96 protein-coding genes and 1 riboswitch (1 of these 97 only partly in view) are annotated in these 115,343 nt (G+C 55.0%); of the genes, 38 read left to right on the forward strand and 58 right to left on the reverse strand.

The window, feature by feature from the left end; genetic code table 11:
• The first annotated feature begins 186 nt into the window (after positions 1-186).
• Positions 187-510: a hypothetical protein gene (locus AAEY27_RS18060; protein ID WP_342322181.1), complete on the forward strand. Its 324-nt coding sequence runs from the start codon at positions 187-189 to the stop codon at positions 508-510.
• A 238-nt stretch (positions 511-748) separates the two neighbouring features.
• Here AAEY27_RS18060 and AAEY27_RS18065 read toward each other — a convergent pair whose 3' ends face one another.
• Complete coding sequence (locus AAEY27_RS18065; protein WP_342322182.1) at positions 749-1,519, reverse strand: ABC transporter permease; 771 nt, start codon at positions 1,517-1,519, stop codon at positions 749-751.
• Complete coding sequence (locus AAEY27_RS18070) at positions 1,516-2,442, reverse strand: ABC transporter ATP-binding protein (RefSeq protein WP_342322183.1); 927 nt, start codon at positions 2,440-2,442, stop codon at positions 1,516-1,518. The genes AAEY27_RS18065 and AAEY27_RS18070 overlap by 4 nt, the downstream gene beginning before the upstream one ends.
• A gap of 107 nt (positions 2,443-2,549) precedes the next feature.
• Between AAEY27_RS18070 and can the strand changes: the two genes are divergently transcribed.
• Entirely contained in the window at positions 2,550-3,212 is a 663-nt protein-coding gene (gene can / locus AAEY27_RS18075; protein ID WP_342322184.1) for a carbonate dehydratase, read from the forward strand.
• Positions 3,213-3,239: 27 nt separating this feature from the next.
• Here the strand turns inward: can and hpt are convergent, their stop codons facing one another.
• Positions 3,240-3,776 carry a hypoxanthine phosphoribosyltransferase gene (gene hpt / locus AAEY27_RS18080; RefSeq protein ID WP_342322185.1) on the reverse strand — a complete coding sequence of 179 codons (537 nt, stop codon included), beginning with the start codon at positions 3,774-3,776 and terminating at the stop codon, positions 3,240-3,242.
• Positions 3,777-3,981: 205 nt separating this feature from the next.
• Between hpt and AAEY27_RS18085 the strand changes: the two genes are divergently transcribed.
• Positions 3,982-6,372, forward strand: coding sequence for a glucose/quinate/shikimate family membrane-bound PQQ-dependent dehydrogenase (locus AAEY27_RS18085; RefSeq protein WP_342322186.1), 2,391 nt, complete (start codon positions 3,982-3,984; stop codon positions 6,370-6,372).
• 155 nt (positions 6,373-6,527) lie between these two features.
• Here AAEY27_RS18085 and cueO read toward each other — a convergent pair whose 3' ends face one another.
• Complete coding sequence (gene cueO, locus AAEY27_RS18090) at positions 6,528-8,081, reverse strand: multicopper oxidase CueO (protein ID WP_342322187.1); 1,554 nt, start codon at positions 8,079-8,081, stop codon at positions 6,528-6,530.
• Positions 8,082-8,225: 144 nt separating this feature from the next.
• On the opposite strand from cueO, the gene AAEY27_RS18095 reads away from it, so the two are divergent.
• The 3 genes from AAEY27_RS18095 (at position 8,226) to speD (ending at position 10,335) form a co-directional block, all read left to right on the forward strand.
• Entirely contained in the window at positions 8,226-8,573 is a 348-nt protein-coding gene (locus AAEY27_RS18095) for a YacC family pilotin-like protein (RefSeq protein ID WP_342322188.1), read from the forward strand.
• 86 nt (positions 8,574-8,659) lie between these two features.
• Positions 8,660-9,520 carry a polyamine aminopropyltransferase gene (speE, locus tag AAEY27_RS18100; protein WP_342322189.1) on the forward strand — a complete coding sequence of 287 codons (861 nt, stop codon included), beginning with the start codon at positions 8,660-8,662 and terminating at the stop codon, positions 9,518-9,520.
• A 20-nt stretch (positions 9,521-9,540) separates the two neighbouring features.
• Positions 9,541-10,335 carry an adenosylmethionine decarboxylase gene (gene speD / locus AAEY27_RS18105; RefSeq protein WP_342322190.1) on the forward strand — a complete coding sequence of 265 codons (795 nt, stop codon included), beginning with the start codon at positions 9,541-9,543 and terminating at the stop codon, positions 10,333-10,335.
• Between the two features lie 30 nt (positions 10,336-10,365).
• Here the strand turns inward: speD and yacL are convergent, their stop codons facing one another.
• The 8 genes from yacL to pdhR form a co-directional block, all read right to left on the reverse strand.
• Positions 10,366-10,728: a protein YacL gene (gene yacL, locus AAEY27_RS18110; RefSeq protein ID WP_342322191.1), complete on the reverse strand. Its 363-nt coding sequence runs from the start codon at positions 10,726-10,728 to the stop codon at positions 10,366-10,368.
• A gap of 125 nt (positions 10,729-10,853) precedes the next feature.
• The gene (acnB, locus tag AAEY27_RS18115) at positions 10,854-13,451 is read right to left on the reverse strand and encodes a bifunctional aconitate hydratase 2/2-methylisocitrate dehydratase (protein WP_342322192.1); all 2,598 of its coding nucleotides are present in this window, start codon (positions 13,449-13,451) and stop codon (positions 10,854-10,856) included.
• Positions 13,452-13,723: 272 nt separating this feature from the next.
• Complete coding sequence (locus tag AAEY27_RS18120) at positions 13,724-15,151, reverse strand: hypothetical protein (RefSeq protein ID WP_342322193.1); 1,428 nt, start codon at positions 15,149-15,151, stop codon at positions 13,724-13,726.
• 177 nt (positions 15,152-15,328) lie between these two features.
• Positions 15,329-16,060, reverse strand: coding sequence for a complement resistance protein TraT (gene traT, locus AAEY27_RS18125; RefSeq protein WP_342322194.1), 732 nt, complete (start codon positions 16,058-16,060; stop codon positions 15,329-15,331).
• Positions 16,061-16,331: 271 nt separating this feature from the next.
• Positions 16,332-17,756 (reverse strand): dihydrolipoyl dehydrogenase, encoded by a 1,425-nt coding sequence (lpdA, locus tag AAEY27_RS18130; protein ID WP_342325632.1) that lies wholly within the window; start codon positions 17,754-17,756, stop codon positions 16,332-16,334.
• A gap of 202 nt (positions 17,757-17,958) precedes the next feature.
• Positions 17,959-19,851 carry a pyruvate dehydrogenase complex dihydrolipoyllysine-residue acetyltransferase gene (gene aceF / locus AAEY27_RS18135; RefSeq protein WP_342322195.1) on the reverse strand — a complete coding sequence of 631 codons (1,893 nt, stop codon included), beginning with the start codon at positions 19,849-19,851 and terminating at the stop codon, positions 17,959-17,961.
• 14 nt (positions 19,852-19,865) lie between these two features.
• Positions 19,866-22,529 carry a pyruvate dehydrogenase (acetyl-transferring), homodimeric type gene (gene aceE, locus AAEY27_RS18140; protein ID WP_342322196.1) on the reverse strand — a complete coding sequence of 888 codons (2,664 nt, stop codon included), beginning with the start codon at positions 22,527-22,529 and terminating at the stop codon, positions 19,866-19,868.
• Positions 22,530-22,692: 163 nt separating this feature from the next.
• On the reverse strand, positions 22,693-23,457 hold the full coding sequence (gene pdhR / locus AAEY27_RS18145; protein ID WP_342322197.1) for a pyruvate dehydrogenase complex transcriptional repressor PdhR: 765 nt from the start codon (positions 23,455-23,457) through the stop codon (positions 22,693-22,695).
• A 534-nt stretch (positions 23,458-23,991) separates the two neighbouring features.
• Here pdhR and aroP point away from each other — a divergent pair.
• The 3 genes from aroP to AAEY27_RS18160 all read left to right on the forward strand — a co-directional run bounded on the left by aroP (position 23,992) and on the right by AAEY27_RS18160 (position 27,894).
• The gene (gene aroP / locus AAEY27_RS18150) at positions 23,992-25,365 is read left to right on the forward strand and encodes an aromatic amino acid transporter AroP (protein WP_342322198.1); all 1,374 of its coding nucleotides are present in this window, start codon (positions 23,992-23,994) and stop codon (positions 25,363-25,365) included.
• A 172-nt stretch (positions 25,366-25,537) separates the two neighbouring features.
• On the forward strand, positions 25,538-26,944 hold the full coding sequence (locus AAEY27_RS18155; protein ID WP_342322199.1) for an MFS transporter: 1,407 nt from the start codon (positions 25,538-25,540) through the stop codon (positions 26,942-26,944).
• The gene (locus AAEY27_RS18160; protein ID WP_342322200.1) at positions 26,944-27,894 is read left to right on the forward strand and encodes a glycoside hydrolase family 43 protein; all 951 of its coding nucleotides are present in this window, start codon (positions 26,944-26,946) and stop codon (positions 27,892-27,894) included. The genes AAEY27_RS18155 and AAEY27_RS18160 overlap by 1 nt, the downstream gene beginning before the upstream one ends.
• A 15-nt stretch (positions 27,895-27,909) precedes the next feature.
• Here AAEY27_RS18160 and ampE read toward each other — a convergent pair whose 3' ends face one another.
• The gene (gene ampE / locus AAEY27_RS18165) at positions 27,910-28,764 is read right to left on the reverse strand and encodes a beta-lactamase regulator AmpE (RefSeq protein WP_342322201.1); all 855 of its coding nucleotides are present in this window, start codon (positions 28,762-28,764) and stop codon (positions 27,910-27,912) included.
• The gene (ampD, locus tag AAEY27_RS18170) at positions 28,761-29,324 is read right to left on the reverse strand and encodes a 1,6-anhydro-N-acetylmuramyl-L-alanine amidase AmpD (protein WP_342322202.1); all 564 of its coding nucleotides are present in this window, start codon (positions 29,322-29,324) and stop codon (positions 28,761-28,763) included. Before ampD ends, ampE begins: the two co-directional genes overlap by 4 nt.
• 130 nt (positions 29,325-29,454) lie before the next feature.
• Here ampD and nadC point away from each other — a divergent pair, with 130 nt between their 5' ends.
• The 4 genes from nadC to hofC all read left to right on the forward strand — a co-directional run bounded on the left by nadC (position 29,455) and on the right by hofC (position 33,557).
• Entirely contained in the window at positions 29,455-30,348 is an 894-nt protein-coding gene (gene nadC, locus AAEY27_RS18175) for a carboxylating nicotinate-nucleotide diphosphorylase (protein WP_342322203.1), read from the forward strand.
• A 178-nt stretch (positions 30,349-30,526) separates the two neighbouring features.
• Positions 30,527-30,961, forward strand: a complete 435-nt coding sequence (gene ppdD / locus AAEY27_RS18180; RefSeq protein ID WP_342322204.1) for a prepilin peptidase-dependent pilin — start codon at positions 30,527-30,529, stop codon at positions 30,959-30,961.
• A 9-nt stretch (positions 30,962-30,970) separates the two neighbouring features.
• The gene (gspE, locus tag AAEY27_RS18185) at positions 30,971-32,365 is read left to right on the forward strand and encodes a type II secretion system protein GspE (RefSeq protein ID WP_342322205.1); all 1,395 of its coding nucleotides are present in this window, start codon (positions 30,971-30,973) and stop codon (positions 32,363-32,365) included.
• Positions 32,355-33,557 carry a protein transport protein HofC gene (gene hofC, locus AAEY27_RS18190; protein WP_342322206.1) on the forward strand — a complete coding sequence of 401 codons (1,203 nt, stop codon included), beginning with the start codon at positions 32,355-32,357 and terminating at the stop codon, positions 33,555-33,557. The genes gspE and hofC overlap by 11 nt, the downstream gene beginning before the upstream one ends.
• A gap of 33 nt (positions 33,558-33,590) precedes the next feature.
• Here hofC and AAEY27_RS18195 read toward each other — a convergent pair whose 3' ends face one another.
• Positions 33,591-34,634: a GMP reductase gene (locus AAEY27_RS18195; protein ID WP_342322207.1), complete on the reverse strand. Its 1,044-nt coding sequence runs from the start codon at positions 34,632-34,634 to the stop codon at positions 33,591-33,593.
• Between the two features lie 322 nt (positions 34,635-34,956).
• Between AAEY27_RS18195 and coaE the strand changes: the two genes are divergently transcribed.
• The 3 genes from coaE to yacG are packed head-to-tail and all read left to right on the forward strand — an operon-like array spanning position 34,957 to position 36,524.
• A complete protein-coding gene (gene coaE, locus AAEY27_RS18200; RefSeq protein ID WP_342322208.1) occupies positions 34,957-35,577 on the forward strand; it encodes a dephospho-CoA kinase in 621 nt (206 codons plus the stop codon).
• Entirely contained in the window at positions 35,577-36,320 is a 744-nt protein-coding gene (zapD, locus tag AAEY27_RS18205) for a cell division protein ZapD (RefSeq protein WP_342322209.1), read from the forward strand. Before coaE ends, zapD begins: the two co-directional genes overlap by 1 nt.
• 9 nt (positions 36,321-36,329) lie before the next feature.
• Positions 36,330-36,524, forward strand: coding sequence for a DNA gyrase inhibitor YacG (gene yacG, locus AAEY27_RS18210; protein ID WP_342322210.1), 195 nt, complete (start codon positions 36,330-36,332; stop codon positions 36,522-36,524).
• A gap of 83 nt (positions 36,525-36,607) precedes the next feature.
• Here yacG and mutT read toward each other — a convergent pair whose 3' ends face one another.
• From mutT to leuO, 23 genes are all read right to left on the reverse strand, one after another.
• Positions 36,608-37,009, reverse strand: a complete 402-nt coding sequence (mutT, locus tag AAEY27_RS18215; protein ID WP_342322211.1) for an 8-oxo-dGTP diphosphatase MutT — start codon at positions 37,007-37,009, stop codon at positions 36,608-36,610.
• Positions 37,010-37,069: 60 nt separating this feature from the next.
• Positions 37,070-39,775 (reverse strand): preprotein translocase subunit SecA, encoded by a 2,706-nt coding sequence (gene secA, locus AAEY27_RS18220; protein WP_342322212.1) that lies wholly within the window; start codon positions 39,773-39,775, stop codon positions 37,070-37,072.
• Positions 39,776-39,834: 59 nt separating this feature from the next.
• The gene (gene secM, locus AAEY27_RS18225; protein WP_342322213.1) at positions 39,835-40,341 is read right to left on the reverse strand and encodes a secA translation cis-regulator SecM; all 507 of its coding nucleotides are present in this window, start codon (positions 40,339-40,341) and stop codon (positions 39,835-39,837) included.
• Between the two features lie 270 nt (positions 40,342-40,611).
• Positions 40,612-41,529 carry a UDP-3-O-acyl-N-acetylglucosamine deacetylase gene (gene lpxC, locus AAEY27_RS18230; protein WP_342322214.1) on the reverse strand — a complete coding sequence of 306 codons (918 nt, stop codon included), beginning with the start codon at positions 41,527-41,529 and terminating at the stop codon, positions 40,612-40,614.
• A gap of 99 nt (positions 41,530-41,628) precedes the next feature.
• On the reverse strand, positions 41,629-42,780 hold the full coding sequence (gene ftsZ, locus AAEY27_RS18235) for a cell division protein FtsZ (protein ID WP_342322215.1): 1,152 nt from the start codon (positions 42,778-42,780) through the stop codon (positions 41,629-41,631).
• 61 nt (positions 42,781-42,841) lie between these two features.
• Complete coding sequence (gene ftsA, locus AAEY27_RS18240) at positions 42,842-44,098, reverse strand: cell division protein FtsA (RefSeq protein WP_342322216.1); 1,257 nt, start codon at positions 44,096-44,098, stop codon at positions 42,842-42,844.
• Positions 44,095-44,943 carry a cell division protein FtsQ gene (gene ftsQ / locus AAEY27_RS18245; protein ID WP_342322217.1) on the reverse strand — a complete coding sequence of 283 codons (849 nt, stop codon included), beginning with the start codon at positions 44,941-44,943 and terminating at the stop codon, positions 44,095-44,097. Before ftsQ ends, ftsA begins: the two co-directional genes overlap by 4 nt.
• Before the next feature lies 1 nt (position 44,944).
• Positions 44,945-45,865: a D-alanine--D-alanine ligase gene (locus AAEY27_RS18250; RefSeq protein ID WP_342322218.1), complete on the reverse strand. Its 921-nt coding sequence runs from the start codon at positions 45,863-45,865 to the stop codon at positions 44,945-44,947.
• Positions 45,858-47,333, reverse strand: coding sequence for a UDP-N-acetylmuramate--L-alanine ligase (murC, locus tag AAEY27_RS18255; protein ID WP_342322219.1), 1,476 nt, complete (start codon positions 47,331-47,333; stop codon positions 45,858-45,860). Before murC ends, AAEY27_RS18250 begins: the two co-directional genes overlap by 8 nt.
• Before the next feature lie 57 nt (positions 47,334-47,390).
• Positions 47,391-48,458 (reverse strand): undecaprenyldiphospho-muramoylpentapeptide beta-N-acetylglucosaminyltransferase, encoded by a 1,068-nt coding sequence (gene murG / locus AAEY27_RS18260; protein ID WP_342322220.1) that lies wholly within the window; start codon positions 48,456-48,458, stop codon positions 47,391-47,393.
• The gene (ftsW, locus tag AAEY27_RS18265; protein WP_342322221.1) at positions 48,458-49,699 is read right to left on the reverse strand and encodes a cell division protein FtsW; all 1,242 of its coding nucleotides are present in this window, start codon (positions 49,697-49,699) and stop codon (positions 48,458-48,460) included. Before ftsW ends, murG begins: the two co-directional genes overlap by 1 nt.
• The gene (murD, locus tag AAEY27_RS18270) at positions 49,699-51,015 is read right to left on the reverse strand and encodes a UDP-N-acetylmuramoyl-L-alanine--D-glutamate ligase (protein ID WP_342322222.1); all 1,317 of its coding nucleotides are present in this window, start codon (positions 51,013-51,015) and stop codon (positions 49,699-49,701) included. Before murD ends, ftsW begins: the two co-directional genes overlap by 1 nt.
• A gap of 2 nt (positions 51,016-51,017) precedes the next feature.
• Positions 51,018-52,100, reverse strand: a complete 1,083-nt coding sequence (mraY, locus tag AAEY27_RS18275; protein ID WP_342322223.1) for a phospho-N-acetylmuramoyl-pentapeptide-transferase — start codon at positions 52,098-52,100, stop codon at positions 51,018-51,020.
• The gene (gene murF / locus AAEY27_RS18280) at positions 52,094-53,452 is read right to left on the reverse strand and encodes a UDP-N-acetylmuramoyl-tripeptide--D-alanyl-D-alanine ligase (protein ID WP_342322224.1); all 1,359 of its coding nucleotides are present in this window, start codon (positions 53,450-53,452) and stop codon (positions 52,094-52,096) included. Before murF ends, mraY begins: the two co-directional genes overlap by 7 nt.
• A complete protein-coding gene (murE, locus tag AAEY27_RS18285; protein WP_342322225.1) occupies positions 53,449-54,936 on the reverse strand; it encodes a UDP-N-acetylmuramoyl-L-alanyl-D-glutamate--2,6-diaminopimelate ligase in 1,488 nt (495 codons plus the stop codon). The genes murF and murE overlap by 4 nt, the downstream gene beginning before the upstream one ends.
• The gene (locus tag AAEY27_RS18290) at positions 54,923-56,689 is read right to left on the reverse strand and encodes a peptidoglycan glycosyltransferase FtsI (protein WP_342322226.1); all 1,767 of its coding nucleotides are present in this window, start codon (positions 56,687-56,689) and stop codon (positions 54,923-54,925) included. The genes murE and AAEY27_RS18290 overlap by 14 nt, the downstream gene beginning before the upstream one ends.
• A gap of 36 nt (positions 56,690-56,725) precedes the next feature.
• The gene (gene ftsL, locus AAEY27_RS18295; protein WP_342322227.1) at positions 56,726-57,091 is read right to left on the reverse strand and encodes a cell division protein FtsL; all 366 of its coding nucleotides are present in this window, start codon (positions 57,089-57,091) and stop codon (positions 56,726-56,728) included.
• Positions 57,088-58,029, reverse strand: coding sequence for a 16S rRNA (cytosine(1402)-N(4))-methyltransferase RsmH (rsmH, locus tag AAEY27_RS18300; protein ID WP_342325633.1), 942 nt, complete (start codon positions 58,027-58,029; stop codon positions 57,088-57,090). Before rsmH ends, ftsL begins: the two co-directional genes overlap by 4 nt.
• A 2-nt stretch (positions 58,030-58,031) precedes the next feature.
• Entirely contained in the window at positions 58,032-58,490 is a 459-nt protein-coding gene (mraZ, locus tag AAEY27_RS18305; protein ID WP_342322228.1) for a division/cell wall cluster transcriptional repressor MraZ, read from the reverse strand.
• Positions 58,491-59,112: 622 nt separating this feature from the next.
• Positions 59,113-60,117, reverse strand: a complete 1,005-nt coding sequence (cra, locus tag AAEY27_RS18310) for a catabolite repressor/activator (protein ID WP_342322229.1) — start codon at positions 60,115-60,117, stop codon at positions 59,113-59,115.
• A 177-nt stretch (positions 60,118-60,294) separates the two neighbouring features.
• Complete coding sequence (ilvN, locus tag AAEY27_RS18315; RefSeq protein ID WP_342322230.1) at positions 60,295-60,786, reverse strand: acetolactate synthase small subunit; 492 nt, start codon at positions 60,784-60,786, stop codon at positions 60,295-60,297.
• Positions 60,787-60,788: 2 nt separating this feature from the next.
• Entirely contained in the window at positions 60,789-62,513 is a 1,725-nt protein-coding gene (gene ilvI / locus AAEY27_RS18320) for an acetolactate synthase 3 large subunit (RefSeq protein ID WP_342322231.1), read from the reverse strand.
• A 388-nt stretch (positions 62,514-62,901) separates the two neighbouring features.
• Positions 62,902-63,864: a transcriptional regulator LeuO gene (leuO, locus tag AAEY27_RS18325; RefSeq protein WP_342322232.1), complete on the reverse strand. Its 963-nt coding sequence runs from the start codon at positions 63,862-63,864 to the stop codon at positions 62,902-62,904.
• A gap of 480 nt (positions 63,865-64,344) precedes the next feature.
• Here leuO and leuL point away from each other — a divergent pair, with 480 nt between their 5' ends.
• From leuL to leuD, 5 genes are all read left to right on the forward strand, one after another.
• Positions 64,345-64,431 carry a leu operon leader peptide gene (gene leuL / locus AAEY27_RS22455; RefSeq protein ID WP_425294685.1) on the forward strand — a complete coding sequence of 29 codons (87 nt, stop codon included), beginning with the start codon at positions 64,345-64,347 and terminating at the stop codon, positions 64,429-64,431.
• A gap of 92 nt (positions 64,432-64,523) precedes the next feature.
• A complete protein-coding gene (leuA, locus tag AAEY27_RS18330) occupies positions 64,524-66,095 on the forward strand; it encodes a 2-isopropylmalate synthase (RefSeq protein WP_342322233.1) in 1,572 nt (523 codons plus the stop codon).
• On the forward strand, positions 66,095-67,186 hold the full coding sequence (gene leuB, locus AAEY27_RS18335; RefSeq protein WP_342322234.1) for a 3-isopropylmalate dehydrogenase: 1,092 nt from the start codon (positions 66,095-66,097) through the stop codon (positions 67,184-67,186). The genes leuA and leuB overlap by 1 nt, the downstream gene beginning before the upstream one ends.
• 2 nt (positions 67,187-67,188) lie before the next feature.
• On the forward strand, positions 67,189-68,592 hold the full coding sequence (gene leuC / locus AAEY27_RS18340; RefSeq protein ID WP_342322235.1) for a 3-isopropylmalate dehydratase large subunit: 1,404 nt from the start codon (positions 67,189-67,191) through the stop codon (positions 68,590-68,592).
• A 10-nt stretch (positions 68,593-68,602) separates the two neighbouring features.
• A complete protein-coding gene (leuD, locus tag AAEY27_RS18345; RefSeq protein ID WP_342322236.1) occupies positions 68,603-69,208 on the forward strand; it encodes a 3-isopropylmalate dehydratase small subunit in 606 nt (201 codons plus the stop codon).
• A gap of 109 nt (positions 69,209-69,317) precedes the next feature.
• Here the strand turns inward: leuD and AAEY27_RS18350 are convergent, their stop codons facing one another.
• Positions 69,318-70,496 (reverse strand): sugar efflux transporter, encoded by a 1,179-nt coding sequence (locus AAEY27_RS18350; protein ID WP_342322237.1) that lies wholly within the window; start codon positions 70,494-70,496, stop codon positions 69,318-69,320.
• 248 nt (positions 70,497-70,744) lie between these two features.
• Between AAEY27_RS18350 and sgrR the strand changes: the two genes are divergently transcribed.
• The 4 genes from sgrR (at position 70,745) to thiQ (ending at position 75,822) form a co-directional block, all read left to right on the forward strand.
• The gene (gene sgrR / locus AAEY27_RS18355; RefSeq protein ID WP_342322238.1) at positions 70,745-72,400 is read left to right on the forward strand and encodes an HTH-type transcriptional regulator SgrR; all 1,656 of its coding nucleotides are present in this window, start codon (positions 70,745-70,747) and stop codon (positions 72,398-72,400) included.
• A 36-nt stretch (positions 72,401-72,436) separates the two neighbouring features.
• Positions 72,437-72,537, forward strand: a riboswitch (TPP riboswitch).
• Between the two features lie 30 nt (positions 72,538-72,567).
• On the forward strand, positions 72,568-73,551 hold the full coding sequence (gene thiB, locus AAEY27_RS18360; protein WP_342322239.1) for a thiamine ABC transporter substrate binding subunit: 984 nt from the start codon (positions 72,568-72,570) through the stop codon (positions 73,549-73,551).
• Complete coding sequence (gene thiP / locus AAEY27_RS18365; RefSeq protein ID WP_342322240.1) at positions 73,527-75,137, forward strand: thiamine/thiamine pyrophosphate ABC transporter permease ThiP; 1,611 nt, start codon at positions 73,527-73,529, stop codon at positions 75,135-75,137. The genes thiB and thiP overlap by 25 nt, the downstream gene beginning before the upstream one ends.
• Entirely contained in the window at positions 75,121-75,822 is a 702-nt protein-coding gene (thiQ, locus tag AAEY27_RS18370) for a thiamine ABC transporter ATP-binding protein ThiQ (protein WP_342322241.1), read from the forward strand. The genes thiP and thiQ overlap by 17 nt, the downstream gene beginning before the upstream one ends.
• On the opposite strand, the gene AAEY27_RS18375 is transcribed toward thiQ, so the two are convergent.
• Together AAEY27_RS18375 and araC are read right to left on the reverse strand one after the other, a co-directional pair.
• A complete protein-coding gene (locus AAEY27_RS18375) occupies positions 75,816-76,586 on the reverse strand; it encodes a DedA family protein (RefSeq protein ID WP_342322242.1) in 771 nt (256 codons plus the stop codon). The genes thiQ and AAEY27_RS18375 overlap by 7 nt on opposite strands.
• 126 nt (positions 76,587-76,712) lie before the next feature.
• Positions 76,713-77,558 carry an arabinose operon transcriptional regulator AraC gene (gene araC / locus AAEY27_RS18380; protein WP_342322243.1) on the reverse strand — a complete coding sequence of 282 codons (846 nt, stop codon included), beginning with the start codon at positions 77,556-77,558 and terminating at the stop codon, positions 76,713-76,715.
• A gap of 336 nt (positions 77,559-77,894) precedes the next feature.
• On the opposite strand from araC, the gene araB reads away from it, so the two are divergent.
• The 6 genes from araB (at position 77,895) to rluA (ending at position 88,043) form a co-directional block, all read left to right on the forward strand.
• Positions 77,895-79,586, forward strand: a complete 1,692-nt coding sequence (gene araB / locus AAEY27_RS18385) for a ribulokinase (RefSeq protein WP_342322244.1) — start codon at positions 77,895-77,897, stop codon at positions 79,584-79,586.
• 10 nt (positions 79,587-79,596) lie between these two features.
• Positions 79,597-81,099: an L-arabinose isomerase gene (gene araA, locus AAEY27_RS18390; RefSeq protein ID WP_342322245.1), complete on the forward strand. Its 1,503-nt coding sequence runs from the start codon at positions 79,597-79,599 to the stop codon at positions 81,097-81,099.
• Positions 81,100-81,190: 91 nt separating this feature from the next.
• On the forward strand, positions 81,191-81,886 hold the full coding sequence (gene araD, locus AAEY27_RS18395) for an L-ribulose-5-phosphate 4-epimerase (RefSeq protein WP_342322246.1): 696 nt from the start codon (positions 81,191-81,193) through the stop codon (positions 81,884-81,886).
• Positions 81,887-81,959: 73 nt separating this feature from the next.
• On the forward strand, positions 81,960-84,317 hold the full coding sequence (gene polB / locus AAEY27_RS18400; RefSeq protein ID WP_342322247.1) for a DNA polymerase II: 2,358 nt from the start codon (positions 81,960-81,962) through the stop codon (positions 84,315-84,317).
• Between the two features lie 147 nt (positions 84,318-84,464).
• The gene (gene rapA / locus AAEY27_RS18405) at positions 84,465-87,371 is read left to right on the forward strand and encodes an RNA polymerase-associated protein RapA (RefSeq protein ID WP_342322248.1); all 2,907 of its coding nucleotides are present in this window, start codon (positions 84,465-84,467) and stop codon (positions 87,369-87,371) included.
• A gap of 12 nt (positions 87,372-87,383) precedes the next feature.
• Positions 87,384-88,043, forward strand: coding sequence for a bifunctional tRNA pseudouridine(32) synthase/23S rRNA pseudouridine(746) synthase RluA (gene rluA / locus AAEY27_RS18410; RefSeq protein WP_342322249.1), 660 nt, complete (start codon positions 87,384-87,386; stop codon positions 88,041-88,043).
• 37 nt (positions 88,044-88,080) lie between these two features.
• On the opposite strand, the gene djlA is transcribed toward rluA, so the two are convergent.
• Positions 88,081-88,905 carry a co-chaperone DjlA gene (gene djlA, locus AAEY27_RS18415; RefSeq protein WP_342322250.1) on the reverse strand — a complete coding sequence of 275 codons (825 nt, stop codon included), beginning with the start codon at positions 88,903-88,905 and terminating at the stop codon, positions 88,081-88,083.
• Between the two features lie 197 nt (positions 88,906-89,102).
• Between djlA and lptD the strand changes: the two genes are divergently transcribed.
• From lptD to apaH, 6 genes are read left to right on the forward strand one after another with little or no spacing between them, the layout of a single operon-like run.
• Entirely contained in the window at positions 89,103-91,445 is a 2,343-nt protein-coding gene (lptD, locus tag AAEY27_RS18420; protein ID WP_342322251.1) for an LPS assembly protein LptD, read from the forward strand.
• Between the two features lie 53 nt (positions 91,446-91,498).
• On the forward strand, positions 91,499-92,785 hold the full coding sequence (surA, locus tag AAEY27_RS18425) for a peptidylprolyl isomerase SurA (protein WP_342322252.1): 1,287 nt from the start codon (positions 91,499-91,501) through the stop codon (positions 92,783-92,785).
• Positions 92,785-93,771, forward strand: a complete 987-nt coding sequence (pdxA, locus tag AAEY27_RS18430; protein WP_342322253.1) for a 4-hydroxythreonine-4-phosphate dehydrogenase PdxA — start codon at positions 92,785-92,787, stop codon at positions 93,769-93,771. Before surA ends, pdxA begins: the two co-directional genes overlap by 1 nt.
• Positions 93,768-94,589, forward strand: a complete 822-nt coding sequence (gene rsmA / locus AAEY27_RS18435; protein WP_342322254.1) for a 16S rRNA (adenine(1518)-N(6)/adenine(1519)-N(6))-dimethyltransferase RsmA — start codon at positions 93,768-93,770, stop codon at positions 94,587-94,589. Before pdxA ends, rsmA begins: the two co-directional genes overlap by 4 nt.
• 3 nt (positions 94,590-94,592) lie before the next feature.
• The gene (gene apaG / locus AAEY27_RS18440) at positions 94,593-94,970 is read left to right on the forward strand and encodes a Co2+/Mg2+ efflux protein ApaG (protein ID WP_342322255.1); all 378 of its coding nucleotides are present in this window, start codon (positions 94,593-94,595) and stop codon (positions 94,968-94,970) included.
• A gap of 4 nt (positions 94,971-94,974) precedes the next feature.
• Positions 94,975-95,823 (forward strand): bis(5'-nucleosyl)-tetraphosphatase (symmetrical) ApaH, encoded by an 849-nt coding sequence (gene apaH / locus AAEY27_RS18445; protein ID WP_342322256.1) that lies wholly within the window; start codon positions 94,975-94,977, stop codon positions 95,821-95,823.
• Between the two features lie 39 nt (positions 95,824-95,862).
• Here the strand turns inward: apaH and folA are convergent, their stop codons facing one another.
• From folA to ribF, 13 genes are all read right to left on the reverse strand, one after another.
• Positions 95,863-96,342, reverse strand: a complete 480-nt coding sequence (folA, locus tag AAEY27_RS18450) for a type 3 dihydrofolate reductase (protein ID WP_342322257.1) — start codon at positions 96,340-96,342, stop codon at positions 95,863-95,865.
• 194 nt (positions 96,343-96,536) lie between these two features.
• Positions 96,537-98,399 (reverse strand): glutathione-regulated potassium-efflux system protein KefC, encoded by a 1,863-nt coding sequence (kefC, locus tag AAEY27_RS18455; protein ID WP_342322258.1) that lies wholly within the window; start codon positions 98,397-98,399, stop codon positions 96,537-96,539.
• Complete coding sequence (gene kefF, locus AAEY27_RS18460; protein ID WP_342322259.1) at positions 98,392-98,922, reverse strand: glutathione-regulated potassium-efflux system oxidoreductase KefF; 531 nt, start codon at positions 98,920-98,922, stop codon at positions 98,392-98,394. Before kefF ends, kefC begins: the two co-directional genes overlap by 8 nt.
• A gap of 132 nt (positions 98,923-99,054) precedes the next feature.
• A complete protein-coding gene (locus tag AAEY27_RS18465) occupies positions 99,055-99,288 on the reverse strand; it encodes a YgdI/YgdR family lipoprotein (protein ID WP_342322260.1) in 234 nt (77 codons plus the stop codon).
• Positions 99,289-99,555: 267 nt separating this feature from the next.
• On the reverse strand, positions 99,556-102,780 hold the full coding sequence (carB, locus tag AAEY27_RS18470) for a carbamoyl-phosphate synthase large subunit (protein ID WP_342322261.1): 3,225 nt from the start codon (positions 102,778-102,780) through the stop codon (positions 99,556-99,558).
• A 17-nt stretch (positions 102,781-102,797) separates the two neighbouring features.
• The gene (gene carA / locus AAEY27_RS18475) at positions 102,798-103,946 is read right to left on the reverse strand and encodes a glutamine-hydrolyzing carbamoyl-phosphate synthase small subunit (protein WP_342322262.1); all 1,149 of its coding nucleotides are present in this window, start codon (positions 103,944-103,946) and stop codon (positions 102,798-102,800) included.
• A 454-nt stretch (positions 103,947-104,400) separates the two neighbouring features.
• Positions 104,401-105,222: a 4-hydroxy-tetrahydrodipicolinate reductase gene (dapB, locus tag AAEY27_RS18480; protein WP_342322263.1), complete on the reverse strand. Its 822-nt coding sequence runs from the start codon at positions 105,220-105,222 to the stop codon at positions 104,401-104,403.
• A gap of 138 nt (positions 105,223-105,360) precedes the next feature.
• The gene (rihC, locus tag AAEY27_RS18485) at positions 105,361-106,275 is read right to left on the reverse strand and encodes a ribonucleoside hydrolase RihC (RefSeq protein ID WP_342322264.1); all 915 of its coding nucleotides are present in this window, start codon (positions 106,273-106,275) and stop codon (positions 105,361-105,363) included.
• A gap of 72 nt (positions 106,276-106,347) precedes the next feature.
• Positions 106,348-107,298, reverse strand: a complete 951-nt coding sequence (ispH, locus tag AAEY27_RS18490) for a 4-hydroxy-3-methylbut-2-enyl diphosphate reductase (protein ID WP_342322265.1) — start codon at positions 107,296-107,298, stop codon at positions 106,348-106,350.
• Positions 107,279-107,749 carry an FKBP-type peptidyl-prolyl cis-trans isomerase gene (gene fkpB, locus AAEY27_RS18495; protein WP_342322266.1) on the reverse strand — a complete coding sequence of 157 codons (471 nt, stop codon included), beginning with the start codon at positions 107,747-107,749 and terminating at the stop codon, positions 107,279-107,281. The genes ispH and fkpB overlap by 20 nt, the downstream gene beginning before the upstream one ends.
• 109 nt (positions 107,750-107,858) lie before the next feature.
• Positions 107,859-108,359 carry a signal peptidase II gene (gene lspA, locus AAEY27_RS18500; protein WP_342322267.1) on the reverse strand — a complete coding sequence of 167 codons (501 nt, stop codon included), beginning with the start codon at positions 108,357-108,359 and terminating at the stop codon, positions 107,859-107,861.
• On the reverse strand, positions 108,359-111,175 hold the full coding sequence (gene ileS, locus AAEY27_RS18505; protein ID WP_342322268.1) for an isoleucine--tRNA ligase: 2,817 nt from the start codon (positions 111,173-111,175) through the stop codon (positions 108,359-108,361). Before ileS ends, lspA begins: the two co-directional genes overlap by 1 nt.
• Before the next feature lie 45 nt (positions 111,176-111,220).
• On the reverse strand, positions 111,221-112,162 hold the full coding sequence (gene ribF, locus AAEY27_RS18510) for a bifunctional riboflavin kinase/FAD synthetase (protein ID WP_342322269.1): 942 nt from the start codon (positions 112,160-112,162) through the stop codon (positions 111,221-111,223).
• A gap of 326 nt (positions 112,163-112,488) precedes the next feature.
• Between ribF and rpsT the strand changes: the two genes are divergently transcribed.
• Positions 112,489-112,752, forward strand: a complete 264-nt coding sequence (gene rpsT, locus AAEY27_RS18515) for a 30S ribosomal protein S20 (RefSeq protein ID WP_342322270.1) — start codon at positions 112,489-112,491, stop codon at positions 112,750-112,752.
• A 47-nt stretch (positions 112,753-112,799) separates the two neighbouring features.
• Here the strand turns inward: rpsT and nhaR are convergent, their stop codons facing one another.
• The 3 genes from nhaR to dnaJ form a co-directional block, all read right to left on the reverse strand.
• On the reverse strand, positions 112,800-113,699 hold the full coding sequence (gene nhaR, locus AAEY27_RS18520) for a transcriptional activator NhaR (protein ID WP_342322271.1): 900 nt from the start codon (positions 113,697-113,699) through the stop codon (positions 112,800-112,802).
• Between the two features lie 24 nt (positions 113,700-113,723).
• Positions 113,724-114,887, reverse strand: coding sequence for a Na+/H+ antiporter NhaA (gene nhaA / locus AAEY27_RS18525; protein ID WP_342322272.1), 1,164 nt, complete (start codon positions 114,885-114,887; stop codon positions 113,724-113,726).
• 165 nt (positions 114,888-115,052) lie between these two features.
• Positions 115,053-115,343: the 3' end of a molecular chaperone DnaJ gene (gene dnaJ, locus AAEY27_RS18530; protein WP_342322273.1), read on the reverse strand. Its footprint extends 855 nt past the window's final position; only the last 291 of its 1,146 coding nucleotides appear in the window; its start codon lies beyond the right edge, outside the window; the stop codon is at positions 115,053-115,055.

The following is a 115,343-nucleotide window of genomic DNA, read 5'->3' on the forward strand; positions in this document are numbered from 1 at the left end:
GGGTTTAATGGCTTTGATTATGTCAAAAAAGGAGCTAACTCTGCGGATTGCTTTCCTGCACATGTAACGTAAACCAGTATATTCATCTATTAACACCGAATTATTCCAGTTAAAAATTTGCATTCCCTCCTCATTCGTCTATTTTTAATTTGCAATTACAGCTTAATAATGGACTAAGGGATTATCATGAACATGGAAAAAACTATCATTCTGTCTCTGCTTTTGAGTTTTTCATCATTTTCAGGCATTGCTGCCACGGTTCAATGCCCTGCAAAAGCAAACATAACGTCAACGGTAGTGGAAAAGGACACGGATGGTATTTCAAGTATGACTTATTGCTCCCCATCAGCCGCTGATTGTAAATGGAAAGGATTCGACCCAATGGCGATAATAGGTAGCAAAGTAAAAGAGCTCTTAAATTCTGGTAATAGGCCAACAAAAAACAATGGCTTAACTTATTGCGATTACAAATTAGAGACGGGTGATCAAATCAGAATGTCTTTAAAATAATATTGATTGCAGTTCCTGACTGACAATAAGACCGTCAAAGCGGTCTTATTGAATGCGCGGTATAAGACGGAAAAAATCCGTGCTGCCAAAGCAGACACGGATGAATTCAGTCGTTGCATGGGTAGGGTCTCAGTCCAGGGCATAGCGAGTCTCCTCTTTTATGCCAGTCATAACTGTTACCCATGTTTCCGGTTCATACCGCCAGCGCCATCCGGCGAAATGCCCCGTAAAACGTCAGTTAACTGCGCAGCCCGCGCCCGCGGTTAATCAAATACCAGCACAGCAGGTAGAAGAAGAGAATAAACACCACCAGCACGGTAACCGTGGTGAACAGCGGCACATCCGAAATGCCGAGGAAACCAAAACGGAAGCCGCTGATCATATAAACGATCGGGTTCAGGTGTGACAGAGCCTGCCAAAACGGCGGCAGCAGCGTCATGGAATAGAACACGCCGCCCAGATAGGTTAACGGGGTCAGCACGAACGTTGGGATCAGGCTGATGTCGTCAAAGGTTTTGGCGAACACCGCATTCAGCAGACCCGCCAGCGAGAACAGCACGGCGGTCAGCAGCAGCGTCAACCCGACGAATAACCATGAATGCACCTGGAAAGGCACGAAAAACAGCGAAACTGCCGTGACCAGAATACCCACGCACAACCCGCGCGCCACGCCGCCGCCAACATAGCCCGTGATGATGACATGCGTCGGCACCGGGGCGACCAGCAGTTCTTCAATGTTGCGCTGAAACTTGGCGCTGAAAAACGACGAGGCCACGTTGGCGTAAGCATTGGTGATCACCGCCATCATGATTAAGCCCGGCACGATAAACTGCATGTAGGTAAAGCCGTGCATTTCACCGATGCGCGAACCAATCAGGTTGCCGAAAATAATGAAATAAAGCGTCATGGTGATCACTGGTGGAACCAGTGTCTGCACCCAAATACGCATAAAACGCTGGATCTCTTTGTACCAGATACTTTTCAGCGCCACCCAAAACAGTTGCATCATGCGCTTTCTCCTTTCCTGTCATGCACCAACGTCACAAACAGTTCTTCGAGACGGTTGGCTTTGTTTCGCATACTTAATACCTGAATCCCCTGCGCGCTTAACTGGCTGAACACGCTGTTTACCCCCTGTTCCCGCAGCACTTCCACTTCCAGCGTGGAAGTGTCCACCAGCCGGTATTGGTAACCTTCGAGCTTCGGCAGTGGGCATTTCGGCGCTAAATCGAGAATAAATGTTTCCGATTTCAGCTTGGAAAGCAGCGACTTCATGGAGGTGTTTTCGATCAGATCGCCACGCTGGATGATGCCGATATTGCGGCACAGCATTTCCGCTTCTTCCAGGTAGTGGGTGGTCAGAATAATGGTGGTGCCTTTGTCGTTCAGATCTTTCAGGAAGCCCCACATTGAGCGGCGTAACTCAATGTCGACGCCCGCCGTTGGTTCATCAAGGATCAGCAATTTCGGCTCATGCATTAACGCACGGGCAATCATCAAACGGCGTTTCATCCCACCGGAGAGCATTCGCGCACGTTCGTTGCGTTTTTCCCACAGATCAAGCTGGTTCAGGTATTTTTCGCTACGAACCAGCGCCTCTTTGCGATCGACGCCGTAGTAGCCCGCCTGGTTAACCACGATCTGCTGCACGGTTTCGAACGGGTTGAAGTTGAACTCTTGCGGCACCAGCCCAAGCTGGCGTTTCGCATTTACCACGTCTTTTTCCAGGTCGTAGCCAAAGACACTGACACGCCCGGAAGATTTATTTACCAAAGAACTGATAATGCCAATGGTGGTCGATTTCCCCGCGCCGTTCGGCCCAAGAAGCGCGTAGAAATCGCCCGCTTCTACTTTTAAATCAATACCGCGCAGCGCCTGAACGCCGCCCGGGTAGGTTTTTTTAAGCTGCTCAAGCTCCAGTGCAATGGTCATGAATTATCACTTACCTATTTTCTTACACTCGATGTGTGGTTTAAAAAGACGGAGAGTTGACCTATATTAGCGCCACGCACTAATTTGGTTACAGGTCGTTAACCTCTATGAAAGACATAGATACACTCATCAGCAATAATGCACTATGGTCAAAAATGCTGGTGGAAGAAGATCCAGGATTCTTCGAAACACTTGCGCAAGCCCAGAAGCCGCGCTTTCTCTGGATTGGATGCTCCGACTCCCGCGTTCCCGCTGAGCGCCTTACCGGGCTCGAACCGGGCGAACTGTTTGTTCACCGCAACGTGGCTAACCTCGTCATCCATACCGACCTGAACTGCCTGTCGGTTGTGCAGTATGCCGTTGATGTGCTGGAAGTTGAACACATCATTATCTGCGGTCACTACGGCTGTGGCGGTGTGCAAGCCGCGGTTGAAAACCCGGAACTGGGGCTTATCGACAACTGGCTGCTGCACATTCGCGATATCTGGTTTAAACATAGCTCGCTGCTTGGCGAAATGCCGCCAGAACGCCGTCTTGATACCCTTTGCGAATTGAACGTGATGGAGCAGGTCTACAACTTGGGCCACTCGACGATCATGCAATCCGCCTGGAAACGTGGTCAGAAAGTGACGATCCACGGCTGGGCTTACGGTATTCACGACGGTCTGCTTCGCAACCTGGATGTCACCGCCACCAACCGCGAATCGCTGGAACAGCGCTATCGGCAAGGCGTTTCCAATCTGAGCCAGAAGCACAGCAACCACAAATAATTATCGGGGCCAATGGCCCCGATTTTTTTATTCGTCCAGCATCACTACTTTGCCGACATACGGCAGATGGCGATAACGCTGCGCGTAATCAATGCCGTAACCCACCACAAACTCATCCGGAATGGAAAAGCCGATAAATTCGACAGGAACGTCCACTTCGCGACGGGACGGTTTATCCAGCAGGGTGCAAATCGCCAGTGATTTCGGCTCACGCAGGCTGAGGATTTCACGCACTTTCGACAGCGTATTGCCAGAGTCGATAATGTCTTCGACGATCAACACGTCTTTGCCGCGGATATCTTCATCAAGATCTTTGAGGATTTTCACATCGCGGGTGGTCGACATGCCGCTGCCGTAGCTGGAGGCGGTCATAAAATCGACTTCATGGGAAACCTGCACTTCACGACACAGGTCGGCCATAAACATAAATGAGCCGCGTAACAGCCCCACCAGCACCATTTCGCTGCCGCTATCTTTGTAACGCTCAGTGATTTGACGGCCCAATTCGGCGACGCGCGCGTTGATCTCCGCTTCCGGGATCATCACTTCAACTTTGTGTTTCATTTAACTAACCATATGGTTTTAATGGTAAATCATTCAATACCGTTGACATAAACCGGTGATTGAAACGCAAGGCGTGCAGTATACCAGTAAAACGATTTCTGGTGGGCATTGCGCAATAAAGCTCTATTTGTGATGACGATCACAGTTGTTAACATCTATACTTAGTTGCTATCAAAATATTAACAAACTGATGAGTGTCTTTTTTATGGCAGAAACTAAAACTCAACGGTCGCGGCTACTTATTACGCTGACGACGCTGTTTGCAGCCTTTTGCGGGCTGTATCTTTTAATCGGTGGAGTCTGGCTTATTTCCATTGGCGGCTCCTGGTACTACCCCATCGCCGGTCTGGTGATGCTGGGTGTCACATGGTTACTCTGGAAAGGAAAACGCACCGCGCTTTGGTTGTATGCCGCGCTGCTGCTCGCCACCATGATTTGGGGCGTCTGGGAAGTTGGCTTCGACTTCTGGGCGCTGACGCCGCGAAGCGATATTCTCGTCTTCTTCGGTATCTGGTTGATTCTGCCGTTTGTCTGGCGTCGACTGATTGTCCCGTCCAGCGGCGCAGTCGCTGCGCTGGTGGTTGCCCTGCTGATCAGCGGCGGCATTCTCACCTGGGCAGGCTTTAACGATCCGCAAGAAGTTAACGGCACGCTGAGCGCCGATGCCACTGCGGCAGCGCCGATTTCCCAGGTTGCCGACAGCGACTGGCCTGCCTACGGTCGTAACCAGGAAGGCCAGCGTTACTCCCCGCTTAAGCAAATCAACGCCGATAACGTTAAAAACCTGAAAGAAGCCTGGGTGTTCCGTACCGGTGATCTGAAATTGCCGACCGATCCGGGTGAAATCACCAATGAAGTGACCCCCATTAAAGTCGGCGACACCTTATTCCTCTGTACGGCGCACCAGCGCTTGTTCGCACTCGACGCGGCGACCGGCAAAGAGAAGTGGCATTTCGACCCGCAGCTCAATGCGAACCCGAGCTTCCAGCACGTGACTTGCCGTGGTGTTTCCTACCATGAAGCCACCGCAGAAAACGCCAGCCCGGATGTGGTGGCGAACTGCCCGCGTCGCATTATTCTGCCGGTGAACGATGGCCGTCTGTTTGCAGTTAACGCAGATAACGGCAAGCTGTGCGACGGCTTTGCCAACAAAGGCGTTCTGAACCTGCAAACCAACATGCCGGTGACCACGCCGGGCATGTACGAACCGACGTCTCCGCCGATTGTCACCGACAAAGTGATTATTATTGCGGGTGCAGTGACGGATAACTTCTCTACCCGTGAACCGTCCGGTGTGATTCGTGGTTTCGATATCAATACAGGCGAGCTGCTGTGGGCCTTCGATCCGGGCGCGAAAGATCCTAACGCTATCCCGTCGGATGAACACCACTTCACCCTTAACTCGCCGAACTCCTGGGCTCCTGCGGCGTATGACGCGAAGCTGGATATCGTTTATCTGCCGATGGGCGTAACAACGCCGGATATCTGGGGCGGTAACCGCACACCCGAGCAGGAGCGTTTCGCCAGTTCCATCGTTGCGCTGAATGCCACCACCGGTAAGCTGGTCTGGAATTATCAGACCGTACACCACGACCTGTGGGATATGGATATGCCGTCTCAGCCGACGCTGGCGGATATCAATGTCAATGGCAAAACCGTACCGGTCATTTACGCCCCGGCGAAAACCGGCAACATCTTTGTGCTGGATCGCCGTAACGGTGAACTGGTGGTGCCAGCGCCGGAAAAACCGGTACCGCAGGGTGCGGCGAAAGGCGATTACGTCACCAAAACGCAGCCCTTCTCTGACCTGAGTTTCCGTCCGAAGAAAGATCTGAGCGGTGCGGATATGTGGGGCGCGACCATGTTCGACCAACTGGTCTGCCGCGTGATGTTCCATCAGATGCGTTATGAAGGCATTTTCACACCGCCGTCCGAGCAAGGCACGCTGGTGTTCCCGGGTAACCTCGGCATGTTCGAATGGGGCGGTATCTCCGTCGATCCGAACCGCCAGGTGGCGATTGCCAACCCGATGGCGCTGCCGTTTGTCTCCAAACTGATCCCGCGTGGTCCAGGCAACCCGATGGAGCCGCCGAAAGACGCGCAGGGCACCGGTTCCGAATCCGGTATTCAGCCGCAGTACGGCGTGCCGTATGGCGTGACGCTGAACCCGTTCCTGTCACCGTTTGGTCTGCCGTGTAAGCAACCGGCCTGGGGTTATATTTCCGCACTGGATCTGAAAACTAACCAAGTTGTATGGAAGAAACGTATTGGTACGCCGCAGGACAGCATGCCGTTCCCGATGCCGTTTAAAGTGCCGTTCAATATGGGTATGCCGATGCTGGGCGGCCCGATTTCCACAGCGGGTAATGTGCTGTTTATCGCCGGTACCGCAGATAACTACCTACGCGCCTACAATATGAGCAACGGTGAAAAACTGTGGCAAGGTCGTCTGCCCGCGGGCGGTCAGGCAACACCGATGACCTATGAGGTGAATGGCAAGCAGTATGTAGTCATTTCCGCAGGCGGTCACGGTTCGTTCGGCACCAAAATGGGCGATTACATTGTCGCTTATGCCCTGCCGGATGATGCGAAGTAATTGTAATTAAACGCTGCTTAACGGGTCTACGCGCTCCGTAGGCCTGATAAGCGTTAGCGCCATCAGGCGCTATTGCCGGATGGCGGCTTACGCCTTATCCGGCCTACATTACGATCGATCCCATAAGCCCGGCACGCATTGCGCGCCGGGCTTTTTTATACCGTAAACCCTAGCATCATTCCGGTGTCTTCATGCTCCAGCAAATGGCAGTGCGCCATGTAAGCATGCTCTTTCGGCGCGTCATACTGGAAACGCACTAACACTTCGCTGCGCGCCCCATAAACATTTACCGTGTCTTTCCAGCCCGCGCGATGCGCCGCTGGCGGTTTGCCGTTCTCGGATAAAATACGGAACTGCGTGCCGTGAATATGGAACGGATGCAGCATCATGTCGCCCTCACCGGAAATCACCCAGCGCTCATACTGGCCTTTTTGCGCGGCGAATTGCGGCGTCATCATGTCAAACGCCTTGCCGTTAATGCGGTTAGCATTGTGGAAATCAAAGCCGTGGCTGCCGTGGTTCATCTTCCCGTGATCCATCTGCATATCGCCCATGTCGCCGTGATGCATCGACATCCCGGCCATCGCGCCCTCGCCGTACTTCTGCTGGAGCGCCTGCATGCCCATCATGTCGAGCATCGGATCCATGGATAACTGCAAAGTCCGCTGCGTTAACCCTTGCAGGTTTGGCAGTGCTGGCAGGGATGCCAGCGAGTCCGGCAAGATGCCCGACGCCGCAATCCGAAGCGGCTGAATGCGTAATACCGGATGCGACTTATCAAACGGCGCGACGGTCATCCCCATTTGTTGCACGGGAAGCGTGACGATATCGAACGCTTTGCCGTCGCTGGTATCCACTAACACTTCAAAACGTTCGCCCATCAGCATCGGCAACTCACTGACTTTAACCGGTTCGCTTAACAGACCACCGTCGCTCGCCACCACATACAGCGGGCGTTTGTCACTGGTGGAAAAGTTAAGCGAGCGCGCGTTACAGCCGTTAAGCAAACGCAGACGTAACCAACCGCGCGGCGCGGCATGCTGCGGGTAAATCGCGCCGTTGGTCAGCAGCGTATCGCCAAACCAGCCGACAGCCGCGCTCATTACATCCAGTTGATAATCAATTTGCCCCTGCGCGTTAAACTTTTTGTCCTGCACAATGACGGGCACATCATCAATGCCCCACTGCTGCGGCAGGCGCAGCTTGCGCAGATTATCGTCCTCAATCAACACCAGCCCCGCGAGGCCCATCGCCACTTGATGGCCGGTTTTACCGTGTTGATGCGGATGGAACCAGCAGGTCGCCGCCTGCTGCGTGGGGGTAAACGTGATTGAACGGCTGCCGCCCGCTTTAATAATCCCCTGCGGCCCGCCATCAACTTCGCCTGGCACTTCAACGCCGTGCCAATGCACGGTGGTCTCTTCGGCCAGCATATTGCGGATTTCCACATTGACCTGGCGACCCTGGCGAAGCTGAAGTGCTGGCCCCAATAATGTGCCGTTGTATCCCCAGGACGTCGCCGTGTGATTGCCAAACTGGGTTTCGCCCGCTTGCACAATCAGTTGAATGCGGTTTTGCGCGTCGGCAGTCAGTAATGGCGGAATCGGAAGCGCAGGCCGCCCGGCGGCAAACAGCGGGCGACTCCACATTGGTAGCGCACTCGCGGCGCCCAAAATGGCGGAATATTTCAAGAAATCTCGACGTTGCATGGGCATATCCTTATCGATGATCGGCGATGTTTTGAGCTTAAACCTTTCCCCTGCCGGAAGGTCAAGAAAACGGGTAATAATAAATATCGTCGCGTTACCAGGACTGTGCTAACGTTTAATTTCCGTTACGCCGTGGTAGAGAGAATGAAGACGTTTTTCAGAACTGTAGTCCTTGGCAGCTTGCTCGCTGTCTCCGCAAATAGTTATGCGCTGAGTGAATCCGAAGCTGAAGACATGGCCGATCTCACGGCAGTGTTCGTATTTCTGAAAAACGACTGCGGTTATAACAACTTACCTAACGGGCAGATCCGCCGTGCGCTGGTGTTTTTCGCCCAGCAAAATCAGTGGGATCTCAGCAACTACGATACATGGGACATGAAGTCACTTGGCGAAGAGAGCTACCGCGATCTAAGCGGCATCGGCATTCCTACCGCCAAAAAATGTAAAGCGCTGGCCCGCGATTCCTTAAGCCTTCTCGCCTACGTGAAGTAACGCTTATCTTTTGACCGTGCATCGCTAGCCAGAGTTAGCTATCATGTTGCGCCCGTTTTTCACGGATGTTAACAAAGGAGCGACCTATGGCCGATAACAACGTATGGCAAGAAACGCTGCACGACCACTTTGGTCAATACTTTGCTGTTGATAAGGTGCTTTATCACGAGAAGACCGATCATCAGGATCTGATAATCTTCGAAAACGCCGCTTTCGGTCGCGTTATGGCGCTGGATGGCGTGGTACAAACCACCGAGCGTGATGAGTTTATCTATCACGAAATGATGACCCATGTTCCGCTGCTGGCGCACGGCCATGCGAAACATGTGCTGATTATCGGCGGTGGCGACGGCGCGATGCTGCGTGAAGTGACGCGTCATAAAAATATCGAAACCATCACCATGGTGGAAATCGACGCTGGCGTCGTCTCTTTCTGCCGCCAGTTCCTGCCAAAACACAACGCCGGTGCTTACGACGATCCGCGCTTTCAGCTTGTGATCGACGACGGCGTGAACTTCGTTAACCACACCCAGCAAACGTTTGATGTGATCATCTCTGACTGCACCGATCCGGTCGGTCCAGGCGAGAGCCTGTTTACTTCTGCGTTTTATGAAGGGTGCAAACGTTGTCTGAACCCTGGTGGCATTTTCGTCGCGCAAAACGGCGTAAGCTTCTTGCAGCAGGACGAAGCTGTCGGCAGCCATCGCAAGCTGAGCCACTATTTTGCTGATGTCAGCTTTTATCAGGCGGCCGTGCCAACTTATTACGGCGGCATTATGACGTTTGCCTGGGCGACGGATAACGAAGCATTGCGCAATCTCTCCACCGAATTAGTCGCTGCCCGTTTCCACAACGCCGCGCTGACCTGCCGTTACTACAATCCGGCCATCCATACGGCAGCGTTTGCTTTGCCGCAATACTTGCAAGACGCACTGTCCGCACAGTGACTCTAAGGAGGTGATAAAAATTGAAAAAGCTTAAACTACATGGCTTTAACAACCTGACCAAAAGCCTGAGTTTTTGTATCTACGACATCTGCTACGCCAAAACCGCAGAAGAACGTGACGGCTATATTGCCTACATTGATGAACTCTATAACGCCAACCGTTTGACGGAGATCCTGACGGAAACCTGCAACATTATTGGCGCGAATATTTTGAACATTGCCCGCCAGGATTACGAGCCGCAAGGCGCGAGCGTCACGATTCTGGTGAGCGAAGAGCCGGTCGACCCGCATCTTATCGACAAAACCGAGCACCCCGGCCCGCTGCCGGAAGCCGTCGTGGCGCATCTGGATAAGAGCCACATTTGTGTGCACACCTACCCGGAAAGCCACCCGGAAGGCGGTTTGTGCACCTTCCGCGCGGATATTGAAGTTTCAACGTGCGGCGTGATTTCGCCGTTGAAAGCGCTGAATTACCTGATTCACCAGCTTGAGTCCGATATTGTGACCGTCGATTATCGCGTGCGCGGCTTTACCCGCGACGTCAACGGCATGAAACACTTTATCGATCATGAGATTAATTCGATTCAAAACTTCATGTCCGATGACATGAAATCCTTGTACGACATGGTGGACGTGAACGTTTATCAGGAAAATATCTTCCATACCAAGATGTTGCTTAAAGAGTTCGACCTTAAGCACTACATGTTTCATACCAAACCGGAAGATTTGACGACGCAGGAACGTAAGGAGATCACGGAAGCGCTGTGGAAAGAGATGCGCGAGATCTACTACGGCCGCAATATTCCGGCCGTGTGATGCGCGAAAGGGGGCAAGGAAGCTCCCTGATCAGCGCTGTTTGAGGAATTCTCGGTAAGCAGCCACCACTTGAAGAAAGTCTTCAACGCCGCACAGCGACAGGCTCTCTTCATCGTAATAATTCATCCCTTCTTCCATTTCATCGCCAGTAAACTCCAACTGGTTAGCGCGCACCATCACCTCTTCGCCATCCAGCCACAGCGTATATTCATGCCCGGCACGCTGCCAGGAACGTTCGCTGCCTTTCACCGTTCGTGCCGCCTGTTCCACTTCATCAAGTAGCGCCAGGTTCTCTTTGACTTCTTCATTAAACCAATGTCCGACCACTTCATGGCCCATCGACATACGCACTTTCACCACACCAGTGACATCGCGCAAAAATTCGTAATCCATAATCGCTTCCTCATGCAGGCCTGTTAACCGCCTATGCACTAATTATCGCAGCACAATACAGGAAAAAAAGCGCAGAGCATGAAAGCGAGGGAAAAAAAAGCCACCCCGGAGGGTGGCTCTGTTCGTTAGACGGCGGTCTGGAAAATCACGCCGTCGGCTTTATCGGTGTACTGATTAAGCTGGTCGAAGTTGAGGTAGCGGTAAGTATCCACAGCGGTTTTATCCACCTGGCCCATAAAGGTCAGATACTCGTCAGGCGTCGGCAGTTTGCCGATCAGCGCAGCAATCGCCGCCAGCTCCGCAGAAGCCAGATAAACGTTCGCGCCGGTACCTAAACGGTTCGGGAAGTTACGGGTCGACGTCGAAACAACCGTCGCGCCGTCCGCTACGCGCGCCTGGTTCCCCATGCACAGCGAGCAGCCCGGGATCTCGATACGCGCACCGCTCTTACCGAACACGCTGTAGTAGCCCTCTTCGGTCAATTGCGCGGCGTCCATACGGGTCGGCGGCGCAACCCACAAGCGGGTCGGCAGTTGGCCTTTGTGGCTGTCCAGCAGCTTACCGGCCGCGCGGAAGTGGCCGATGTTGGTCATACAGGAACCAATGAACACCTCGTCGATGCTCTCGCCTTGTACATCAGAAAGCAGACGCGCGTCATCCGGATCGTTCGGCGCACACAGAATAGGCTCTTTGATTTCCGCCAGATCGATATCGATCACCGCGGCGTAATCCGCATCGGCATCGGCTTCCAGCAACTGCGGATCCGCCAGCCATTTTTCCATGCCCTGCACGCGACGCTCCAGCGTACGGCGGTCACCGTAGCCTTCGGCAATCATCCACTTCAGCAACACGATGTTGGAGTTCAGATACTCAACAATTGGTTCTTTGTTCAGCTTGATGGTGCAACCGGCAGCGGAACGTTCAGCGGACGCATCGGTCAGCTCGAATGCCTGCTCGACTTTCAGATCCGGCAGACCTTCGATTTCCAGAATGCGGCCAGAGAAGATATTTTTCTTACCTTTCTTCTCAACGGTCAGCAGACCTTGCTTGATCGCATACAGCGGAATCGCGTGCACCAGATCGCGCAGGGTAATGCCCGGCTGCATTTTGCCTTTAAAGCGCACCAGCACAGATTCCGGCATATCCAGCGGCATGACGCCGGTCGCGGCGGCAAAAGCCACCAGACCAGAACCCGCCGGGAAAGAGATGCCGATCGGGAAACGGGTGTGCGAGTCACCGCCGGTACCCACGGTATCCGGCAGCAGCATGCGGTTCAGCCAGGAGTGGATGACGCCGTCGCCCGGGCGCAGCGACACGCCGCCGCGGTTCATAATAAAGTCCGGCAGCGTATGGTGCGTGGTCACATCTACCGGCTTCGGATAGGCCGCCGTGTGGCAGAAGGATTGCATCACCAAATCGGCGGAGAAGCCCAGGCAAGCCAGATCTTTTAGCTCGTCGCGGGTCATCGGGCCGGTGGTGTCCTGAGAACCCACAGAGGTCATTTTCGGTTCGCAGTAGGCGCCAGGACGAATACCGTCTACGCCGCAAGCACGACCGACCATTTTCTGCGCCAGCGAGTAGCCGCGGCTGCTTTCCGCCACGTCTTTCGCCTGACGGAACACGTCGCTGTGCGGCAGACCCAGCGCTTCACGCGCTTTGGTGGTCAGCCCGCGACCGATAATCAGCGGGATACGGCCACCGGCGCGCACTTCGTCGATCAGTACGTCGGTTTTCAGTTCGAAATTCGCCAGCAGCTCGCCGGTTTCGTGGTTACGCACTTCACCTTTGAACGGGTAAACGTCAATCACGTCGCCCATGTTCAGGTTGTTAACGTCCACTTCGATCGGTAGCGCGCCGGCATCTTCCATGGTGTTGAAGAAAATTGGCGCGATTTTGCCGCCGAGCACCAGGCCGCCGCCGCGTTTGTTCGGCACGTTCGGAATGTCATCGCCCATAAACCACAGCACCGAGTTGGTGGCGGATTTACGCGAAGAACCGGTACCGACAACGTCACCGACATAAGCCAGCGGGAAGCCTTTTTGCGCCAGCTGCTCGATCTGTTTGATCGGGCCAACGCTGCCCGGTTGATCCGGTTCGATACCTTCACGGGCGTTTTTCAGCATCGCCTGCGCGTGCAGCGGAATATCCGGGCGCGACCAGGCATCCGGCGCCGGAGAGAGGTCATCGGTGTTGGTTTCACCGGTCACTTTGAAGACAGTAACGGTAATTTTGTCGGCCAGCTGCGGGCGGTTCTGGAACCACTCGGCATCAGCCCAGGATTGCATGACTTGCTTCGCGTAGGTGTTGCCCGCTTTGGCTTTCTCTTCCACATCGTAGAAGTTATCGAACATCAACAGGGTATGAGACAGGGCTTTCGCCGCAATCGGCGCGAGTTTGTCGTTGTCCAGCGCTTCAATCAGCGGATGAATGTTATAGCCGCCCTGCATGGTGCCCAGCAGTTCGATGGCTTTTTCAGGAGTAACCAGTGGGGAGGTTGCTTCGCCTTTGGCGACAGCTGCAAGGAAACCGGCTTTGACATAAGCGGCTTCATCAACACCCGGCGGAACACGGTTCGCCAGCAGATCTAACAGGAATTCTTCTTCGCCAGCAGGCGGGTTCTTCAGCAGCTCGACTAACGCGGCCATTTGGGTTGCATCTAATGGTTTTGGCGCAATCCCTTCAGCGGCACGTTCAGCTACGTGCTTACGGTATTCTTCTAGCACGACGGTTCTCCTCGCTCTCATTGTCATAATGCGGCAGGCGTTTCTCTTCACGCTCCTGTGAGACAGCAGTTTGTAGGGTAAATCCGCGAACCGCGACGGGCAGCATAGCAGGATTTTCAGGGGGTGTTAATCTGTTTACAAAAAAGCAACATTAAATACTTGCTGAATCGTTAAGAGCAAAATAAAGCAGGCGGGAGAAGGCTTCAACAAGAGAGAATCCTCGCCTGCTGACAGCAAAAACGGCCCCGCAGGGCCGTTGCGTTATCGTGTTGTTACAACGAACTCAATAGTGAAAGCCGCTTATTGCGCGAGTATTGTTCCGGGGTCAGCGTGTTTTCAATCAACTTGCCAAGTACGTATTTTTTCACCGTTTCGCGGTTATTCACCTGCTCATGGTAGCCCACGTTGGCAAGCTGTCCGCGGCCGTTATAGTCGAGCGTCGTGGTACTCGCTTCGTCATTTTCCAGCAGATGATAGGTGTAGTTCTGGGAGGATTTCATGGTGTTTAGCGCCAGCGGAATCGACGGATCGAGCGCCGCATGCCAGGCGGCACTGAGATGGCTGCGCGCCGTTTGCACCACCACTTTTTCGCCGCTGCTGCGCTGGCTCTCTTCGGTCGATTGCGAGGCCGTATAGGCGAAGCGATCTTTTTCATCGCTGCGGGCCGGGTTAATCGCTTTTTCCGTTTGCGTTAATGAGAGAGAAAAATCGTTCAGGCCGCTTAATTGCGAAGCGCCGTTATCGCCAATACGAATCTCTTTGCTGGTAGTGTTGACCTTTTTGTCAGCGTCGGCGTTGCTGTTTAAGGCGCGGAACACCGACTTGAGCGCCGCCATTTGATCGCGATCGCCATGCCCGGCAATACGCGCTTTATCAAATTTATCGTCATAGGCGCTCAGGGCCGATTGCTGCTGCGCGTAATTGCCGGTCAATGTGGAATTCGCCGTATCGCTGCTCATTTTCAGCGAGAAATCCGCATCTTCATAGGCCACCGTTCGCGTTTTATCGTCAGCATGAAAATTGAGCGACTGCAACGTCCCTTGGTCATTACGCATGTCAGTTTTCAGGTCAACGGATTTCAGCATACGGCTGTCAAAACGGGTCAAACCGGCGATATCCAGTTGCGGCGGCTGTTGACCCAGCCCACGCAGCGTTTTCTCCAACGCCCCGCTCAGGTTCGCCACCGCAGCCGCTTCATCGTCATTCAGCGCCTCACCTTCGGTTTTCAGTTCGACGGCCATGCCATCGTCCTGCTCCGTCATCACCAGGTGAACGGTCGAACCGGATTGCGTGACGATATCAAGCGTTACCGCAGATTCACTGGAAGCTTTTGTTACGCCCAGCGCCGCGCCGCTCAACGCCTGGGTAACATCCTCGCGGTTATCTTTGAGATGACTGAGCAGCGCACTGCCAAGCCCGGCGAATGCTGACACCGAACCACTTCCGGATGCCAGTGTCATTAGCCCCTGGAGTTGGGCGTTTTGTTGCAGCGACAGGCTGGCGTCTATTTTTTTCGGCGACAGACTGTAGACCGCCGCGATTTGCTGCGTCTGGCTGCCGAACATCACTTTTGCCGATGCGCTTTGGCTTGCCGAAGCGGCATTGTTGCTGGTTGCCCGCGCCGTCGCGCCAACCTGTACTGATGAGTTCACACGCGCTGAGGATGTCAGCAGCGAGGTAAAGTTAAGTCCGTTAATCATGGTGATAAATCTCCCTCTTTCACCGTGAGTGTCAGGAGATTAACATCGGCAGAGCTTGCGTAATGTTTATGCTTTTTGGCGGAAAACGCTGAATTCGTCACGTAACAAAATAAAAAAAACGGACCAGTCGCTGGTCCGCTTATTTTCGTCTATGCGCGTTCGCTCAGGCGAACAACATTACATGATGTTCGCGACAGATTTCGCCAGTTGCGCTTCGAGAACCGGTTTCGCTTCTTCGAATTTCAGGTTCACTTTGTTGGCATTGGACACAACGCGCGTCTGGTATTTCGCGCGGTTACCTTCTTCCGTGCTGGTTTGCAGTTTGATACCAGAGGTGCCCTGACGCAGTGCCGCCACGTTATCGGTAGTCACTTTCGCTTTGCTGCGCTCGGAGATCTGCAAGTCAGTGATCATGGTGTAGTTCACATCTTCTACCATCGCATCAGCCGCCAGACCAATCAGGCCTGCCGCCAGACCAACGCCCAGCGCCGCACCGGAAGAGTTGCTGTTGTAAGCCGTGATCCCGGCACCCAGCCCGGCGCCCAGTACCGCACCTTCATAACCGCTTTTCAGGTAGCCCTGAGTTTCACGCAGATCCATTTTATCGGCTTTCAATACGTTAGCCTGGATCCAGTAGTAAGCGGTATCCGGGGAAGAAGTGACTTTGTAGCCTTTGTCGGTGAGCTCTTTGGAGATCAGAGTCTGCAAGTTGCTCATGTCTTTATCGGAGGTGTTTTTCACCTGGATATAAACGCTCTTCTCAGAGGAAGGCTCCAGCCAGATGGTCTGGCTCATCTGCGTTTTCACGTCCAGATTACGTTTCTTAACTGCTGTCGTCATCGCACCGCAACCCGACAGCGCAAACGCTGCCAAAACTACACTAACAACGGCTTTTTTTTTAATAGACATAACGATTCCTTTTTTAATTCCATGACCAGAAGAAGAACAACAAATGAGGCAAAGGCAGGACGGGAGCGATGAAACGGGGGAAAGTCACAAAGTCCATGTCATGACGACGCCACAGCCGCAAGCTTGACGCTGGCGTGCCGATACTTTTCTTGAATGTGTTATCGGCATTTTAATGAACAATTTGAGTAAAAAATGCCTACTAATAGTTGTAGTTATGAAATTCAGACGAAAAAAAAGCAGCCCGCAGGCTGCTTGATAGAAAGTCAGAAACTTATTTTTTCTTCGCTTTCGGGTTCGGCAGGTCGGTAATGCTTCCTTCGAACACTTCGGCAGCCAGACCGACGGATTCGTGCAGCGTCGGGTGCGCGTGAATGGTCAGCGCGATGTCTTCTGCGTCGCAGCCCATTTCGATCGCCAGACCGATCTCACCCAGCAGCTCGCCGCCGTTGGTGCCGACAATCGCGCCACCGATAACACGGTGTGTCTCTTTGTCGAAAATCAGTTTGGTCATACCGTCGGAGCAGTCAGACGCGATCGCACGGCCAGAAGCAGCCCACGGGAAGGTGGCGGTTTCGTAGCTGATGCCTTTTTCTTTCGCTTCTTTCTCGGTCAGACCCACCCATGCAACTTCGGGTTCGGTGTAAGCGATAGACGGGATAACTTTCGGATCGAAGTAGTGTTTCTTACCGGCGATAACTTCTGCGGCAACGTGGCCTTCATGCACGCCTTTGTGCGCCAGCATCGGCTGACCGACGATATCGCCGATAGCGAAGATGTGCGGCACGTTGGTGCGCAGCTGTTTATCAACACGGATAAAGCCACGGTCGTCCACTTCCACACCGGCTTTGCCAGCATCAAGGTTTTTACCGTTCGGCACACGACCAATTGCCACCAGCACGGCGTCGTAACGCTGCGGTTCTGCCGGGGCTTTTTTGCCTTCCATGGAAACGTAAATACCGTCTTCTTTCGCTTCAACGGCAGTCACTTTGGTTTCCAGCATCAGGTTGAATTTCTTGCTGATGCGTTTGGTGAAGACTTTAACGATGTCTTTGTCAGCCGCCGGGATAACCTGGTCGAACATTTCAACCACGTCGATCTGCGAGCCCAGCGCGTCATACACGGTGCCCATTTCCAGACCGATGATGCCGCCGCCCATTACTAGCAGACGTTCCGGGACGGATTTCAGCTCCAGTGCGTCGGTGGAATCCCACACGCGCGGGTCATCATGCGGAATGAATGGCAGTTGAATCGGACGGGAACCCGCCGCGATGATAGCGTTGTCGAAGTTGATCACGGTTTTGCCGTTTTCGCCTTCCACTTCCAGGGTGTTCGCCCCGGTGAATTTACCCAGACCGTTAACCACTTTCACTTTACGGCCTTTCGCCATACCGGCCAGACCGCTGGTCAGTTGAGTGATAACTTTCTCTTTCCAGGTGCGGATTTTGTCGATATCGGTTTTCGGTTCGCCGAAGACGATACCGTGTTCAGCCAGCGCTTTGGCTTCTTCGATAACTTTTGCAACGTGCAGCAGCGCTTTAGAAGGGATACAACCTACGTTCAGACAAACACCGCCGAGGGTGTTGTAACGTTCAACGATGACGGTTTCCAGACCTAAATCAGCGCAACGGAAGGCAGCAGAGTAACCTGCCGGGCCTGCCCCAAGTACCACGACCTGAGTTTTGATTTCAGTACTCATCATGACCTCTTATTGATTTCCGGCGGTCAGGGGTACTTCGTGTCGCCCTTCATCCACCGGGACGTTCTATCCGCCCGCAGTTTACAAAATTGTTAACATTTTTGAAACAACAAACGGCTAACGATTTGTCCTTTGCCCCTGATAACCCCAAAAGCAGTATGAGGTTAGCAGAAAAAAGCCGGCCGTTTGGCCGGCTTTTCGCTTACATCACCAGACGGCGAATGTCAGACAGCATGTTATTGATGATGGTGATAAAGCGCGCACCATCCGCACCGTCGATTACGCGGTGATCGAAGGAGAGCGAAATCGGCATCATCAGACGCGGTGTGAACTCTTTGCCGTTCCAGACCGGCTCCATTGCAGATTTGGAGACGCCCAGGATAGCCACTTCCGGCGCGTTAACAATCGGCGCGAAGTGGGTGGTACCCAGGCCGCCGATGCTGGAGATGGTAAAGCAACCGCCCTGCATTTCACCGGCAGTCAGCTTACCGTCACGCGCTTTCTTGGAGATAACAGTCAGTTCGCGGGACAGCTCGGTGATGCTCTTCTTGTTCACGTCTTTAAAGACCGGAACAACCAGACCGTTCGGGGTATCGACCGCAACACCGATGTTGATGTATTTCTTCAGCGTCAGCTTCTGACCATCTTCAGACAGGGAGCTGTTAAAGCGAGGCATCTGCTCAAGCGCAGCCGCAACGGCTTTCATGATGAAGACAACCGGGGTGAATTTCACGTCCAGTTTGCGCTTCTCAGCTTCGGCGTTCTGCTGTTTACGGAACGCTTCCAGATCGGTGATATCAGTTTTGTCGAAGTGCGTAACGTGCGGGATCATCACCCAGTTACGGCTCAGGTTAGCACCCGAGATTTTCTGGATACGGCCCAGTTCCACTTCTTCGATTTCACCAAACTTGCTGAAGTCCACTTTCGGCCACGGCAGCATGCCTGGCAGACCACCACCGGTTGCGGCGGCAGGTGCAGATTCAGCGCGTTTAACCGCGTCTTTCACGTAAGCCTGAACGTCTTCGCGCAGGATACGACCTTTACGGCCAGTCCCTTTCACTTTCGCCAGGTTGACGCCGAATTCGCGCGCCAGGCGGCGGATCAGCGGAGTCGCGTGAACGTAAGCGTCGTTTTCAGCGAAGTCAGATTTGCCTTCCGCTTTCGCCGGGGCCGCAGCCGGTTTTTCTGCTTTCGCAGCCGGTGCTGCCGCCGCTGGAGCAGCAGCCGGCGCCGCGGCAGGCGCAGCGCCTTCCACTTCGAAGACCATGATCAGCGAGCCGGTGGAGACTTTGTCGCCAACATTCACTTTCAGCGCTTTCACGGTACCTGCGAACGGCGCCGGAACCTCCATAGAGGCTTTGTCGCCTTCTACGGTGATCAGCGACTGTTCAGCGGAGACTTTGTCGCCCACTTTCACCAGGATTTCGGTCACTTCAACTTCGTCGCCGCCGATATCCGGTACGTTAACGTCTTTCGCGCCCGCAGCCGCTGCCGGCGCGGTTGCCGCTTCTTCTTTGACCTGCGGTTTCGCATCGCTTGCCGCCGGTGCAGCGCCCGCCACTTCGAAGACCATGATCAGAGAACCGGTGGACACTTTGTCGCCGGTATTGATTTTGATCTCTTTTACGGTGCCCGCGAACGGTGCCGGAACTTCCATAGAGGCTTTATCGCCTTCTACGGTGATCAGCGACTGTTCAGCGTCAACGGTGTCGCCTACTTTCACAAGGATCTCGGTCACTTCGACTTCGTCGCCGCCGATATCCGGGACATTGACCTCTTTCGCAGCCGCAGCGGCCGGAGCAGCAGCCGGTGCTGCTTCTTTCTTCTCTTCTGCCTTGGCAGGTGCAGCATCAGCTGCACCGTCGGCGGAATCGAAAATCATGATCAGTTTGCCGGTCTCGGTTTTGTCGCCGACAGAGACTTTGATCTCTTTAACGACGCCAGCTTGCGGAGACGGGACTTCCATAGAGGCTTTGTCGCCTTCTACGGTGATCAGCGACTGTTCAGCTTCAACTTTGTCGCCTACTTTGACCAGGATCTCGGTGATTTCAACTTCATCAGACCCGATGTCCGGTACATTGATTTCGATAGCCATTATCTCTTTACCTCTTACGCCAGACGCGGGTTAACTTTATCAGCATCGATGTTGAACTTGGTGATTGCTTCCGCCACCACTTTCTTGTCGATTTCGCCACGTTTAGCCAGTTCGCCCAGTGCTGCTACCACCACGTAAGAAGCATCAACTTCGAAGTGGTGACGCAGGTTTTCACGGCTGTCAGAGCGACCAAAGCCGTCGGTACCCAGTACGCGGTAATCGTCCGCCGGTACGTAAGTACGAACCTGCTCGGCGAACAGTTTCATATAGTCAGTTGATGCTACAGCCGGTGCATCGCTCATCACCTGAGTGATGTACGGAACGCGCGGCGTTTCCAGCGGGTGCAGCATGTTCCAGCGCTCACAATCCTGGCCATCACGCGCCAGTTCAGTGAAGGACGTGACGCTATAAACGTCAGAACCTACGCCGTAGTCTTTCGCCAGGATCTGCGCTGCTTCACGCACGTGACGCAGGATAGAACCGGAGCCCAGCAGCTGAACTTTACCTTTGCTACCTTCAACGGTTTCGAGTTTGTAGATACCTTTACGGATACCTTCCTCGGCACCTTCCGGCATGGCCGGCATGTGGTAGTTTTCGTTCAGCGTGGTGATGTAGTAATAAACGTTCTCTTGCGCTTCACCGTACATGCGGGTCAGACCATCATGCATGATGACCGCCACTTCGTACGCGTAAGACGGGTCGTAAGAGATACAGTTCGGGATAGTCAGCGACTGAATGTGGCTGTGACCATCTTCGTGCTGCAGACCTTCACCGTTCAGGGTCGTACGACCGGAAGTACCACCGACCAGGAAGCCGCGAGCCTGTTGGTCGCCTGCCTGCCAGCACAGGTCACCGATACGCTGGAAACCGAACATGGAGTAGTAAATGTAGAACGGGATCATCGGCAGATTGTTGGTGCTGTAAGAGGTCGCAGCCGCCAGCCAGGATGCGCCAGCACCCAGTTCGTTGATACCTTCTTGCAGGATCTGACCTTTCTCGTCTTCTTTGTAGTAAGCAACCTGCTCACGGTCCTGCGGGGTGTACTGCTGGCCGTTCGGGCTGTAAATACCAATCTGACGGAACAGACCTTCCATACCGAAAGTACGCGCTTCATCGGCGATGATCGGCACCAGACGGTCTTTGATCGACTTGTTCTTCAGCATCACGTTCAGGGCACGCACGAAAGCGATGGTGGTGGAGATCTCTTTGTTCTGTTCTTCCAGCAGCGGAGCGAAGTCTTCCAGTGCTGGCAGTTCCAGTTTTTCGGTGAAGTTCGGCTGACGAGATGGCAGGTAGCCTTTCAGCGCCTGACGACGTTCGTGCAGGTATTTATGCTCTTCAGAACCTTCATCGAAAGTGATGTAAGACAGCTTTTCAACCTGCTCATCAGTGACAGGAACATTGAAACGATCGCGGATGTAACGCACGCCGTCCATGTTCATTTTCTTCACCTGGTGAGCGATGTTTTTACCTTCGGCGGTGTCGCCCATGCCGTAACCTTTAATGGTGTGGGCCAGGATGACAGTTGCTTTGCCTTTGGTTTCCTGCGCTTTTTTCAGTGCAGCATAGATTTTCTTCGGATCGTGACCGCCACGGTTCAGGGCCCAGATCTGCTCATCAGTCCAGTCTGCAACCAGTGCGGCGGTTTCCGGGTATTTACCGAAGAAGTGCTCGCGAACGTACGCGCCATCTTTGGATTTGAAGGTCTGGTAGTCGCCGTCAACGGTTTCGTTCATCAGTTGGATCAGTTTACCGCTGGTGTCTTTACGCAGCAGTTCGTCCCAACGAGAACCCCACATCACCTTGATAACGTTCCAGCCAGCACCGCTGAAGATGCCTTCCAGTTCGTTGATGATTTTGCCGTTACCGGTGACCGGGCCATCCAGACGCTGCAGGTTACAGTTGATGATGAAGCACAGGTTGTCCAGTTTCTCACGGGTCGCGATAGTGATCGCGCCTTTGGATTCCGGCTCATCCATCTCACCGTCGCCCAGGAAAGCGTAAACGGTTTGTTCAGAGGTATCTTTCAGACCGCGGTGTTCCAGATATTTCAGGAATTTCGCCTGATAGATCGCACCAATCGGACCCAGCCCCATGGATACGGTCGGGAACTGCCAGAATTCCGGCATCAGTTTCGGGTGCGGGTAAGAAGAGAGGCCTTTGCCGTGAACTTCCTGACGGAAGTTGTTCATTTGCTCTTCAGTCAGACGACCTTCAACAAACGCACGTGCGTAGATGCCCGGAGAAATGTGGCCCTGGAAATACACCAGATCGCCGCCGTCTTTCTCGTTACGGGCACGGAAGAAGTGGTTGAAACACACTTCGTAAACAGTCGCGGAAGACTGGAAGGAAGCCATGTGGCCGCCCAGCTCGAGGTCTTTTTTGGACGCGCGCAGAACGGTCATGATTGCGTTCCAGCGGATAGCTGAACGAATACGGCGTTCCAGTTCCAGATTGCCCGGGTATTCCGGTTCATCTTCAACGGCAATAGTGTTTACGTAGTTGCTCGCCCCTGTGCCAGCTGCCACTTTCACACCGCCTTTGCGGGCTTCAGAAAGGAGCTGGTCAATCAGATACTGAGCACGCTCAACACCTTCTTCACGGATGACCGATTCGATCGCCTGTAGCCAGTCGCGAGTTTCGATCGGATCCACGTCATTTTGTAAACGTTCTGACATGGGGGGTATTCCTTATCTATCTAATACGTTGATTTGTCTGGAACCTGTCCCATTGCATTCTCGAGGAAAAACGCAATAAGACAGGTTCTGCGTTTAGTTGCCGCGCTCTAGAGTTTGGCGCTGGTGTTACAACTTCTTCCGGTACAAATTGCACCAGAAAAGACTAATTCTTACGCTGCTCCAGACGACGAAGTGAGCGTTCACGACGGCTCTGTTCACGGCTGCGATCCAGCAAAATCTCTTCGATAAACGCCAGGTGACGGTGCGACGCTTCACGCGCCTCTTCCGGTTTCCCGGCCATGATCGCCGCGAAAATACTCGCGCGATGGCTGCTCACCAGCGGGAGCATTTCCCGGCGCGCGTACAGCAATTCGAAGTTCTGACGAACGTTTTGCGCCAACATCGGCTCCATGCAGCGTAGCAGATGAAGCAGCACCACATTATGCGCCGCCTCGGTGACGGCAATTTGATACTGCAAGACCGCATCAGATTCCGCGTCTAAATCACCCGACTCCTGCGCCAGTTCAATGGCGTGATGCAACTCGCCAATGCGCACCTTGTCTTCATCGGTGCTGCGCAGCGCCGCGTAATAAGCGGCAATGCCTTCCAGCGCGTGGCGCGTTTCAAGAAGGTCAAACTGGGATTCGGGATGATCGGCCAGAAGCTCAACCAGCGGGTCGCTGAAGCTCTGCCACAGGCTGCTTTGGACAAAGGTACCGCCACCCTGGCGACGGAGGAGCAGGCCTTTCGCTTCGAGGCGCTGAATGGCCTCGCGCAGTGAAGGACGAGAAACATCGAACTGTTTGGCCAGTTCGCGCTCTGGAGGAAGTTTTTCGCCAGGACGTAACGTCCCTTCGAGAATCAAAAACTCCAGTTGCTGCTCAATCACATCAGAAAGTTTAGGTTGGCGGATTTTGCTGTAGGCCATTGTTCCGTTTCTCTACCATTCGGCCGGAGTAAATTGGTCTTACCAATTTCATGTTCGTGACGCTAAAGTAACAAAGTATTCACCTTCTGTCCATACAGGTTTTGATTGAAATCAGGAAACCACGCACATTTTAACAATCATACAGAAATGGCGTTTCAAAGATGTAACCTTGCACAAATGACCCGTTTACCACGAAAGAGGCAGATTTAACTTTCCGGAAACGATAATTAAGGCATATGAAGCGATTCAGTCAGCGAAGAATTGATTTTTTATGCAAATAAAGTGCATGGAATGAAATCCACACATTAAGAGGGGAGTAATGGCGTGATTTACAAACGGTTTCTTTTTAACCAAACCGTCATTGCACCGTCATAAAGCAGATGCAATCCCCTTCGCTTACCACTATTGTGAGCGTTACGAAAGGGATGAGTGAAAATCTGATTCAGCACTTCGTAAACTAAAAACTACAAGAAATGGAATTTATTCCTTACACGCAAACATCAGCGTACACGTAATAACCACATTCGAGGTTTCATGATGGAAGGTCAACAGCACGGCGATCAGCTAAAGCGCGGCCTCAAGAACCGCCATATTCAGCTTATCGCGCTGGGTGGAGCTATTGGGACTGGCCTGTTTCTGGGCAGCGCGTCAGTCATCCAATCCGCCGGTCCCGGTATTATTCTGGGTTACGCCATTGCAGGTTTTATCGCTTTTCTGATCATGCGCCAGCTCGGCGAAATGGTCGTTGAAGAGCCGGTAGCAGGTTCATTTAGCCACTTCGCTTATAAATACTGGGGCAACTTCGCAGGTTTCGCTTCCGGCTGGAACTACTGGGTGCTGTATGTCCTGGTCGCCATGGCGGAATTGACGGCTGTGGGTAAATATATCCAATTCTGGTGGCCGGAAATCCCAACCTGGGTTTCGGCAGCCGTCTTCTTTATTGCTATCAACGCCATCAACCTGACCAACGTAAAAGTGTTCGGTGAGATGGAGTTCTGGTTCGCCATTATCAAAGTGTTCGCCGTTGTGGCGATGATTGTGTTTGGCGGATGGCTGCTGTTTAGCGGCAGCGCAGGCCCACAGGCGACCGTGCGCAACTTATGGGATCAGGGCGGTTTCCTGCCTCATGGGATTGGCGGCCTGGTGATGATGATGGCGATCATTATGTTCTCCTTCGGGGGGCTAGAGCTGGTCGGTATTACCGCCGCGGAAGCCGATAACCCGGAGAAGAGTATTCCGAAAGCAACCAATCAGGTTATTTACCGTATTCTGATTTTCTATGTGGGTTCACTGGCCGTGTTGCTTTCTCTGCTGCCGTGGACGCGCGTTACCGCTGATACCAGCCCGTTTGTCCTGATCTTCCACGAACTGGGCGACACCTTTGTTGCTAATGCGCTGAATGTCGTGGTGCTGACCGCCGCGCTGTCTGTTTATAACAGCTGCGTTTACTGCAACAGCCGCATGCTGTTCGGCCTGGCGAAACAAGGCAACGCGCCGAAAATGCTGCAAAAAGTCGACAAGCGCGGCGTGCCGGTCAACACCATTCTGGTGTCCGCGCTGGTGACTGCTCTGTGCGTGCTGATCAACTACATTGCACCGGATTCCGCATTCGGCCTGCTGATGGCGCTGGTAGTTTCTGCACTGGTAATCAACTGGGCAATGATTAGCCTCGCGCATATGCGTTTTCGCCGTGCTAAGCAGCAACAAGGCATTACGCCACGTTTCCCGGCGCTGTTCTATCCGCTAGGTAACTGGATCTGTCTGCTGTTTTTGGCCGCGATTCTGGTGATCATGGTGATGACGCCTGGTATGGCGATCTCGGTATGGCTGATCCCGGTGTGGGTTGCCATTCTGGGTGTGGGTTATGCCGTGCGACAGAAAAGTGCAAAAGCCATGAAAACGCATTAATCCCTGTTTGTCCCCCCCTCTCCCGCCCGGGAGAGGGTTGTTACACCAATGTTATCTTCCTCACACTTTCCTTTACATAGCCATTTTGTCCATCTCTCCGGCCTGATCCTGCTACGCAAACAAAAATTTACAGGCGAATAATTCATCCCATACCTCAAAGGGAGAACCGGCAATGGACACAACAAAACTGTCTGTTAAAGAGAAGATTGGCTATGGCATGGGCGACGCCGGATGCAACATCATCTTTGGCGCTATCATGCTGTTTGTTAACTATTTCTACACCGATATCTTCGGCCTCGCCCCCGCGCTGGTCGGTGTTTTACTGCTGTCGATTCGTGTAATTGATGCGGTCACCGACCCGCTGATGGGCGCAATCGCCGACCGCACGCAAAGTAAATATGGCCGTTTCCGGCCGTGGTTGTTGTGGATAGCGCTTCCTTACGCGGTGTTTAGCGTGCTGATGTTCACCACGCCGGACTGGGCTTATAACAGCAAAGTCATCTATGCCTTTGTGACGTATTTCCTGCTGTCACTGACCTACACCGCGATCAATATTCCTTACTGCTCGCTGGGCGGCGTGATTACCAACGATCCGAAAGAGCGTGTTGCCTGCCAGTCGTACCGTTTTGTGATGGTCGGCATCGCTACGCTACTGCTGTCACTGACTTTATTGCCGATGGCGGAATGGTTCGGCGGCGCGGATAAAGCCAAAGGTTACCAGATGGCAATGGCGGTGCTGGCGTTTATCGGCATGTGCATGTTTTTATTCTGCTTTGCCACCGTGCGCGAGCGTATCCGCCCGGCGGTTCCGACCAATGATGATTTGAAGAAAGATTTCAAAGATGTATGGAAAAACGACCAATGGGTGCGCATCTTGCTGCTGACGCTGTGCAATGTTTGCCCTGGGTTTATCCGCATGGCGGCCACCATGTATTACGTCACCTGGGTGATGGGGGAAAGCACTCATTTCGCCACGCTGTTTATCAGCCTCGGCGTGGTGGGCATGATGGGCGGCAGTATGCTGGCGAAAGTGCTGACCGACCGCTGGTGCAAGCTGAAAGTGTTCTTCTGGACCAATATCGCGCTGGCGATTTTTTCCTGTGCTTTCTACTTCTTCGATCCGCACGCCACGGTGCTGATTGTGGTGCTCTACTTCCTGCTCAATATCCTGCATCAGATCCCGTCCCCGCTGCACTGGTCGCTGATGGCCGATGTGGATGATTACGGCGAGTGGAAAACCGGCAAACGCATCACCGGTATTAGCTTCTCCGGCAACCTATTTTTCCTGAAAGTCGGGCTGGCAGTGGCTGGCGCGATGGTCGGTTTCCTGCTCTCCTGGTACGGTTACGACGCCGGCGCCAAACAGCAAAGCGCCAGCGCAATTAACGGCATCATGCTGCTGTTTACCGTGATTCCGGGCGTCGGCTACCTGATTACTGCGGGCGTGGTTCGCCTGCTGAAAGTCGACCGTGAATTGATGCAACAGATCCAGACAGATCTGGAAAAACGCCGCGTTAACTACCACGAACTGACCGGCAGTCAGCATGTACCCGCGGGCGACAACGTAAGGAATGCATAATGAATGAATGGCCAAACCCGTTTATTGAGCAGCGCGCCGATCCGTTTATCCTGCGCCATGAAGGCAACTATTATTTCGTTGCTTCGGTGCCGGAATATGATCGTCTGGAGATCCGCCGAGCCGCAACACTGGACGGCCTGCGCCACGCCGAAGGCGTAGCCGTCTGGCGCAAGCCGCACAGCGGGCCGATGAGCGAACTCATCTGGGCACCGGAACTGCATCATATTGATGGCAAATGGTATTTGTACTTTGCTGCAACCTGGACGAAAGCGCTGGATGCACTGAACATGTTCCAGCACCGCATGTTTGTGCTGGAGTGCGCGGATGCCGATCCGCTCACCGGGCATTGGGTGGAAAAAGGCCAGGTGAAAACGCCGTTTGATACCTTTGCCCTGGATGCCACCACCTTCGTCCATCAGGGGAAACGCTGGTATCTGTGGGCGCAAAAAGCGCCGGACATTGCGGGAAACTCCAACCTCTACCTGGCGGAAATGGCAACTCCCTGGACGCTCAAAGGCGAACCGGTAATGCTGAGCAAACCGGAGTTCGATTGGGAATGCCGGGGTTTTCTGGTCAACGAAGGGCCTGCGGTGTTGTTCCATGGCGATACGCTATTTATAAGCTATTCCGCCAGCGCGACCGATGAAAACTACTGCATGGGATTGTTGTGGATTGATATCAACGCGGATCCGCGAAACCCGGCGAACTGGCACAAAGCGCCGCAGCCGGTGTTTAAAACCAGTTATAAAAACCGCCAGTATGGCCCGGGCCACAACAGTTTTACGCAAACGCCGGAAGGGGAAGATGTGCTGGTGTATCACGCGCGTAATTACACAGAGATTGAGGGCGACCCGCTGTACGATCCCAATCGCCATACCCGCCTGAAAACGATTCGCTGGCAAGAAAACGGGATGCCTGATTTCGGCATCCCGGCGGCGGATAATCAGTAGTACTGCGGCACGTTGTTAAATCAGCGTGCCGTAAATCGTCAACAACGCCACCACAACCACCAGCACCAGCGAGGTTTTCTTCGCCATCGATACCGCCGCTTTTGGTGTGGCAACCTTATCCATATGCGGCTCGCGCGCCAAAGAGAACTGCGCGAGGCGCGTTAACACCTGATACTGCGAAGTGTGGCGATCGCCCAATGATGCAAACCAGGCCGGCAAGGCTTTTTCACCATGCCCAACTAAGGCGTAAACCACGCCGACAAGACGCACCGGTACCCAATCCAGCACATGCAAGATGGCGTCAATGCCCGATTGTTGACGCTCATTTGGCGTTTGAAACCGCGCCAGCCACGACTGCCAGGCACGTAAAAACGCGTAGCCCGCCAGCAGCACCGGCCCCCACGGGCCGCCGACAATAAACCAGAACAGCGGCGCGAGGTAAAAACGGAAGTTAATCCACAGCAGCGCATTTTGCAGCTCGCGCAAAAACTCGCGCTCACTGCACCCCGGCGGCACACCGTGGATCAGCGTCAACTCATTGGCCATCGCCATATGCGCATGGCTGTCGTTTCGCGCTGCCGCTTTCAGATAGGCATGATAATGTAGCCGCACTTTACCCGCGCCAATGCACAGCAAGCCAATCATTACCCACACCACCAGCAGCGGGACATTGAAAAATAACCCCAGCAACGCACGCAAAATCAGGAACGCCACCAGCATCACCAACACGGTCATCGCGAGCGTTCTGAACGGTGAGTAGTGTTTTACCCGGCGGAACAGCACTTCCAGCCGGTGATCCAGTTGCCAGTGTTCTCCCAGTTTGAACAGCCGTTCCGCTGCCAGCACCAGCAGCATGGTAAATAACGTCATGGCATCTCCTTTTCTGACGAATCGGCGACCAGAGCGCGAAACTTCGCCCAGTCAAAAGCGGGGCCTGGATCGGTCTTACGATCGGGGGCGATATCGCTGTGTCCGGTCAAATTGTCGGCAATCGACGGGTAAAGCTCAATCACTGTTCGTGTCACCGCCGCCAACTGGTGGTACTGCGCGTCGGTATAAGCCAGATGATCGGTTCCCTCAAGCTCAATACCAATTGAGAAATCGTTACAGCGCTCCCTGCCCTTGTATGTCGAAACGCCCGCATGCCAGGCGCGCTTATCGAAAGGCACGTACTGCACAATCTCGCCGTCGCGGCGGATCAGGCAGTGCGCGGAAACGCGCAGATGAACAATCTCAGCAAAAAAAGGATCGGCGGTCGCATCCAGCGTCCCGGTAAACAATGCGTCTATCCACGGGCCGCCGAACTTGCCGGGCGGTAGGCTAATATTATGTACCACCAGCAAAGAAGGCTGTTCATCGTCCGGGCGGCAATCGAAATGGGGAGACGGCACATGCCGCGCTTCCACCAGCCAGCCCTTGCGTAACTGCATAAGGAACTCCTTATAGAGGATGGTGCTGAAACACGCTTCAGAGTAGCATGCTTACGCGGCGTCCCGTAATGGCATGCCCACATAAGATACCGTCTAACATTGTGATTCGTTACCCTTTTTGGAGTTTATCATGCCGCCTCGCCGCTATAACCCCGACCTTCGACGTGACGCACTGCTCAAACGCATCGAACTGGATATCCCCGCCGCTGTCGCCCAGGCGCTGCGCGAAGATCTGGGTGGAGAAGTCGACGCGAATAACGACATTACCGCGCAATTGTTACCGCCAGAAAACCGCTCTCATGCGGTGGTGATCACCCGCGAAGACGGGGTGTTTTGCGGTAAACGCTGGGTTGAAGAGGTCTTTATCCAACTGGCGGGCGATGACGTGACGCTGAGCTGGCACGTTAACGACGGCGACACCGTGCGTGCCGACCAGCCACTGTTTGAAATTGACGGCCCATCACGCGTGCTGCTCACCGGTGAGCGTACCGCGCTCAACTTTGTTCAGACCTTGTCCGGCGTGGCGAGCGAAGTGCGTCGCTATGTTGAACTGCTTGACGGCACAAAAACGCAGCTACTGGATACGCGCAAAACCCTGCCGGGGCTACGTACCGCGCTGAAATATGCGGTGCTGTGCGGCGGCGGCGCGAACCATCGGCTGGGGCTTTCCGATGCGTTTCTGATCAAAGAGAACCATATTATCGCCGCTGGCTCGGTTCGCCAGGCCGTGGAAAAAGCTTTCTGGCTGCACCCGGATGTGCCGGTAGAAGTCGAAGTGGAAACCCTTGAGGAGCTCGACGACGCGCTGAAAGCGGGGGCCGACATCATCATGCTGGATAACTTCTCCACCGAACAAATGCGTGAAGCGGTACAACGCACCAACGGCCAGGCGAAGCTGGAAGTCTCTGGCAACGTCACACAACAAACACTGCGCGAATTCGCCGAAACCGGTGTTGATTATATCTCCGTGGGCGCGTTGACAAAACATGTCCGCGCCCTCGACCTGTCGATGCGCTTTCGCTAACAACACTCCTCTGCTGAACGGGCCACTGGCCCGTTTTTTGCGGCCTGCCTCGCATGCATTTTGGTATCCGCTGTAAATCCGGCAGAAAAGCCGGAAGCCGCTTTCCCAAAACCCGTTTCGCCCCTCGCTTTGCAACAAATGCACTGACACAGTAGCGGCTCTGCATAAGGAGCCGTCTATGAACAGACAACACGGATTTACCCTCATTGAACTGATGGTTGTGATCGGCATCATCGCGATTCTGAGCGCCATCGGCATTCCCGCTTATCAAAACTACCTGCGCAAAGCGGCATTGACCGACATGCTGCAAGCGTTTGTCCCTTACCGAACGGCCGTTGAGCTTTGCGCACTGGAACGGGGTGGCGTTGATAACTGCGATGCCAGCAGCAATGGCATCCCTGCGCCCACCACCACCCGCTATGTCTCGGCCATCAGCGTCACAAAAGGTGTCGTCTCGCTGACCGGCCAGGAGAGCCTTAACGGGCTGAGTGTGGTGATGACTCCGCAGTGGAGCAATGCCGACGGCATGCAAGGTTGGACGCGCGCCTGCAACACACAAGCAGACAGCGCACTGCAACAAGCCTGCGAAGACATTTTCCGCACTGGACGCTAAGGAGCAGCCATGAAAGAAGACAAACTGGCAGCACTTTGCCTGCGTCACAATGCGCTGCTACTGAGCCGCGACGAAGAGCAGGTCACTATTGCCGTGGTGGGAAACCCCAGCACAGAGCTGATGGAATCGCTCAGTTTCGCCGTTCGACAGCGCGCAGATATCCGCTGCTGGACACAGGAGCAAATGGACAAGCATCAACAAATCGCTTCGCCGGTGGCCACACCCGCGGTTGTCGAAATCAAAGAAGATAGCGGTTCTGCGGTTGAGATCCTGAACCAGACGCTGCAACAGGCGCTGATGCTACGCGCCTCGGATATCCACTTCGAACCGGGCGAGACGCACTATGCCATTCGCCTGCGCGTCGATGGCGTATTGCATGCGTTGTCGCCCCTTCCCTGTTCACTCGCCAGCACGCTAACGGCACGGCTGAAAGTGCTCGGTAATCTGGATATCGCCGAACGTCGGCTACCGCAGGATGGGCAGTTCAGCGTGGAACTTTCCGGGCAACCTGTTTCATTTCGCATCGCGACCTTGCCTTGTCGTCATGGCGAGAAAGTGGTGCTGCGTTTGCTGCATCAGGTTAATCAGGCGCTGGAACTCACGGCGCTCGGTATGACTGAGTCTCAATTGGCGCTGTTTAAAACCGCGCTAGCGCAACCGCAAGGGCTATTGTTGGTCACCGGCCCGACAGGCAGCGGTAAAACCGTGACGCTGTATAGCGCGTTACAGGCGCGCAATAAGCCGGAGGTCAATATTTGCAGCGTGGAAGATCCGATAGAGATTCCCCTTGCCGGGTTAAACCAGACGCAGATTAACCCGCGAACCGGGCTGACTTTTCAGAGCGTACTGCGCGCTCTGCTGCGCCAGGATCCAGACATCATCATGGTGGGCGAAATCCGCGATGGTGAAACGGCCGAAATTGCCATCAAAGCGTCGCAAACCGGGCATCTGGTGCTGTCGACGCTGCACACCAATTCCACCAGCGAAACACTGGTGCGCATTCAGCAAATGGGCGTCGCGCGCTGGATGATCTCCTCCGCTTTGACATTGGTTGTGGCGCAGCGGCTGGTACGAAAGCTGTGTCCCCACTGTCGCAAGCTGGCGGTAGAAAACACGCACCTGCCCGAGAAGGTGTGGCCACGTCCGTTACCTCGCTGGCGCGCCGAAGGATGCGAGCAGTGTTATCACGGCTTTTATGGGCGGGTAGCCCTATTTGAGATCCTCGACATTACTCCGCAAGTGCGCCAGGCAATCGCCAGTGGTATGAGTGCCGACGACATCGAACAGTGCGCCCGCGAAGGCGGGATGACAACGCTGTTCCAACATGGTTGCCTGGCGGTGGAACAAGGGCTTACCACGCTGGAGGAGCTGGTGCGGATATTGGGTTTCCCGGATGGCGAGTAAGCAACTTTGGCAGTGGTCCGGGCTTGATGAAAGCGGCGAATTGCAAAGTGGCCTGTGCTGGAGCGAAAACCGCACGGCAGCGATGTTGCAGCTCTATCAGCAACGGCTTCACCCGTTAACGCTCAAACGCCGCCCGGTGCGCCGCGCGCTTTGGCAAGCGGAACACAGTACGGCGCTGCTCAACCAGCTTGCCACTTTACTGCAAGCCGGGCTGACCCTTCCTGAAGGGTTGCAGCTCATGGCGGAGCAACATCCAGCCAGGCAGTGGCAAGCGCTGTTGCGCCATCTGGCGCAGTCACTTGAACAGGGCGAAACATTTTCCGCGGCGCTGCAGCAGTGGCCGGAAGTGTTTCCGCCGCTCTGGTTGGCGATGATTCGCACTGGCGAATTGACCGGCAAGCTGGATGAGTGCTGCTTCAAACTCGCCAGCCAGCAAAAAGCACAGCGTGAGCTGTCATTGAAGGTGAAAAAAGCGCTGCGCTACCCGCTGATCATTCTTTCCCTGACCGCAGCGGTGGTGCTGGCCATGGTTTACCTGGTGCTGCCGGAGTTTTCCGCCATTTACCAAACGTTCAACACACCGCTCCCGGCGTTAACCCGTGGGGTGATTGCCGGCGCCAACATCGTGCAGCAATGTGCTTTGCCCTTTATGGTTTGCGCATTGTTGGCCAGCGCCGCGTTCCCCTTGTTGCGCAACCATGCGGGGTGGCTGCGTTACCGACAGCGGTTATTACTGACAAGCCCGATTATCGGGCCGCTGGTGCGCGGGCAACGGCTGAGCCAGGTTTTTACCGTGTTGTCGTTAACCCAACGCTCTGGCATCGCTTTTTTGCAAGGGCTGGAGAGCGTGATAGAAACCTTAACCTGCCCATACTGGCGAGAAGTATTGCAACGAGCGCATCGGGAGATAACCGAAGGCGCATCGATTTCAGCGGCATTAAAAGAGAGCGGTGAGTTCCCGTCGCTCTGCATTCAACTGGTTCGCACGGGGGAAGTGTCCGGAGCGCTGGACAGTATGCTCGACAATCTGGCGCAGCATCACAGTGAGCAAACACAACGCCAGGCCGATGGGCTGGCTGCGGTATTGGAGCCGCTATTGCTGGTGGTGACAGGGATAATTATTGGTGTACTGGTGGTGGCAATGTACCTGCCCATTTTTCATCTGGGTGATGCGATGGGCGGCGCAGGATAATGCAGGCGCAGCAACGTGCGCCTGCAAGCCAAGTTACAGGCTATTGAAAACGCGGTTTTCTTGTTCCTGAACGCGGATAAAGGTGGTGCGTTTGGTCAGTTCTTTCAGGCGGGAAGCGCCGACATAAGTACAGGCTGAACGCAAACCGCCAAGAATATCGCGCGCGGTATTTTCTACCGGGCCACGCAGGATGAGTTTCACGGTTTTGCCTTCTGCAGCGCGGTAACCGGCAACGCCGCCAACGTGGCGATTCATCGCGGATTCAGAACTCATGCCGTAGAACAGCATGAATTTCTCGCCGTTTTCTTCAACAACAGTGCCGCCACTCTCTTCGTGACCGGCAAGCATACCGCCGAGCATGACGAAATCCGCGCCGCCGCCAAATGCTTTAGCAACGTCGCCTGGAACAGTACAACCGCCATCGCTGACAATCTGCCCGCCGAGGCCGTGCGCGGCATCCGCACATTCAATGACGGCAGACAACTGCGGATAGCCAACGCCGGTTTTCACACGCGTGGTACAGACGGAGCCTGGGCCGATACCCACTTTAACGATATCGGCACCGGAGAGGATCAGCTCTTCGCACATTTCACCGGTTACGACGTTGCCCGCGCAGATAGTTTTGTTCGGCCAGGCTTCACGCGCTTTTGCGACGAATTGCACGAAATGCTCGGAGTAGCCATTCGCCACGTCGATACACACAAAGTTCAGCGACGGGTGCAACGCGAGAATCTGTTTGGTTTTTTCGAAATCTGCGTCGGATGTACCCGTGGAGACCATAACATGGCGCAACACATCCTCGGATTCAGCTTGTACAAAGCCTTTCCAGGCTTCGACAGAATAGTGTTTATGTACGGCGGTGAGAATGTCGAACGATGCCAGCGCTTTCGCCATCGCAAAGGTGCCAACGGTATCCATATTGGCGGCAATAACCGGTACGCCAGACCAGCGCATTCCAGAATGTTTAAAAGTAAACTCGCGCTCCAGTTCAACATCGGAACGGCTTTTAAGAGTAGAACGTTTAGGGCGGATAAGAACGTCTTTGAAACCTAACTTCAGATCTTCTTCGATACGCATGTGGGGATTCCTGGGGCTAATGGCGAAAGTACGAACACACAACTCCAGTGACGTTATCATACGCACTAATAAGGGCCACGCAAGACTGCGAAAATCTCTTTTTTTACGCTACAATCCTATAAATTTACCTGGCGAATGGACCAGTTTCGGTTAATTGATTTTATTGTTGCTTGATTAATTTACAATCTCTTGATTTACATAATAAATATATTTTCGCTTTTGCGTTTTTCCTCTTAATGTACGAAGGTATTTAGTCGTCATGATTGTGGTAAACCCTGGGCAGATTGTGATATCAGGCAAACCATTTTTAGGATTGAGCGTTATGGGGTATACGGTCGCGTTAACCGGCGGCATTGGTAGCGGAAAAAGCACCGTGGCAAATGCCTTTGCGGAACTTGGCATTAACGTTGTCGACGCGGATGTTATTGCGCGTCAGGTGGTGGAGCCAGGCTCCCCTGCATTAAAGGCCATTGCCGAGCGTTTTGGCGCTGAAATGATCCTCGCGGACGGTTCGCTCAATCGCCGTTTATTACGTGAACATATTTTTGCTTCTCCGCGCGATAAGAGCTGGCTGAACGGGTTACTTCACCCGCTCATTCACCAGCAGACCCAGCAGGAAATGGCGCAGGCGACATCGCCTTATGTACTGTGGGTTGTCCCGTTGCTGGTCGAAAACGCGCTTTATCGCAAAGCCGATCGGGTGTTGGTGATTGACGTCCCGGTTGAGACGCAAATTTTACGCACTATGCAGCGTGATGGTGTGACCCGTGAACATGCGGAAAATATTCTCGCTGCCCAGGCCACTCGCGAAGCGCGACTTGCCGTCGCAGATGACGTTATTGACAATAATGGCGCACCAGATGCGATAGCATCGGATGTTGCCCGCCTGCACGCAGCGTATCTCAAGTACGCTTCGCAGGCCGTATCACAGGAAAAACCGTAATGCACACCCACATCCTTTTTGAACATCCGCTTAACGAAAAGATGCGCACCTGGCTGCGCGTCGAATTTTTACTGCAACAACTCTCCGTCCATTTGCCTTTAAGCGACCATGCTGACGCGTTGTACTTTTTCCGTAACGTGGGCGATTTGCTGGATGTGTTCGAGCGCGGTGACACCCGTACTGAATTACTGAAAGAGCTGGAGCGCCAGCAGCGTAAACTGCGTGCCTGGAGCGAAGTTCCGGGCGTTGACCTCAACCGTATGGAAGCCATTCGCCAGCAGTTGAAAGAGAGCGGCTCGGTGCTGATGGCCGCACCACGTATAGGCCAATTACTACGTGAGGATCGCCTGGTTGGCCTGGTGCGCCAGCGTTTAAGCATCCCTGGCGGGTGTTGCAGTTTCGATCTGCCCACGCTGCATATGTGGCTGCATTTACCGCAGGAACAACGCGATGCGCAGATTGATATTTGGCTGGAAAGTCTGGAGCCACTGCGTGCCACGCTGACGCTCGTACTTGATTTGATTCGCAATGCCGCACCGTTTCGTCGCCAAACCAGCTTGAATGGTTTTTACCAGGACAATGGCGAAGACGCCGATTTGCTGCGTCTGCAACTGCCGCTTAGCGAAAGGCTTTACCCGCAAATTTCCGGGCATAAAAGCCGTTTCGCCATTCGTTTTTTACCCCTCGACAGCGAAAACGGCCTCGTGCCGGAGCGGCTGGATTTTGAACTGGCCTGCTGTTAAGGAGCCATGATGACTGAAGCAACTATCGTTAACTGCCCGACCTGCGGGAAATCTGTTGTATGGGGTGAAAACAGCCCGTTTCGCCCATTCTGTTCCAAGCGTTGCCAATTAATTGATTTGGGCGAATGGGCGGCAGAAGAGAAACGCATCCCCAGTGCCGGCGATCTATCAGAAAGTGATGACTGGAGTGAAGAGCAGCAGTAGTGCTCCAGGCATCTGCGAAAGCGCCTGATGGCGGTTCTGACTTATCAGAGCGGCACGATTCTGTCGACCGGGTTGCGCGATGCTCAACAGGCCTGGGCGCTTTGCACTAACTTATTGATAATGGGTTCGTTTGCGGGTGGAAAATCGTCAGCGTTCAGGGCGCTTTGCGCGATCCACTCGCCCGGCTGACCTTCTTTGCCCCAGGGTTCGCCTTGCCAGTTTTCCACCAGCCAGAACCACAGCGTGATGTGGCGATCGGGGAACTGGTATTTCAACTTGTCAAATAGTGTTGCGCCCTGCACTGTGATGCCGACCTCTTCCTGTAACTCACGGATCATCGCCTGCTCTGGTGTTTCGCCCTCTTCAATTTTCCCGCCTGGAAATTCCAGTTTATTCGCCATGTGCGCATCAGCGGCACGTCGGGTAATAAAGATTTCGCCCTGCGAATTACGGATAATGCCGACCGCGATGTTCAATATTTTCATTTTGCAGACTCCATAAAAAAGGCGCAGATATCTGCGCCTTTTCTCATTATTATCAGTAAATTATGCCAGGCGGCCGTGGCACTGTTTGTATTTTTTACCCGAACCGCAAGGGCACGGATCATTACGGCCCACTTTGCGTTCACCGGTTTGTGCTGCAAGTGCCGCTGCCGCTTCGGATTCATCATCCTGATGGCTAAGCTGTTGCATTTGCGCCAGACGATCAGCTTCTTCACGACGCTGCTGCTCCATCGCTTCCACTTCTTCCGGCATGCGCACCTGCACCTTGCTCAGCGTACTGATCACTTCATACTTCAGGGATTCCAGCATCGCAGCGAACATGGCAAAGGATTCGCGTTTGTATTCCTGCTTCGGATCTTTCTGCGCGTAACCACGCAGATGAATGCCCTGACGTAGGTAATCCATCGCCGCCAGATGTTCTTTCCACAGTGAATCCAGCGTTTGCAGCATCACGCCTTTTTCGAAGTGACGCATCATCTCCGCGCCAACCACTTCTTCTTTACGCTGATAAGTTTCTACCGCATTTTGCAGGATACGCTCACGCAGCGTTTCTTCATGCAGATCCGGCTCTTTATCCAGCCATTCCGCGATCGGCAGGTCGAGGTCGAAATCATTTTTCAGGCGTTCCTGCAGGCCTGGAATATCCCACATCTCTTCCAGAGACTGCGGCGGAATATGACCGTCAATAGTCGCTTTGAAGACGTCTTCACGGATGCTGTTGATGGTCTCGCTCACATCGGACACATCGAGCAGCTCGTTACGCTGGGTGTAAATCGCACGGCGCTGATCGTTTGCAACATCATCATATTCAAGCAGTTGCTTACGAATGTCGAAGTTACGGCTTTCCACTTTACGCTGCGCGTTGGCAATAGCCTTGGTTACCCACGGGTGCTCGATCGCTTCGCCCGGTTTCATCCCCAGTTTGCGCATCATGCCAGAAACACGATCCGAGGCGAAAATGCGCATCAGGGCATCTTCCATGGAGAGGTAGAAACGGGAAGAACCCGCATCGCCCTGACGACCGGAACGACCGCGCAGCTGGTTATCGATACGGCGTGATTCGTGACGTTCAGTACCGATAATGTGCAGACCGCCTGCCGCCAGTACCGCGTCATGACGCACCTGCCAGTCAGCTTTGATTTTGGCGATTTGCTCTGGCGTCGGATCTTCAATCTCGGCCAGTTCAGCCTGCCAGCTACCGCCCAGTACGATATCCGTACCACGGCCTGCCATGTTGGTAGCGATGGTGACCGCGCCGGTATAACCCGCCTGAGCAACAATATCCGCCTCTTTGGCGTGGAACTTAGCGTTCAGAACGTTATGCTTGATGCCCGCTTTGGTCAGCTCGTTAGAGACGACTTCAGATTTTTCGATAGAGATAGTACCGACCAACACTGGCTGGCCTTTCGCGGTACGCTCTTTGATATCTTCGATGATCGCCTGAATCTTTTCCGCTTCGGTCATATAAACCAGATCCGCCATATCCTTACGGATCATTGGGCGGTTCGTCGGCACAACCACGGTATCCAGCTTGTAAATCGAGCTAAATTCAAAGGCTTCGGTGTCTGCCGTACCGGTCATACCGGCCAGTTTTTCATACAGACGGAAGTAGTTCTGGAAAGTGATGGATGCCAGCGTCTGGTTTTCGTTTTGGATTTCCACACCTTCTTTGGCTTCAACAGCCTGGTGCAGACCGTCAGACCAACGGCGACCTTGCATAGTACGGCCGGTATGTTCATCGACGATGATCACTTCGCCATCTTTCACGATGTAATCCACATCGCGAGTAAACAGCGCATGCGCGCGCAACGCTGCGGTGACGTGGTGCATCATCATGATATTGGCTGGAGAGTACAGCGACTCGCCCTCTTCCATGATGCCTTCTTTCACCAGCAGCTCTTCAATCAGCACCAGACCGCGTTCGGTCAGGGTCACCTGGCGTGCTTTCTCATCCACGGAGAAGTGGCCTTCGCCCTGGAAGGTGTCGGAGTCTTCCTTCTCCTGGCGCACCAGGTAAGGAATGATTTTATTCACTTTTTTGTACAGCTCAGAGCTGTCTTCCGCCGGACCAGAAATGATCAGCGGGGTACGCGCTTCATCGATAAGGATGGAATCCACCTCATCCACCAGCGCATAGTGCAGTTTGCGCTGCACGCGCTCTTCAGGGCTGAACGCCATGTTGTCGCGCAGGTAGTCGAAGCCGTATTCGTTGTTAGTACCATAAGTAATATCGGCAGCGTAAGCTTCGCGCTTGGCAACAGACGGCATGCCGGGCAGGTTGATGCCAACGGTCAGGCCAAGGAATTCAAACAGCGGGCGGTTGTTTTCAGCGTCACGTTGCGCCAGGTAGTCGTTGACGGTGACCACGTGCACACCTTTACCACTCAGGGCGTTCAGGTAAGCCGGCAGGGTTGCGGTCAGAGTTTTACCTTCACCTGTCCGCATTTCTGCGATGCAGCGATCGTTAAGCACCATGCCGCCCAGAAGCTGCACATCAAAGTGGCGCATGCCGAACACACGTTTACTCGCTTCACGAACAACTGCGAAGGCTTCCGGCAACAGGTTATCTACGCTCTCGCCTTTTTCCAGACGTGCGCGGAACTCCGCCGTTTTGCCTTTTAGCTCTTCATCACTGAGCTTCTCCATGGCAGGTTCCATGGCATTGATCTGGACAACCGTTTTGCGCATGCGACGCAGTGTACGATCGTTACGGCTACCGAAAACTTTTGTTAACAAATTGATTAGCATAATAAAAATCTCAAATGCTCCGCTCGGCGAAGCTAAAAAATGGATAAAGCACTCTATTTTTAGCTGAGATAATGCGGGCCGGCGCGTATGCCTTGTACCTGGCTTATCCAGGCAGACACACTAAACGAGGCGTGCGGAGTAAAAGACGTTTGTGCCGTCAGACGGACAATAGTTGGCGGCCTGCTTTCCAGCGTCAGCAATGCGCTGAGCGTATCCAGCAAAGCAAGATGATGTGCCTGAATCGGCAGAGGCTCTTCCGTTGCAACGGGCAGCGTTTGCGGCGCCATAGCGAACGAAAGATGACGAATAACGGTACGGATGGCATGTTGATGCCAGTAATCGACAGTGAAGTTCGGGCGGCGTTTCGCTTCCAATAATGCGAGGCTGGTGAAATTGACTGTGCCTGCACTATCGTGATTGCGGGTAGTTTCGCGCGCAGGCTGCGCAGATTCGGGATTGCTGGCAAGTGCGGGCAAACCAAAACTCGCCGCGACCATCCCTAATAAGAGATGCGGCCAGAAATAGCGTCTGCCAAATTGTCGCCAACGCGTCAGAATTCCGCTCACTTGCTCCACCAAAAAAGACGCTTTCCTGAAATTGCGTCTGTGTATGTCGATTGCGCCCAAATATTACCACTAAAGCCGCTTGTACCACAGCAGTATTCAGGCTTTACAGGGGATAAAACTGGCCAGGAAAGCAGCAACCAAACGCCGTGGAATGCGGTTTTGTATGGAATGGACAGAAGAAAAGATGTGCTGAACGCACAAAGAAAAACGACTGGCTTCCCTGACCGGAGAGAGTGCCAGGTTAACCAGTCGATTTTTTTAGCTATGGCGTTATGCCAGAACTATTGACGGTGCTTTGAATGCCAGCGGCAATTCGGCTTCGTCTTCGAAAGTCACATATTCCCAGGCTTCCTGTTTTGCCAGAACAGCCTGCAACAGTTTGTTGTTCAGCGCATGACCGGATTTATACGCGGTAAATGCACCAATGATGTTGTGACCACACATGAACAGGTCGCCAATTGCATCCAGCATTTTGTGACGAACAAATTCATCTTCGAAACGCAAACCGTCTTCGTTCAATACGCGATAATCGTCAACTACGATGGCACAATCGAAGCTACCGCCCAGGCACAATCCACGTGACTGGAGGTATTCGATATCACGCATGAAACCAAAGGTACGCGCACGACTAATCTGGCGCATAAATGCATCGGCAGAAAAGTTCATTGCGTAACGTTGCGTACTGGCATCAATCGCCGGGTGGTTGAAGTCGATGGTGAAGTCGAGCGTGAAACCGTTGTGCGGTTTGAACTCAGCCCACTTATCGCCGTCTTCAACGCGCACCGTATCTTTGATGCGGACGAATTTTTTGGCGCTGTTCAGCTCCTCGATCCCTGCGTCAAGCAACAGGTAAACGAAAGGTGCAGCACTGCCATCCATAATTGGGATTTCCGGTGCATCAACTTCGATAACGATGTTATCGATGCCCAGCCCCGCCAGAGCAGCATTTAAGTGCTCGACGGTTGAAATCCGTACGTCATGCTCGTTGACCAGACAAGTACAGAGCATAGTATCACGCACAGATTTAGCATCAGCCGGAAAATCTACCGGTGGATTTAAGTCAGTGCGACGATAGATGACCCCGGTATTTGCCGGCGCAGGGCGCAACGTCAGTGTGACTTTCTTGCCGGTATGTAAACCGACACCAGTCGCCTGAACGATACGTTTAAGTGTCCTTTGTTTGATCATCGTATAATCTCGCCTAATTACCAATCCAACCAATTGTATAACACAATCGGTGGGCCAGTTTAGCACAAAGAGCGAAGAAGCCCAACTTCCAGCAAATTCTTAATCCGCTTGCTTACGCAGAAACGCCGGAATGTCCAGATAATCAGGCTCTTTGTTGGTTTGCGGTGTATTGTCGTTAACCACTTTAGAAACCTGTTTCTGCTCTTGCTGCATCGGCTGCATGCCGTGCTGCTGGTAGCGATCCATAACCGGTTGCTGCGCCTGTTTGTTGGTCACCAGTGTGATCTCAGGACGCTTATCCATACCGATGCCGGTCGCAACAACCGTCACGCGCAGTTCGTCGTTCATATCCGGGTCGAGTGACGTACCGATAACCACAGTCGCGTTATCAGATGCGAACGCACGAATGGTGTTACCAACAGTCTCGAACTCGTCCAGACGCAGATCGAAGCCCGCCGTGATGTTAACCAGTACGCCACGCGCGCCAGACAGGTCGATATCTTCCAGCAGCGGGCTGGAAATCGCCATTTCGGCCGCTTCTTCCGCGCGATCTTCACCGCTCGCCACGCCAGAGCCCATCATCGCGTAGCCCATTTCGGACATCACGGTGCGCACGTCAGCGAAGTCGACGTTCATCAGACCCGGACGAGTAATCAGTTCGGCGATACCCTGCACAGCGCCTTTCAGCACGTCATTCGCCGCGCCAAACGCGTCCAGCAGAGAAATACCGCGACCCAGCACTTTCAGCAGCTTGTCGTTCGGAATAGTAATCAGCGAGTCCACATGTTTGGACAGCTCAGTGATACCCTGCTCCGCAAATGCCATGCGCTTTTTGCCTTCGAAATTGAAAGGCTTTGTCACCACCGCAACGGTCAGGATACCCAAGTCTTTAGCCACTTCAGCCACCACAGGTGCTGCACCAGTACCGGTACCGCCACCCATGCCCGCTGCGATAAAGACCATGTCAGCGCCTTCCAGCGCAGCGCGCAACGCTTCACGATCTTCTTCCGCCGCGTTACGGCCAACTTCAGGGTTAGCACCAGCGCCCAGACCTTTGGTGATTCCACCGCCAATCTGAATGGTTTGACCCACCGCAGTTTTACGCAACGCCTGAGCGTCGGTATTCACGGCGAAGAATTCAACCCCTTCAATGCGCTCGCGCACCATATGTTCTACGGCATTACCGCCGCCGCCACCGACGCCGATGACTTTAATCACCGCGTCGTTGGTTAATTCCATAGGTTCAAACATAATCTCTCTCCGTTGTGCCTGTCGCCTGAGACCGCTAATTCTCTACGGTCTCTGAAAAAAATTAAAACTCTTTTCGCAGCCAGCTGTTGATTCTTTTGAACCACGAACCGACTGACGCACGTTTTTCGACTTCCGCTTCACCACTTAAATGGGTCTCTTTCCCGTAGTGCAGCAGCCCCACCGCCGTTGAATAATACGGCTCCTGGGCGTAATCAGTTAAGCCAGTAATATTAAGAGGTGCGCCAATACGCACCTGCGTATGAAACACGCGCTGCGCGCAGGCCGCCAGGCCTTCAATTTGCGCGGCGCCACCCGTCAATACAATCCCCGCCGCGAGGTGATGTTTCACACCCTGCTGACGAAGTTGCTCCTGCAACTGCAAAATCTCGTCGTTCACCAGATTGAGCAGCTCGGTGTAACGCGGCTCAATCACATCTGCAAGCGTCTGGCGCTGCAGGCTACGCGGCGGCCGACCGCCGACGCTCGGCACTTCGACGCTTTCGTCTTTACCCACCAACGAGCCAAGCGCACAGCCGTGGCGAACTTTAATCGCCTCGGCATCGCTCGGCGGCGTACCGAAAGCGTAAGCGATATCGCTAGTCACCACATTCCCCGCGTAAGGGATAACTTTGGTGTGACGCAGCGCGCCGCCGGTGTAAACCGCCATGTCCATCGTACCACCGCCAACATCGACAACGCAGACACCCAGTTCGCGTTCGTCTTCCGTTAACACGGAATAGCTGGACGCCAGTCCGGCGAAAATAAGTTGGTCAACTTTCAAACCACATCGTTCAACTGCTTTAACGATGTTTTTCGCCATATCGTTATGGCAGGTAATCAAGTGCACCTTCGCTTGCATGCGCACACCGGACAGACCTACCGGGTTTTTGATACCTTCCTGGTAATCAATGGCGTACTCCTGCGGAATCACATGCAACACGCGGTGCTCATCACGCACACGCACTGACTTGGCGGTATGCACCACGTTTTCCACATCTTCCAACGTTACTTCTTCTTCTGAAATCGGCACCATACCAATTTCGTTCTGGCAACTAATGTGTTTCCCCGAGAGCGCAAGGTAGACCGAGGAGATCTGGCAATCGGCCATCAGTTCGGCCTGATCGATGGCGCGCTGTACGCACTTCACCACCGACTCCAGATCGTTAACTCCGCCTTTGTCCATCCCGCGGGATGGGCAACTGCCTACGCCAATGATATTCACAATACCGTCGGGCAGAACTTCCCCTACTAAAGCGGCGACCTTCGCGGTGCCAATCTCCAGTCCAACTACCAGTTTTCTGTCCGTCGCCTTGATCATTGTTGCTCTGCCTGTGCCTGATTCTGTTGTGCCTGATTTTGCTGCTGATTCGGTTCCTGAACTGGCGCGTCTTTCCAGCCTACAGCCGCACCTGAGTCATAGCGTAAATCCACGTAGCTTATCGCTTTGCCATCCGCCTGAGCCTGCTGCTGCAAAACCGGGTAGAGCTCGACAAAGCGCGAAAGGCGTTTCATCGTATCGCCACGGCCCAGGTTCAGCTTGATGTCGTTACTCAGCGTCACCTGCCATGAGCGCCGCGCCGTCATCGCCGCTTCTTTTAACGTGAACTTATCCTTCGCCAGCACTTGCCCCATATCGCGGTAGCCCTGCAATACTTCGCTTTCACTGCCTTCAGGGCCGTACAGCATCGGTAAAATCTGCTTACTGGTCCGCTCGGCCGGAACGCTGAACGCGTTACCGTCCACATCAACCATATGCTGGTCATTCCACCGCGCAATGGGCACATATTCAACCAGATGAATCTTCAATTCGTCTGGCCACTGCTTTCTGACGCTCGCCTGCTTGATCCACGGCAGGCGCTCAATCTGGCTCTGAATGATGTTGACGTCCTGCGTCATAAACGTGCCAGGCGCGCCCAGCGCCAGAATCGACTGGCGAATGTCATCGTTACGGGTGTAATGACGGTCGCCCGTCAACACCAGTCTCGACAACGGCAAACGTTGCGCATCGTCCATCCAGCCCAACACCACCCAGCCGCTAACAAACACGGTGCACAGCACCGTCAACAGGAACACAATGCCTGCAAGGCGCGTTCCATTGTTGCGGCGGGAGGTGGCCACTGCCTCCGCTTCGCGATTTCGCGTGTTCAGCGCAGCCTGAGACATATCACTCCGCCAGATCCAGAATACGAACAACAAGTTGCGAGAAACTCAGCCCCGCCTGACGCGCCGCCATCGGCACCAGGCTATGGCTGGTCATTCCCGGCGAAGTATTCGCCTCAAGCAAGTAAAACTGCCCGTCGCTATCCAGCATGGCGTCAATTCGCCCCCAACCGCGGCAGCCTAAAAGGTGCCATGCTTTTCGCACCAGGGACTGCAATATGGCTTCACGTTCCTCTTCCAGACCTGATGGGCAGAAATATTTCGTCTCATCAGAGAGATACTTCGCCTCATAATCATAGAAGATTCCTGCATGTTGGATACGAATCGACGGTAAAATTTCGTTTCCAAGCAGCGCGACGGTAAATTCTGGCCCACTGAGCCATTTTTCGATCAGAACTTCATCATCATGTTGAAATGCAAGGGCCAACGCCGCCTGCAGATCAGCACTTTTGTCAACTTTTGACATGCCAACGCTGGAACCTTCGCGGCAGGGCTTGACAATAACAGGCAACCCCAACTCATCAATGCGTTGAATATCATCATCTTTTAGGCCTGATTCAAATTTACTGCGCGTCACAGCGACCCAAGGCGCAACCGGCAGCCCCGCACCTTGCCACAGCAACTTGCTGCGCAATTTATCCATCGAAATGGCAGAAGCCATCACACCGCTGCCGGTATAAGGCACACCAGTCAATTCCAGCAGCCCCTGCAAAGTTCCGTCTTCACCGCCACGGCCATGCAAGGCGATAAACGCTTTGCTAAAACCCATCTCTTTCAGGCGGGTGACATCGACATCGCGCGGATCAATACCGTGCGCGTCCACGCCGCCATCACGCAAACCTGCCAGCACCGCTGCACCAGAATTGAGCGAAACGTCACGCTCGGCGGAGGTTCCGCCCAGCAGAACCGCTACTTTCTCAGCCACGATGCTCCTCCTCCGGGGTCTGCGGTTTCAATTTGCTCTGCGCAAGGCTACGCGCGATTTTGCCGATATTCCCCGCGCCCTGAATCAGAATGAGATCGTTACCGGTCAGCACTGGCGCCAGCATCGCAGCAACCTGTGTCGGATCGGACACCAAAATCGGGTCGATCTTGCCGCGACCGCGAATCGTGCGGCATAGCGAACGGCTGTCTGCGCCAGGGATCGCCGCTTCACCCGCCGGGTAAACCTCCAGCATCAACAGAGCATCGACCTGCGTCAGCACATTGGCAAAGTCGTCATACAGATCGCGGGTACGCGTGTAACGATGCGGCTGAAACAGCATGACCAGATTTTTATCCGGCCAGCCCGCACGCGCGGCTTTAATTGTCGCGTCCACTTCCGTTGGATGGTGACCGTAATCATCCACCAGCATCGCCGTACCGGCTTTACCGTTTACCGCATCCAGCGGGAATTCGCCGAGGAAATCAAAACGACGGCCCGTTCCCTGGAAGCTTTCCAGCGCGCGCAAAATCGCCTCGTCGTCAATGCCCTCTTCTGTTGCCACCGCAACCGCCGCCGCCGCGTTCAGCGCGTTATGGCGACCCGGCGCATTCAACGTCACGCGCAGTACCGGTTTATCCTGGCGCACCAGCGTGAAATGCCCCTGCGGGCCGCTCTGGCGGTAATCTTCAACGCGCACATCTGCGTCGTCGCTAAAACCATAAGTCGTGATCTGACGACCCACGCGCGGCAGCAGTTCGCGGATAACCGGGTCATCAACGCACATCACCGCACGGCCGTAAAACGGCAAATTGTGCAGGAAATTAATAAACGTCGTTTTCAAATTCTCGAAGTCGCCCTGGTAGGTATCCATATGATCGGCTTCGATATTGGTGACAATCGCCACCATCGGTTGCAGATGCAGGAAGGAGGCGTCGCTCTCATCCGCTTCGGCAATCAGATAACGGCTGTGTCCCAGGCGCGCATGCACCCCGGCGGCTTTTACCAGCCCACCGTTAACAAAAGTCGGGTCCAGCCCAGCTTCTGCGTAAATACTGGACACCATCGCGGTGGTGGTCGTTTTCCCGTGCGTACCGGCAATGGCGATGCCATGGCGAAAACGCATCAATTCAGCCAGCATCTCCGCGCGGCGAATCACCGGGATACGAGCTTCTTGCGCGGCGACGATCTCTGGGTTATCGGCAGAAATCGCGCTGGAGACCACAACAACGCTGGCATCGCTGACATTTTCCGGGCGATGATTGAAATAAATCGTGGCACCAAGCGACGTCAGCTGCTGCGTCACCGGGTTCGGCGCCAAATCGGAACCGCTAATCTGGTAGCCTTCGTTGGCCAGCACTTCGGCAATACCGCCCATGCCAGCACCGCCAATGCCAACGAAGTGAATGTGCCGGACGCGTCGCATCTCGGGCACGATTAAACGCAGTTTCGCCAGTTCTTGTGTATTCATTCTCTAAACGCCATCGACTTCTAAAATCGGCGCGACGCAAAAAGGCGTCGCCAGTATTTATGCCTGAGCTGCCAGGCTGACTTCATGCGCCACCCGCTCGGTGGCATCCGGGATGGCCGCCGCGCGCGCGCGTTCAGCCATCTCTAGTAATGCTTCGCGGTTCCAGCCCGCGAGCGTTGCCGCAACCGCCTCAACGGTAAATTGCGGCTGTTCCAAAATTTTCGCCGCGCCCACTTTTTCCAGCGGCAGCGCATTCCAGTACTGCTGGCGATCTTTGTGCTGGAACGGCACAAACAACGCCGGCAAACCGGCGGCGGCAATTTCGCTTACCGTCAGCGCGCCGGAGCGGCACACCACGACATCCGCCCAGGCGTAGGCCTGCGCCATATCGTCAATAAATTCCGTCACTTTATGCAGTACTTCGCCCGCAGCGGCATACGCCTGTTCAACATCCTGCTGCGCGCCTTTCCCGCTCTGATGCCAGATGGTCACCGCCGCGCCCAGTTTCGCCGCCACTTTCGGCATGGTCTGGTTCAGCACGCGTGCGCCTTGCGACCCGCCAACCACCAGCACACGTACCGGCCCTTCGCGGCCCGGCAGACGTTCTTGCGGCAGGGGCAACGCCAGCACATCGACGCGTACCGGGTTACCCACCACTTCCGCTTTCGGGAATGCGCCGGGGAACGCCTGCATCACTTTGGTGGCGATTTTCGCCAGCCATTTGTTGGTCAACCCGGCGATACCGTTTTGCTCATGCAACACCACCGGAATACCCAGCGACCAGGCGGCAAGCCCGCCAGGCCCGGATACATAACCGCCCATGCCCAGCACGACGTCCGGCTTGAAGCGCTGCATAATCGCGCGCGCCTGCCGCCAGGCGTTAAAAATACGAATGGGCGCAAACAATTGCGCCTTGATGCCTTTACCGCGCAGGCCGGAGATGCGAATGAAGTCAATCTCGATACCGTGTTTCGGTACCAGGTCAGCCTCCATGCGATCGGCGGTTCCGAGCCAGCGCACTTGCCAACCCTGATCCATCAAATGGTGCGCGACCGCAAGACCGGGGAACACATGCCCGCCGGTACCGCCCGCCATCACCATTAACCGCTTCGGTTGACCACTCATCACACACCTCGTGTAAACGCCTGGGCTTTCTCCAGACGCGTTTCATAATCTATGCGCAGCAACAGCGTTATCGCCGTTGACATAATCAATAAACTGGAACCACCGTAACTGATAAGCGGCAAGGTCAACCCTTTGGTTGGCAGCATACCGGCTGCCGCACCAACGTTAACCAGCGCCTGGAAACTAAACCAGATACCTATTGAGCAGGCCAGAAAACCGGAGAAGCGATGATCGATTTCCAGCGCTTTTCGGCCAATGGACATGGCGCGGAAAGCGACGAAGAATACCATTAAAAGTGCGGCTACCACACCGATATAACCGAGTTCCTCTCCAATAATGGAGAAGATGAAGTCGGTATGCGCTTCCGGCAGATACTCCAGTTTCTGGATCGAGTTGCCAAGCCCCTGCCCCCACAGCTCACCGCGACCAAACGCCATCAGTGACTGGGTAAGCTGATAACCGCTGCCGAAGGGATCTTCCCACGGATTCCAGAACGATGTTACGCGGCGGATACGATACGGTTCGGCAAGGATCAACAGCACCACAGCCGAGATGCCCATGCCGATGATGGCGATAAATTGCCACAGCTTCGCGCCCGCCAGGAACAGCATCGCCAGCGTGGTGATAAACAGCACCACCACTGTACCGAGGTCCGGCTGCGCCAGCAGCAGCACCGCCAATACCAGAATCACGCCCATCGGTTTTAAGAAGCCGCGCAGGTTGTTACGTACTTCATCCACTTTGCGCACCAGGTAGTTCGCCAGGTAGCAAAACAGCGACAGTTTGGTGAACTCGGCCGGCTGGAAACGCATCAGCCCGAGATCGATCCAGCGCGATGCCCCGTTGATCGAGCTGCCAACAACCAGCACCACCAGCAGCATGATGATCGCGGCGATCAGCATGACTGAGCTGTATTTTTGCCAGAAATCCATTGGCAGACGCAGCGTGACCATCGCCATACAAAACGACAGGAACAGATACAAGGCGTGGCGTTTCGCGAAGAAGAACGGATCGTCGGTCAAACGCTGGCCCACCGGCATTGACGCCGAGGTCACCATAATAAAACCGATTGCCGCCAGGCCCAGCGTCAACCACAGCAACGTGCGGTCGTACATCACCAGGCTGTCGGTATCTTTCTGTCGCGAGCCCATTACCCAGCCTTTCAACGCCGCAAACAACCACGCCAGGAGACCATATCCTGGCAGGAGCGGCATTCTCGGGCGGGGAAGCGTTAAACGCATTAGCCTAACTCCTGCGCCAGACGGGTAAAGACATCACCCCGTTGTTCGAAATTCTTAAACTGATCAAGGCTGGCGCAAGCGGGTGATAACAGCACCATATCGCCCGGCTGCACGCGCGCGGCAATCAGCCGCATCGCCTGATCCATGGTTTCCGTTTGCTCAGCCACTTCCGGGCGCAGCGCCGCAAGTTCAGCGCCATCACGCCCGAAGCAGTACAACCGAATACGATCGCCGCCGAGATAACGCTTCAGCGGCGAGAAATCCGCCGACTTACCGTCGCCGCCTAACAACAAGTGCAGCGTGCCATCAACGTGCAGGCCATTCAGCGCCGCTTCGGTGCTGCCGACGTTGGTAGCTTTCGAGTCGTTTACCCAACGCACGCCGTTGTGTTCCAGCGCCAATTGGAAACGGTGCGCCAACCCACTAAAAGTGGTCAACGCTTTCAGGCTGCTGGCGCGCGGTAAACCGGCGGCATCCGCCAGCGCCAGCGCCGCCAGCGCATTGGTGTAGTTGTGCTGGCCGCTCAGTTTCATCTCTTTGACGTTCAGCACTTTTTCGCCTTTCACGCGCAGCCAGGTTTCGCCCTGCTGGCGGTTCAGGTGATAGTCGCCCACATCAACGCCAAAACTGACGCAGCGCTCATCAGCACCGCGCACCGGCATGGTTAATGCATCATCGGCATTGACCACACAGACTTTCGCGTTTTCGTACACGCGAAGTTTGGCGGCGCGATACTGCTGCAACCCGAACGGATAACGATCCATATGATCTTCCGTCACGTTGAGAATGGTTGCCGCCACGGCCTGTAAACTCGCTGTGGTTTCCAGTTGGAAGCTGGAAAGCTCCAGTACATACAACTCGCGCGCCTCATCCAGCAACATCAACGCCGGCAGGCCGATATTGCCGCCAACGCCCACATTCTTACCGGCGGCTTCGGCCATTTCGCCCACCAGTTTGGTGACGGTGCTTTTGCCGTTCGAACCGGTAATGGCGATAACCGGTGCTTGCGCTTCACGACAGAACAGTTCGATATCGCCAACAATTTCCACGCCCGCATCCGCCGCTGCGCTCAGGGAAGGGTGCGCCAGCGCGATTCCGGGGCTGGCAACAATCAAATCGGCGGCCAGCAGCCAGTCATCATTGAGACTACCAAGATGGCGCTCGACCGTTTCCGGCAGCTTATCCAGCCCCGGCGGCGTAACACGCGTGTCCATGACCCGTGGCGTGACACCGCGCGCGAGGAAAAAGTCCACGCAGGCCAGGCCTGTCAGGCCTAAACCGATGATGACGACTTTTTTACCCTGGTAATCAGCCATGATTAACGTACCTTCAGCGTTGCCAGGCCAATCAGCACCAGCATCAGCGAAATAATCCAGAAGCGCACAATCACGCGCGGTTCCGGCCAGCCTTTCAATTCATAGTGGTGGTGAATCGGCGCCATACGGAAGATGCGTTGGCCGCGCAGTTTGAACGAGCCAACTTGCAAAATCACCGACAGGGTTTCCACCACAAACACGCCACCCATGATCACCAGCAGGAACTCCTGGCGTAGCAGCACGGCAATAATGCCCAGCGCGCCGCCCAGCGCCAGCGACCCGACATCGCCCATAAAGACCTGCGCCGGATAGGTGTTAAACCACAAGAAACCCAGCCCTGCGCCGACAATTGCCGTACAGACGATCACTAATTCCCCGGCGTGGCGCAAATAAGGGATGTGCAAATAGTTGGCAAAGTTCATGTTACCGGTCGCCCAGGCCACCAGCGCGAAACCACCCGCGACGAATACCGTTGGCATAATCGCCAGACCGTCGAGCCCGTCCGTCAGGTTGACGGCGTTACCGGTGCCGACAATCACAAAATAGGCCAGCAGAATGTAGAAAATGCCCAGTTGCGGCATCACATCTTTGAAGAACGGCACCACCAGCTCAGTGGCGGGCGTGTCTTTGCCGGCCAGATAAAGCGCGAAAGCGACGCCCAGCGCAATCACCGACATCCAGAAATACTTCCAGCGGGCGATCAGGCCTTTGGTGTCTTTGCGCACCACTTTGCGATAGTCATCGACAAAGCCAATCACGCCGTAGCCGACCAGCACCACCAGCACGCACCAGACGTACGGGTTAGACGGATACGCCCACAGCAGCACGGAAACGACAATCGCGGTGAGAATCATGATCCCGCCCATCGTTGGCGTGCCGCGTTTGCTGAAGTGTGATTCCGGGCCGTCGTTACGCACCACCTGTCCGAAAGAGAGTTTCTGTAAGCGGGCGATCATGCGCGGCCCCATCCACAACGAGATGAAGAGCGCGGTCAGCAGGCTGACAATGGCGCGAAACGTCAAATAGGAAAAGACGTTAAAGCCGGAATAATATTTGACCAAATGTTCGGCCAGCCACACTAACATGTCCCGTTCTCCTGTAATTCGCGTACCACCTCTTCCATGGCGGAGCTACGTGAACCTTTCACCAAAATAGTAATCATCGACTGTTCGGCAATCAGCGCTTTCAGGCGCGCCGTCACTGCCGCTTTATCGTTAAAATGCTCGCCAACTCCGCTGGCGTCGCTCAAAGCTTTACTTAGCGTGCCGACACTCAGCACTTTGTCGATACCGACCGCTTTCGCCGCTTCACCCACCTGAATGTGGCAGGCTTCGCTCTCGTCGCCCAACTCGGCCATATCGCCAACTACCATCACCCGGTAGCCCGGCATTTCGGAAAGCACATTCGCCGCGGCGGTCATGGAACCGACGTTCGCGTTGTAAGTGTCGTCCAGCAGCAATTGGTTTTCGCCCAGTTGCACCGGGAACAGACGACCCGGCACCGCTTTCAGGTTTGCCAACCCCTGTTTTACCGCGTCCAGACTGGCGCCAACCGCCATCGCCAGCGCGGTCGCCGCCAGCGCATTGGCGATGTTGTGACGGCCCGGTAACGGCAGCGTCACGTCGATATCGCCGGTCGGCGTTTGCAGCGTGAATTCGGTACCGTGTGAGGTCACATGCACGTTCGTGGCGGTGAAATCACTGTTCGCCGCGTTCGGCGAGAAGCGCCACACTTTGCGATCGCCAATGATGCTCTGCCAGTTCAGCCAGTCATTGTTATCGGCGTTCATAATGGCGATGCCATTGACCGGCAAACCGGTATAGATTTCGCCTTTCGCTTTCGCAACACCCGCTAATGAACCAAAGCCTTCCAGATGCGCAGCCGCCAGATTGTTGACCAGCGCCGCTTCCGGGCGGGTCAGCCCAACGGTCCAGGCGATTTCACCCTGGTGGTTAGCGCCCAGTTCAATCACCGCGAATTGATGTTCTTTGGTAAGACGCAGCAGCGTCATTGGCACGCCGATGTCGTTATTGAGATTGCCCGCGGTATAAAGCGTGTTCCCGCATTCGCCAAGAATGGCAGCGGTCATCTCTTTCACCGAGGTTTTGCCGGAGGAACCGGTCAGCGCCACCACGCGCGTCGGCACTTGCTGGCGAACCCACGCCGCCAGTTCGCCAAAGGCCAGGCGGGTATCTTTCACCACCAGTTGCGGCAGGTCGATATCCAGTTTACGGCTCACCAACAGCGCGCCCGCGCCGCCGTCCTTCGCTTTCCCGGCGAAGTCATGAGCATCGAAACGTTCACCTTTCAGCGCCACGAACAGACAACCTGCGGTCAGTTTGCGCGTGTCGCTGGTCACCGCATCGAGGGTGACGTCCTGACCGTGTAATTCACCGTGCAGAATGCCGGCGAGCTGGCTCAGTGTGACGCTAATCATGCCACTACCCCCAGCAAACGTGCTGCCGTTACGCGGTCGGAATAATCCAGACGGTGCGTGCCGACAATTTGATAATCTTCATGGCCTTTACCGGCCAGCAGCACCACGTCGTTCTCTTTGGCCTGCATGATGGCATTGGTCACCGCTTCCGCACGGCCTTCGACGACGCGCGCCTGGCCCGCATCCAGCATGCCCGCCAGAATGTCATTGATAATGGCGCGCGGCTCTTCGGTACGCGGGTTGTCGTCAGTGACCACCGGGATATCGGAGAACTGCTCAGCAATCGCGCCCATCAACGGACGTTTGCCTTTGTCACGATCGCCGCCACAGCCGAACACGCACCACAGCTTGCCGGTGCAGTGCAGACGCGCGGCCTGCAACGCTTTTTCCAGCGCGTCTGGCGTGTGGGCATAATCAACCACCACCGTCGGTTTACCCGGCGCGCTGAACACTTCCATACGACCGCAAACCGGTTGCAGACGAGAAGCGGTGTTCAACAGTTCACTCAGCGGGTAACCGAGCGCCAGCAGTGTGGCCAGCGCCAGCAGCAAGTTGCTGACGTTGAATGCGCCCATCAGACGGCTTTCGATTTCCCCTTCCCCCCACGTGGAGGCAAAACGGATCGTCGCACCGCTGTCGTGGTAATCCACGCTCAGGGTTTTCAACCAGCGACCGTGGCAGTCCGGATTAATGTTGTTTTCCATCGATACGGCGACGGCATCCGGCAGTTTCGCCAGCCAGCGGCGGCCCACTTCATCATCGGCGTTGATAATCGCCTGGCCGTAATGATGCGAGGAAAACAGCAGCCATTTCGCCGCTTCGTAGTGCGTCATATCGCCGTGATAATCGAGATGATCGCGGCTTAAATTGGTGAACACCGATGCGGCAAATTTCAGCGCCGCAACGCGATGTTGTACTAAGCCGTGGGAAGAAACTTCCATGGCGGCCAGGGTTGCGCCCTGCCCTGCCAGCCCGGCAATCACATGCTGGACATCCACCGCAGAACCGGTGGTGTTTTCCGTCGGGCTCACTTTGCCCAACAGACCGTTACCGACAGTGCCCATCACCGCGCTGGTTTCGCCCAGCAACTGGCTCCACTGCGCCAGTAATTGTGTGGTGGTGGTTTTGCCGTTGGTGCCGGTGACGCCAATCAGGCGCAGTTGCTCGGAAGGCTCGCCGTAAAAACGGCCCGCCAGCGCAGAAAGGCGCTCATTTAACTGGCTGAGGTAAATGACCGGAACACCATGCATTTCACGAATTTCACCGTCATTCGCTTCGCCTTTCGCTTCAGCAATAATGGCAGCAACACCTTGCGCAATCGCCTGCGGGATATATCGACGCCCGTCCGCCTGATGACCGACCACTGCCACAAAGAGATCGCCCGATGCAGCCGTACGGCTGTCGAGTGTCATCTCTCGTAGTGCTCGCGCGGGTAGCATTGGCACCCACGGAGCGAGAAGGTCGCGCAAATTACGATCTGCCACCTGATCCCTCGCCTTGATTAATTACAAACTCACTTTTTTCGCCCGTGGTCAGCGCATCCGGCTCAATGTTCATGGTGCGCAGAACGCCGCCCATGATGGCACCGAAGACCGGCGCAGAGACCGCGCCACCGTAGTATTTACCCGCTTGCGGATCGTTGATGACCACCACCAGCGCAAAGCGCGGGCGGCTGGCAGGCGCGACGCCAGCGGTGTAAGCAATGTATTTGTTGATATAACGACCGTCCGGCCCGACCTTTTTTGCCGTACCGGTTTTAATGGCGATGCGATAGCCTTTAATCGCCGCTTTCACCCCACCGCCGCCAGGCAGCGCCACGCTTTCCATCATATGCACGACGGTGCGCACAATGGATTCGTTGAAGATGCGTTCGCCCGGCACGGGCGGGTCAACTTTGGTAATCGACAGCGGGCGATAGATGCCATAGCTGCCAATCGTTGCGTAGACTCGCGCTAACTGTAACGGCGTTACCATTAGCCCATAGCCGAAAGAGAAGGTGGCCCTCTCTATGTCAGACCACCGTTGTTTTTGAGGAAATAAGCCACTGCGTTCCCCGACCATCCCCAAATTGGTCGTTTTTCCCAGTCCAAAACGTGAGTAAGTATCTACTAACGCTGAGGAGGGCATCGCTAACGCCAGCTTAGAAACGCCGACGTTACTCGACTTCTGTAGCACCCCGGTGAGGGTCAATTCACTGTATCGCGCCACGTCTTTGATTTCATGGCCGTTAATCCGGTAAGGCACGGTGTTGAGCACCGTGTTCGGCGTGACAACCCCGCGCTGTAGCGCCGTCATCACCACCATCGGTTTTACGGTAGAGCCCGGTTCAAAGACGTCGGTGATCGCACGGTTACGCATGGCGTCTTTCGCGGTGCCGGAGAAGTTATTCGGGTTATAGGAGGGACTGTTGGCCATCGCCAGTACTTCGCCGGTGTTCACATCGACCAGCACCGCACTGCCGGACTCGGCTTTGTTAAACGCCACGGCGTTATTCAGTTCGCGGTAGACCAGCGCCTGTAACCGTTCATCAATGCTGAGCGACAGGTTATGCGCGGCCTGGCTGTCGGTTGAGGAGATATCTTCAATGACCCGGCCATAGCGGTCTTTACGCACGATACGTTCGCCTGGCTGACCGGTAAGCCACTTATCAAAGCTTTTTTCGACCCCTTCAATCCCCTGGCTATCGACATTGGTAAAGCCAATGAGGTGAGCGGTCACTTCCCCGGACGGGTAATAACGACGTGACTCTTCGCGCAGATGAATGCCGGGAAGTTTGAGTTTTTTAATGTAGTCGCCGAGATCCGGGTTTACCTGACGCGCCAGATAGATGAAGCGCATCTTCGGGTTGGCGTTGATACGCGAGGCCAGCTGATCGAGCGGCATATTCAGCGCATCGGAAAGCGCTTTCCAGCGGTTATCCAGCGTTACGCCGCCAGCATCGTGCAGCTCTTTCGGGTCAGCCCAAATCGCTTTCACCGGCACGCTAACCGCCAGCGGACGCCCGGAACGGTCGGTGATCATGCCGCGCGAGGTGGCGACTTCCTGGACACGCAGAGAGCGCATATCCCCTTCGCGCACCAGCATGTCCGGGTTGATGATTTGTAAATAGGCAACGCGACCAATGAGGAACCCCATCGCCAGCAGAATACACCCGCAGAGCAACGCAAAACGCCAACTCACAAAGTTGGCCTGTTCTTCCTGGCGTTTCGGTTTAAGCGTCTTCGCCGCTGATTTCATGCGTCGCGTAGTTCCTTAGTCATCTCTGTTTCTGCACTATTTTTGCACTACGATATTTTCCTGAGAGGGATCGACGTGCTGCATTTCCAGCTTTTCCGTGGCGATCCGTTCAACCCGGCTATGATCGCCGAGCGCGTTCTCTTCAAGAATCAGGTTGCGCCATTCGATATCCAGCGCGTCGCGCTCGATAACCAGTTGTTCACGCTGCGCGGTTAATAAGCGCGTGTGGTGCGAGGTGGTGACAACCGTCACCGCCGTCATGATGATGCAAATGAACAAGCAGAGTGGCAGTTTCCCAAACCGCAAAAGATCGTCGCCGATCACGCCAGGCAAGGCATGGCGTTCGTTGCTTCCTAACGATCCTCTTACTTTGCTTAGGGTCTCTGTCACTCTGCCGATCATGCGTTCGTCCTCTCTGCAATGCGCAGAACTGAACTACGGGCACGTGGGTTTTCAGCCACTTCTTCTTCACCCGGCATCAATTTTCCTAAGGCTCGCAATTGACGGCCCCCCAGTTTACTGAGTTGCGCTTCGGTCATCGGCAGCCCGGCAGGAACCTGCGGGCCCCGGCTTTGCTCACGCATAAAGCGTTTTACAATGCGATCTTCCAGAGAATGGAAGCTAATGACCGAAAGCCGGCCTCCCGGGGCCAGCACGTCGAGCGAGTTTTTTAGCGCCTGCTCTATCTCCTCCAGTTCACTGTTCACCCAAATGCGCACCGCCTGGAAGGTACGGGTCGCGGGATGTTTGAATTTGTCTTTCACCGGCGTTGCCGCCGCAACCACTTCAGCCAGTTCTTTGGTGCGGGTCATCGGATCGATGCGGTTGCGCTCAACGATGGCGCGAGCGATGCGTTTCGCGAAGCGCTCCTCGCCAAAGGTTTTCAGCACCCAGGCGATGTCGGCTTCTTCCGCAGTTTGCAGCCATTCGGCGGCAGATTGACCGCGCGAGGGATCCATACGCATATCCAGTGGGCCATCTCGCATAAAGGAGAAGCCACGTTCTGGATCGTCAAGTTGCGGTGAGGAGACGCCAAGATCGAGAAGAATGCCGTCGATCTTGCCAATGAGTTCGCGCTCGCTGACGTAATCAGCAAGCGCGGAGAAAGGTCCATGAATGATGGAGAAGCGGGGATCATTAATGGTTTGGGCTACAGCAATAGCCTGAGGATCGCGATCGATTGCCAGCAAGCGGCCTTCCGCTCCCAGGTGGGAGAGGATCAGGCGCGAGTGACCGCCGCGACCAAAAGTGCCATCAATGTAAATGCCATCCGGACGAATGTTCAGGCCGTTAACGGCCTCATCCAGCAGCACCGTCGTATGTTTAAAATTTTCCATCATCATTACAGAGACAAATCCTGCAACCGATCCGAAAGCGCTTCGGAACCGGATTGCTCAGCGTCGATATCTTCCTTGACCTGTTGATACCAGGTCGTTTCGTCCCACAGCTCAAATTTATTGAACTGCCCGACCAGCATCACTTCTTTGGTCAGCCCGGCGTGTTGCCGTAAAACAGGCGCAATCAAAATGCGCCCGGCGCTATCCATTTGGCACTCGCTGGCATGCCCCAGCAATAAACGTTGTACTCGTCGCTCGAGCGGGTTCATGCTCGACAGACGCGACAGTTTTTGCTCGATAACTTCCCATTCGGGCAGGGGGTAAAGCAGCAGGCATGAGTGACGGATGTCAATGGTGCAAACCATTTGACCGGAGGCATTCTCCTGTAGCAAATCCCGATAACGGGTCGGAACGGATAACCGCCCTTTGCTGTCGAGATTGACTAACGTCGCTCCACGGAACATGTCCGATTCACCCCCAAGTGACCTTTTTCACCACTTTATCCCACAAATCCCCACTGAGGGAGTTTACGGAGCGGAGGAAAAGCTTGTCAAGCCAGCGCAAAGGCTAACAAGAACAAAAGATCCCTTATTCGCAGTGAATATCTGCGTCGGTGAAATAGTGCTCAGCTTACGAGGCAAATTAACGTCATGAATATTTGCAAGAAAAAAAACGGAATATACGATCTGACGTTTCAGACCATTCCATTTTTGCGCATGAAATATAAAGTGTCAGTTTGCGACGCGGGCGGCATTTTAAGACATATCGGCGCGACTTAACAGCACCAGTTTTGTCAGTGCACAGTAAGCGCGGCGGTGTTTTAGCTACGCGAGAACCCCTGAAAAGAAAATGGTTGTTAATTAGGCGATGACCGATTTTTAGATGTAACAATTCAATACAGAAATCGCGTTCAGTAACTTCTCAATTACGCATTAGAAATTGGATTTAAAGATACCCAGACAATTAATAAAATTGCGACCATTCAGAAATTAAGGATTTATCTTAGGCGGCAAAAACCAATAATTTGATTAAAGGTATGGCATGAATACTAAAAAGGCAGCTGACGCTGCCTTTAATTGTAAGTTCTTATACCCGACTTAATATGCCACGGCGATAGAGATTACGCCGGATACGGCTTAATCCCGCTTTTGGCTTGCGAGGTTCATCGAGGCTGGCGAGCACAATTTCCAGCACCCGCTCGGCAACATCACGATGACGCTGAGCCACCGCCAGCACCGGGCATTGCAGGAAATCAAGCAACTCATGATCACCAAAGGTGGCGATGGCCAGATCCTGCGGCAACTTACCGTCGCGGCGCAACGTCACATCCAGCACACCCTGCAATAACGCGAAGGAAGTGATAAACATGGCCTGCGGCATCGGGTTCGTTTCCAGCCATTTATCAAACAGTTGCGCTGCGGCTTCACGCTCGTAGCTGTTTGCATACAGATACTGCACTTCACGCGGATCATCTTTCCACGCGGTTCGGAACCCCTGCTCACGCAGGAAGCTCACGGACAATTCCGGCAATGCGCCTAAATAGAGCACATGTTCCGCCGGGAATTTGCGCAGCTCTTCCGCCAGCATTTCTGCATCATCCTGATCGGCACCGACAACGCTGGTGAAGTGTTCACGATCCAGCGCGCGATCCAGCGCAACGATAGGAAAGGAGTCATTAGCCCAGCGTTGATAGAACGGATGTTCTGGCGGTAATGACGTTGAGACGATGATTGCATCTACCTGGCGCTGTAATAAGTGTTCAATGCAGCGCATTTCGTTATCAGGCTGATCTTCTGAACAGGCGATCAACAATTGATAACCGCGCTGGCGCGCCTGGCGTTCCAGATAGTTGGCAATGCGTGTGTAGCTTGTATTTTCGAGATCGGGAATAACCAGCCCAATCGATCGTGTGCGTCCTGCGCGTAACCCAGCCGCCACCGCGTTCGGATGGTAGTTATGCTCACGAACCACGGCCATAACTTTCTCAACGGTTTTATCGCTGACACGATATTGCTTCGCCTTACCATTGATGACATAGCTTGCCGTCGTTCGTGAGACGCCGGCTAGCCGGGCGATTTCATCCAGTTTCACAATTGCCCCTTAAAATGATGTACTCCATAACCTTTTTAGGGATATAGGTTAATTTCCATAACATCTAAGCGCAGAAAAGTGACTGCGGCAACCGCTTTCGTGTCTGGTTTCGGCTGATTTCGCAAAAAAAAGCCCGGCGTTACATGCCGGGCTGCGATTCAAATAGCCTTATTCTCTTTAACGCATGATTTTGTCGCCGCGCGATAATCCCACGACGCCCGAGCGCGCGACTTCGACAATTTTCGCGACATCACGGATCGTGGCGAGAAACGCGTCCAGCTTATCGCTGGTCCCGGCAAGCTGAACCGTGTAAATCGACGGCGTAACATCAATGATCTGCCCACGGAAAATTTCCGCATTGCGTTTTACTTCTTCACGCCCATAACCGCTGGCCTGAATTTTTACTAGCATGATTTCGCGCTCAACATGCGCGCCCTGCCCCAGCTCATTGACGCGCAGCACGTCAACCAACTTATGCAGTTGCTTTTCGATCTGCTCAAGGACTTTTTGATCGCCCACGGTTTGGATCGTCATGCGTGACAACGTTGGGTCATCGGTTGGTGCAACCGTCAGGCTTTCAATGTTGTAGCCACGCTGAGAGAACAGGCCAATCACGCGCGATAACGCGCCTGATTCGTTTTCTAATAAGACAGACAGTATCCGGCGCATAATCAGGTTCTCTCCGTTTTGCTTAACCACATCTCATCCATGCCGCCACCGCGAATCTGCATCGGATAAACGTGTTCGCTACCATCAACGGTAACGTCAACAAACACCAGGCGATTGTTTTTCACCTGCTCCAGCGCTTTCGCCAGTTTCGCTTCCAGCTCTTCCGGGTGCGTGATACTGATACCAACGTGACCATACGCTGCAGCCAGGCGGGCAAAATCAGGCAGTGACTGCATATAAGATTGCGAATGGCGACCGGAATAGATCATGTCCTGCCACTGTTTCACCATGCCCAGATAGCGGTTATTCAGGTTGAGCACCAGCACCGGCAGTTCATATTGCAACGCCGTAGAAAGCTCCTGAATATTCATTTGAATGCTGCCGTCGCCGGTCACGCAAATGACGGTTTCATCCGGGAAGGCCATTTTCACGCCCAGCGCGGCCGGCAGACCAAAGCCCATGGTGCCCAGGCCGCCGGAGTTTATCCAGCGTCGTGGTTTATCGAATCGATAGTAGAGCGCGGCAAACATCTGATGCTGGCCGACATCGGACGTCACATAAGCATCACCCTCGGTTAAACGCCAGACAGCCTCAATCACCGCCTGCGGTTTGATGCTGTCGCCCTGAGTGTCATATTTCAGGCACTGGCGCGCACGCCACTGATCAATGCGCAACCACCAATCGCGGATCTCATCCAGCGGCTGCGAGTTGGCTTCTTGCTCCAGCAGTTCCAGCATTTGCTCTAGTACCAACCGCGCGTCACCCACAATCGGCACATCTGCCTGTACGGTTTTGGAAATCGACGTGGGATCGATATCAATATGCAGCACCGTTGCATCGGGGCAGTATTTCGCCAAATTATTGGTTGTACGATCGTCGAAACGCACGCCAACCGCAAAGATGACATCGGAATGGTGCATCGTCATATTGGCTTCGTAAGTCCCGTGCATACCCAGCATGCCCAGCGCCTGACGATGTGAAGCGGGAAACGCGCCCAGCCCCATTAAGGAGGAAACCACCGGCAAGTTCAGTTTTTCAGCAAGCTGGCGCAAAGAGTTTTCACAAGCTGAATTGATCGCGCCGCCACCGACATACACCACTGGTTTTTTTGCCGCGATGAGCGTTTGCAACGCTCGCTTGATCTGCCCTTTGTGCCCCTGCGTTGTCGGGTTATAGGAGCGCATGCTGACCGATTCCGGCCAGATATAAGGTAATTTGTTCGCCGGGTTCATGATGTCTTTCGGCAAATCCACCACCACCGGACCTGGGCGCCCGCTGGCGGCAAGCCAAAATGCTTTTTTTAATACACCGGGAATATCTTCGGCTTGTTTCACGAGAAAGCTGTGTTTCACGACCGGGCGGGAGATCCCCACCATGTCGCACTCCTGGAAGGCGTCATAACCGATCAGCGAGGTCGCGACCTGCCCGGAAAGCACCACCAGCGGAATGGAGTCCATATACGCTGTCGCAATCCCGGTAATGGCGTTTGTCGCACCGGGGCCAGACGTCACCAGCACCACGCCCACTTCACCCGTTGCCCGCGCCAGCCCATCGGCCATGTGTACCGCCGCCTGTTCGTGGCGCACCAGCACATGTTCAATACCACCGACGGTGTGCAGCGCATCGTAGATATCAAGAACGGCGCCTCCGGGGTAGCCGAATACTTTCTTTACGCCTTGATCGATGAGCGATCGGACGACCATCTCGGCTCCAGACAACATCTCCATGCTTTGCCTCCAGGCTTACGTTTGTCGACGGACGGCAGAAATCATTTCCGCGTTGTCGCGCTATTCAGAAGAGGAGAAACCCTGCTTTCTGATTATGAATGGCAGTTACCATAACCGCTCAAAATCTGGCAGGCAATTAGCAACCCTTTGATGCGCAGCACTGTTAAAAGAGGAAAAACGACGTCAAAAACGAAGAAATGGTGAAAACATCTGAGATAAGTAAAGACGATGACCATTGATCACCCGAATGGCGGGATGTTCAGTAATTCATCCATTTTTAACGCAGCGCAAACGAATGCGCCAAGCGGAAAACAGTACAAAATAGTACCGGTAGAGAGGAATGCAGAATAAACCGGGTGATTCCTGCCCGGTTTACTCTGCGAAAAGATCAGTGGCTACAAACCGCCACTAATAGCTCTTCCATCCATTGATGGCCTTTATCGCGACCGGCGGATTCATGCCAGGAGAGGCAACAAGTTCGGCTATTAAGGCTTAAGGGTAAAGGCAGAATCTGTAACGCCAGCCCTTCAGCGAAGCTCTCAGCCAGCCAGCGTGGCGCAATGGCCACCAAATGTGTTTGAGAAACAATGTTTAATACGCTGGTCAATGCCATGCCCTGGTAGGCAATGCGGTTTCGTTTTTCAATCGTGTCATACCAGGGTTGGCTGAAGGAGGCATAACGCTCCAGAGAAACCACCGCATGTTGTTCATTGAATAAACCATTTTCTGTGGCAAGTGCGGCGATTCGTGGATGTTTTTGACTGGTTACCACCACCATTTCGTCTTTAAATAGCGGCACACTGGAAAATTCAGGACGGCGAAACTCTTCATAGCCGATCACAAACTCCATTTCCTGATAACGCAATTGATGTTCGGTGCTGTGATTAAGGTCGGATTTAAATATGAGATTAATATTTGGCGCTGCTTTTTTCACATTATTGTAAATAATAGACGTCAAGAAATTATCAAGTGGACTACAAACGCAAAGATTAAAAATACGCTCACTGCTTATAGGGTCAAAACCGGAACCTGGCAGTTCATTTTGCACCAGTTGTAATGCCTGACGAATGGCACCAAAGAGTTGATACGAGCGCGCTGTTGGTTGAATGCCGCGACCATAACGGACAAAAAGCTCATCGTTAAACATCACCTTAAGGCGGGCAACCGCATTGCTTACTGCGGGTTGCGACATGCCCAGCGCCTGCGCCGCGCGGGTGATGTTTTGTTCCTGCATCACCGCATCAAAAACGGTAAGCAAATTCAGATCCACAGAACGGAGTTGAGGTTTTTCAACATCACTAACATGCTGATTATGAAGCCTTTCCCCAGGAACATTGCAATCCGTCGTCATGATAAACTCCCTTGACCTGTGTAATAATAATATTCAGGAAGATGATTTATCACGCATATAGCATTATTAGAAGCGCAGTGTGAAAAATTAGGAATATATAAAGCTCCTTTTTTAAATTCACAGGAAAATTTAAAAAGCAATAATCAGCAATGTAATAAAACCTCCCTTTAAATATTTTTACTTTATTGAACAATTTGCAACGTTAAAAATAAGAGGATATCGCCGTTCATCAGATTTATTAACATCACCAAATAAAGGTTATTTATTTACAACTATTTAAATAAACAAAATAACTGCTTTGTTTTTCTCACTTACATTAAGCAGGAAAACCACGTTCTCCCCCATTCACACAGAAGATTAAACTGAAACTCAGCAAAGCAATTCGCCCTCTCTGGTGACCGTTTTTTGAGCTGGGGTTGACATTGATCGGCGTATCCAGTACCACTAAAAGCATATCGATTTTCAATGGGAGCAAGATTCATGATTCGCCACGTCGTTTTCGCTGGTCTACTACTACTAAACGCATCAACTGTGCGCGGTAGACCGGTGGACGACACTCAGAACTGAATCGTCTTCCAGTTAAGACTAAAACCCGCGCCTTGGCGCGGGTTTTTTTATGCTCGTAACGAGGCGGCCTAAGAGAAAAAAGGAACGAAAACATGAGCCAGCAAGTCGTTATTTTCGATACCACATTACGTGATGGTGAACAGGCGTTACAGGCAAGCCTGAGCGTGAAAGAGAAGCTGCAAATCGCCCTGGCGCTGGAACGTATGGGCGTCGATGTAATGGAAGTCGGCTTTCCGGTTTCGTCCCCGGGTGATTTCGAATCGGTACAGACCATCGCGCGTCAGGTAAAGAACAGCCGCGTTTGCGCCCTCGCCCGCTGCGTCGAGAAAGACATTGATGTCGCGGCAGAATCCTTAAAAGTGGCGGAAGCGTTCCGTATTCACACCTTCATCGCCACCTCGCCAATGCATATCGCCACCAAGCTGCGCAGCACGCTGGATGAAGTGATCGAGCGCTCAATCTATATGGTGAAACGCGCGCGTAACTACACCGACGACGTGGAATTCTCCTGCGAAGATGCCGGTCGCACCCCAATCGACGACCTGGCGCGTGTGGTTGAAGCGGCCATCAATGCTGGTGCAAAAACCATTAACATCCCGGACACCGTTGGCTACACCATGCCGTTCGAGTTCGCCAATATCATCACCGGCCTGTATGACCGCGTGCCTAACATTGATAAAGCCATTATCTCGGTTCACACCCATGATGATTTAGGTCTGGCGGTCGGCAACGCCATCGCCGCGGTACACGCTGGTGCGCGTCAGGTTGAAGGCGCGATGAACGGTATCGGCGAACGTGCCGGGAACTGTTCGCTGGAAGAAGTGATCATGGCGATTAAAGTGCGTAAAGACATCATGAATGTGCAGACACGCATTAATCACCACGAAATCTGGCGCACCAGTCAGACCGTCAGCCAGATCTGCAATATGCCGATTCCGGCGAACAAAGCGATTGTCGGCACCGGCGCGTTCGCCCACTCCTCGGGCATCCACCAGGATGGCGTGCTGAAAAACCGTGAAAACTACGAAATCATGACCCCGGAATCCATCGGCCTGAATCAGGTGCAACTGAACCTGACCTCGCGTTCGGGTCGCGCAGCGGTAAAACACCGTATGGAAGAGATGGGTTATCAGGAAACGGATTACAGCCTGGACAACCTGTACGACGCCTTCCTGAAACTGGCGGACAAAAAAGGTCAGGTCTTTGATTACGACCTGGAAGCGCTGGCGTTCATCAACAAGCAGCAGGAAGAACCAGAGCATTTCCGCCTGGAGTACTTCAGTGTGCAGTCCGGTTCCAACGATATCGCCACTGCGTCCATAAAACTGGCCTGTGGCGATGAGATCAAATCCGAAGCCGCGAACGGCAACGGCCCGGTCGACGCCGTTTATCAGGCCATCAACCGCGTGACCGAATATGACATTGAGCTGGTGAAATACGGCTTGAGCGCCAAAGGCCAAGGCAAAGACGCGCTGGGCCAGGTGGATATCGTGGCGAACTACAACGGTCGCCGCTTCCACGGCGTCGGTCTGGCGACCGATATCGTCGAATCTTCCGCCAAAGCCATGGTGCATGTTTTGAACAATATCTGGCGCGCCGCTGAAGTCGAAAAAGAGTTGCAGCGCAAAGCCCAGGACAAAGAAAACAATAAGGAAACCGTGTGATGTCGAAGAATTACCATATTGCTGTGTTACCGGGAGACGGTATTGGCCCGGAAGTGATGGCACAAGCCTTGAAAGTACTGGAAGCCGTGCGCAACCGTTTTGAGATGCGAATCACCACCAGCCATTATGATGTCGGCGGCATCGCTATCGATCGCCACGGCAATCCATTGCCGCAGGCCACCGTTGAAGGTTGCGAGCAGGCTGATGCCATTCTGTTTGGCTCCGTGGGCGGCCCGAAGTGGGAAAACCTGCCACCGGCCCAGCAGCCAGAGCGCGGTGCGCTGCTGCCGCTGCGTAAACACTTCAAACTGTTCAGCAACCTGCGCCCGGCCAAACTGTACCAGGGCCTGGAAGCGTTCTGCCCGCTGCGTGAAGATATCGCCGCCAACGGTTTCGATATCCTGTGCGTGCGCGAGCTGACCGGCGGTATCTATTTCGGTCAACCGAAAGGCCGCGAAGGCAGCGGCCAGCATGAGAAAGCGTTCGATACCGAGGTTTATCACCGTTTTGAAATCGAGCGTATTGCGCGCATCGCCTTTGAATCCGCGCGCAAACGCCGCAAAAAAGTGCACTCCATTGATAAAGCCAATGTCCTGCAAACTTCCCTGTTGTGGCGCGAAATCGTCAACGAAATCGCAGGCGAATACCCGGACGTTGAACTGGCGCATATGTACATCGACAACGCCACCATGCAGTTGATTAAAGATCCGTCGCAGTTCGACGTGCTGCTGTGTTCCAACTTGTTTGGCGACATCCTGTCCGATGAATGCGCGATGATCACCGGCTCAATGGGCATGTTGCCGTCTGCCAGTCTGAATGAACAAGGCTTTGGATTGTACGAACCGGCTGGCGGCTCCGCGCCGGATATCGCCGGTAAAAACATCGCCAACCCGATTGCGCAAATCCTGTCGTTAGCCCTGCTGCTGCGCTATAGCCTGGACGCTGGCGACGCGGCGACAGCCATCGAAAACGCAATCAACCGTGCATTAGAAGAGGGTGTGCGCACTGGCGATTTAGCCCGTGGCGCAAAGGCAATCAGTACTGATGAGATGGGCGACATCATCGCCCGTTATGTCTCTGAAGGGGTGTAACCATGGCTAAAAGCTTGTATGAGAAGTTGTTTGACGCGCATGTGGTACACGAAGCGCCAAACGAAACCCCACTGCTGTATATCGACCGACATTTGGTGCATGAAGTGACGTCGCCTCAGGCATTTGACGGCCTGCGCGCGCACCATCGCCCGGTGCGTCAACCGGGCAAAACCTTTGCGACGATGGACCACAACGTCTCGACGCAAACGAAAGATATCAACGCGTCCGGCGAGATGGCGCGGATTCAGATGCAGGAATTGATCAAAAACTGCAACGAGTTCGGCGTCGAACTGTATGACCTGAACCACCCGTTTCAGGGCATCGTTCACGTGATGGGACCGGAACAGGGCATCACCCTGCCGGGTATGACCATTGTGTGTGGCGACTCGCATACCGCTACGCACGGCGCGTTTGGCGCGCTGGCTTTTGGTATCGGCACTTCGGAAGTAGAACATGTGCTGGCGACGCAAACCCTGAAACAGGGCCGCGCCAAGACCATGAAGATTGAAGTGAAAGGCATTGCCGCAGCGGGGATCACCGCCAAAGATATCGTGCTGGCGATTATCGGTAAAACCGGCAGCGCTGGTGGTACTGGTCACGTGGTCGAGTTCTGCGGCGATGCAATCCGTGCCCTGAGCATGGAAGGCCGCATGACACTGTGCAATATGGCAATTGAGATGGGCGCGAAAGCTGGTCTGGTCGCGCCGGACGAAACCACCTTCAACTATGTGCAGGGTCGCCTGCATGCACCGAAGGGCAAAGATTTCGACGACGCTGTGGCGTACTGGAAAACGCTGCACACCGATGAAGGCGCGCATTTCGATACCGTCGTCACGTTGCAGGCGGAAGAGATCGCCCCGCAGGTCACCTGGGGCACCAACCCCGGCCAGGTGATTTCCGTGACCGAAATTATCCCCGATCCGGCCTCGTTTGCCGATCCGGTAGAGCGCGCGTCAGCGGAAAAAGCGCTGGCCTACATGGGCTTGAAACCCGGCGTGCCGCTGACGGAAGTCGCTATTGATAAAGTCTTTATCGGCTCCTGCACCAACTCACGTATTGAAGATTTACGTGCGGCGGCAGAAATCGCCAAAGGCCGTAAAGTGGCGCCAGGCGTGCAAGCGCTGGTGGTGCCAGGCTCCGGCCCGGTGAAAGCCCAGGCGGAAGCCGAAGGTCTGGATAAGATCTTTATCGAAGCCGGTTTTGAATGGCGCTTACCGGGCTGTTCAATGTGTCTGGCGATGAACAACGACCGCCTGAACCCTGGCGAACGTTGCGCGTCCACCAGTAACCGTAACTTCGAAGGCCGCCAGGGCCGCGGCGGACGCACGCACCTGGTCAGCCCGGCAATGGCTGCCGCTGCGGCGGTAACCGGTCATTTCGCTGATATTCGCAGCTTGCAGCACTAAGGAGACCACCATGGCAGAGAAATTTACCCAACATACCGGCCTGGTGGTTCCGCTGGACGCCGCCAACGTCGATACCGACGCTATTATCCCTAAACAGTTTTTGCAGAAGGTAACGCGCACCGGCTTTGGCGCGCATCTGTTTAACGACTGGCGTTTTCTGGACGATCAGGGTCAGCAGCCGAATCCGGAGTTCGTGCTGAACTTCCCGGAATACAAAGGCGCGTCAATTTTGCTGGCGCGGGAAAACTTCGGCTGCGGTTCATCACGCGAACACGCACCGTGGGCGCTGACCGATTACGGTTTCAAAGTAGTGATTGCGCCGAGCTTCGCCGATATCTTCTACGGCAACAGCTTTAACAATCAGCTGCTGCCGGTGACGTTGAGTGAGGAAGAGGTTGATGCGCTGTTTACGCTGGTGCACAGCAACCCAGGCATCACTTTTGAAGTGGATTTGGAAGCGCAAGTGGTGAAAGCAGGCGGAAATGCCTATAGCTTTAACATTGATGCTTTTCGCCGCCACTGCATGTTGAATGGACTGGATAGCATCGGTCTGACGCTGCAACACGACGACGCCATCGCCGCCTTTGAGAACAAACAACCCTCGTTTATGGGGTAAATTCAGGGATCGTAGGCCGGGTAAGGCGACGCCGCCACCCGGCGTTATTGCCGGATGGCGCTAAACGCTTATCCGGCCTACGATTTTATCTGGCCTACAGTTCCACAAATCACACATCTTTTACCCGGCTGGTGAGCAGCAGCGCGACCACGGAAATCACCGCAATCCCCACATACACCGAGCCATGACCATAGCTTTGCGCCAGCGCGCCCTGGATCACCCCAGCCAAAATCACCCCAGTGGAAATGCTATTGGTAAACAGCGTGGTCGCCGACCCCGCGCGTCCTGGCATCAGATCCTGGAACCACAGCATGCCGATGCCGGCCACAATGCCGATAAATACCGCATTAAATAGCTGTAAAAGCAGTAACGCCGTCTGGCTGTGGAAAAAGAGCAAACCGGTGTAAAACAACACCCCGGCGGCAACCGCCGTGATCATCATGCGCCGCTTACCAAAACGCTTCACAACGTAGCCCGCAAGGATCATCGCCGGGATTTCCAGCCCTGCCGCTGTGCCCATTAAAATCCCTGCCAGCTTATCCGGCAGGCCAAGATCAAGGCTAATCCACAGCGGCATATCGATGATGTACATGGTGTTGCAGGTCCACATCAGCGTGGAGGCAATAAACAGCATGCGCACATTTTTATCGCCCCAGCCTTTCACCTGCGTTACCGCGACATCGGCGGGTTGCTCGACGCGCGCCACCGACGGCAGCCAGAAAGCGATCAGCACGAGGCTAATGACAAAAATCCCGGCGGCAATAGAAAACATAGCGGTAAAGCCGTAATTAAGCGCCAGCATGAACGCCAGCGGCGGGCCAATCACCCACGCCAGCGAAAGCTGCGCACGCATTACCGAGCTAAACATCACCACTTCACGCGCCGAGTTGTCGGCGTACTCGCGCGCCAACGCGAACAGTTGCGGCATAGCGGTGTTGGCTAATGACGCCAGCAGCACACCGCAGGTAATTAAAGTCAGATAGTGACGGTTGAAGGCGAACAGAAGCGCGTTGCCCACCGCCATCAGGCAACAAAAGAGAATCAGCTTTCGGCGATCGCCCTGGCTATCGGATCGCTTTGCCAGCCCCAGGCTAACCAGGATCCCGGCAATGGCGTTGACGGTATAAAACAGCCCAATCCAGAACGGTTCCGCGCCCACTTCACGGCTCAGAAACAGACTCAGCGTCGGCGCCTGAACAGCGCCGGCAACCCCCATCATAAAGGCGACGATCATAAAGGCGATGTACACGCCGTTGAGCCGGCGTCCCATCGTCATTAACCAGAGCATGGGTATTTCCTTGTTAAAAGCGGAAAAAAGCGGTGCAAGCATAAACGAAAAAAGCCAGCAAAAACATTTTGCTGGCGTAGGCCGTTTCGCCTTAATACTCAGTCACACATGATGGCCGCGATTCAGTCTTCAAGCAGGTTTTTCATTTCCCCACTTCACCTGCTGTCTCCTCGCTTTCATCGGCAGTAATTATTCGCTTAATATAGGGATAAATAAATTGCTGAGTTTTTGTCGGGAGTTCCCCTTTTATGTCGTCCGGCCGCCTGCAACAACAATTCATCCGTCTGTGGCAATGCTGCGATGGAAAGTCACAAGAAACCACGCTTAACGAACTGGCGGAGCTGCTCAGTTGTTCGCGCCGCCACATGCGCACGCTGCTCAACACCATGCAGGAGCGCGGCTGGTTGACATGGGAAGCCGAAGCCGGGCGCGGCAAACGCTCACGCCTGAGCTTCCTTTATACGGGTCTCGCGCTTCAGCAACAGCGCGCCGAAGATTTACTGGAGCAGGATCGCATCGATCAACTGGTGCAACTGGTGGGGGATAAAACCGCCGTGCGCCAGATGCTGGTCTCGCATCTCGGCAGAAGTTTTCGCCAGGGGCGGCATATTCTGCGCGTACTCTATTACCGCCCGCTGCGCAACCTGCTTCCCGGTACGCCATTACGCCGTTCCGAAACGCATATGGCGCGGCAAATCTTCAGTACCTTAACGCGTATAAATGAGGAAAATGGGGAACTCGAAGCGGATATCGCCCATCACTGGAAAGCGATTTCCCCTTTACATTGGCGTTTTTATTTACGCCCCGGCATCCATTTTCACAATGGCCGCGAACTGGAAATGCGCGATGTGATTGCCTCATTACAACGCGCCACCGCTCTGCCGCTTTACTCGCACATCCGCGACATCATCTCCCCAACGGCGTGGACGCTGGACATTCATCTTTCACAGCCGGACAACTGGCTACCGTGGTTGATGGGCCATGTGCCGTCGATGATTTTGCCGCAGGAATGGAGCACGCTGGCAAATTTCGCCAGCCAGCCCATTGGCACCGGGCCTTACGCCGTGACGCGCAATACCAGCAATCAACTCAAAATTCACGCCTTTGAAGATTACTTTGGTTTTCGCGCGTTGATCGATGAGGTCAATGTCTGGGTGCTGCCGGATCTTGCCGATGAACCGACCTGCGGCCTGACGCTGGAAGGCCCAACCGAGGGGGAAAAAGCGGTGGAAAGCCGCCTCGAAGAGGGGTGTTATTACCTGCTGTTCGACGCGCGATCCAGCCGGGGAGCGAACCCGGCGGTCAGAGAATGGGTCAGCCAAATCCTCTCGCCGACCAATTTGCTGTGGCACGCCAGCGAGCATAATCAGCGCTACTGGTTCCCGGCCTATGGTTTGTTGCCGCGCTGGCACCATGCGCGCCCCGGCAGCGGTGAAAAGCCCGCCGGGCTGGAAACGCTGACGCTCACTTTCTACCGCGAACATAACGAGCACCAGGCCATTGCCGACACCATGAGCACCTTGCTGGCGGAACACGGTGTGAAACTGATCATTCAGGAAGTGGATTACGATGAGTGGCACCGCGGCGAAGCCAGCAGCGATATCTGGCTCAACAGCGCGAACTTCACCCTGCCGCTCGATTTCTCGGTGTTCGCCAATCTGTATGAAGTGCCTTTGTTGCAACATTGTATTCCTCTCGACTGGCAGGCCGATGCCGCAACCTGGCGCGCCGGGGAGATGAATCTTGCTGTCTGGTCGCAGCAGTTGCTGGCCAGCAAAGCCATTGTGCCGCTGATCCACCACTGGCTGCGCATTCAGGGGCAACGCACCATGCGCGGCCTGCGCATGAACACGCTGGGCTGGTTTGACTTTAAATCCGCCTGGTTTGCGCCGCCCGATCCTTAAAGCTTTCGAATTTTTTACCAAATCATTACAATAGCGGCGTTCTCAACGGGGTGCTGCGCCATAAGCGTGTGCTGAGAAAATACCCGTCGAACCTGATCCGGATAACGCCGGCGAAGGGATTTGAGGCTCTCGCTCAAAATCCTTTGCCACCCATTTTGAGGTGCAAAGTGTTAAAAAAATCTCTGCCATTCCTGCTGCTGTTCGCAGCGCCTGTCTTTGCGAAACCTGTTCTGACCGTCTACACCTACGACTCCTTTGCCGCCGATTGGGGTCCTGGCCCTGCGGTAAAAAAAGCCTTTGAAGCCGACTGCAACTGTGAACTGAAATTCGTGGCGCTGGAAGATGGTGTCTCGCTGCTCAATCGCCTGCGAATGGAAGGCAAAAACAGCAAAGCTGACGTGGTGCTCGGGCTGGATAACAACCTGCTGGACGCCGCCACACAGACCAAACTGTTCGCCAAAAGCGGCGTCGCCACTGACACGGTCAACGTCCCTGGCGGCTGGAAAGATGAGACTTTCGTGCCCTTCGATTACGGCTGGTTCGCCTTTGTCTACGATAAAAACAAACTGAAAAATCCGCCAAAAAGCCTGAAAGAACTGGTCGAAAGCCCACAGAAATGGCGAGTTATCTATGAAGATCCGCGCACCAGTACGCCGGGGCTGGGTCTGCTGCTGTGGATGCAAAAAGTCTACGGCGATAAAGCGCCGGAAGCCTGGCAGAAGCTCGCCGCGAAAACAGTCACCGTCACCAAAGGCTGGAGTGAAGCCTACGGTCTGTTCCTGAAAGGGGAAAGCGATTTGGTGCTGAGCTACACCACCTCTCCGGCGTACCACATCATCGAAGAGAAGAAAGATAACTACGCGGCGGCGGATTTCAGCGAAGGCCACTATTTGCAGGTGGAAGTGGCCGCCCGCACCGCTGCCAGTAAACAGCCGGAACTGGCGGAGAAATTCCTCAAGTTTATGATTTCCCCGTCTTTCCAGAGCACCATTCCCACCGGTAACTGGATGTACCCGGTCAGTAACGTGACGCTGCCTGCGGGCTTTGATCAACTGGTGAAACCACAAACTTCCCTTGAATTCACCCCGCAGGATGTCGCCAGCCAACGCGCAACATGGATTAATACATGGCAACGCGCCGTCAGCCGCTGATTGCCGGCTGGCTGCTTCCTGGCCTCACCGCCGCCACCGTGATGGTGGCGGTGGCGCTGGCGGCCTTTTTCGCGCTGTGGCAAAACGCGCCGCAAACCGGGATGTCCGACTTTTTACAGGACAGCTACCTGTGGCATGTGGTGCGTTTCTCCTTCTGGCAGGCGTTTCTCTCTGCCCTGCTCTCTGTCGTACCGGCGGTTTTCCTCGCTCGCGCACTCTATCGCCGCCGTTTTCCCGGCCGCCTGATGCTGCTGCGCCTGTGCGCAATGACGCTGATCCTGCCGGTGCTGGTCGCGGTGTTCGGTATTCTCAGCGTTTATGGCCGCCAGGGCTGGCTTGCCGCACTTTGCCAATACATCGGGCTTGAGTGGACATTCTCGCCCTACGGTTTACAGGGCATTTTGCTGGCGCACGTCTTTTTTAACCTGCCGATGGCTTCGCGCCTGCTGTTGCAATCCCTTGAGCAAATCCCCGGCGAGCAGCGCCAGTTGGCGGCACAACTCGGTATGCGCGGCTGGGCGTTCTTCCGCTTTGTCGAATGGCCGTGGCTGCGCCGCCAAATTCCTCCCGTTGCGGCCCTCATTTTTATGCTCTGTTTTGCCAGTTTCGCCACCGTGCTGTCGCTGGGCGGTGGGCCGCAAGCCACCACCATCGAGCTGGCGATTTACCAGGCATTGAGTTTTGACTTTGATCCGGCGCGCGCGGCGATGCTGGCGTTGATCCAGATGATCTGCTGCCTGGGTTTGGTGCTGTTAAGCCAGCGCATGAGCAAAGCCATTGCCGTCGGCAGCCATCAGATTCAGGGCTGGCGTAATCCGGAAGACAGGTTGTTTAGCCGAATCGCGGATATCACGCTGATCGTGTTGGCGCTGTTATTACTGCTGCCGCCCTTGCTGGCGGTCATTGTCGATGGCCTCAACCTGAGCTTAATCAAGGTGCTTGGCGAACCGGTGTTGTGGCAGGCGGTGTGGACTTCTTTGCACATCGCATTAGCCGCCGGCCTGCTGTGTGTGGTGTTAACCATGATGCTGTTGTGGAGCAGCCGCGAGCTACGCGCCCGTCAGTGGACGAGCGCCGGGCAAGCGTTGGAGCTCAGCGGGATGTTGATTCTGGCGATGCCGGGCATTGTGCTGGCGACCGGCTTCTTCCTGCTGCTCAACAACACCATCGGGTTGCCGGAGTCCGCCGACGGGATCGTGATTTTCACCAATGCGCTAATGGCGATTCCTTACGCCTTGAAAGTGCTGGAAAACCCGATGCGCGACCTGACCGCGCGTTACACCCTGCTCTGCCAGTCGCTGGGAATGCAGGGTTTTCAGCGCTTACGGGTGGTGGAACTGCGCGCGCTGAAACGCCCGCTGGCGCAGGCGCTGGCGTTTGCCTGCGTGTTGTCGATCGGGGATTTCGGCGTGGTAGCGCTGTTTGGCAATGACGATTTTCGTACACTACCGTTTTACCTGTATCAGCAAATTGGCGCGTATCGCAGCCAGGACGGCGCGGTGACTGCGCTTATCCTGCTCTTGCTGTGCTTTTTATTATTCACTGTGATTGAAAAACTACCGGGCCGCCATGCTAAGACTGATTGATGTCACCTGGCTTTACCAACACCTGCCAATGCGCTTTACCCTCTCGGCCAAACAGGGCGAGCAGATTGCCGTTCTTGGGCCAAGCGGCGCGGGGAAAAGCACGCTTTTAAACCTGGTTGCCGGGTTTCTGACCCCGGCCAGCGGGACGATCGTGATCGAGGGTGAAGAACACACGACGACCCCGCCTTCGCGCCGCCCGGTATCGATGCTGTTTCAGGAAAATAACCTGTTCACCCACCTTACGGTGCGCCAGAACATCGGGCTGGGGCTGCATCCGGGGCTGAAATTGAACGCCGAACAGCAGAGTAAACTCAATCTGATCGCCACAACCATGGGGCTGGAAACACTGCTCGACCGCCTGCCGGAACAGCTTTCCGGCGGCCAGCGTCAGCGTGTCGCGCTGGCGCGTTGCCTGGTGCGCGAACAGCCGGTGTTATTGCTCGATGAGCCGTTCTCGGCGCTCGACCCCGCTCTGCGCCAGGAGATGCTCGCGCTGGTGCAGGAAGTGTGCCGCCGCCAGCAATTAACGTTATTAATGGTGTCGCACAGTGTGGAAGATGCAGCGCGCATCGCCGCGCGTTCGCTGGTAATTGCCGATGGGCGCATTGCCTGGGATGGTTTAACCCGCGATTTGCTGAGCGGCAAATCAGCGGTATCAGAATTGTTGGGTATTCGCGGTCAGTGACCGCGAATCACTTTGCCCAAAATGTTAAGGTAAACCGGCATCAACGGGTGGTTCGCCAGCGCCACCGCTGCGGCGATGGCGGCGACCATCAAGCCCGGCGCCAGCCATAACAAACGTTGGCGCGGCAGATAAGCCGTTAAACGATCCACGCCCGCTTTCCCTGAACGCCACAAACGCCAGCACAACCAACAGGCCAGCCACAGCAGGATTGCGGTCAACAACAGCAGCCATTTGAAGTTGCCGCTTTGCATATCCGGCGGAATGTCGATTGCCGCACCGGCCAAAATCCCCGGCAGGAAGTAAAACGGTGGCCAGAGCAGGCAGCCGATAATATTGGGGGGTAAAAACTTACGCACCGGCAGATCCAGCATGCCCGCTACCATTGGCACCAGCGGGCGCGTCGGCCCCACAAAGCGCCCCACTAAAATGGTGAACATGCTGTGCTGATGCAGCGCGTGCTCGGTTTTATCGAGCAACGCTTTGTTCTTTTTCATAAACGACCAGCGGTGCAGCGGCGCTTTAAAACGCCAGCCCAGCCAGAACGAAATCCAGTCGCCGAGCAGGCATCCGACAATGCCCGCCAGCCACGCCTGCCAGAAATTAACGTCGCCGCTACCAATCAACGCGCCCAGCGCCGCCATCATCACCGTGCCAGGTAAAATCAGGCCGACTAAAGCCAGCGATTCAAAAAACGCCACCAGCGCAATGGCCGCCAGCGAGTAAGTGGCGGATTGGGTAATAAAGTGTTCCAGCAGCGCTTCCATAAGGTGTCCTGTTCAGCATGAAGGCTGGATTCTCCGGAGGTCATCCGCGAGCGTCAAGCTTTCAATTATCTGAATATTTACCCGTTATGTCAGATTGCAGGACAGATTATTGCCATTCTTTACGCTTCATTCACACCCGGCACGGAATTCGCTGGGGCTGGCACCGGTGCATTTTTTAAACACTCGCGAAAAGTAGAGTTGATCATCAAAGCCGACGTTGCGCCCGACGCTGGCGATCGGCATGCGCGTGGTGCTCAGCAGCAATTTCGCCTGGCTGATGCGCTGATCTTCGCGCCAGCTCAGCACGCTGACACCCAGTTGCTGGCGAAACAGGTGCGATAAGCGCGACGGCGAGAGGCAAACATGTTGGGCTACGCTTGCGATGTCGAAATGGTTATCCGCCAGATGATCGCTGATGTACTGGCAAGCGTCGCGCACGCGGTTGTCCAGCGGCGGGTTCAACGATTCGTTGATCGCTTCCATGCGGCGTAACAGCAGTTGTTCCAGCAGGTTAATGGCGAGATGTTCGGCGTAGCGCCCGCCGCTTTGCCCGGCATCGATAATTTGCGCGAAAAGGTCGCGAAAACACTGCATATGCGCATCATCAGGGCGGTAAAATCCGGTTTGGGCAAACAGCATCGGCCAGTTCAGCCATTCATGCCAATAAGCGCGCGGGCGGAAGTACACCCATTGGTGATACCACTCCGAGGCGTCAGGATGGCGGCCGTAATGGTGAATTTCCCCCGGCGGGAACAGCAAAATGTCGCCGGGGCGGCAGACAAACTGTTTCCCCTGGTTCATTACTACGCCTTCGCCCCGCACCGTCAGATTGAGGATATACCCCTTCATCCCCAGCGGCCTGTCGATAAAGAAATCGAGATAGCTTTCAGAATCAATGGGTGTCAGCCCCGCCACCAGGTGCGCGTTAAACGAGTACCCAGGCAGCAATGGATCATTTTGAGATTCGGCCATAAACACATTACTCCTGTGCCCGACAAGGACACCAATTGTCCATATTGCGAGTGCCGTCATTTCTCTGCCGCTGGCGGGCAAGGCGCGTAAACACTGGTATTGCGTAATCCCGCCAGATAAAAGCGATTACGCCTTTTTATCGCCACAGAACAGGGGAAAAACGGATAACGAAAGTGTCTATAAAGGTGGCAGAAATGTCCACATCGAATTTTTGCACGGCGTCACACTTTGCGATGCCATAGCAATTTTATCCATAAGATTAGCGAATCCTGCCTGACGGTTTTCGCCCCCGCTCACTATCGTTTTTCTAACGGTTATTCTTATGGAGCAACAAGCATGGCAATCACTATTGGCCTCGATTTCGGCAGCGATTCGGTACGCGCGCTGGCGGTAGACTGCACATCCGGGGCGGAGATCGCCACCAGCGTCGAGTGGTATCCGCGCTGGCAGGAGGGCCGTTATTGCGACGCGCCGCATAACCAGTTTCGTCACCACCCGCGTGATTACATCGAATCAATGGAAGCGGCACTCAAAACGGTGCTGGCAGAATTAAGCGAGGCGCAACGCGCCGACATTAAAGGCATCGGCGTTGACAGCACCGGCTCTACGCCCGCACCGATTGACGCAGAGGGCCGCGTACTGGCGCTGCGCCCGGAGTTCGCCGACAACCCGAACGCCATGTTCGTGTTATGGAAAGATCACACTGCCGTTGAAGAAGCGGAAGCGATCACCCGTTTGTGCCACACCCCAGGCAAAACCGACTACTCGCGCTATATCGGCGGGATTTACTCCAGCGAATGGTTCTGGGCGAAAATCCTGCACGTCACGCGCGCCGACAGCGCTGTGGCGCAGGCCGCCGCGTCATGGATTGAGCTGTGCGACTGGGTGCCCGCCCTGCTTTCCGGCACCACCAGCCCGCAAGCTATTCGTCGCGGGCGTTGCAGCGCCGGGCATAAATCGTTGTGGCATGAAAGCTGGGGCGGCCTGCCGCCTGCCGCGTTTTTCGATGACCTCGATCCGATTATCAATAAACACTTAAGCTGGCCGCTGTTTACCGACACTTACACCGCCGATCTGCCGGTCGGCACGCTGACCGCCGAATGGGCGCAGCGTTTGGGGCTGTCTGAATCCGTGGTGATTTCCGGCGGCGCGTTCGACTGCCATATGGGCGCGGTCGGCGCGGGCGCACAGCCCAACACGCTGGTGAAAGTGATTGGCACCTCGACCTGCGACATTTTGATTGCCGACAAACAGAGCGTTGGCGATCGCGCCGTGAAAGGTATTTGCGGCCAGGTCGACGGCAGCGTCGTACCGCACTTTATCGGCCTGGAAGCCGGGCAATCCGCCTTTGGCGATATCTACGCCTGGTTTGGTCGCATTCTCGGCTGGCCGCTGGAACAACTGGCGCAACAACACCCGGAACTGAAAACGCAGATCAAAGCCAGCCAAAAACAACTTCTGCCCGCGCTCACCGACGCATGGGTGAAAAACCCGTCGCTGGAACATTTGCCGGTGGTGCTCGACTGGTTTAACGGCCGCCGTACGCCCAACGCGAACCAGCGCCTGAAAGGGGTGATCACCGATCTTAATATCGCCACCGATGCGCCTGCGCTGTTCGGCGGGCTGATTGCGGCGACCGCCTTTGGCGCCCGCGCGATCATGGAGTGCTTCACCGAACAAGGCATTGCGGTGGACAACGTCATGGCGCTAGGCGGGATCGCGCGTAAAAACCTCGGCGTGATGCAGGCCTGCTGCGATGTGCTTAACCGCCCGTTGCAGGTGGTGGCGTCTGAACAGTGCTGCGCGCTGGGCGCGGCGATTTTTGCCGCCGTTGCCGCAAGAGTGCATGCCGATATCCCGGCCGCGCAGCAGAAGATGGCGAGCGCCATTGAGAAAACCCTGCAGCCCGGAAACCAGGCACAACAGTTTGAACGGCTCTATCGTCGCTATCAGCAGTGGGCGACGAGCGCCGAACAGCATTATCTCCCTTCAGCCGCGACAGTTTCGCAGGCCGCGTTAACTCATTAAGGACACGATCATGACTATTTTCGACAAGTATGAAGTTTGGTTCGTCATTGGCAGCCAGCACCTGTATGGCCCGGAAGCTCTGAAACAGGTGACAAACCATGCCGAACAGGTGGTCAACGCCCTCAATGCAGAAGCGAAACTGCCTTGCAAACTGGTACTGAAACCGCTGGGGACTTCACCCGATGAGATAACCTCGATTTGCCGCGATGCCAACTACGACGATAAATGCGCCGGGATGGTGGTCTGGCTGCACACCTTCTCACCGGCCAAAATGTGGATTAATGGCCTGGCCATCCTCAACAAACCGCTGTTGCAGTTCCATACGCAATTCAACGCGTCCCTGCCGTGGGACAGCATCGATATGGACTTTATGAACCTTAACCAGACCGCGCACGGCGGCCGCGAGTTCGGCTTTATTGGCGCGCGGATGCGCCAGCAGCACAGCGTGGTCACCGGTCACTGGCAGGACAAACGCGCGCATACCCGCATTGGCGCGTGGATGCGCCAGGCAGTATCCAAACAGGATACCCGCCACCTGAAAGTGGTGCGCTTTGGCGACAACATGCGTGAAGTGGCGGTGACCGACGGCGATAAAGTGGCAGCACAAATCAAGTTCGGCTTCTCGGTGAATACCTGGGGTGTTGGCGATTTGGTGCAGGTGGTGAATGCCGTTAGCGATGGCGATGTGAATGCACTGATCGACGAGTATGAAAGCAGTTACCGCCTGACCGCCGCCGCGCAAGTGCACGGCGAAAAACGCCAGAATGTGCAGGATGCGGCGCGTATCGAACTGGGTATGAAACGCTTTCTCGAAGAGGGCGGTTTCCATGCATTCACCACCACGTTTGAAGATTTGCACGGCCTGAAACAACTGCCCGGCCTCGCGGTACAGCGCTTGATGCAGCAAGGCTACGGCTTTGCGGGCGAAGGCGACTGGAAGACCGCTGCCCTGCTGCGCATTATGAAAGTGATGTCCGGCGGCCTGAACGGCGGCACCTCCTTTATGGAGGATTACACCTACCACTTTGAAGACGGCAACGACCTGGTGCTCGGCTCGCACATGCTGGAAGTTTGCCCGTCGATCGCTCTTGACGAAAAACCGACGCTGGATGTGCAGTTCCTCGGCATCGGCGGCAAAGCCGATCCGGCGCGCCTGATCTTCTCCACCAAAACCGGCCCGGCGATTAACGCCAGCCTGATTGATCTCGGCGATCGTTTCCGCCTGCTGGTCAATTGCGTTGACGCGGTGAAAACCCCGCACGATCTGCCGAAACTGCCAGTGGCCAACGCGCTGTGGAAAGCGCAGCCGGATCTGCCGACCGCATCCGAAGCGTGGATCCTCGCCGGTGGCGCGCATCACACCGTCTTTAGTCAGGCGTTGACGCTGGACGATATGCGCCAGTTTAGCGAGCTGCACGACATTGAGCTGACAGTGATTGATAACGACACCCGCCTGCCAGCGTTCAAAGACGCGCTGCGCTGGAACGAAGTGTATTACGGTTCAAAACGTTAAGACGTACCGGGTGGCGGTTTCGTAGGCCGGATAAGCAAAGCGCCATCCGGCATGTGATGTGAACCGCCCTCCGGCAACGCAGGAGAATCCCATGCTCGACGATCTCAAACGGCAAGTGCTGGAAGCCAACCTGGCACTGCCGAAACATAACCTGGTCACCCTGACGTGGGGCAACGTCAGCGCTGTGGATCGCACGCGCGGTGTACTGGTGATTAAACCCTCTGGCGTCGATTACAGCGTGATGACCGCCGAGGATATGGTGGTGGTCAATCTCACCACCGGGGAAGTGGTCGAAGGTAACAAAAAACCGTCGTCAGATACCCCGACACACCGCTTGCTGTACCAGGCTTTCCCGACCATTGGCGGCATTGTGCATACCCATTCGCGCCACGCCACCATTTGGTCGCAGGCGGGCCAGCCCATCCCGGCGACCGGCACCACGCACGCCGACTATTTCTATGGTGAAATCCCCTGCACCCGCAAAATGACCGATGAGGAAATCAACGGCGAATACGAATGGGAAACCGGCAATGTGATTGTCGAAACCTTCGACAGAAACGGCATCGATCCGGCGCAAATGCCGGGCGTCCTGGTGCATTCCCACGGCCCGTTCGCCTGGGGGAAAAACGCCAATGACGCGGTGCATAACGCCATCGTGCTGGAAGAAGTGGCCTATATGGGCATTTTCTGCCGCCAGCTCGACCCCAGATTGCCCGCCATGCAACAAACGCTGCTCGATAAACACTATTTGCGCAAACACGGCGCGAAAGCCTATTACGGGCAATAGCTGTATAAAACCACAGCACATCACATTCAACCAGGCTATAATCTCGCCTGGTTTTGTTTGATGAGAGCATGCTGTGGCGCAGGCGCAAGAAGGCTTTATTTTGACCCGGCACTGGCGGGATACTTCCGACGGTACTGAGGTGGAGTTCTGGCTGGCAACGGACAACGGTCCGTTGCGCGTCGTGTTGCCTGCGCAAGAATCTGTGGCGTTTATTCCCGCAGCCCAGGTGGAAAAAGCAAAACTGCTGCTGCGCGCTGAAAACCACTGGCGCCTGACCCCGCTCAATCTTGTCGATTTCCATCGCCAACCCGTGTACGGCCTGTATTGCCGCGCCCATCGCCAGTTGATGCGCATTGAAAAAATTCTGCGCGACGGCGGCGTGACGGTTTATGAAGCCGATGTACGCCCGCCGGAACGTTTCCTGATGGAGCGCTTTATCACCGCGCCGGTGTGGGTGGATGGCGAATCGCGCGGCAACGCGCTGGTCAACGCCCGCCTGAAACCCAGCCCGCACTATCACCCACCGCTGAAATGGGTTTCGCTGGATATCGAAACCAGCCGCCACGGCGAGCTTTACTGTATCGGCCTTGAAGGTTGCGGCCAGCGCACGGTGTATATGCTCGGGCCGGAAAACGGCAACGCGCAGGAACTGGATTTCGACCTTGAATATGTCGCCAGCCGCCCGCAATTGCTGGAAAAACTCAACGCCTGGTTTGCCGCGCACGACCCGGATGTGATCATCGGCTGGAACCTGGTGCAGTTTGATCTGCGGGTGCTGCAAAAAAGCGCCGAGCGTTACCGCGTGCCGCTGACGCTCGGGCGGTACGGCAGTGAACTGGAGTGGCGCGAGCACGGGTTTAAAAACGGTATTTTTTTCGCGCAGGCCACCGGCAGGCTGATTATTGACGGCATCGAAGCGCTGAAATCCGCGTTCTGGAACTTCTCCTCTTTTTCACTGGAAACGGTGTCGCGCGAACTGCTGGGCGAAGGGAAAGCGATTGATAATCCCTGGGACCGGATGGACGAAATTAACCGCCGTTTCGCCGAAGATAAGCCCGCACTTGCCACCTACAACCTGAAAGATTGCGAACTGGTCACGCGCATCTTCCACAAAACAGAAATCATGCCGTTTTTGCTGGAACGCGCAACGGTGAACGGTTTGCCTGTCGACCGCCACGGCGGTTCGGTTGCCGCGTTTAGCCATCTCTATTTTCCGCGCATGCACCGCGCGGGCTACGTCGCGCCGAATCTCGGCACGATTCCGCCGCAGGCCAGCCCTGGCGGTTATGTAATGGATTCGCGCCCCGGCCTGTACGACTCGGTGCTGGTGCTGGATTACAAAAGCCTTTATCCGTCGATTATCCGCACCTTTTTGATAGACCCGGTCGGGCTGGTGGAAGGCATGGCGCAGCCGAATGCGGCGCACAGCACCGAAGGGTTTCTTGGTGCGTGGTTTTCACGCGAAAAGCACTGCCTGCCGGGGATTGTCGGGCAAATCTGGCACGGGCGTGATGAAGCCAAACGCCAGGGCAACAAGCCGCTGTCGCAGGCGCTGAAGATCATTATGAACGCCTTTTACGGCGTGCTTGGCACCAGTGCCTGTCGCTTCTTTGATCCTCGCCTCGCGTCGTCGATCACCATGCGCGGGCACGAGATTATGCGTCAGACTAAAGCGTTAATCGAAGAGCAGGGCTACGACGTGATTTACGGCGACACCGACTCCACCTTTGTCTGGCTAAAGAAAGCGCACAGCGAAGAAGATGCAGCGAAAATCGGCAAGCAACTTGTCGAATTGGTTAACACCTGGTGGACGGCGCATTTGCAGGCGCAAGGGCTGGAGAGCGCACTGGAACTGGAGTTCGAAACCCATTTTTGCCGTTTCCTGATGCCGACTATTCGCGGTACGGATCAGGGCAGCAAAAAGCGTTACGCCGGAATGATTCAGGAAGGCGATAACCAGCGCATGGTGTTTAAAGGGCTGGAGACGGTACGCACTGACTGGACGCCGCTGGCGCAGCAGTTCCAGCAGTCGCTCTACCTGCGCGTATTTCGTAACGAGCCGTATCAGGATTATGTGCGGGAAACCATTGCCAGCCTGATGGCGGGCGAACTTGACGCGCAACTGGTGTATCGCAAGCGCCTGCGCCGCCCGCTGGCGGAGTACGAGCGCAATGTGCCGCCGCATGTTCGCGCGGCAAGGCTCGCCGATGAAGAAAACCAGAAACGCGGTCGTGCGCCGCAGTATCAGAATCGCGGCACCATCAAGTATGTCTGGACCACCGGCGGGCCGGAACCGCTGGATTACCAGCGCTCGCCGCTCGATTACGATCACTATTTGAGTAAACAGCTACAACCGGTCGCCGACGGAATTCTGCCTTTCCTTGATGATGACTTTGCTACACTCATTACAGGACAACTGGGGCTATTCTGAATTTTTTGCTACACGAATCGGTCTATACGAAAGGAATTGCTTCCAGTACCATAGCGCCCTTCCTTTTTCTGGCCCCAAATTTTTACGACCGCCTGCCTCCAGGCGGTGACGAACTATTGCCTGCAATTTGAGATATAGAGTTCATTTATGCCCTTTACACTTGGTCAACGCTGGATTAGCGACACGGAAAGCGAACTGGGACTTGGAACAGTCGTTGCAATGGATGCGCGCACGGTCACCCTGCTGTTCCCCGCCACGGGCGAGAATCGTTTATATGCCCGCAGCGATTCTCCGGTCACGCGCGTCATGTTCAATCCCGGTGATACGGTAACCAGCCACGAAGGCTGGCAGTTAACCATTGAAGATGTAAAAGAAGAAAACGGTCTGCTCGCCTACACCGGCACCCGCCTGGATACCGAAGAAAGCAATGTTGTCCTGCGTGAAGTGCTGCTCGACAGCAAGCTGGTGTTTAGCAAACCGCAGGATCGCCTGTTCGCCGGGCAAATCGACCGCATGGATCGTTTCGCGCTGCGCTTTCGCGCGCGTAAATACCAAAGTGAACAGTACCGCATGCCGTGGAGCGGCCTGCGCGGCCAGCGCACAAACCTGATCCCGCACCAATTGCATATCGCCCATGATGTCGGCCGTCGCCATGCGCCACGCGTGCTGCTGGCCGATGAAGTGGGCCTCGGTAAAACCATCGAAGCCGGGATGATCCTGCATCAACAACTGCTTTCCGGCGCGGCGGAACGCGTGCTGATCGTGGTGCCGGAAACCCTGCAACACCAGTGGCTGGTGGAAATGCTGCGTCGCTTCAACCTGCGTTTCGCGCTGTTTGACGACACGCGTTATGCCGAAGCGCAGCACGATACGGATAACCCGTTCGAAACGGAACAGTTGGTGATCTGCTCGCTGGATTTTGTGCGCCGCAATAAACAGCGCCTCGAGCACCTGTGCGATGCCGAGTGGGATCTGCTGGTGGTCGACGAAGCGCACCATCTGGTGTGGAGCGAAAAAGAAGCGAGCCGCGAATATCTGGCGATTGAGCAACTGGCCGAGCGCGTGCCGGGCATTCTGCTGCTGACCGCCACGCCAGAACAGTTGGGGATGGAGAGCCACTTTGCGCGCCTGCGCCTGCTCGATCCAAACCGCTTCCATGATTTCGCCCAGTTTGTTGAAGAGCAGAAAAACTACCGTCCGGTTGCCGATGCCGTGGCCCTGCTGCTGGCGGGCGAACACCTGAGCAATGACTCGCTCAATATGCTCAGCGATCTGGTGGGCGAGCAGGATATTGAACCGCTGCTGCAAACCGCCAATAGCGATCGCGAAGGTGCCGCTGCCGCGCGCCAGGAACTGATCACCATGTTGATGGACCGCCACGGCACCAGCCGCGTGCTGTTCCGCAACACCCGTAATGGCGTGAAAGGTTTCCCGAAACGCGAGCTGCACACGGTGAAATTGCCGCTGCCGACGCAGTATCAAACCGCGATTAAAGTTTCCGGCATTATGGGCGCCCAAAAAAGCCAGGAAGAACGCGCCTGCGACATGCTCTACCCGGAACAGATTTATCAAGAATTTGAAGGCGATAGCGGTACCTGGTGGAACTTCGATCCGCGCGTTGAGTGGCTGATGGGTTATTTGACCAGCCACCGCTCGCAGAAAGTGCTGGTGATCTGCGCCAAAGCGGCCACTGCGCTGCAACTGGAGCAGGTTCTGCGCGAACGCGAAGGCATCCGCGCAGCGGTGTTCCACGAAGGCATGTCGATCATCGAACGCGACCGCGCAGCGGCGTGGTTTGGTGAAGAAGACAGCGGCGCGCAGGTGCTGCTCTGTTCTGAAATCGGCTCTGAAGGCCGTAACTTCCAGTTCGCCAGCCAGTTGGTGATGTTCGATCTGCCGTTTAACCCGGATCTGCTGGAACAGCGTATCGGCCGCCTGGACCGTATTGGTCAGGCGCACGACATTCAGATTCACGTGCCTTACCTGGAAAAAACCGCGCAGTCCGTACTGGTGCGCTGGTATCACGAAGGGCTGGATGCGTTTGAGCACACCTGCCCGACCGGCCGCGCGATTTACGACAGCGTTCATGGCGAGTTGATTAATTATCTGGCCGCGCCGGAAAATACCGATGGCTTTGAGCAACTGATCAAATCCTGCCGCGAGCAGCACGATGCGCTGAAAGCGCAACTCGAACAGGGTCGCGACCGCCTGCTGGAGATCCACTCCAACGGCGGCGAAAAAGCGCAGGCGCTGGCGGAAAGCATCGCCGAGCAGGATGATGACACCGGGCTTATCACCTTCGCCATGAACCTGTTTGATATCGTCGGTATCAACCAGGATGATCGCGGCGAAAACATGATTGTGCTGACGCCATCGGATCATATGCTGGTGCCGGATTTCCCGGGCCTGCCGGAAGATGGTTGCACCATCACCTTTGAGCGTGATGTTGCGCTGTCGCGCGAAGACGCGCAGTTTGTCACCTGGGAACACCCGATTATTCGCAACGGTCTGGATCTGATTCTCTCTGGCGATACCGGCAGCAGTACCATTTCATTGTTGAAAAACAAAGCCCTGCCGGTCGGCACGTTGCTGGTGGAACTGATTTACGTCGTTGAAGCGCAGGCACCGAAGCAGTTGCAGCTTAGCCGCTTCCTGCCGCCGACGCCGATCCGTCTGTTGATCGATAAAAACGGCAATAACCTGGCGTCGCAGGTTGAGTTCGAAACCTTCAACCGCCAGCTTAGCGCGGTCAACCGCCACACCGGCAGCAAACTGGTGAACGCGGTACAGCAGGACGTGCATCACATTCTGCAAAAAGGTGAAGCCCAGGTGGCGAGCGCCGCGCGTGAGCTGATTGACGCCGCGCGCAGCGAAGCCGATGAGAAGCTGTCGGCAGAACTGGCGCGCCTGGAAGCGCTGAAAGCGGTCAACCCGAACATTCGTGATGACGAATTGGCCGCTATTGAGAGCAACCGCCTGCAGGTGACGGAAAGCCTCGACCAGGCGAGCTGGCGACTGGACGCGCTGCGTCTGATTGTCGTGACGCATCAATAAACGGAGCCTGTCATGGTAATGGAGCCCTACAATCCGCCGCAGGATCCCTGGCTGGTGATTCTCTATCAGGATGAGCACATTATGGTCGTCAACAAGCCCAGCGGCTTGTTGTCAGTGCCGGGACGCCTGGACGAACATAAAGACAGCGTGATGACACGAATTCAGCGCGATTTCCCGCAGGCTGAATCCGTGCATCGCCTCGATATGGCGACCAGCGGTGTGATTGTGGTGGCGCTCACCAAAGAAGCCGAGCGCGAATTAAAACGCCAGTTCCGCGAACGCGAGCCAAAAAAGCAATATCTGGCGCGCGTCTGGGGCCACCCGGCGAAAGCGGAAGGGCTGGTGGATTTGCCACTGATTTGCGACTGGCCGAATCGCCCGAAGCAAAAGGTGTGTTATGAAACCGGCAAGGCGGCGCAAACGGAGTATGAAGTGCTGGCGTTTGAGGAGGATGGCACCGCCCGCGTGCGCTTAAAGCCGATTACCGGCCGTTCGCACCAGTTGCGCGTACATATGCTGGCGCTGGGCCATCCGATTCTCGGCGATCGCTTTTACGCGCCGCCAGACGTGCTGGCATTGGCGCCGCGTTTACAACTGCACGCGGAAACCTTGACCATCACCCACCCGGCGTTCGGTAACAGCATGACGTTTAAGGCGCCGGTCGATTTCTGACGGTTTTCCCCGGCCTGGCGGTCGGGGAACTTTCGGCTTAGCGGAACCCCTTCTGCTCGCGAATCAATTCGTAAGCTTTTTGAATTTCCTGCGCTTTTTGCTTCGCCATCTCCATCATTTCCGGCGGTAAACCTTTCGCCACCAGTTTGTCCGGGTGATGCTCGCTCATTAACCGGCGATAAGCACGTTTAATGGTGGTGGTATCGTCTGTCGGTTTTACCCCCAGCACATTGCACGCATCTTCCAGCGTCGGGCCGCGTTGCGCCTGCTGCCAGCCCCCGCCGCCAGCCTGTTGCTGTGAAGAGTGATAACCGCCGCCAAACTGCGCCCCGCCCTGCATCATGCGCAGAAACTGATCGAATTGCAGACGCGAGATGCCTAACTCTTCAGCAATGACATACAACACCTGGCGTTCGCTCGGATGCAAAGAGCCGTCAGCAAAGGCCGCCTGGATTTGAATTTCCAGAAACATCCTAATCAAATCAAAGCGTCCGAAGCAGACGCTGCGGAACTGACGCATCTTGTCGCGTAACGGGTAATTATCCGTTTTGCCGACGCGAAAAGCGTGCTGCGCCGCGGTGCGCGACTCACCATGCAGGTTCATGCGATCCATAAACAGGCTCGCGACCTGAATGTCCGCCTCGGTGACGCGTCCTTTCGATTTGGTCAGATGTCCCATCACCTCAAAGGTGGTGGCGAAAAAGAGCGACTGACGTTCACGCTGGTTAGCAAACCACGCCATTTTACGGCTACGCGATTTATCAAAGATATGCCCGATTATTAGCCCAAGCACCGCGCCCCAAAAGCCGCCGCCCATGATAAGAGCGATGACCACACCAACCACTTTCCCCCAATACTGCATATACTCCCCAAATCGTCATGCCGTCGGCTAAAATTTGCTTTATCATACCCGTCATTCTATGCCGTGCACAGGCGCAGGCTTCTTGGATCTGGCTCGAACGCGGGCAGGATTAAAACTAGCGTTGCAAAGGCGAGTAAGTTAGTCTCAGACCGTTTGCCAGCGTAAAGCCACAGATGACGGAACAATAAATACAACGTATGAAAAAACGTATCCCCACCCTCCTGGCCACCATGATTGGCTCCGCCCTCTACAGCCAGCAGGGGATGGCAGCCGATCTTGCCTCGCAGTGTATGCTTGGCGTTCCCAGCTACAACCGCCCGTTAGTTCAAGGCGATGCCAATGATTTACCGGTGACGATCAACGCCGATCACGCAAAGGGCAATTATCCCGACGATGCCGTATTTACCGGCAATGTGGACATAAATCAGGGTAATAGCCGCCTGCAAGCCGATGAGGTTCAGCTTCATCAGCAGCAACCGGAAGGTCAGACAGACCCCGTTCGTACGGTGGATGCTCTGGGTAATGTGCACTATGACGATAACCAGGTCATCCTGAAAGGTCCGAAAGGCTGGTCGAATCTCAACACCAAAGACACCAACGTCTGGGAAGGTGATTACCAGATGGTGGATCGTCAGGGGCGCGGCACCGCCGATCTGATGAAGCAGCGTGGGGCTAACCGCTACACCATTCTCGATAACGGTACATTTACCTCTTGCCTGCCGGGTTCGAACACCTGGAGCGTGGTAGGCAGCGAAGTGATCCAGGACCGCGAAGAACAAGTCGCTGAAATCTGGAACGCCCGCTTTAAACTCGGCCCGGTACCGGTTTTCTATAGCCCGTATCTGCAATTGCCGATCGGTGACAAGCGTCGTTCAGGCTTCCTGATCCCGAACGCCAAATACAGCACCAGTAACTATTTCGAATTCTATCTGCCCTACTACTGGAACATCGCACCGAATATGGATGCGACCATCACGCCGCACTACATTCATAAACGCGGCAATACCCAGTGGCAAAACGAGTTCCGCTATTTGTCACAGGCCGGCCAGGGCCTGATCGAGTTCGACTATCTGCCGTCGGACAAAGTCTATGCCGATGAATACCCGACGGAAGGCGATCGCCACCGTTGGTTGTTCTTCTGGCAGCATTCAGGCGTGATGGACAAAGTGTGGCGTTTCAGCGCCAACTACACCAAAGTCAGCGATCCGCGCTACTTTAATAACTTCTCATCGAAATACGGTTCGAGTACCGACGGTTACGCCACGCAAATCTTAAGTGCGGGTTATGCGGTAGAGAACTTTAACGCCACGGTATCGACCAAGCAGTTCCAGGTGTTTAACCGCCAGAGCAGCAACTCCTACTCCGCGCAGCCGCAGGTGGACGTTAACTGGTATCACAACGATTTAGGGCCGTTTGACTTCCGCATTTATGGTCAGGCGGTGAATTTCGTCAACACCAACTCGAATAACCCTGAATCCACCCGTTTGCACATGGAGCCGACATTAAGCTTGCCGGTATCCAACGAGTGGAGCAGCCTGAATACCGAAGTCAAAATGCTGGCAACCCATTACCAGCAGACCAATCTCGATACCTATAACGAGAGAAACGGCACGGATTACCGCTCCTCTGTTAACCGCGTGATGCCACAGTTTAAAACCGACGGCAGGCTGGTCTTCGAGCGCGATATGAACTGGGCGGAAGGCTATACCCAAACACTGGAACCGCGCGCGCAGTACCTTTACGTGCCGTATCGCGATCAGAGCCATATCAACAACTATGACTCCTCGTTGCTGCAGTCTGACTACAGCGGTCTGTTCCGCGACCGCACTTATGGCGGTCTTGACCGCATCGCATCGGCAAACCAGGTCACTACCGGCGTCACAACCCGCATATATGATGATGCGGCGGTTGAACGTTTTAACGTTTCTGTTGGTCAAATTTACTATTTCACCGAATCCCGTACCGGTGATGACAACATTAACTGGGAGAAAGACAACAAAACGGGTTCGCTGGTGTGGGCGGGCGATACGTACTGGCGCATCTCCGATCGTTGGGGTCTGCGCGGCGGGGTTCAGTACGATACCCGGTTGAATAACATCGCCAACAGCAGTACGGCGCTGGAATATCGCCGCGATCAAGATCGTATGGTGCAGTTGAGCTATCGCTACGCCAGCCCGGAGTACATCCAGGCGACGCTGCCGAACTTTGCGACTGCCGAGCAGTATAAGCAGGGGATTTCGCAGGTGGGTACCGCAGCAAGCTGGCCGATTGCCGATCGCTGGTCGATCGTTGGCGCTTACTACTTCGATACCAACACCAACAAATCCGCCGACCAAATGGTTGGCGTGCAATACAACTCCTGCTGTTATGCGATTCGTCTTGGCTACGAACGCAAACTTAACGGCTGGGAAAATGATCAAAGTAAGTATGAAAAAGTTATCGGTTTCAACATTGAGCTTCGCGGCCTGAGTTCCAACTACGGTTTGGGTACGCAAGAAATGCTGCGTTCGAACATTCTGCCGTACCGTAGCTCACTGTGATCTGTTTGATTTGCAACGTAATCCGCATTGCGGTTAATTGAAATGGAAAAGGTATGAAGAACTGGAAAACGCTGCTTCTCGGTATCGCTATGGTTGCGAATACCAGTTTTGCCGCGCCTCAGGTTGTCGATAAAGTCGCCGCCGTGGTCAATAACGGCGTCGTGCTCGAAAGTGATGTTGATAGTTTGATGCACTCCGTGAAGGCCAACGCGGGCCAGGCTGGCCAGCAATTACCTGATGACGCCACGCTGCGCCATCAGATCCTTGAACGCCTGATCATGGATCAAATCATTTTGCAGATGGGCACGAAAATGGGCGTCAAAGTGACTGACGAACAGCTCGATGCCGCCATCGCGGATATTGCGAAACAGAACAATATGACGATGGATCAAATGCGCAGCCGTCTGGCGTACGACGGGGTGAACTTCGCCACCTACCGTAACCAGATTCGCCAGGAGATGATCATCTCTGAAGTGCGCAACGGTGAAGTGCGCCGCCGCATCAGCGTTCTGCCACAGGAAGTGGACGCGCTGGCGCAGCAGGTGGGCAATCAGAACGATGCCAGCACCGAGCTGAACCTGAGCCACATCCTGATCCCGCTGTCTGAAAACCCAACGTCCGATCAGGTCAACGAAGCGGAAGCCCAGGCGCGTTCCATCGTTGAACAAGCGCGTAACGGCGGTGATTTTGGCAAACTGGCGATCACCTACTCTGCCGATCAGCAGGCGCTGAAGGGCGGCCAGATGGGCTGGGGTCGTATTCAGGAACTGCCGAGTATCTTCGCTCAGGCGCTGAGTACCGCCAAAAAAGGCGATGTGATCGGCCCTATCCGCTCCGGTGTTGGCTTCCATATTTTGAAAGTTAACGATCTGCGCGGTCAGACGCAGAGCATTTCCGTCACTGAAGTGCATGCCCGCCATATCCTGCTGAAACCGTCGCCGATCATGAGCGATGACCAGGCACGCGCTAAACTGGAACAGATTGCCGCAGACATTAAGAGTGGCAAAACCACGTTCGCTAACGCCGCGAAAGAGTTCTCCCAGGATCCGGGTTCTGCAAATCAGGGCGGCGATCTGGGTTGGGCGTCAGCGGATATTTACGATCCGGCATTCCGCGATGCGTTAATGAAGCTGCAACGCGGCCAGATGAGCGGCCCGGTGCACTCCTCTTTCGGCTGGCACCTGATCGAAATGCTCGACAGCCGCAACGTCGACAAAACCGACGCCGCACAGAAAGATCGCGCATATCGCATGCTGATGAACCGCAAATTCTCTGAAGAAGCGGCAACCTGGATGCAGGAACAACGCGCCACTGCTTACGTCAAAATTCTGAGCAATTAATGAAAATACAGCGTGTCGTTATCACTCCCGGCGAACCCGCCGGGATTGGCCCGGACCTGGTAGTACAACTCGCCCAGCGCGACTGGCCGGTTGAACTGGTTATCTGTGCCGATGCGACGCTGTTAACCGACCGGGCAGCCCTGCTCGGTCTGCCGCTGGCGTTGCGGGAATATCACCCCAACGCCCAAACGACAGCGCAACAAGCCGGTACGCTCACCGTATTACCTGTCTCGCTTCGCGCGCCGGTTTCCCCTGGCGTGTTGAACACCCTGAATGGCCCCTATGTTGTTGATACCCTTGCCCGCGCCTGCGATGGCTGCCTGAAGGGTGAATTCGCCGCGCTGATTACCGGCCCGGTGCATAAAGGGGTGATTAACGACGCGGGTACCCCGTTTACCGGGCATACGGAGTTTTTCGAAGCGCGTTCGCACGCGGCGAAAGTGGTGATGATGCTGGCAACCGAAGCGTTGCGCGTGGCGCTGGCCACCACGCATCTGCCCCTCAAAGCAGTTGCGGACGCCATCACGCCGGCTCTGTTGCGTGAAGTGATCGGCATCCTGCACAGTGATTTGCAGCAAAAATTCGGTATTCCCCAGCCGCATATCCTTGTCTGCGGGCTCAACCCGCACGCCGGGGAAGGCGGCCATATGGGCTCGGAAGAGATCGACACGATCATTCCGGTGCTGGATGAAATGCGCGCCAAAGGCATGAACTTAAGTGGTCCGCTGCCTGCGGATACACTGTTTCAGCCGAAATACCTCGATAACGCCGACGCCGTACTGGCGATGTACCACGATCAAGGCCTGCCCGTGCTAAAATACCAGGGCTTTGGCCGCGGCGTGAATATCACCCTCGGTTTACCTTTTATTCGCACATCCGTCGACCACGGCACCGCCCTTGAACTGGCGGGGCTTGGCACCGCGGATGTCGGCAGTTTTATTACGGCGCTTAATCTCGCCATCAAAATGATTGTTAATACTCAATGAATACACGCGTCCATCAGGGCCACTTAGCTCGCAAACGCTTCGGGCAAAACTTCCTCCACGACCAGTTCGTGATCGACAGCATCGTTTCCGCCATCAACCCGCAAAAGGGTCAGGCCATGGTCGAAATCGGCCCAGGGCTTGGCGCGCTGACCGAACCGGTTGGCGATCGCCTGGACAAAATGACGGTTATCGAGCTTGACCGCGATCTGGCGGCACGCCTGCAAACGCACCCGTTCCTCGCGCCAAAGCTGACAATTTATCAGCAAGATGCGATGACCATGGACTTTGGCGAGCTGTCAAAAACGCTGGGTCAGCCGCTGCGCGTGTTCGGCAACTTGCCGTATAACATCTCCACACCGTTGATGTTCCATCTGTTTAGCTATACTGATGCCATTGCCGACATGCACTTTATGCTGCAAAAAGAGGTGGTGAATCGCCTGGTTGCAGGACCAAACAGTAAGGCGTATGGTCGATTAAGCGTGATGGCGCAGTACTATTGCCAGATCATCCCGGTGCTGGAAGTGCCGCCGACCGCGTTCGCGCCGCCGCCGAAGGTGGATTCTGCCGTGGTTCGTTTGGTTCCACACGCAACGATGCCGCATCCGGTGAAAGAAATTCGCACGTTGAGCCGCATCACCACCGAAGCGTTTAACCAGCGCCGTAAGACAATCCGTAACAGCCTCGGCAATGTGTTTACGGTCGATGTGCTGGCATCGTTGGGTATCGATCCGGCGATGCGCGCAGAAAATATCTCTGTTGCGCAATATTGTCAGTTAGCGAATTACCTGACGGATAATGCGCCGCCGAAGGAGAGTTAACCCATGATCAATTCGCCCCGAGTGTCTATACAGGTACAAAGCATTTATATCGAGTCTCAGTCGCTTCCCGACAACGAACGTTACGTTTTTGCTTATACCGTTACCATCCGGAATTTGGGGCGAACCTCCGTCCAGTTACTCAAACGCTACTGGCTGATCACCAATGGAAATGGCCGCGAAACGGAAGTACAAGGTGAAGGTGTGGTGGGCGAACAGCCCCATATCGAACCCGGCGGCGAATATCAATATACCAGCGGTGCGGTGATTGAAACGCCGCTGGGCACCATGCAAGGCCACTACGAAATGGTCGATGCGCAAGGCAACGCGTTTCGCATCGCTATCCCGGTCTTCCGACTCGCTGTTCCAATAGTGATCCATTAATACAATGTCTACATACCTTATTGGCGACGTTCACGGTTGCTTTGATGAACTGATCGCGCTGTTAAAACAGGTTGAATTTTCGCCGGAACACGACACCTTATGGCTGACAGGCGACCTGGTCGCGCGCGGCCCCGGCTCGCTGGACGTGCTGCGTTATGTCAAATCCCTTGGCGACAGCGTGCGCATCGTACTCGGCAATCACGATTTGCACCTGCTGGCCGTCTTCGCCGGGATCAGCCGTAACAAGCCGAAAGACAGGTTGAATTTACTGCTGGAAGCCCCCGACGCCGATGAGCTGATCAACTGGCTGCGCCGCCAGCCGCTGTTGCAAATCGACGAAGATAAAAAGCTGCTGATGGCGCATGCCGGTATTACGCCGCAGTGGGATATCGATACCGCCAAAAGTTGCGCCCGCGATGCAGAAGCCGTACTGGCGAGCGATTCTTACCCGCTGTTTCTCGACGCGATGTATGGCGATCTGCCGAACCACTGGACGCCAGAACTCAGCGGCCTCGCGCGCCTGCGCTTTATCACCAATGCGTTTACACGTATGCGTTATTGCTTCCCGAACGGGCAGCTTGATATGTACTGCAAAGACATTCCTCAGCACGCCCCCGCGCCGTTGAAACCCTGGTTTGCCATTCCGGGACCGGTCGCGCAGGAATACAGCATCGTGTTTGGCCACTGGGCATCGCTGGAAGGAACAGGCACGCCGGAAGGGATTTACGGGCTGGATACAGGTTGTTGCTGGGGCGGCGAGCTGACTTGCCTGCGCTGGGAAGATAAAAAATACTTCACGCAGCAGTCTAACCGCCAAATGGACTTGGGTGATGACGAGGCGATCGCCTCTTAAGAAAGCCTTCCCCGACGCACTTGCGCCGGGGAAAGTTGATTATCGGCGATCCAGAATTTCGAAGCAGTAGCTGTGTGAATTCTGCTCGTCGGCATCGTGAAACTCGCTGAATACCGATTCCCACTCGTCCGGATCGTAATCCGGGAAATGGGTATCGCCTTCCACTTCCGCATCAATATGCGTCAGATACAGGCGCTGCGCCATCGGCAGGCACTGCTCGTAAACGCGACCACCGCCGATCACCATGATCTCTTCGGCATCGCCACACTGCGCGATCGCTTCATCGATCGATTTCACCCACTGCACGCGGTCGTCATTGCCCGGCTGGCTGCTTACCACAATGTTTTTTCGACCCGGTAACGGGCGACCGATGGATTCCCACGTCAGGCGGCCCATCACAACCGGTTTGTTTAAGGTATTGCGCTTAAACCAGGCGAGATCGGCAGGGAGATCCCACGGCATCGCATTTTCCATGCCGATGACGCGATCCACTGCTAACGCCGCAATCAGACTGATCATTGATTCATTCCTGGATGCAAAAAAATTGTCGCCACTATACGGAAAGCACAAACCTTCGTCGACGGTGAGCGGAGTAAAGAGTGTGAAAAATTTCCATTCTGCTGGCGGTTACGCAACCTGCGCCTGCACCGCCAGCTTTCCACACGCGTTGAATCAGAACCTTAGCCGTAAATCCGCCTGAACAGGCCACGGTTTTACGCCTGCGGTTTTACTTCGGGTTCATCTGCCGGGTCGCCGGTATGTCGCCCTTCTTCAGTGCCCTGCCAGCCATGCCGCTGGGTTAACGACAGATGCGCCCGGTCTTCCGAGATGATTTCTGTCAGCATTGCGCTGGTGCGTTTGAACACCGCGGCGCGGGCCAGCGCGTCGTTTTCCACCTGCGCCATCTCTTCAACCATTGACGTATTGTAACGACGGAAAAGATCGGCACGTTCGCGCGCTTCATACGCGCCAAGCCCCAACCCCTCCAGCGCCAGACGCCCGGTTTTCAGCGCCGCTTCAAACGTTTCACGCTCTGGCTTTTCCACGCCTGCCTGGCGCAAGCGAATGTAGTGATCGACATCGCGGGCGCGGGCGATAATGTGCAGATTCGGGAAATGCTCTTTCGCCAGCTCTGTTAATTGTAGGCTAGCCTGCGGATCATCTATGGCATTGATCAACACTTCCGCACGTCCGGCACCGGCAGACTCCAGTAGATCCGCGCGGGTGGCGTCGCCATAAAACACCTTCATGCCAAATTTACGCAGCGTTTCAATATGATCGGGATCGTGGTCGAGAACCACCATCTTCACCCCGCTAGAGAGCAGCAAGCGCCCGGCGATCTGCCCGAAACGCCCGAACCCCGCAATGATCACTCGCGCTTCTTCTTCGTCGATCTCATCCGCTTCGCGCTCTTGCTGCGCGCCTGATGTCTCAAGGCGGGTCAGCAAAACCAGCAGTAACGGCGTCGCCGCCATCGACAGCGCCACCGTCAGGGTCAATGCTTTCGCCCATTCGCTATCCAGCACCTGCGCAGTTTGCGCGGCGCCAAACACCACAAACGCGAATTCACTCCCCTGGCCCAGCAGCGCCGCAAACCACAACCTCTGTTTACCGGGGACTTTTAACGGCCGGGCGATCAGCCACAGCACCACACTTTTGATAACCAGGAAACCAACCAGCAACATCAGAATGCGCAGCGGATGGGTAACCAGCGTGCCGAAGTCTATCGACATGCCGACGCCGATGAAAAACAGCCCCAGTAACAACCCCTTGAACGGTTCGATATCGCTTTCTAGCGCGTGGCGATACTCGGAACTCGCCAGTAAAACCCCGGCGAGAAATGCGCCCATCGCCATCGACAGACCGGCTTCCTCCAGCAACAAACCGAAGCCGAAAACAAGGAACAGCGCCACGGCGCAGAACACTTCCCGCAGGCCGGAGCGAGCAACAAAACGCAATGCAGGCCGCGCAACGTAACGCCCGATCAGCACCACCAGCGCCAGCGCACCAACCACTTTAAGCGCGGAAAGCATAAAGGCGCTGAGCGTCATCGCGCCGCCGCTGGCGGCTAACAGCGGGATCATCGCCACCAGCGGAATCGCCGCGATATCCTGGAACAGCAGCACGGAAAACGCGCTGCGCCCCATTTGTGAAACCGTCAGGTTGCGCTCATTCATTGCCTGCATGGCGATAGCCGTGGAGGAAAGCGCCAACGTCAGGCCAATCAGCATCGCCACTGGCCAGGGCAAACCCAGCAACGCGCAAAACGCGCCGATCAATAGGCCACAACTGACCATTTGCAGCGCGCCGCCGCCAAACACCGACGCGCGCAATTTCCACAACCGCTGCGGATCGAGTTCAAGACCGATGACAAACAGCATCAGCACGACGCCAATTTCCGCGAAATGCAGAATTGATTCGGCGTCGGTCACCAGCCGCAATCCCCACGGGCCGATGATGCCACCGGCAATCAGGTAGCCGAGCACCGAACCCAGCCCTAACCGCACGGCAATAGGCACCACCAGCGCCGCCGAACCGAGGTAGATCAGCGCCTGAATTAATGAATGACTATCCATGCTGCGCCTCCTGCCATTCCAGCAAACGGTGTTTGTACTGGCGCGCCTGCGCCTGCAAGGTTTCATCGTCGCAAATAAAGGTGCAGTGGGCGGCGAAAGGCGGCAGCCAGTTTAGCCCACAATAAATGGCCGTTGCCTGTAATGGCTGGGAAAGGACATCAAAACCGGGATGCGAGCCGAGATCAAAGTGTTGATCGCCGCCACCCGTGGTGACCGCCCACATCACGCTTTTGCCGCGCAGTGCCGTGCCGCCGTGACCGTAAGCCCAGCCGTGCGCCAGCACTTTGTCGATCCATAATTTGAGTAAGGGTGTGACGCTATACCACTGCATTGGGTGCTGCCAGATAATCAGCGAGGCGCGGGAAACCGCCTCTTGCTCGGCGGCAACGTCAATATTGAAGTCAGGATAGAGTTCGTAGAGAGACCGTATTTCAACGCCTTCAAGCGCTCCGGCGAGCTCAATCATGCGTTTATTCGCATGCGAGTGCTGCGGATAAGGATGGGCGTAAATAATGAGAATCATTGATTAACCTGTTTTCACTGGAGTCCTTTTCCTGAGAGTGTAGACAGTTAATCGTTTGGCTAACAGCGGCAATCTGTGTGGAAATTATGAGGGGATGCGCGGTGGCAGGCGCCACCGCACACAGGAACGGGATCAGTTATCCAGTTCGCTCATGTTTTTAACCTGGTCGCGGTTAATCTGCTCGGTTTTACCGGTTTCCGCATTTTTGTAGGACACCAACCCAGTGTCGTCATCAACCTGCGGTTTGCCGTCGGTCACAATGGTGCGGCCATCGTTGGTACGCACCGCCTGGTTAGACGAGCAACCTGCAACGGTAAACAGTGCGGCGGCAGTCAGAACAGAAGTCATCAGAAGTTTGGTTCGCATGGTTATCTCCCTGCTTTTCAGTGAATTTTATACCTCTGGAAAATCAGTCTAGTTGAATGCACTAAGGTGTGGGGAAAATGCAGAACACTCTGAAGGTGGGGATTTTGTCGGCTGGATAAGGCGTAGGCCTGATAAGCGAAGCGCCATCAGGCAACCAGCATCAATCGACACTGCCGGGTGGCGGCTGCGCCTTATCCGGCCTACGGAACGACGGACCCAGCATACGAATCGGGAACAAATCCGGCCCGCGAACGGGCCGGTTTGGGCTTACTTACTGATTTGCGCGTGCATCTCCTGCACGGAAATCACTTTCTCGGTGGCATCGGCATTCAGCGCCATCGCGGTGGCGAAACCGCCGTTCAGCGTGGTGTCGTAATGCACTTTGTATTGCAGTGCGCTGCGGCGAATCAGCTTGGAGTCTTCAATCGCCTGGCGGCCCGCCGTGGTGTTGATGATGTAGGTGTACTCGCCATTCTTAATACGATCCTGAATGTGCGGGCGACCTTCATGCACCTTGTTCACCAGGCGCGGGTTAATGCCCGCTTCGCCCAGCACAATCGCCGTGCCGTGAGTTGCATCCAGCTCGAAGCCCTGTTTCAGCAGCTTCGCCGCCAGGTCCACCACGCGCTCTTTATCACCTTCACGCACCGACAGCAGTGCGCGACCGCGTTTCTGCATGGTGGAGTTGCTGCCCAGTTGCGCTTTGGCAAATGCTTCGGCGAACGTGCGGCCAACGCCCATCACTTCACCGGTTGAGCGCATTTCTGGCCCTAACAACGGGTCGACGCCAGGGAACTTGTTAAACGGCAGCACCACTTCTTTTACCGAGTAATACGGCGGAATGATCTCTTTGGTATAACCTTGAGCGGCCAGTGTTTTGCCGGTCATCACGCGCGCCGCCACTTTCGCCAGCTGCACGCCGGTCGCTTTGGAGACAAACGGCACGGTACGCGCCGCGCGCGGGTTCACCTCAATCAGATACACTTCGTTATCTTTCACTGCGAACTGCACGTTCATCAGGCCGCGAACTTGCAGCTCGAACGCCAGTTTCTGCACCTGCTGGCGCATCACATCCTGAATATCCTGGCTCAGCGTGTATGCCGGCAGAGAACAGGCGGAGTCACCGGAGTGAACACCCGCTTGTTCGATGTGTTCCATAATGCCGCCAATCAGCACGGTTTCGCCGTCGCAAATCGCGTCGACATCCACTTCCACCGCGTCATCAAGGAATTTATCCAGCAGCACCGGCGCATCGTTGGAGACGCTCACCGCCGTCATAAAGTAGCGGCGAAGATCCACTTCGTCATAGACGATTTCCATCGCGCGGCCACCCAGCACATAAGAAGGACGCACCACCAGCGGGTAGGTAATCTCTTTCGCTTTCTCAACGGCCTGCTCCAGCGCAGTCACCGTGGCGTTGGCGGGCTGTTTCAGTTTCAGGCGCTCAACCGCATGCTGGAAGCGCTCGCGGTCTTCCGCACGGTCGATAGCATCCGGGCTGGTACCGATAACCGGCACGCCTGCGGCCTCCAGTTCGCGCGCCAGTTTCAGCGGGGTCTGGCCGCCGTATTGCACGATCACACCTTTCGGCTTCTCGATACGCACGATTTCCAGCACGTCTTCGAAAGTGACCGGTTCGAAGTACAGGCGGTCGGAGGTGTCATAATCCGTCGATACGGTTTCCGGGTTACAGTTGACCATGATGGTCTCGTAACCGTCTTCGCGCAGCGCCAGCGAGGCGTGTACACAGCAGTAGTCGAACTCAATGCCCTGGCCGATACGGTTTGGACCACCGCCGAGCACCATGATTTTTTCGCGATCCGGGTTCGGATTAGCTTCGCACTCTTCTTCATAGGTGGAGTACATGTACGCGGTGTCGGTGGCGAACTCTGCCGCACAGGTATCCACGCGTTTGTAAACCGGATGAAGATCGTACTGGTCGCGCAGCTTGCGGATTTCCGCTTCGCGCACGCCCACCAGGGTCGCCAGGCGCGCATCGGCGAAGCCTTTGCGTTTCAGTTGGCGCAGGAAATCCACGTCCAGGCCGTTGATGCCGACGTTTGCCACCTGCTCCTCGAGGCGCACCAGCTCTTCAATTTGCACCAGGAACCAGCGGTCGATGTTGGTCAGGTTGAACACGCCATCGACAGAGAGGCCCGCGCGGAACGCGTCGGCGATATACCAGATACGCTCAGCGCCTGCGTCTTTCAGCTCGCGACGGATTTTTGTCAGCGCTTCCGTGTCGTCAAGGCTCACTTTCGGGTCGAAGCCGGTTGCGCCAACTTCCAGGCCGCGCAGCGCTTTTTGCAGCGATTCCTGCTGCGTGCGGCCAATCGCCATCACTTCACCGACGGATTTCATCTGTGTGGTCAGGCGGTCATTTGCGCCGACAAATTTTTCGAAGTTAAAGCGCGGGATTTTGGTAACAACATAGTCGATGGACGGTTCGAACGAGGCCGGAGTACGCCCGCCGGTGATGTCGTTCATCAGTTCGTCGAGCGTGTAACCCACCGCCAGTTTCGCCGCCACTTTGGCAATCGGGAAACCAGTCGCTTTTGAGGCCAGCGCAGAAGAGCGCGATACACGCGGGTTCATTTCGATAACAATCAGACGGCCGTTTTTCGGGTTCACCGCGAACTGCACGTTCGAGCCGCCGGTTTCCACGCCGATTTCACGCAGCACCGCCATCGAGGCGTTACGCATGATTTGGTACTCTTTGTCGGTCAGGGTTTGCGCCGGCGCAACGGTGATGGAGTCACCGGTGTGAATCCCCATGGCGTCGAAGTTTTCAATTGAGCAGACGATGATGCAGTTGTCGTTCTTATCGCGCACCACTTCCATCTCGTACTCTTTCCAGCCAATCAGCGACTCATCAATCAGCAGCTCATTGGTCGGCGAGAGATCGAGGCCGCGGGCGCAGATCTCTTCAAACTCTTCGCGGTTATAAGCGATACCACCGCCGGTGCCGCCCATGGTAAAGGAAGGACGAATGATGCACGGGTAACCGACATCTGCCGCGACAGCCAGCGCTTCATCCATGGTATGCGCGATACCGGAACGGGCGGTGTCGAGGCCAATCTTTTTCATCGCGATATCGAAACGGCGACGATCTTCGGCTTTATCAATCGCGTCAGCGGTCGCGCCAATCATGGTCACGCCGAACTCTTCCAGCACGCCCTGGCGTTCCAGTTCCAGCGCACAGTTCAGCGCGGTCTGGCCGCCCATCGTTGGCAGCACGGCGTCCGGGCGCTCTTTTTCGATGATTTTGCGCACCACTTCCCAGTGGATCGGCTCGATGTAAGTCGCGTCTGCCATTTCCGGGTCGGTCATGATGGTTGCCGGGTTGGAGTTCACCAGGATGACGCGGTAGCCCTCTTCGCGCAGCGCTTTGCACGCCTGCGCGCCGGAGTAGTCGAATTCACACGCCTGGCCGATAACAATCGGGCCTGCGCCAAGGATCAGGATGCTTTTTAGGTCTGTACGTTTTGGCATGGCTCTTTTTCTCCTGATTATTTGGCGGTATTGCGATACTGCTCAATCAATTCAATAAAGTGGTCAAACAGCGGCGCGGCGTCGTGCGGGCCTGGGCTGGCTTCCGGGTGCCCCTGGAAACTAAAGGCTGGCTTGTCGGTGCGGTGAATGCCTTGCAGCGTGCCGTCGAACAGCGACTTGTGCGTTACACGCAGGTTGGCAGGCATGGAGGATTCATCAACCGCAAAACCGTGGTTCTGCGCGGTGATCATCACGGTGTTGTTATCAATGTCTTTCACCGGATGGTTACCGCCGTGGTGACCGAACTTCATCTTCACGGTTTTCGCGCCACTCGCCAACGCCAGCAACTGGTGGCCCAGGCAGATGCCGAATACTGGGATATCGGTTTCGAGGAGGGATTTAATCGCGTCGATAGCGTAGTCGCACGGTGCCGGGTCACCAGGACCGTTAGACAGGAATACACCGTCCGGGTTGAGTTTCAGAACGTCTTGCGCTGGGGTTTTCGCCGGAACGATCGTCAGGCGGCAGCCGCGATCCACCAGCATACGCAGAATATTGCGTTTCGCGCCGTAGTCGTACGCGACAACATGGTAAGGCAGCTCACTCTCTGGTTTCGCCTGCGGCAGCTCGCCGGTAAGCGTCCAACTGCCCTGTGTCCAGCCGTAGGTTTCCGCCGTTGTCACTTCCTTCGCCAGGTCCATACCGTTCAGGCCCGGGAAGGCTTTCGCTTTTTCCAGCGCCACGGCGGCGTCAACATTATCACCCGCGATGATGCAGCCGTTTTGCGCGCCTTTTTCACGCAGCAAACGGGTTAATTTACGGGTATCGATATCGGCAATCGCCACGATGTTATGACGCTTAAGGTAAGAAGAGAGGTCTTCGGTGCTGCGGTAGTTGCTGGCAATCAACGGCAGGTCGCGAATGACCAGGCCTTGCGCATGAACTTGAGAAGATTCTTCGTCAGCGGAGTTGGTGCCGACATTGCCGATATGAGGATAAGTAAGAGTGACGATTTGGCGGGAATAGGAAGGATCAGTGAGGATTTCTTGATAACCGGTCATTGAAGTATTGAAAACGACTTCCCCAACCGCCGTGCCCGTTGCCCCTATGGCCCGACCGTGAAACTGGGTTCCGTCTTCCAGAACCAATAGCGCTGACTTAATCAAAACACCCTCCAGAGAATATTCACTCACTTTATTTGCATATTAATTCATATTGAGATGATGAATCAATGCAAATTTGCTGGCCGTGGATTTTAGGCAAACGGCGGCATTCTGGAGAGATGTCGGTTAAAAGTCAACTTATCTGCCGTATTTTTCTTGCTGTTTCACGCCATTGCCTGGTTTTACAGGGTTTAACAGATAAAAAGATCAGATAAATAAGTCAGGAAAACGCTTGCGCGGCCAGAAAACTGTCTCGCAGATAAGCGATGCGCCAAAAAGTAGACCAGATGGTCAAAATTTACAAAATTGAAACATAAACCGGGGATATAAGTGTAGATTAGTTGAGTTTGGAGGGAAACGCAGCGTGAAAAGAATAAAATAAAAGGGCAATAAAATATTGCCCTTTGCAATCAAGTCATTATGACTGCAACAACCACATCACGAAGGGTAATAACTCTTACAAATTGTTGAGATCGAGCACATCTCGCATGTCAAAAAGACCATTTTTCTTATCCTTTAGCCATGAAGCGGAACGCACCGCGCCATTCGCAAACGTCATACGGCTTGACGCTTTATGCGTTATCTCTACACGTTCGCCGATATCGGCGAACATCGCGGTATGTTCGCCGACGATATCTCCGGCGCGAACGGTCGCAAAACCAATGGTGCCCGGGACACGCTCGCCGGTATGCCCTTCACGTGAATAAACCGCGCACTCTTTTAAATCTTTATTCAGTGACTTAGCGATCGCTTCGCCCATCGCCAGCGCGGTTCCTGATGGTGCATCAACCTTGTAGCGGTGGTGCGCTTCGACAATTTCGATATCTGTATAGTCGCCCATCACTTTCGCCGCTTTCTCCAGCAGCTTGAGCATGACATTGACGCCGACGCTAAAGTTGGCCGCAAACACAATAGCGATATCCTGCGCCGCATCGGTAATGGCCTGCTTGCCTGCGTCATCAAAACCGGTGGTGCCAATCACCATACCTTTGTGATGCTGGCGGCAAAATGCCAGATGGTTCAGCGTGCCTTCCGGGCGGGTAAAGTCGATAAATACGTCGAAATCGTCTTTCACCGCATCAAGGCTGCTCTGCACAGCCACACCGGTTTTCGCTACGCCGGCCAGTTCGCCCGCATCGCTTCCCAATAAGGAAGACCCTTCACGTTCCAGCGCCGCGCCAAGTGCGACGCCGTCCATTGCCAGCGCCGCCTGAATCAACTGGCGGCCCATACGTCCGCCAGCGCCCGCGATGGCTACGCGGATTGGTGCATCATGCATAGTTGTGCTCTTTTGTTAATTAAATGCGTAAAAATCGTTTCCAGATTAACCAGCCCCTGTCTGAGCCACCAGCCGAAAACGCCAATAATTAGAAATTAATGATATACAGCCGGAAATATCAGTAAAAAGCATGATGTTCTAAGGTGCCAGCGCCAGCACCTCTTCCACCCAATGGCGGAAACCATCGACATCAATATCCAGCGCCACCTGCGCGTTCGGTGCCAGCCCCAGCTTACCGTCGATATCCACCACAGTGGTTCCGGCGGTGAATTGCCCCTGCGTTTCTACCGCGACAAAGCAGGATTTCAAGGTAAAGAGTTCCGGGCGTGCCAGCCAGGCGATAGCGCAAAGATCGTGCATGCGCAGCCCGGTTGTCATGCTGCCGCTGCGATAGTGACTGAATAACGCATGCAGCATTTTGCCTGTCCGGTTGAGCGTTGGCAGCGTTGCTAAATACTCTGGCGTCAGCGTTGCGCGGTTGGTGACATCCAGCCCGCACATGACAATCTCCAGGCCGCTATGAAAGACGCGGGCCGCCGCTTCCGGATCGATAGCGATATTGAATTCGGCATTCGGCGTGAAGTTACCGCGCCCGGCGGAACCGCCCATCATCACCAACCGACGAATATTAAACTGGCATTCCGGGTAGTGCGTCAGCAGCAGCGCAATGTTGGTCAGCGGGCCGATGGTCACCAGCGTCACGGGTTCTGGCGAGGCGAGCAGCAGATCGCGGATCGTCTGAAACGCCGGGATGGCCAGCGGCTGGCGCTGGTGTTCGACAAAGTCATACCCATCCAGCCCGGATTCCCCATGCACCTCAGTCGCGCTATCCAGCGGGCGCAGCAAGGGCGTAGCAGCGCCCTGGGCCAGCGGGATGTCCGCGTTCCAGAAATTCAGCAGCTGTAATGCATTACGGGTGGTTTTTTCCAGCGAAACGTTGCCGGCAACGGTGGTGATCAATTTGAGATCGCATTGCGGCGCAAACAGCGCGGCGGCAAGCGCAACGGCATCATCAATGCCCGGATCGGTGTCGAGAATCATTGGCAAACGCATAACTCCTCCACGAAAAATGTCCATAAAAAATGCCAGACTCAGTCTGGCATCTTCGCACAACGCATTGAAAGATTATTCGACCTCGCGAACATCTACCCGAAGTTCTTTCGGCACTTCGAAAACGATGTTCTCTTCGCGCCCTTCCAGCGGAATGGCTTCGCCGCCACCCAGCTCTTGCAAACGAGAGATGACATTTTGCACGAGGATATCCGGCGCGGATGCCCCGGCGGTCACGCCAACGCAGTGAATCGCGTTGACCCACTCCTCCTGAATATCCGACGCGTCATCAATCAGATACGCCGCTTTCCCCATGCGCTGCGCCAGTTCGGCCAAGCGGTTGGAGTTTGAGGAGTTTTTCGAACCGACGACCAGCACCACTTCCGCCTGCTCAGCCAGCGCACGCACCGCTTCCTGGCGATTGGTGGTGGCATAACAAATATCGTCTTTGCGCGGGCCGACGATGTTCGGGAAACGCTCGCGCAGAGCGTCAATCACATCCGAGGTATCATCAACGGAGAGCGTGGTCTGCGTCATAAACGACAGTTTGCCCGCGTCTTTGATATCCAGGCCGCCAACATCCTCAGGGGATTCAACCAGATACATGCCGCCTTTCGGGTTGCTGTACTGTCCCATGGTGCCTTCCACTTCTGGGTGCCCGGCGTGCCCAATCAGGATCGCTTCTTCGCCGCGCCGACTGGCGCGCGCCACTTCCATATGCACTTTGGTCACCAGCGGGCAGGTCGCGTCGAAGACCGTCAAATCGCGGCTTTTCGCTTCGTTACGCACTGCCTGAGAAACGCCGTGGGCGGAGAATATCAGGATTGCGCCGTCCGGCACTTCGCTTATCTGCTCGATGAAGATCGCGCCGCGCTCGCGCAGGCTGTCGACAACATAGCGGTTGTGCACCACTTCGTGACGCACATAAATCGGCGCGCCGTACAGAGCCAGCGCGTTTTCAACAATGCTGATAGCGCGGTCAACTCCGGCGCAAAAACCGCGCGGGTTAGCCAACAGGATCTGCATTTGTTTCCTCCAGTGCCGGATCGACTTCCAGCACATCGATATCAAAATGAACGGTTCTGCCCGCCAGCGGATGGTTGAAATCGACGGTGATGGAATCACCACTGATTTCACGGATAACGCCCGGCATTTCGCTGCCATCCATTGCGGTAAAGAGCATAATTGCGCCGATTTCAGGTTCCCCGGCGTCCATAAATTCGCGGCGCGAGAAGTACTGAATCAGGTCCGGGCTCGGCGTGCCGAATGCGGCATCAGGCTCCAGAGAAAAGACCTTTTTCTCCCCGGCTTTCAGGCCGAGCAGATGTTGTTCCAGTCCTTCGGAGAGTGAACCGTCGCCCAGACGAAACAGCGCCGGTTTGCCATTGTTGCGGGTTGACTCGGCAAGTGAGCCATCTTCGAGCTTGAGCGTGAAGTGCACCAGCACTGCGCTATCGCTCTGTACGGATTTAGACATGCAGGTTGCTCTTATGTTTTTAGCGATTGCAGTGCCCGGTTACATGTTGATTGCCGGATGGCGCTACGCTTATCCGGCCGACGAACCGGGCCTACAACGCTTTGTTGGCTTACGCCTGTTTTTTCACTGCGGCAGAAGGCAAGAAACCTTCCAGCACTATCAGCGCCGCACCGATACAAATTGCGGTATCAGCAAGATTAAAGGTAGCAAAATGCCAGTCGCCCATATAAAAATCGATCATATCGACGACAAAACCATGCCACAGACGGTCGAACAGGTTACCCAGCGCGCCACCGATAATCAGCGCATAAGCGATGTTATTCAGTTTTTGTGACGCTTTGGCGCGATACATCAGCACCGCCAATACAACACAGATACCAATAGCGATACCCGCGAAGAACCAGCGCTGCCAACCGCCGCTGTCTGCCAGGAAACTGAATGCCGCACCGTAGTTACGTGCATAGTGCAAATTAAGCGATGGGAACAGCGACACTGTATCCCCCAGAGCGAAGTTCTGGAGGATCAGGTACTTACTGCCCAGATCGATAATCAGCACTACTACCACCAGCCACAGCCAGCGCAGCCCTGTTGAAAAGATCGGTTTACTCATCAGGCAAACTTACGTTTTTCGCCGTCACCGGCGACGTTGCTGACACAGCGTCCGCAAATATCTGCGTGTTCCGCCACCTGGCCGACATCGTTGGTGTAGTGCCAGCAGCGCGGGCATTTATCACCTTCGGCTTTGCTCAGGGACACTTTCAGCCCTTTGAGCAGCTCGCTCTGCTGCGCATCCGCAGAAGCGCTGGCATAATCCTCAACTTTCGCCCCGGAGGTCAACAGGACAAATCGCAATTCATCGCCCAGCGCGGTCAGCTTCGCCGCCAGCTCCGGCTCTGCAAACAGCGTCACCGCCGCTTCCAGAGAACCGCCCACTTTCTTGTCGGCACGCGCCTGTTCGATAACCTTGTTCACTTCGCCGCGCACTTTCAGCAGTTCGTCCCAGAAGTCATCGTTCATCGCTTCGGTTTCCGCCAGGCCAAACAGACCTTCGTACCACTCGCCGGTGAAGACGTATTTCTCGCGGTCGCCCGGCAGGTAACCCCAGATTTCATCTGCGGTGAAAGACATGATCGGCGCCATCCAACGCACCAGCGCTTCACAGATATGGTATAGCGCAGTCTGGCAGCTACGGCGCGCCACACTGTCTGCTTTCGCGGTGTATTGGCGGTCTTTAATGATATCGAGGTAGAACGAGCCCATTTCGATGGAGCAGAAGCGCATCAGACGCTGCACCACTTCATGGAAGTCATAGGATTCGTAAGCTTTCAGGATGTCGTCCTGCGCCGCTTTTGCACAGCCCACAGCCCAACGATCCAGCACCACCATCTCTTCCGGTTTCACCATGTCTTTTGCCGGATCAAAGCCGTTGAGGTTCGCCAGCAGGAAACGCGCGGTGTTACGGATACGACGATAGCTGTCGGCAGCACGTTTCAGGATCTCGTCGGAAACCGCCATTTCGCCGGTGTAATCAGTAGAAGCCACCCACAGACGCAGAATGTCCGCGCCGAGTTTGTTCATGACATCCTGCGGAGAAACGGTGTTACCGATGGATTTGGACATTTTGCGCCCTTGACCATCAACGGTGAAACCGTGAGTCAGCACCTGGCGGTATGGCGCTTTGCCTTTCATCGCCGTAGAGATCATCAGCGAGGACATAAACCAACCGCGATGCTGGTCAGAACCTTCCAGATACATGTCCGCAGCGTGACCGGAGAATTCCGGGCGCACATCCACAACGGATGCATGGGTCGAGCCGGAGTCGAACCAAACGTCCAGCGTATCCGGCACTTTTACATAGTTGTCGGCGTCGTCACCCATGATGTCGCGCGGGTCGAGATCCCACCAGGCCTGGATACCGTCGATTTCAACGCGTTTGGCAACGGCTTCCATCAGCTCCAGCGTGCGCGGATGCAACGCTTCGGTATCTTTATGTACAAACAGGGACATCGGTACGCCCCACGTACGCTGACGGGAGATACACCAGTCAGGACGGTTAGCGACCATGGATTCAATACGCGCCTGGCCCCAATCCGGGATCCACTGCACGCCTTTAATTTCTTGCAGCGACTGCGCGCGCAGGCCTTTCTGATCCATGCTGACAAACCACTGCGGGGTAGCACGGAAGATGATCGGCGTTTTGTGACGCCAGCAGCACGGGTAGCTGTGCTGGAGCTTCTCGACGTGCAGCAGCGCGCCTTTTTCCGCCAGCAGCGCGACCACAATATCGTTCGCTTTGAAGACGTTCACGCCATCAAGCGTCGGGTAGGTTCCCGGCAGATAAGTGCCGTCCGGGCCAACCGGGTTCGCGGTTTCCAGACCATATTTCTGACCGATAACATAGTCGTCCGGGCCGTGACCTGGCGCGGTGTGCACCGCACCGGTACCCGCATCCAGCGTAACGTGATCGCCAAGGATCGCCGGTACGTCGAAATCGAGGAACGGATGTTTAAAGCGCAGCAGCTCTAACTCAGCACCGTTTACCGTACCCAGCACGGTGTAATCGGTGATGCCAGCGCGTTTCATCACGCTATCGACCAGATCTTTCGCCAGGATCAGCGCCTGACCTTCAACCTGGACCAGCGCGTAGTCAAACTCTGGCGACAGGGAGATCGCGCGGTTAGCCGGCAGCGTCCATGGTGTGGTGGTCCAGATAACCAGTGAGATCGGGCCATTAACCGAGGCAACGCCGAATTTGGCTTTTACCGCATCCGCGTCAACGGCGTGAAACGCCACGTCGATGGACGGAGAGGTTTTGTCGTAATACTCAACTTCCGCTTCCGCCAGCGCGGAACGACAGTCTACGCACCAGTGCACCGGTTTGGCACCTTTAAGCAGGTGACCGTTGCCGATGATTTTGCCTAACGCGCGAATGATGTTGGCTTCAGTTTTGAAGTCCATGGTCAGGTACGGGTTAGACCAGTCGCCCAACACGCCCAAACGGATAAAATCTTTGCGCTGGCCTTCAACCTGCGTGGCAGCGTATTCGCGGCATTTGGCGCGGAACTCGGCAGCGGTGAATTTCTCACCCGGCTTGCCATATTCCTGCTCCACTTTCAGCTCGATCGGCAGACCGTGGCAATCCCAGCCCGGAACATAAGGCGAGTCAAAACCTGTGAGTCCTTTGGACTTCACAATAATGTCTTTCAGAATCTTGTTAACCGAGTGACCAATATGAATGCTGCCATTCGCATAGGGAGGGCCATCATGCAGAATGAAGGTTTTTTTGCCTTTTTTCGCGGCACGGATGATGCCGTACAGGTCATCATCAGTCCAACGCGCCAGCATTCCCGGTTCGCGTTTGGCGAGATCGCCACGCATTGGGAACCCTGTTTCCGGCAAATTCAGGGTAGATTTATAGTCACTCATCAGATTCTCGGTTCCGTATTTCGGTTTGATTAATACCACCAGGCCTTAAGAAGCCGGTTTAGATAGCCCAAAAAACTCGCGGGCCGCTACCTCATCTCGGGCGATTTGCGCTTTCAATTCATCGAGGGAGGCAAATCGCTGCTCGTTGCGTAATTTTTTACGCAGTACTACGTCTATATGGCGACCATAAAGGTCCATTACAACATCCAGCAGATGGACTTCCAGTTGCTGACGCACGCCAGCGACTGTTGGGCGAGTACCGATATTGGCAACGCCGGGAAGGACAGTATCACCCAGTCCAGCCACTTCTACCGCATACACCCCTTTGACCGGGGAGACCTGACGACGCAGCGGTAAATTCGCCGTCGGGAAACCTATGGTGCGACCCAGTTCATCACCGTGCACAACACGCCCGGAGATGCTGAACGGGTGGCCCAATAAATTTTCAGCCAGCTCGAGGTTGTCATCCGCGAGCGCCTGGCGCACCGCAGTGCTGCTCACGCGCGCGCCGCTTTCACAGAAGGTTTGCGTACTGGTGACGTCAAAGCCATATTTCTGACCGGCCTTCTGTAATAACAAGAAATCCCCCTGGCGACCAGCGCCAAAACGGAAATCATCACCGACTGCGAGAAATTTCACACCGAGGCGATCGACCAGCAGATCGCTGACAAACGTTTGTCCGGTCAAGGCCGCAAAACGGCGATCGAAACGCACACAGAGCACATAGTCAACGCCGCAACCGGCCAACCAGCGTAGCTTTTCACGCAGCCTTGTCAGGCGCGCAGGCGCTTTTTCCCCAGCGAACAGCTCCAGCGGTTGCGGTTCAAAAATCATCACGACCACCGGAAGGCCGCGGGCGCGCCCTTCCGCGCGAAGCCCTTGTAACAATGCCTGGTGACCGCGATGCACGCCGTCGAAATTACCAATAGTCAGCACACACCCTTGCGGTGCCTGGCTGAGATTATGTATGCCGCGTATCAGCTTCATGTCTGGCTCAAAACAGTGAAAATCGTCGGATTATACCTTGTACAGCGGGCGACGTTAACCGACGATTGCCTTAACGCTGCAGAAAGGAGAGGGATTTCATCGGGCTGTCTTTCGCTGGCGTGAAAATCTGGCTCTGATAGCGATTTTTCTGGTGGAAAAGCTGTATTCGTAAGAAGCAAGCTGTTAGAATCCTGCGCCATCACTACGTAACGAGCGTCGTATCTTAACGGCGCTTATTTGCACAAATCCATTGACAAAAGAAGGCTAAAAGGGCATATTCCCCGGCCTTTGAATTGTCCATAAAGATCATATTTGGGAGTTGGACCTTGGCTAATATCAAATCAGCTAAGAAGCGCGCCGTTCAGTCTGAAAAGGCTCGCAAGCACAACGCTAGCCGCCGTTCAATGATGCGTACTTTCATCAAGAAAGTTTACGCAGCAATTGAAACTGGCGACAAAGCCGCTGCGCAAAATGCATTTAACGAAATGCAACCGATCGTGGATCGTCAGGCCGCTAAAGGTCTGATCCACAAAAACAAAGCAGCGCGTCATAAAGCTAACCTGATCGCGCAGATCAACAAACTGGCTTAATCGCTAATTTGTTGGCTTTGTGAAAAAACCCGCTTCGGCGGGTTTTTTTATTTCTGCTCCAGCGCGAACAGCGACGAGTAATCACGCTGGCAGATACGCTGCACCGCCGGATGCTGAATCATTCGTTCTGCGAATATCGCGTGATACTCCTCCAGCACGTTTTCCACTCTCCCGATTTCCACTACTCGCTCATCGGCGTAAAAATCGCTGGCGTACGATGTCGGTGCGACGAAGATGGCATTATGCGCTGCGCCAAACGCCTTCATTAGCGCCGCGTCGTCAAACTCGCCTAAGATTTCAACCTGCAATCCCTGCACGTTAAACCAGTTCAGCAATTTACGCCCCAGCATTGAGCGGCGGCCGGGGATTAATAAGCGGCGCTCTTCCAGGCAGGCCGGAAACGGTTTTTGCGGTGCGGGGTTACAGCACCAAAAGCTGACGCTGCATTCGCCGATTTTCACCGAAAACAGCCCTTCCTGCTGCGCAGAATCAATCGGGCAATCGGAGATGATCATATCGAGTTTGTGCTGGCTTAACTGTTCCAGCAGTAACTCGTGGGTGGATTCAAAACAGCGCAGGTGGATCGGCTCCCCTTCCTGCACTGCAGCATCCAGAATCCTACTGACCAGCCGCTTGGAGAGCGCATCCGCGACGCCGACATCAAACAGCAAATTCGCCTCTTTGCGGTAGTTGATGATGTCGAGCATCTCCTGGCTCAAGGTGAACATTTTGTCCGCATAGCGAAACACCAGCTCGCCCAACTCCGTTGGCTCCAGCCCCCTGCCCTTACGTTTAAAGAGCTTGCCCTGCAACCGCTCTTCCAGCGCTTTGATTTGCCCGGTGATGGTTTGCGGCGTCAGGTAGAGCGCTTCCGCCGCGCCAACGACGGAGCCTTCCCGGTAGACATGCCAGAAATAATACAAGTGGTTGTAATTGATATACGACATAACGCTTCACCCTTTGCCTTGCCACTAAGCGCGGATGACGCGCGTGCGCAACAGTGAGTAACCGGCAACGGCGGAGATAATCGAGCCGGTGAGGATACCCAACTTGCTCCAGGCAACCATCTCCGCATGTGCGTCGCCAAAGGCCAGCGAAGAGATAAATATCGACATGGTAAAGCCGATACCGCACAGCACCCCCACGGCCATGATTTGTTTGAAGACCGCGCCCTGCGGCAACCTTGCCATTTTCAAACGCAGCGCCAGCCAGCAGAAGAGAGAGATGCCCAGCGGTTTACCGATAACCAGGCCAGCAATGATCCCGAGAGGCAGCACATCGGTGAGGCCGGAGAGCGACATTCCATTCAGAGAGACGCCGGCATTGGCGAACGCAAACAGCGGCAGGATCAGCCATGCCACCCACGGGTTAATCGCGTTGACCAGTTGATGCAATGGCGACACGCCATTTTTCTCCCGCAGCGGGACAAAGAATCCCACAACCACACCCGCGAGAGTCGCATGCACGCCGGATTTCAACACTGCCGTCCATAGCACAACGCCCACCAGCATATAAAGACCAATGCGCCGGACGTTACAGGCATTCATGATGGCCAACACAGCAATGGCAGCGGCAGCAACGCCGAGCGCCATTGTGGAGAGGTCGCTAGTATAAAACAGCGCGATGATAACGATCGCGCCCAGATCATCAATGATCGCCAGCGCCATCAGAAACACTTTCAATACGGGAGGAACACGGTTGCCCAGTAGCGCCAGCACGCCCAGCGCAAAGGCGATGTCGGTGGCCGTTGGGATCGCCCAACCATGGCTCGCCAGCGGATTATGAAAATTAAACAACAGGAAGATCAGTGCCGGAGCAACCATGCCGCCGAGCGCCGCAATGACCGGGAACACCGCCTGTTGGCGGCTGGCAAGCGTGCCCTCGACCAGTTCATATTTCACTTCCAGGCCGACCATCAGGAAAAATATCGCCATCAATGCGTCATTGATCCACAGCAGCATATCTTTCTTGATCTCAAGCGACCCGACCTTGAGTTCGACGGGGGTCTGTAAAAAGGAATGGTATAAATCCTGCGTTATTCCGAGGTTGGCACACAACATGGCCAGTACTGCTGCGATGATAAGCACAATACCGCCCGAGGCGTCACTGCTAAAAAAACGTTGCAACAACTTCATTTGATTCTCCCGATCCCTGTTTCGTCGTGGCGGCTATCTTACGCCGGCCTACAGTTCGATAAAATCAGATTATTGTTGAGGGTAAGCTCCCTTTTTCCGAATGATGAAAAAAGGCAAAAAAAGACCCGGCGAGAGCCGGGCCTGATTACGCGTCGTGATGCGTGATTAACGCGTCAAATCATCAAAGAATTTTTTCACGCCGTCGAAGAAGCTTTTGGAGCGCGGGCTGTTGTTTTCACCCGTCGGGCCACCAAAGCTATCTTGCAGATCTTTCAACAGTTGCTTCTGTTTTTCATTCAGACCGACCGGCGTTTCCACGACAACACGGCACAGCAGGTCGCCCTGCGCACCGCCGCGTACGGATTTCACACCTTTACCGCGCATGCGGAACAGTTTGCCCGTCTGTGTTTCGGTCGGCACTTTCAGCTTCACGCGGCCATCGAGCGTCGGCACTTC

The organism is Kosakonia sp. BYX6, assembly GCF_038449125.1.
GTDB classification, from domain to species: domain Bacteria; phylum Pseudomonadota; class Gammaproteobacteria; order Enterobacterales; family Enterobacteriaceae; genus Kosakonia; species Kosakonia calanthes.

Excerpts from the sequence above, each read along its gene's own strand:
- can (WP_342322184.1), top strand. The coding sequence starts at position 2,550 with ATGAAAGACATAGATACACTCATCAGCAATAATGCACTATGGTCAAAA.
- zapD (WP_342322209.1), top strand. The coding sequence starts at position 35,577 with ATGCACACCCACATCCTTTTTGAACATCCGCTTAACGAAAAGATGCGC.
- ilvI (WP_342322231.1), bottom strand. The coding sequence starts at position 62,513 with ATGGAGATGTTGTCTGGAGCCGAGATGGTCGTCCGATCGCTCATCGAT.
- nhaR (WP_342322271.1), bottom strand. The coding sequence starts at position 113,699 with ATGTCGTATATCAATTACAACCACTTGTATTATTTCTGGCATGTCTAC.
- AAEY27_RS18465 (WP_342322260.1), bottom strand. The coding sequence starts at position 99,288 with ATGCGAACCAAACTTCTGATGACTTCTGTTCTGACTGCCGCCGCACTG.
- ftsL (WP_342322227.1), bottom strand. The coding sequence starts at position 57,091 with ATGATCGGCAGAGTGACAGAGACCCTAAGCAAAGTAAGAGGATCGTTA.
- rsmA (WP_342322254.1), top strand. The coding sequence starts at position 93,768 with ATGAATACACGCGTCCATCAGGGCCACTTAGCTCGCAAACGCTTCGGG.
- leuL (WP_425294685.1), top strand. The coding sequence starts at position 64,345 with ATGATTCGCCACGTCGTTTTCGCTGGTCTACTACTACTAAACGCATCA.
- lspA (WP_342322267.1), bottom strand. The coding sequence starts at position 108,359 with ATGAGTAAACCGATCTTTTCAACAGGGCTGCGCTGGCTGTGGCTGGTG.
- rapA (WP_342322248.1), top strand. The coding sequence starts at position 84,465 with ATGCCCTTTACACTTGGTCAACGCTGGATTAGCGACACGGAAAGCGAA.
- murD (WP_342322222.1), bottom strand. The coding sequence starts at position 51,015 with ATGGCTGATTACCAGGGTAAAAAAGTCGTCATCATCGGTTTAGGCCTG.
- pdxA (WP_342322253.1), top strand. The coding sequence starts at position 92,785 with ATGAAAATACAGCGTGTCGTTATCACTCCCGGCGAACCCGCCGGGATT.
- araD (WP_342322246.1), top strand. The coding sequence starts at position 81,191 with ATGCTCGACGATCTCAAACGGCAAGTGCTGGAAGCCAACCTGGCACTG.
- cueO (WP_342322187.1), bottom strand. The coding sequence starts at position 8,081 with ATGCAACGTCGAGATTTCTTGAAATATTCCGCCATTTTGGGCGCCGCG.
- mutT (WP_342322211.1), bottom strand. The coding sequence starts at position 37,009 with ATGAAAATATTGAACATCGCGGTCGGCATTATCCGTAATTCGCAGGGC.
- fkpB (WP_342322266.1), bottom strand. The coding sequence starts at position 107,749 with ATGTCTAAATCCGTACAGAGCGATAGCGCAGTGCTGGTGCACTTCACG.
- mraY (WP_342322223.1), bottom strand. The coding sequence starts at position 52,100 with ATGTTAGTGTGGCTGGCCGAACATTTGGTCAAATATTATTCCGGCTTT.
- thiQ (WP_342322241.1), top strand. The coding sequence starts at position 75,121 with ATGCTAAGACTGATTGATGTCACCTGGCTTTACCAACACCTGCCAATG.
- ampD (WP_342322202.1), bottom strand. The coding sequence starts at position 29,324 with ATGCAGTTACGCAAGGGCTGGCTGGTGGAAGCGCGGCATGTGCCGTCT.
- lptD (WP_342322251.1), top strand. The coding sequence starts at position 89,103 with ATGAAAAAACGTATCCCCACCCTCCTGGCCACCATGATTGGCTCCGCC.
- nadC (WP_342322203.1), top strand. The coding sequence starts at position 29,455 with ATGCCGCCTCGCCGCTATAACCCCGACCTTCGACGTGACGCACTGCTC.
- kefF (WP_342322259.1), bottom strand. The coding sequence starts at position 98,922 with ATGATTCTCATTATTTACGCCCATCCTTATCCGCAGCACTCGCATGCG.
- aroP (WP_342322198.1), top strand. The coding sequence starts at position 23,992 with ATGATGGAAGGTCAACAGCACGGCGATCAGCTAAAGCGCGGCCTCAAG.
- AAEY27_RS18350 (WP_342322237.1), bottom strand. The coding sequence starts at position 70,496 with ATGCTCTGGTTAATGACGATGGGACGCCGGCTCAACGGCGTGTACATC.
- pdhR (WP_342322197.1), bottom strand. The coding sequence starts at position 23,457 with ATGGCCTACAGCAAAATCCGCCAACCTAAACTTTCTGATGTGATTGAG.
- surA (WP_342322252.1), top strand. The coding sequence starts at position 91,499 with ATGAAGAACTGGAAAACGCTGCTTCTCGGTATCGCTATGGTTGCGAAT.
- ribF (WP_342322269.1), bottom strand. The coding sequence starts at position 112,162 with ATGAAGCTGATACGCGGCATACATAATCTCAGCCAGGCACCGCAAGGG.
- mraZ (WP_342322228.1), bottom strand. The coding sequence starts at position 58,490 with ATGTTCCGTGGAGCGACGTTAGTCAATCTCGACAGCAAAGGGCGGTTA.
- rihC (WP_342322264.1), bottom strand. The coding sequence starts at position 106,275 with ATGCGTTTGCCAATGATTCTCGACACCGATCCGGGCATTGATGATGCC.
- lpdA (WP_342325632.1), bottom strand. The coding sequence starts at position 17,756 with ATGAGTACTGAAATCAAAACTCAGGTCGTGGTACTTGGGGCAGGCCCG.
- leuC (WP_342322235.1), top strand. The coding sequence starts at position 67,189 with ATGGCTAAAAGCTTGTATGAGAAGTTGTTTGACGCGCATGTGGTACAC.
- murC (WP_342322219.1), bottom strand. The coding sequence starts at position 47,333 with ATGAATACACAAGAACTGGCGAAACTGCGTTTAATCGTGCCCGAGATG.
- hofC (WP_342322206.1), top strand. The coding sequence starts at position 32,355 with ATGGCGAGTAAGCAACTTTGGCAGTGGTCCGGGCTTGATGAAAGCGGC.
- AAEY27_RS18070 (WP_342322183.1), bottom strand. The coding sequence starts at position 2,442 with ATGACCATTGCACTGGAGCTTGAGCAGCTTAAAAAAACCTACCCGGGC.
- araB (WP_342322244.1), top strand. The coding sequence starts at position 77,895 with ATGGCAATCACTATTGGCCTCGATTTCGGCAGCGATTCGGTACGCGCG.
- ppdD (WP_342322204.1), top strand. The coding sequence starts at position 30,527 with ATGAACAGACAACACGGATTTACCCTCATTGAACTGATGGTTGTGATC.
- ileS (WP_342322268.1), bottom strand. The coding sequence starts at position 111,175 with ATGAGTGACTATAAATCTACCCTGAATTTGCCGGAAACAGGGTTCCCA.
- aceF (WP_342322195.1), bottom strand. The coding sequence starts at position 19,851 with ATGGCTATCGAAATCAATGTACCGGACATCGGGTCTGATGAAGTTGAA.
- leuO (WP_342322232.1), bottom strand. The coding sequence starts at position 63,864 with ATGACGACGGATTGCAATGTTCCTGGGGAAAGGCTTCATAATCAGCAT.
- leuD (WP_342322236.1), top strand. The coding sequence starts at position 68,603 with ATGGCAGAGAAATTTACCCAACATACCGGCCTGGTGGTTCCGCTGGAC.
- leuB (WP_342322234.1), top strand. The coding sequence starts at position 66,095 with ATGTCGAAGAATTACCATATTGCTGTGTTACCGGGAGACGGTATTGGC.
- folA (WP_342322257.1), bottom strand. The coding sequence starts at position 96,342 with ATGATCAGTCTGATTGCGGCGTTAGCAGTGGATCGCGTCATCGGCATG.
- sgrR (WP_342322238.1), top strand. The coding sequence starts at position 70,745 with ATGTCGTCCGGCCGCCTGCAACAACAATTCATCCGTCTGTGGCAATGC.
- djlA (WP_342322250.1), bottom strand. The coding sequence starts at position 88,905 with ATGCAGTATTGGGGGAAAGTGGTTGGTGTGGTCATCGCTCTTATCATG.
- secA (WP_342322212.1), bottom strand. The coding sequence starts at position 39,775 with ATGCTAATCAATTTGTTAACAAAAGTTTTCGGTAGCCGTAACGATCGT.
- ftsA (WP_342322216.1), bottom strand. The coding sequence starts at position 44,098 with ATGATCAAGGCGACGGACAGAAAACTGGTAGTTGGACTGGAGATTGGC.
- ampE (WP_342322201.1), bottom strand. The coding sequence starts at position 28,764 with ATGACGTTATTTACCATGCTGCTGGTGCTGGCAGCGGAACGGCTGTTC.
- AAEY27_RS18095 (WP_342322188.1), top strand. The coding sequence starts at position 8,226 with ATGAAGACGTTTTTCAGAACTGTAGTCCTTGGCAGCTTGCTCGCTGTC.
- traT (WP_342322194.1), bottom strand. The coding sequence starts at position 16,060 with ATGTCTATTAAAAAAAAAGCCGTTGTTAGTGTAGTTTTGGCAGCGTTT.
- gspE (WP_342322205.1), top strand. The coding sequence starts at position 30,971 with ATGAAAGAAGACAAACTGGCAGCACTTTGCCTGCGTCACAATGCGCTG.
- kefC (WP_342322258.1), bottom strand. The coding sequence starts at position 98,399 with ATGGATAGTCATTCATTAATTCAGGCGCTGATCTACCTCGGTTCGGCG.
- rsmH (WP_342325633.1), bottom strand. The coding sequence starts at position 58,029 with ATGATGGAAAATTTTAAACATACGACGGTGCTGCTGGATGAGGCCGTT.
- araC (WP_342322243.1), bottom strand. The coding sequence starts at position 77,558 with ATGGCCGAATCTCAAAATGATCCATTGCTGCCTGGGTACTCGTTTAAC.
- AAEY27_RS18085 (WP_342322186.1), top strand. The coding sequence starts at position 3,982 with ATGGCAGAAACTAAAACTCAACGGTCGCGGCTACTTATTACGCTGACG.
- speE (WP_342322189.1), top strand. The coding sequence starts at position 8,660 with ATGGCCGATAACAACGTATGGCAAGAAACGCTGCACGACCACTTTGGT.
- AAEY27_RS18065 (WP_342322182.1), bottom strand. The coding sequence starts at position 1,519 with ATGATGCAACTGTTTTGGGTGGCGCTGAAAAGTATCTGGTACAAAGAG.
- araA (WP_342322245.1), top strand. The coding sequence starts at position 79,597 with ATGACTATTTTCGACAAGTATGAAGTTTGGTTCGTCATTGGCAGCCAG.
- apaG (WP_342322255.1), top strand. The coding sequence starts at position 94,593 with ATGATCAATTCGCCCCGAGTGTCTATACAGGTACAAAGCATTTATATC.
- AAEY27_RS18155 (WP_342322199.1), top strand. The coding sequence starts at position 25,538 with ATGGACACAACAAAACTGTCTGTTAAAGAGAAGATTGGCTATGGCATG.
- lpxC (WP_342322214.1), bottom strand. The coding sequence starts at position 41,529 with ATGATCAAACAAAGGACACTTAAACGTATCGTTCAGGCGACTGGTGTC.
- apaH (WP_342322256.1), top strand. The coding sequence starts at position 94,975 with ATGTCTACATACCTTATTGGCGACGTTCACGGTTGCTTTGATGAACTG.
- AAEY27_RS18195 (WP_342322207.1), bottom strand. The coding sequence starts at position 34,634 with ATGCGTATCGAAGAAGATCTGAAGTTAGGTTTCAAAGACGTTCTTATC.
- murF (WP_342322224.1), bottom strand. The coding sequence starts at position 53,452 with ATGATTAGCGTCACACTGAGCCAGCTCGCCGGCATTCTGCACGGTGAA.
- thiP (WP_342322240.1), top strand. The coding sequence starts at position 73,527 with ATGGCAACGCGCCGTCAGCCGCTGATTGCCGGCTGGCTGCTTCCTGGC.
- ispH (WP_342322265.1), bottom strand. The coding sequence starts at position 107,298 with ATGCAGATCCTGTTGGCTAACCCGCGCGGTTTTTGCGCCGGAGTTGAC.
- ftsQ (WP_342322217.1), bottom strand. The coding sequence starts at position 44,943 with ATGTCTCAGGCTGCGCTGAACACGCGAAATCGCGAAGCGGAGGCAGTG.
- yacG (WP_342322210.1), top strand. The coding sequence starts at position 36,330 with ATGACTGAAGCAACTATCGTTAACTGCCCGACCTGCGGGAAATCTGTT.
- AAEY27_RS18375 (WP_342322242.1), bottom strand. The coding sequence starts at position 76,586 with ATGGAAGCGCTGCTGGAACACTTTATTACCCAATCCGCCACTTACTCG.
- ftsZ (WP_342322215.1), bottom strand. The coding sequence starts at position 42,780 with ATGTTTGAACCTATGGAATTAACCAACGACGCGGTGATTAAAGTCATC.
- murG (WP_342322220.1), bottom strand. The coding sequence starts at position 48,458 with ATGAGTGGTCAACCGAAGCGGTTAATGGTGATGGCGGGCGGTACCGGC.
- AAEY27_RS18120 (WP_342322193.1), bottom strand. The coding sequence starts at position 15,151 with ATGATTAACGGACTTAACTTTACCTCGCTGCTGACATCCTCAGCGCGT.
- coaE (WP_342322208.1), top strand. The coding sequence starts at position 34,957 with ATGGGGTATACGGTCGCGTTAACCGGCGGCATTGGTAGCGGAAAAAGC.
- nhaA (WP_342322272.1), bottom strand. The coding sequence starts at position 114,887 with ATGAAGTTGTTGCAACGTTTTTTTAGCAGTGACGCCTCGGGCGGTATT.
- aceE (WP_342322196.1), bottom strand. The coding sequence starts at position 22,529 with ATGTCAGAACGTTTACAAAATGACGTGGATCCGATCGAAACTCGCGAC.
- yacL (WP_342322191.1), bottom strand. The coding sequence starts at position 10,728 with ATGGATTACGAATTTTTGCGCGATGTCACTGGTGTGGTGAAAGTGCGT.
- rluA (WP_342322249.1), top strand. The coding sequence starts at position 87,384 with ATGGTAATGGAGCCCTACAATCCGCCGCAGGATCCCTGGCTGGTGATT.
- dapB (WP_342322263.1), bottom strand. The coding sequence starts at position 105,222 with ATGCATGATGCACCAATCCGCGTAGCCATCGCGGGCGCTGGCGGACGT.
- leuA (WP_342322233.1), top strand. The coding sequence starts at position 64,524 with ATGAGCCAGCAAGTCGTTATTTTCGATACCACATTACGTGATGGTGAA.
- hpt (WP_342322185.1), bottom strand. The coding sequence starts at position 3,776 with ATGAAACACAAAGTTGAAGTGATGATCCCGGAAGCGGAGATCAACGCG.
- AAEY27_RS18290 (WP_342322226.1), bottom strand. The coding sequence starts at position 56,689 with ATGAAATCAGCGGCGAAGACGCTTAAACCGAAACGCCAGGAAGAACAG.
- AAEY27_RS18060 (WP_342322181.1), top strand. The coding sequence starts at position 187 with ATGAACATGGAAAAAACTATCATTCTGTCTCTGCTTTTGAGTTTTTCA.
- AAEY27_RS18160 (WP_342322200.1), top strand. The coding sequence starts at position 26,944 with ATGAATGAATGGCCAAACCCGTTTATTGAGCAGCGCGCCGATCCGTTT.
- ilvN (WP_342322230.1), bottom strand. The coding sequence starts at position 60,786 with ATGCGCCGGATACTGTCTGTCTTATTAGAAAACGAATCAGGCGCGTTA.
- ftsW (WP_342322221.1), bottom strand. The coding sequence starts at position 49,699 with ATGCGTTTAACGCTTCCCCGCCCGAGAATGCCGCTCCTGCCAGGATAT.
- carB (WP_342322261.1), bottom strand. The coding sequence starts at position 102,780 with ATGCCAAAACGTACAGACCTAAAAAGCATCCTGATCCTTGGCGCAGGC.